We start from the raw sequence: 115343 nt of genomic DNA, 5'->3' as shown, positions 1-115343 counted from the left end.
GATCCTCCGGTGTCGGATCAGGGTGAAGCCCCTTGGGGCGACACTCCGGACCGGATCGTTCGACGGGACGACCCGGCAGGTGGCAGTAGGGACGTCGGAGCGGCTCCGAGAAGTTGACCGGTTCGCCGGGAGGCTACTCGGGGCCGTTTCCGCGTTTTCCGGGCCGCGGTCAGGGCACGTAGCTACCGGACCAGGCGGCAGCCGACATGGCCACCAATGCCAATCCCGAGGCAACCGGCACGAAGGCACCGAGTCGACGGTGTCCGGCCATAGTGGCCACTCCAAGAACTATGGGGACCCCGTTGAGGCTGTACCGCTCGAGACTATTCAGGTTGTCAGCGGCCAACGCGACCAGCAGACACGCCGCTGCGAAGGCCCCGTACCGCAATGGCCACGCACGTAATAGCACCACCAGGACCACCAGCAGTACGGCCACCGCAACAATGTGGAAGCCGTCACCAAGCGCATCGGGCCCGAACAGTTCTCCGAGGCCCTGCCAGAGTCGACGAACGGGATCCACCGGATCACCCCGTAAGCGGCGCTGGACGGTCAGCGGAATAAACGCCTCGTCAAAATGAATCGACGCCCACAACACGTAGCCCCCGGCTGCGACCGGGCCGGCCACTACGGCAGCCAGACGACTCACCATCGAGTGGCCCATCAGGCGGCCTGACGAGCGGGCCGGTGTCGATGGGCGTACCACCGCGCAGAGCGCCGGCACGATCAGAAGCGCCCCCGTAGGCCGGACTAGGGAGGCCGCCGCGGCGAGGATTGCGGCCTCCCACCAACGCTCTCTACGGAGCAGGAGTAGGCAGCCGATGACCAGTGCAAGGAACGGACCCTCGGCGTAGGCCCACGTCAGGACGAAGGCCGGCGGGAACAGTGCGAGGGCCCACACAGCGCGGCGGGCCAGACCAACGTCGGACGACTCGATCACCACCAGTCGATGGAGTAGCACCATGGCCACCAGCGTCCCCGCATTTGCCACCACGAGAAGGGCGATCGCCGGCCCACCCGGAATCACGACATCAACCAGGCGGCTGAGGAAGACGTACCCCGGGAAGAACCGAACCCCCTCCAACGGCATCCCGTCGTAGCCGTGGAGCATCAATGACTGGTACCAGTCGCCATCCCAGGCCAGTAGGCCACGGCCAAGTGCGTGGGGTTCCTCTCCCTCAGCCAGCAGCCGGGCCACCAGCCACCCGACGCCGACTAGTGCCCGGGCAGCCACCCAGGCTGGTAGAACGACCAGGAGCGCCTCGGGGACCGCCCGGCGGGTCACGATCCCCCCGGGAACCTCGAGAGGTTGGCCGAGTCGTCAAACTCGTCAGCGTCGGCGTAGACCGCCTTACTCGGCATGCCAAGCCGGTCAGCCAGGGCGGCACGGAGTCGCGGACACTGCCCGTCGAAGGTCTCGTAGCCGTCCATCCAGGCCAACCAGACGTTGTCGAGACCGGCGGCCCGTGCCACCACAGCGTCAGCTACCGCCTCTACGTCCACAGCACTGTTGCGTTTGGCGTAGTCCACCCAGTCGACTCGCCGACCATCATCCAACGCCGGATGGGACAACGTCGTGAACCGGTCAGCGAGCAGACGATGACCAGCCGGCGCCAGTTGGTCGGGGCAAAAGACGACCAGGTCGCCATCCGAACCCTGGGCCCGCACCACGTCGGCGATCTCCCCGATCTGGGTCCGGTCGCGCGACAATTCACGGGCCACCGATGCGCCCGACAACAGGACAAGGACAGCAAGGGCCGCCACGGAGGCCCGGGGCGTCAACCGATACAGGCCTACTGCGCACGCCAGCACCATCGGCACCAGAGCGAAGACCCCATAGCGGCCCTGAAAGGCGGTGTCGGTGATCAGGCTCACCGCGGCCCCCAGCGCCATCGTGGTCACGCCCAGCACCACTGCCACCTGCAACCAGACCAGCTCTGTCCATCCGAGGACCGGCCGATCCGAGCCGGCACGACACCCCAGGCCAACGGCCACCAGAACGGCAAGCACCACGACGACCAGCAGCGCCTCGGAGCCTCGGCCGCCGCCGTAGGCCTCCAGAGTGAGGGCGGCCACCACGGTTGGACGGGGCGCCGGCGACCACGGGGTCCCGGTATGGGCCAGCTGGTCCAAGAAGACGGGCAACCACGGAAGGAAGGCCAGACATCCAGCGACCACGGCGCCAACCAGATGGCCAGCCTGACGAATCGCACGACGGCCGTTAAGCGTCCCGGCCACCAGTCCTGCCGTGCCTAGCACGGCAATGGCGAACAATGACCAGTAGTGGGTCAACAGGAGGGCGGCCACCACGCCGGCCAGCACGGCAGAACGGTAAACCGACGGGCGCTCCCAGACCCGGACCACAGCGAGATGGAGTGCCAGTAGAAGGGCAAGCAGCAGGGCATACATCCGAGCCTCGGTGGCGTACCGCACGGCGAACGGGCTGGACGCCAGTACCGACACCACCAGCACGCAACCCCGCCGATCAAGGTGCCGGCGGGCCACCAACCAGGCCAAAGGAAGTGAAACAACCCCAAGCATCCCCGAGAACGCCCGGAGCGCGCCGTCGGATTCTCCGAACGGGACCGACCACAGGGCCAAGAGCACGTAGTACAGGGGCGGGTGACCATCGTGGCGCAACGCGTCGACCAGAGCCGACCAGCCGCCAGTCACGTCCTCCGTCACCACACCGGCCAGCGAGGCGGAGATCGCCTCGTCCAGCCACATGGGCGAGAGGGCCACAAATCGCAGGACAACTCCGATAGCCACCGCGATGACCGCCACGATCAACAGGCTGGGCGTCACCGCCGAGCGATCACGATTCCCAGTGCCCACGTGGCCGAGCGTACCGTCGGGCCTCTGGGCCGCCCGGTACGCTCGCTCCGGTCCCGGTCGATGTCCGCTCTGGACCTCGACAAGGCCCACTATCCGCTGATGACCGCCACCCCGGACCCCTCCCCCGTGACTACCGACGGCTCGTCGTCGATCGACTCCGACCTGCGACCGGTCATCATCGGTGGCGGGCCAGCCGGCCTAACCGCCGCCTACCAGTTCGGCAAGGCCGGAGTCCAAGCCACTGTGCTGGAGGCCGACGACGTGGTGGGCGGCATCAGTCGGACCGCTGTGCGTGACGGCTGGCGCTTCGATATCGGCGGCCACCGCTTCTTCACCAAGGTCCGGGTCGTCTCCGACCTATGGCATGAGATCCTCGAGCCACACGACTTCCTACTCAGGCCCCGCATGAGTCGAATCTTTTACCAGGGCCAGTTCTATGACTACCCGCTCCGAGCCATGAATGCCCTCCGCAACCTGGGGCTCATCGAGGCGGTTCGCTGTCTGCTGTCCTATCTGTGGGTCCGGATAAGGCCCCCGAAGGATCAGACCAACTTCGAAGGATGGGTGGCCAGCCGGTTCGGGTGGCGGCTGTACCGGACCTTCTTCAAGACCTACACCGAGAAGGTGTGGGGACTACCGGGGACCGAACTTCAGGCCGACTGGGCGGCCCAACGGATCAAGAATCTGTCGCTCCTGAGGGCCGTCGTGAACTCACTGATGCCCCGACGCAAACAGACTGACGTGACCAGCCTCATCGAGGAGTTCGAATACCCCCGTTACGGACCCGGAATGATGTGGGAGCGTTGCGCCGAACTAGTCGAGGAACAGGGATCTGACGTACACCTCTCCCATCCGGTTCGTCGGATTGGTCATGCCGACGGACGGGCCTTCGAAGTCGAGGCACAGGGCCCCCACGGCCCGGTCGTCCTGGAGGCCACCGACGTGATCTCGTCGATGCCGCTCCCTCACCTCGTCCGGGCCATGGACCCACCGGTGCCCGACGACGTGAGGGCGGCCGCCGCCGGGCTGGGATTCCGGGATTTCCTCACCGTGGCCCTCGTGGTCCCCCGGGAGGACGGATTTCCCGACAACTGGATCTACGTACACGCCCCGGACGTGGAGGTCGGTCGTATCCAGAACTTCGGGCAGTGGTCACCGCACCTCGTCAAGGACGGCCGTACTTGCCTGGGACTCGAGTACTTCGTGACCGAGGGCGACCACCTCTGGACGGCCGACGATGCCAACTTGGTCGAGTTGGGCAAGGCCGAGATGGCAAGCCTCGGGCTACTAGAACCTTCACGAGTGGAAGCCGGCTACGTGGTTCGGATGCCCAAGGCATATCCGATGTACGACGCCCACTACCAGGACAATGTCGACCGGATCCGAGACTGGCTGGCTAAACACGCCGCCAATGTGTACCCGGTGGGTCGCAACGGCATGCACAGGTACAACAATCAGGACCACTCGATGTTCACCGCCATGCTCACCGTCGAGAACGTGCTGGCCGCCGATCACGAAAACTGGCACGACGTCTGGCAGGTAAACGTGGAGGAGGACTACCACGAGGAGATCCGGTGAACTGCCGTAACAGAATCCGGTGGATCATCGTACTAACCGGTCTCGGCCTGATGATCCGTCTGGCCTACGTCCTGTTCGTCGAGCGAGGTGATCCCCTCAGCGGCGACGGCACCTACTACCACGAGGCGGCGAACCTGCTCGCCGACGGTCTCGGCTTCACTGAGCCGTACCGCTACCTCCACGGTGGCGCCCAAGAGGCATTGTTCGTCGCCGATCCCACGTCCTTGGAGACCACCGCCAACACCGTTATTCCTGTCGGCCATATCGAACCCACCGCCGGTCACCCACCGCTCTGGGTGCTGATACTTGGCGCCTTTTCGTTCCTCGGTTTCACCTCGGTCACCGCCCACCAACTGGTCGGCGTCCTGACTGGCACGGTCGGAGTAGCCGCCGTCGCATGGGCCGGCCACCAGTACGGTCGATCGCTGGGCCTACGCCACGTGGGGACGATCGCCGCCGGAGTGACCGCTGTGTACGCAGGCTTCTGGCTCAACGACGGCCTCGTCATGTCGGAGTCGCTAGTCGTTCCGGTAACCGCCGTCCTCCTGGGGGTAGCGGTCCGAACCGCTCGATCTCCGGCGACCCGCAACGTCCTCCTGCTCGGTCTGGCCGGCGGGTTGGCAGCTCTCACCCGGGCCGAACTGGTGCTGGCACTCCCGGTCCTGGCCCTCCCGATCCTCCTCTGGCGCGATGGGTCGGGCTCCGTCGCGTCAAACGCCGTTCGCCTGCGGCGCTACTTGGGGGTCGGGCTGGTCGCCGCGACGGTCATGGCGCCATGGGTAGCTAGAAACCTAGCCGTATTTGAGGAACCGGTATGGCTGAGCAACGGCACCGGGATCCTGGTGGCCCAGACCAACTGCGATGCCACCTACTACGGAGACAAACAGGGTGCCTGGGATTTCGATTGCGCGCTTCCCCAACCACTGGGCGCCGACGGACGGGCGACCGACGAGTCGGTACGAGACATCGAATACCGACAGCGGGGTCTCGACTACCTGGGCGACCACCGGGCCCGGTTCGTCACCCACGTGGTCCCCAAGCGGGTAGGCCGCTACTGGGGTGTCTACGCCCCGATCGACCAACTCCGGGCAGACATGCTCGTTGAGGGTCGATCCTTCCGACTCTCCGTGCTGGGTCTCTTGGAGTTCGCCCTGATTGTCGTCCTGGCTCTGGCAGGCGGTCGGGAAGTACGGCGCCGACGCGGTCCGCTGATCCTCCTTGTCACCCTGCCTGTCGTAGGCACGCTCGTAGCTGCACTCACTATGGGCGCCACCCGCTACCGGGTACCCGCCGAGGTGGCCTTGGTCATCCTGGCGTCGGTGGCCATCGCCGCGGCGAAGCACTCCAACTCGGACACTCCTCCGTGCCCTGACCCTGCAACACTCCAGACATGACCGGCACACCGGGCCATGGTGCTTCCTCGTCGACTCGCACGTTTCCTGAGGTGACCGTCACTCTCGACGTCGAGGATCTCCGGCCCGACCACTCGCTTCCTGAACGAGTGGTCCATATGACCAACCAGGTCCTTGACCTCTTCGACGAGTACGAGGTCCGGGCGTCGGTGTACGTGGTCGGCGAGCTAGCCGAACGACGCCCCGAACTGGTCCGTCGGGCAGCCGATGAGGGTCACGAGATCGGCCTTCACTCATGGTCACACGTACCGATTACCACCCAGACACCCCAGACGTTCTCCGAGGAGTGTCGACGTGGCCGCGCTCTTCTCCAGGACCTGTCGGGTCAGGAGGTGTCCGGCTACCGGGCGCCGATGATGTCGCTGGTACCCGCTGCGGCATGGGCCGTCCCCCTCATTGCGGAAGCCGGCTTCACCTACTCATCCAGCGTGCTCCCCGGACCTAGCCCCCTCTTTGGCTGGCCAGGCCTGCCCCGGCGAACTTTCCGATGGCTGAACGGGCCCATCGAGTTCCCATGCCCGCTAGTCCGCATGCCAGGCATTGACCTCCCTTACCTGGGCGGCACCTACCTCCGACTCCTGCCGTCCTTCTTCCGTCGCCTCGGCCTGCGACGCGCCGGTTCCGACGAGGCACTCTGGGCGTACTGCCACCCGTGGGAGTTCGATCCGGATGAGGCCTTCCATCCACACCAGCACATCGGGATGCTGGCTAGCCGGGTCGCCTGGCTGCGTCGGTCCAGGATGGAATACCAGATGCGGCGCCTCCTCGGCGATCCGCTCGCTGGACCGCTCGGCGAGATCGCTGCCAAGCTCTCCTCGGAGACCACCGACCTCCCGGTGATTGACCCCTCGACGCCGTCGACCGCCGGCAAAGCCGCCCGCTGGGCCGACGGACGATTGCGGGACCGGTGAAGGCAATGTCGTTCCAGGTCACGTGGCCTCCTAGTTTTCGGGGGCGTCTGGCCCTGATCGTGATGGCCGGACTCGCCATCCGACTGGCCCACCTGATCCTCATCGCCGCGGACAACCCGCTCAGCGGCGATGCCTCCAGCTACCACCTTGCCGCCAACCTATGGGCCGACGGCCTGGGCTTTCCAGAACCCTTCCGCCACCTCTTCGGCGGCATGGATGTGGTGCCGATCTCCAATGGCGCAACCTCTGTGGTGGAAACCCCGATCGGCCACCTAGAACGAACGGCCGGCCACCCACCGGTGTGGGCCATGCTGTTGGGGGTCTTTTCCTTTCTTGGAGCAACGTCGATCATCGAGCAGCAGGTGGTGTCGGCTCTTCTGGGGGCGCCGGCCATCATTCTTATGGGCCTGCTCGGCCGGGAGGTCCGCTCCGAAAGACTTGGGTTAATCGCCGCCGCGATAACTGCCACCTACGCCTTCGTGTGGGTCAACGACGGACTACTAATGGCCGAGACACCGGCAATCGCGTTCGCGGCGGCCACCATGCTGGTCGGCGTCCGCTTCTGGCGCTCGCCGACACGTCGAGCCGCAGCACTCCTGGGTCTGATTGGTGGTCTCGCCGCGCTCACCCGAGCCGAGTTGGTGCTCTTCCTGCCTCTGGTGACGGCCGTGGTCCTAGGCCGGGCCGCCCTTCCCTGGCGGGAACGCCTCATCCGGTACGGCATCTGCGGCCTCACCGCGATTCTCCTGTGCCTCCCGTGGTTCGTCCGCAACACGATGGCTTTCGAGACGCCGGTCCTGTTCTCCAACGGGATGGGGACCGTCCTGGTCCAATCCAACTGCGACGCCACCTACTTCGGATCGGACCTCGGTTACTGGAATCTGGATTGCGGTCTACCTATCCCCTACGGAACGGACGGCCGCCTACTTGGTGAGGTCGAGCGCGACGAGGTAGTGCGCGAACGGGCCACCTCCTACATCTCTGCCAACCGGGGGCGCCTGCTCTCAGTAGTTGTACCGGCACGGGTTGGTCGAATGTGGGGTGTCTATGACCCCATCGGGCAGATACGGCGTGACGTGCTGGCGGACCGTCGGTCGTTCGCCGTCTCGGCCCTCGGCCTGGTGCAGTTCGCCCTCCTAGTTCCCGCCGCGGTGGCCGGCGTTATCATCGTCCGACGTCGACGGGGGCCGCTCCTGGTGCTGGCCGCGTGGATTCCCATAGCGACGCTCACTGCGGCCAGCGCCTTTGGCAACACGCGGTACCGGACGGCCGCGGAGACCTCAATCGTGATCTTGGCCGCCGTGGCCGCCGAGGCCTTCCTCGATTGGCGGACCCGACGCCAGCCCGCAGATCAGCCGGAGGTTCAACCCGAGGATGTCACCATGGCTGCACAAGCCCCCGGCGGATCGTCGTACCGGGCGTCCGTCGTCCACTCCCCCGCCCACCATTCGCCCGAGGGCTCGGGTACGTCGAATCGATCCACCAGCAGGTCGGCCACCGCCTGACCCAGTAAGGCCGCTCCCCCCGGACATAGGTGTCCGTCGTCACGGCCATCGCGGACCTTCCGTACCTGGACGTTCCGTCCCGTTACTCCGGCCCGAAATCGTGTGAAGGCGCCCGCTTCATCACCCAGAAGAGACCCGGTGGGGAGATGATCAACGTCGGAACGCCGGTCAGCGAGGTCACCGAAGAGGCCGTTGGCCGTCTGCCGAGCCTCCTCGATGCCCTCACCCGGAGGGGTCGGCGGCATGGCCAACCACACCACGTGTGCCCCGTCGGCCGTCAGGTAATCGGCGACCTCGTCCAGACGTATCGCATAGGCAGTCGGGTCAGCCACGATCTCGCCGAGGTCCCAACCGCCGAGCATCACCACCACCACAGCGGGGTCGTCGGACAACACATCAGCCAGATAATCGTCGATCCCTGGACGTAGAAGGCCGACCCCACCAATGGACCGTGTGTCGACTACCACCGACCCGGTGGCCTCCAGGGCTGCGCGCAACCCCGGATCGGCGTCGTAGGTCACGCTGTCTCCAATGGACACCACCCGTAGCGACCGGTCACTGATCAGCGCCAGTAGGACGACCAGGGCCGCTCCGATCACCAGCAGGGGAAGGAGCACCCTGCGGCGCGTCCCAGCCCAGTGCGTGGAACCAATCGGGGAGCCAGACATGTGGCGAGGGTACGACCCAGGGAGCGTCGGACTCCGGACCGGCCCGGAGGAGCGGATCAGCGACCGGTAGTATCACCAGCCCATGACCCGCTCCCGGCCAACCCGACGGCAGTGGCTGGCGGTCGCCGCCCTGCTGGTTGGCCTCTGGGTTCTCCTCGCCCCATTTAGCCGACCGTTGCCGGGAGGAGAGCCATTCTCGTTCGAGGCCACCCCGGAGATCGGGTGCCGTACTCCGGTGGCCGGAATGCTCGGAGACGACCAGCCGATTGCCGAGGTGTACACCTCGCCCCTTCCAATCATGGGCGATCCCGTCGTGGAAAGCGCAGTGGACTGCACTGGTCGAGCCCGATTCCGCGTCGCCGTCGGCGGTCTGTTACTAATCGCGTCGGTGGTCATGGCAGCCAGAAGTGGTCGGCCCGTAGACCGGGACGTCCAATGACCGGCCCGGCCAACGGTGGGCACGCCGATGACGGACAAGATCTGACCCCCACGGCGGATCTCCTTAATCTGGTCTTCGGCTTCGAACCTCCTATCGGATCCGATCTCCTCGACTGGTACTACCGGGGAAATCCGGAAGGCAAGGCCTCGGTGGGCACGGCGCATGACGACGGGCGTCTCGTCGGCAACTACACCCTGGTGCCGGTTCGGTTCCACGCCGCTGATGGTTCGGGCCCGGGCCGCGACCTACGACTGGGGTTAGGCGTGGACCTGGTCACCCATCCCCAAGCTCGGGGGTCCGGCGCCTTTCGCCGCGCCGTGGAGGACAGCTACCGGGTAGGCACCGCCGACGGTTTGGACGGCATTCTCGGAGTCGCCAACGCCAAGTCCCTGCCTCGAATGGTCGGGACCTTCGGCTGGCGGCACCTGCCTGACTTGGGAGCCCGGTTCCTGGCCCCCGTTCCCGATGGCGTCCCGGTCACCAGCCATCCGGTTGACGCAGACCTCCTGGGCGGCCCACTTCTCGACAAGGTCCTTCCTCTCCCGAGCACGCCCCCGTCCGCCGGACACGGCGCCCGATGGACGGCCGAACTCCTGCGATGGCGTCTGGCCCGACCAGGAGCGCGCTACGTCCTCCACGTCCGCGAGGACGTAGCCCTCGTCAGTACGAGCAGACGCCATGGCCCGTTCCAGGTAGCCGTCCTACTGAAAGTTCTGGCGCGGCGCTCCGGCGTCGACACCATGTCGGCCCAGGGCATCGCCGCCGTACTGGCCCGGCACCACCGCACGCCACTGGTCCTGCACTGGGGGGCCAACCCTCTGCTACGAGGTAGAGGCTTCCCGTTGCCTCGTCGCCTCATGCCCAGTCCGCTAGGCATCGTGCTCCACGCCTTCGATGACAACGGTGTCCCCCGACTGGTCGAAGAGGACCTGGCCCTAACAGCCTTCGAATTCCTCGACTTCGACGCATACTGATCATCGTGCGAACCGCCGTCATCATCCCGGCCTTCAATGAGGTTGACGCCCTGCCCGCGGTTCTCGCCGACCTTGCCGCCCATGTCCCAGACCACTACGTGATTGTGGTCGACGACGGATCCAACGACGGCACGCACCTCGCAGCGGTAGACGGCGGCGCCACCTGCCTCCGTCTTCCCTTCAACCTGGGCATCGGCGGTGCCCTCCGACTGGGTTTCCGACATGCCGTACGCGAGGGCTACGACCGGGCCTATCAGTTCGATGCTGACGGCCAGCACGACGCCACCCAGATCACGGCGCTGCTCACCGCCCTCGACGACGCTGACATGGTCATCGGTAGCCGCTTCGCCGATGACGGGGGCTATCAGGTGGGCCGGAGTCGGGGGGTGGCCATGGCGCTCCTGCGGCGACTCGTGGGCGCCATCAGCGGTCAACGGTTCACCGACACCTCGTCGGGTTTTCGCGCCTTCAGCCGACCAGTGCTGGAGTTCTTCGCCACCGAGTACCCCATGGAGTACATGGAGTCGGTGGAGGCCCTGGTCCTGGCCGTACGCCACGGATTCACCGTGCGCGAGGTGCCGATTACCATGCGAGACCGCTCGGCGGGGACAGCGTCAAACCGCAACCTCCGCTTGGCTTACCACTTCGTCCGCCTACTCATCGTCCTGGTGGCCGGCGGGCCCGGCAGCCGGCCACGACGGACCCATGGGTCCCGGAAGGTGGAAACGACATCGTGACCGGTCCAACGCACGCTCTCCTGGCCGCCCTCACCGTGGTGGCCGTCTTGGTCATCATCCGGCTCGTGCGGCGAGGCGCTCTGAAGGCCAAGTACTCAGTCCTCTGGCTGACGGTTGGCCTTGTACTGGCCGTGGCCGCCTCGGTACCCACCCTTCTGGATCGACTCGCCGACCGCCTGGGCATCTGGTATCAGCCCACGCTCTTCCTGCTGCTGGCCATCGGCTTCCTGCTGCTGGTTGCCATGCATTTTTCCTACGAACTCTCCCGTCTGGAGAAGCGGGTACGTGCACTGGCCGAGGAACTGGCGCTATTGCGAGGGCCAGTGGAGGGCTCTGCCTCCACTAAACCTGCGTCGATCAGCGACGTCGTCAAGAGATCTAGCGACAACGATCCAGGAGAGACCCGGCGTTCCGACGGTGCCCCAGACGAGGAGCAGAGCTAGGAACGGGGTGCCACCCAGCCGTCCCCCACCAGACGGTCCTCCAACTGGCGGGCCAGTAGGTCGGCCCCCACCTCGTGGAAGTGCACACCATGCTCTTTTCGCAGCGGCACCTCGGCACCGGTTTCATCCCGCAGGACCTCCCGATAACTCCCGTCGTTGTCACCCAGGACGGCCATGCTCTCGAGCATGGTGGCCCCCGCCCCCCAGGCATCGGTGGTCTCGATCCAGATGGCGTTCAGGTCATCAGTCAGGTACCTGGCGTCGCGCATCCGTGGGGTGGTCCACCAGTACACGTGGGCTCCACCCGCCCGCCAATGGGCGATCGCCTCGTCGGCCCTGAGCGCGAGGATCTCCCGCCATTGCCGACTCCCCGGAACGAGATCCAAACCCTCAATCGCGTGCCCCTCGAACTCATTGGCGCCAATCATGACCACCACGACGTCGGGCGACACGTCGGCCACTAGCCGGTCGTAGTCGACCAGTACGTCGTCGTCCCAGTCCCAGTGGGGCACGGTGAACCCGAAGCCCAGGGCACCCTTCCCTACTACCCGCACATCGGACCGCTGGCCCAGCACGCGCTCCAGGCCGTACTGCAGGTCGAGCATTAGCGAGTCACCCACAGCGAGGATCCTTAGTGGCTGTTCAGCGTCGCCTACTCGTGGGGGGCGTGCGATCGGAGGGGCATCAGAAGCCAGCCGGTCTTGAGAGGTCGGCGGAGCCTCGTTTGTCAGCAGGGCTTCAGAACTGGAAGGAGCCTGAGAGTTGGACGTGGCTTCAGGGGTCGACGAGGTAACGGGAGTCGGCCGAACTGCCGGATCGGCGACGGCCGGGGCCGCACGGTCAAGGAGGTCCTCGACGTACCGCAAAGGGGCATCAAGTGAGAGGCGCCGGGACAGTTTCCCCATCGGGTCGGCCCAAGCACGCGTCGTGGCCCGCTCCCAACCGGCATCACGGGTGTCGGCCCACGTGTCTACGGTGTCGGGTGCCAGGAGGCTGGCGCCAACCAGTACCAGCGTCAGGATCCCAAGTAGCCGAGCGGCCCGTCGGCGTGGGCTCGGGTCCTGCTCCCTCATGGGCCGGGGATAATAGTGGGAGGCTGTTTCACTACCGCGGATGTTGCGATTATGTTACGGGAATGCCGCGATCGTTGATTGTGGTTCGTTTACACTTTTCTTCAGCGGTTCCGGTCCGGTCAACCGGAGACAGGGATCGCCAAACAAACAAAGGGGTTACCAACATCATGATGGCAACAATTCTTACGCTCATCGTTCTGGCAATGATCTTCCAGGGCGTGCTGGCCGTTCTCAACAGCATCCTCGACACCGTTGGTGTCAACTCGATTCTTGGGTCGGTTCCCGTCGTGGGATCCAACCTCAACCTGATCTGGGCGTATCTCTTCGTCGTGATCAGTGATATCGGGGGCTGGGGCTATGGGGCCTCTACCGAGATCCTGGGCATGGGCGACTTCGGTTCCGACGTCGGCTCTGCTCTTGCGATCACGGCCTTCATCCCTGTCAAGGACGCTGCTCTTTCGGCGCTCAGCAAGGGCGTAGCTCGCTAATCAAGTTCGAGCAGGAAAGCCCCGTCTCCTCCGGGAGACGGGGCTTTCCTCGTTTTAGGGGCCGGCACGTCCACCGTGAACGTCCACCTGGGACCGGTGCACGAACGTGTGTTCGGGTCTCGGTACAATGGGGCCGTGCCCAACGTCCTCCTCCCCGGCCCCTCGGGCCTTCAGGGGAGCCTCTTCGGTGGCGGTCCACTCCGACTTTCACTGCTCGAGTCCACCGTCCGACACACCGACCTGGATGACGACTGCAGGATTGACTATGTGGCCGGATGGATAGCCGGAGCTGACGAGTTGTTCCTCGACCTCCTCGCAGGCCTTCCCTGGCAGAGTCACCGTCGGTGGATGGTCGACCACGAGGTTGTAGAACCTCGACTCTCGACCAGCATCAGCGAACCGTCGGCTCCCCTGCGCGCGATGGCCGATTCCCTCACGGACCACTACTACCGGGGCTACGTGGCCGCCTGGGCCAACCTCTACCGGAATGGCCACGACAGTGTGGCCTGGCACGGTGACCGGCATCGTCCGGGCAGCCTCCACGATGACGTGGCCCTCATCTCGACAGGTGCCCCCCGTACGTTCCGAGTTCGCCCGCGCGGTGGCGGGCCCTCGCTGGCATGGACTCTCACAGCTGGCGACCTGCTCGTGATGCGTGGGCCGGTCCAGCAGCGGTTCGAGCACTGCGTACCCAAGGCGTCCTCTGCTGGCCCGCGGATCAGCGTCGCCTTCCGTTGTCCCAGTGGTCGCGAGTTTGACCAGGTTGTTAATTCCGGTCCGTCCGGGCCCCGCCGTCTGGACCACCGGCTGTGAGCCAGCAGGGGCCGACTCCTGTTACCTGACCAGCGGCCGGTACCTTCAATCGAGCGATCAGCGCCACACGGCTGAAGCCACGAGAGGATGCGACATGGGACGGTTTGACGGACGGGTGGCCCTCATAACCGGAGCGGCTTCGGGAATAGGGCGGGCCACCGCTCTGCGCATGGCCGGCGACGGGGCGAAGATCGTGGGCTTCGACCGGGACGTTGCGGGTCTCGACGCCGTGGCCGCCGAAGTGGTCGCCTCCGGAGGCGCCATGACCACGGTTGCCGGCGACGTCTCCAGGCGGACCGACTGCGGCGCAGCGGTGGACGCGGCAGTGGCAACCCACGGGCGCCTCGACGTCCTAGCCAATATCGCCGGCGTGGTGTGGGCTGAGCGCGTGGCCGATATCACCGAGGAGGGCTGGAACCGCATGATGGAAATCAACGTGTCAGGCAGTTTTTGGTGTGCTCAGGCTGCGCTCCCCCATCTGATCGAAAGCCGCGGCAACATCGTGAATATCGCTTCGAACGCCGGCCTAATGGGACAGGCCTACACGGTGGCCTACAGCACCACGAAGGGCGCGGTGGTCAACATGACCCGGGCACTAGCCATGGAGTACGTCAAGGAGCCTGTCCGGATCAACGCCGTAGCACCGGGCGGCGTCAACAGTCCCATGAGCCAGAACTTCAAGATGCCCGACGACCTCGACTTTTCCCTGATGCAGCCCTACATGGGCTTCCGAAAGATGGCGGACCCAAGCGAACTGGCCAACGTGATCGCCTTCGTGGCGTCCGACGAGGCCAGTCGCATGCACGGGGCCATCGTCTCAGTGGACGGTGGCCTGACCGCGGGCTGACCCGACTACCGTCGGATCCATGGATCGGCCCTACGTCCTCGGTGTGGACCTCGACGGTGTGTGCGGGGACTACACAGAGGCATTCCGTACCGTGGTAGCCGAAGAGTTGGGATGTTCGCTAGACGATCTTCCGCTGGAACGTTCTTGGGATTTCTCCGAGTGGGGCCTGGACGAAGAAGAATTCGAGCGCCTCCACCACCATGCGGTAACCGAGCGTCGGATCCTCTCGTGGATGCCGGTTCTTGAGGGGGCGGCCGACGTCCTCTGGCGACTCTCTGATGCCGGTGTGTGGATCCGGATCATCACCCATCGTCTCTATGTCAACTGGAGCCACGCCACTGCCATTGCCGACACTGTCGAGTGGCTGGACCGGGTACGTATCCCGTACCGCGACATCTGCTTCATGGGCGACAAGCCCGAAGTGGGTGCCGACCTCTACATCGACGACGGGCCCCATAACGTCGAAGCGCTTCGTGAGGTCGGCAATAGGGTCATCATTTTCGATGCGCCCTACAACCAGCATCTCGGTGGCACCCGGGCCCAGACGTGGACCGAATGCGAGCAGCTGGTGCTGCGCGACGCCGCCGACCGGGGCTACGAGTTCCAGGTATCGCTTCCCGGCCTCGACCAGGGCGCAGACCGACTCGACGATCCGGGCCCAGCCGACCCGGTAGCCGAAGCCGTCGATTAGCCCCGTCGGAAGTCGGGCGCCCGCTTCTCGGCGAAGGCCCTCGGGCCCTCCTTCGCGTCCCGAGAAGAGAATACGGCCCGACTAAGGGGCTCCTCAAAGGAATAGGCCTCGTCCTCGGTCATGCCCGGTGTCTCCCGAAGGGTACGGAGGATGGCTTCCACGGCCAGAGGGCCGTTAGACGCCACTGCTGCGGCGACCTCACGGGCCCGGTCCAACGCTGTTCCGTCGGGGACCACATGACCGATCAGGCCCAATGACTTCGCCTCGGTCGCCGACACGTGCTTCCCGGTGAGCAAGATGTCGGCCGCCTCGGTGAACGGAATCTGACGGGCCAGGCGGACCGCCGATCCACCACCCGGATACAGCGACCAGCGGGCCTCGGATACCCCGAACGTGGCGCTCTCCCCGGCCACCCGAATCTCCGTACCCTGGAGGATCTCGGTTCCCCCGGCGATGGCGTTCCCCTCCACGGCAGCGATCACCGGCACCCGGGGGTGACGGGTTTTGAGCAGGCCGTCATAGATCCAACCGGATCCGTCGCGCTCCATACGACCCGCCACGTCGTAGTCGTCGCTAGCGTCCACATCGCCTGCCATGGCCCGGAGGTCCATCCCGGCACAGAAGTGGTCACCGCTACCGGTGAGGATGCACACCCGGATGCTCTCGTCGGCGTCGATCTCGTCCCAGGCGTCGGCCAGACGGGCGAACATGGCCAACGTCATGGCGTTTCGCCGGGATGGGCGATTCATGGTGAGCACCATGACGGGGCCGTCACGGTCAATCAGTAGATCAGGCACTCGGTTCTCCTCGTTAGCCGGCGGCCAGGGACGGCAGGACTTCGTCGGCCATCAACTGCAGTGACTCCCAACCAATGGCCGGGTCGATGCCTCCACAGAGCGGATGGGAAACGGCCGCTCCGGTTTGGCGGATCAAGTCCACGCACTCCTCCGGGGTGAGGATGGCGTGCTGGCCGCCAGCCCGGAGGGTTGCCAGGTCGGTGGCGTCGACCTGCCAACTGGTGCGCTGGTCGGGCTTCTGCCACGAGGCATAGGCCCGGGCGTCGTATAGAAGATTCTCGCCGATGCGATTCCAAAGGCCATCGGGATCCCGGGTGACCAAGACGAGTCCCGGGCCGGACGGCATCATGCAGAAGGGGGTCTCGTGGCCCACCCGTGCAGATTCCGCCAGATAGGCGACCTCAAGTTCCGGGTCGTGCACGGCGGGTACGAACGGCAGGTGATGCTGGGCTGCCCGATATGCCGATACCTCTACCGAGCCGCCGACCGCCAACAACGAGTGGGGATCGCTGGCCGGACGCGGCGTCACCCACGCCGTGCGACCGTTCACCACGAACGGCTCTCCCTTCCATGCCTCAAGCATCGTGGCCAAACTCTCGTCGGTGGCCCGGCCTCGACGGGTCCGGTCCCGACTAAACATGGCGAACTCCTCGTCCCGATAGCCGACACCGGCCACCACGCTGATCCTGCCGGGGGCCATGAGGTCGATGGCCGCTATGTCCTCAGCCACCCGGAGTGGCTCGTGCAGGGGAAGCAATAGGGCCGAGACCGAGCAGAAGAGGTTGCGGGTGGCACCCAGGACACCGGCGGCCACGACTAAGGGGGCGCTCATGAAACCGTCCTCGGATCCGTGATGCTCTGACAGGACGACCCCGGCGAACCCGTGCTCGTCGGCAAATCGACACATCTCGAGCATCTCGGCGTACTGGCGTGCATGTGTCAGGTCGTCTACAAACGGCGGGATTCGCAGATCAAATCGGAGAAGGATCATCGATCGGCCTCATCGACGGGCGAGCAGGCGCGACCTTGGGCCAGCGCAGCAAAAGCGTCACGGGCAACCTCTAGGTCCTCCCGGTTGGTGATGCCGATCCAGTCCTCGTCGGTGTCGAGCACCTGTATCGACAGCCGACCCACGGCTCGCTGCTCATCTAACGCCTCGGGTAACAGGAACTCGGATGTCTCGGAGTAGCGGTGTTCGTCATGAAAGGCCATCCACTGTTCCCTCAGTGCCTCGATGGCAGCCAAAGGAAGGGCCCAGATGTTCATCGAGACCGGGGTCTCTGGTGACAGCTCACCAGGCGGGTCGGCGGCACGAATGACCTCTCCTTGAGCTTCGTTGCTATCGCGGCCGATGCCGTGGGTCTCGACAAGGCCCGCTAGACGGCCATCGGAATCCCGACGGCACACGCCCCGCGAGACCGTCCCGGTGGCCGGCAGGGTTTGCCCGAGACGAAATCCGAGCATGGCAGCGACAGGCATCTGTCCTACCGGTTCGGCAACCGCGGCCACTATTCGGGCAATGCCGGTGGGGCCATAGTGGTCGTCGGCGTTGAGCACCACCACCGGACCATCGAGTACAGCGTGGGCGCTGACCACGGCGTGGCCGGTCCCCCACGGCTTGGCCCTCGCTGGTCCGAAGGCGTCCTGATGCACCATCACCAGGTCGAGATCATCGCCATGCTGGGCCATCAGGTGCCTACGGATGTCCCTGTCGAGGTCGGTCCGTCCGATCACCACCACCCGCGTTACACCAGCCAATGCCGCCTCACGAATGGAATGGTCGAGAATGGCCGATCCCTGCGGGCCCACGGGGGCCAACTGCTTGGTGCCCCCGAAACGCGATCCCAGGCCGCCAGCTAGGAGCAGCAGGCTGATCACGGGTTCAGTAGTCATCACGGCGGGCCATCATCGTCCGAGCCGGGTCAGTCGGCGGCAGCGTTGGGGTCCCGTTCGCCTCGCAGAAAGGCTGCCCGGGCCTCATCTCCCCGACCCAGCAGGTTCAATTCGAAGGTGAAACCCTGCTCGAAGCGATAGCTGGTTCGGACATCCACCGGATCGATTCCGTTCATCGATGCCTTAGCAGCACGGATGACCGACCCGTCCTTAGAGGCAATGGTGGCCGCCACCTCGACAGCCGATGCGGCAAGATCATCAGCTGGTACAACCCGTAGGACCGAGCCATAGCCGTGTAGTTCCTCGGCGCTTGCCGGCTCGCAGCTGTAGAGCATCCAGCGGGCCCGGTGTGCTGGCACGAGACGCATTAGGTGGGTGGCGGCGCCCAGCGCCCCGTTATCCACCTCGGGAAGGCCGAAGCCCACCCCCTCTGCCGCAACGATCACGTCTGCGTTGCCCACCAGACCGATCCCGGTTCCCAGACAGAACCCGTTGACGGCCGCCACCACCGGTATGGCGCATTCGTAGACCGCCCGGAAGGCCTCCGCACACGATCGGTTGGCCTCCACCAACCCGAGATGCCCGCCATCGGTATCCATTGCCTGAATCTCCTTGATATCCACGCCGGCGCAGAAGCCCCGCCCCTCGGCGGTCAGGACCACCGCTCGAACGTCGTTGCGTTTGCCGTAACCGTCCAGCAGGGCGGCCAGGCCATAGGTGTCGGCGATGCCCAGCGCATTGACCGGCGGGTTGTCCATGGTGATGGTGGCCACACCATCAGTGACCGTCTCGTGCAGTGCCATCGTCTCTCCTCTGTCGTCCCCTCAGCCCATCACTTCACGGTGTGATCAGCGCCGGACCAGGACCGAAGATCCGTGGCCGAACAGTCCCTGATTCGCGCTCACTCCTACTCGGGCGCCGTCAACCTGCCGGCCACCAGCCTGTCCTCGGAGCTGCCAGGTGAGCTCACAGACCTGGGCAATGGCCTGCGCTGGCACCGCCTCTCCGAAAGCTCCGAGCCCACCGCTGGGATTGACAGGGATTCGACCACCAATGGATGTCTCACCAGTCCTCAGGAGCGCCTCGGCCTCGCCCTCAGCACACAGGCCCAACTGCTCGTACCAGTCAAGTTCCAGAGCCGACGAGAGGTCGTACACCTCTGCCACATCGACGTCGGCGGGGCCCATCCCGGCCTCGGCGTACACCTGCGCTCCGATGGAATCCTTGAAGCCCAGCGCCGGTGGCTCCACGGCGGCCGCAGAATCCGTGGCCAGGTACGGAAGATCGATGACGGTGTCGGGGTAGGTGGGCGTGACCGTCGAAAGGCCGGCCACCCGTACCGGGTCGGTGACGCCCTTGGATCGGGCGTAATCCATAGAGCAGACCACCAAGGCCGCTCCCCCGTCGCTTGTCGCACAGATCTCCAGCAGTCGTAGCGGATCAGACACCACCGGGGAGTTGGCGACATCGTCCACGTCGTACTCCTTGGGGTACCGGGCGTTCGGATTATGGACGGCGTGGCGGCTGTTCTTGGCCTTCACCATGGCGAAATCTTCCGGCGTAGCACCGTAGAGGGCCATACGGCGCCGGGCGTGGAGGGCGAAGTACACCGGGTTGGTTGCCCCGACCATGTGGAACCGCAACCAGTCCGTGTCGTCGGGCCGGTCGCCACTCGTCGGCGCCAGGAAACCTTTGGGGGTGGTGTCGGCCCCCACCACGACCGCCACGTCACACGCTCCGGAGAGGATCTGGCCACGGGCCACCGACAGAGCGGTGACCCCCGAGGCGCACGCCGCGTAACTGCTCGCCACCTGCGCGCCGTTGAAGCCCAGCGCCCGGGCGAACGTCGAACCGGACACGTAGCCCGGATACCCACAGCGGACCGTGATGGCTCCCGACACGAAGCCCACGTCGTTCCAGTCGACGTCGGCATCAGCCAGGGCCGCCCGTGCGGCATGGACCCCGTACTCGGTGAAATTGCGGCCCCACTTCCCCCACGGGTGCATTCCGACACCCAGGACGGCGACCTCCTCCATGGCTCCCTCCGGCATGGTCAAGCCCCCTTGTCAGCAGTCTCTTCGGCGATAACGGGTCGCCACTGCCACGTCAGGTGGTCGGTCTCATCATCCGCGTAAAGGACGCCCAACTCCAACTCGACCTCCATTCCCACCTCGAGATCGTCGACCGTCCAGCCCGGTGTCACCTGCCCCAAGACGACCATGCGTTCCATCTCAAGCTCGACGGCAGCCACCACTACCGGCACATAGGGCTCAGTGACGATGAACGGCGGAGGTGGCGGATAGGCGCTGTTGGTGAACGACCAGATCCGGCCCCTCCGGCTCAACAGAACCTCCTCGACCGATCCAGCTGGGCTACGAGGATCACTGCCTCCGAGGTGAAGCGGGAAGCAGTAACCGCCTGTCTCCAGGCGACCCCCGATCAACTGTGGTTCGTCGCCCATGGTGAAGAAGCCTTCGACGGCCGGCACGCGCTCCCGACCGGTGGTCGTCGTCATGTCACATTCCCTCTAAGCATCGGCGCCCTGTTGCATCTCAACGATCCTACGACGGCACCCACGGTGACAAGAACCTCGCCTGCACCTCCTCCGACGTGTCCGAGTAGGCCCAAACCCCAGGGACTCCAGTTCCAGCTCGTCGCTGGCCCCTCCCCAATGCCGATTGCATCGGGAGCCACCGGTACCGTCACCGCGATGAGCAACACCAACCGGCCGGCCTCAGACGACATCTCGGCCGATGACGCCGCATTTGTCGCTCGTGTCGAGGCCTTCCACGCAGAACACTGTGTTCGGATCGACGAACCAGCGGTTTCTGACGCCGGTCCGGATGATCCCGACGGCCTCATCGCTGCCCGGTCCTACCAGGGGGCGCTGACCGACGCCGGGTTGGCCGGGTTGGACATCCCCGCCGAGTACGGCGGGGCCGGCCTAACCGCCCACCACCAAGAGCTCTTTACCCGGGCCGCTGCTGCTTGGCACCGACCAGACTCTCCGCTCAGCATCTCGCACGGCATGTGCCTGCCCATGCTCGCCCAGTTCGGCACCCACGAACAAAAGTCATCCCACCTGCCCGGCGTGATCCGGGGCACCAACATCTGGTGCCAGATGTTCTCCGAGCCCGGCGCCGGTTCCGATGTGGCCGGATTGTCCACACGTGCAGTCCTCGACGGGGACGAGTGGATCCTCGACGGCCAGAAGGTTTGGACCTCGGGTGCCCACTACTGCGACTACGGCCTCGTGGTGGCCCGCACCGATCCCACCCTGCCCAAGCACCAAGGCCTGTCGATGTTTATCGTCGACCTTCGCACTTCCGGCGTCGAGATCCGGCCATTGGTCCAGATCTCCGGGGCGAAAGGCTTCAATGAGGTCTTCTTCAGTGACGTCCGGGTTCCGGCGGCCAACATCCTCGGTGACGTGAACCAGGGTTGGAATCTTGCGGTCTCCATGCTCATGTTCGAGCGGGTCTCCATAGGGGCCGGTGGTGGAGCCCTTAATGCTAAACGCAACCCAGAACTCATCCAGTTGGCGCGGGACCTTGGTCGGTCAGACGAACCGGTGATCCGCCAGGCCCTGGCCGCCCTCCACATCAGCGAGGAGATCAAGGGTTACATCGGGCGGCGCATCCGATCGGCGGTGGCCGCTGGGCGGGTTCCCGGTCCCGAGGGATCCATCGCCAAGCTGACCGGCGCACTAGTGGCACGCCAGGCCCGAGACACTGCAATGGCTATCGTCGGCACGGCTGGTCAGGCGTTCGGTCGACGTAGCGACGGTGACGAACTGGACGAACGAGCTATCGCTGGCCGGAAGTGGTCCGGCTTCTGCGTAAGCGCAGCGGGAATAAGCCTGGCCGGCGGCACCGACGAGGTGCAGCGCAACATCATCGGTGAACGGGTTCTGGGCCTGCCGAGGGAACCCGACCCCTTCAAGGGTGCCCCCTGGCAGGACATTCCCAGGAACTAATACCCGACGACGGCGAAACCCATGTTCATCGACCTCACCGGGGACCAAAAGGCCCTGCAACTGGAACTGCGTTCCTACTTCGACGAACTTATGACGCCCGAAATGAAGGACAGTGTCTCGAGCGCCGAGTTCGCCGAGAATCACGCGTACAAGGCCCTGATCAGACAGGTCGGAGTCGACGGCTGGCTGGGAGTGGGCTGGCCCGTCGAGTATGGGGGCAGGGGCTTCACTCCCATCGAGCAGTACATCTTCTACGACGAGTCACAGGCCGCCGGGTGTCCCATCCCGTTCCTGAGTACCAACACGGTCGGCCCGACGATTCGGCGGTTCGGCACCGACGCCCAGAAGGACTTCTTCCTCCAACGAATCCTGGCTGGGGTGATGCACTTCTCGATCGGCTATTCGGAGCCCGATGCCGGCACCGACCTAGCTGCTCTTCGTACCCGTGCAGTACGCGATGGCGACAACTGGGTGATCAACGGGCAGAAGCAGTTCACTAGCCTCGCCTATAACGCCGACTACGTGTGGCTGGCCGCCCGGACCGACCCTGATGCGCCGGCCCACAAGGGCATCACCATGTTCCTCGTGGACACCGACGATCCGGGCTTCACGATCCAACCCTTCGAGACGTTCGGCAACACCCACACCACCTCGACGTTTTACGATGACGTCCTGGTACCGGACTCAATGCGGGTAGGCGAGGTAAACGGCGGTTGGGGCCTGATAACCAACCAACTCAACCACGAGAGGGTGTCCTTGTTTCCGGGGGCACGATTGGTCCGGATCACCGCTGATGCCGTGGCCTGGGCTCGAGACACCATTGGCCCCGATGGTCTCCGGATCATCGACCACGAATGGGTGCGAGTGAAATTGGCCGAGTGTCGTGCGCTGGCCCGACACCTTGACCTGCTCAACTGGTACGTGGCATCGGAGAACACCAGTGGACGCATGAGTCCCGCTGACTCCTCCGCCATAAAGGTCCACGGCTCTGAGTCGATGCACCGCGTGTACACCCTCATCACCGAGGTGATCGGCGCCACCGGCCACCTGACGGAGGGATCGCCCGGAACCACGATCCTAAACGCCGTCGAGGCCTCCTACCGAAGTGTCTGGGTGCTCACCTTCGGTGGCGGTACCAACGAGGTGCAGCGCGACATCATCGGAATGGCCGGCCTGGGCCTTCCACGCCAGCAGCGTCGCCAATCAGAGGGAAGGTAGGGCCCGTGGACTTCACCCCCTCGGACGCCCAGCAGGCAATGGTGGGCCTTGCCGATCGAATCATGGGCGACCATCTGGACATCGGTCGACACCTTGCCGTCGAGACTGCCGGCGGATGGTTCGATCAGAACCTCTGGGAGGACCTCGCCTCCGCCGGACTCCTCGGCATAGCCCTCGGCGCCGATGTCGGCGGTAGCGGCCTAGACGTCGTGGCCCTAGCCCTTCTGTTGGGGGTCCAGGGATCCCATGTGGCACCCCTACCACTGCTCCCGTCGTCGGTCGCCGCCGTCATTGTGGACCGACATGGGTCCCATGAACAGCGCCATCGCCTGCTCCCAGACGTAGCCACCGGCGGCTGCATCCTCACCGTCGCTGTCCAGGAGTTCCTTGACGACCGCCTCTCACAGCCCTCCGTGACCTTCGAGGACGGCCTTCTGCACGGCACCAAGGTGGTGGTCGAGCACCTTGACGCCGCATCGCTCATTCTTGTCACCGTGCGAAGCCCGGATGGGCCCCGGTGCGTCCTGGTCGACCCGATGGCCGCTGGCATCGCCCGTGTGGAGGGAACCTCCACCCGGCGGCAACCCGTCTGGGAGGTCACTTTTGAGGCGACGCCGGCCGAACCCTTAGGCGACCACACGACGGTGAGCGATCTCCTAGATCACCTTCGGCTCGGCATCTCAGCAACCCAGCTGGGCGTGACCGAACGAGCGCTTTCCTTGACGGCCGAGTACACCTCAACCAGAGAGCAGTTCGGTCGCCCCATCGCCACCTTTCAGGCTGTGGGTCAACGGCTGGCTGACCAGTTCGTGAATGTTGGCGGCATACGACTTGCCACGCTCTCCGCGGCGTGGCGCCTCGCCAACGGCGAAGACGCCACGGAAGACTTGCTGGTATCCAAGTGGTGGGCCTCGGAACGGGCCACCGATGTGGCCAATGCCACCCAGCACTGCCATGGAGGCATAGGGGTGGCCGTCGACTATCCCCTCCACCGCTACACCCTCTGGAACAAGCACCTCACCGCCTCACTGGGCGCCGGAACACAGAGCCTCAGAGCTCTCGGCGACCACCTCGCCCGCTGACAACCTGGAAAATCTCGATGCCGCACCACGACCTCCTCATCATCGGTGCCGGATCCGGGAACTCGATCATCGGTCCGGAGCATGACGACTGGGACGTAGCCGTCGCAGAACCTTCGACGTTCGGCGGAACCTGCATGAACCGCGGCTGCATCCCATCCAAGATGCTGGTCTACGCGGCCGACGTCTGCCTGGCTGCCCGCCACGGCGACCAACTCGGCCTGCGGACCACGGCAGGCCAGGCCGATTGGCCGGCCATCCGGGATCGCATCTTCGGCCGGATCGACCCCATTGCCGATGCCGGACTCGCCTACCGCCAGTCGCTGGACAACGTGACCGTCTACCGCCATGCCGCCAGGTTCACGGGTGACCGTACGGTGATCCTCAACGGAACCGAGGTCACAGCCGATCGGATTGTGTTGGCCATGGGTGCACGTACCGTCGTGCCGCCTATCAGCGGTCTGACGGACGTGCCTTTCTGTACGTCGGACGATGTCATGCGGATCGATTCGCTTCCCGAGCACCTAGTCATTCTCGGAGGCGGGTTTATCGCGGTGGAGATGGCCCACGTGTTTGAAGGGTTGGGTAGCCGTGTCACCATTGTCCACCGTGGCGACTTGCTCCTCCGAGGTGCCGACACAGATGTACGACGTCGCCTCACCGAGGTCTACGGCAACCGGATGGGCTTACTCCTCAAGACGACCGTGGCCCATGTCAGACACGAGGCCGAGAGAACGAATACTGGAGGAGAGTCGGGCACCTTCCACCTTGAGTTGTCCGACGGAACGAAGCTAGAGGCCGACCAGCTGCTGGTGGCCACCGGTCGGACCCCTAACGGTGACCTGGCCGATGTGGCCGTCGGTGGCATCGCTGTCGACGAACGGGGATACGTGACGACCGACGAACAGCTCCGAACGTCGGCCGATTGCGTCTGGGCCCTGGGGGACGTCACCAATCCGGTGCAACTCAAGCACACGGCCAACGCCGAGGCCCGACTGGTAGCCCACAACCTCGTCCATCCTGACGACCCGTGGTCCATTGACCGTCGTTTCGTACCCCATGCGGTGTTCGGCCACCCCCAGGTGGGTTCCATCGGTCCCACCGAACAGGATCTGGTCGATTCTGGCCGCCCTTACCTGGTGGCCACACGGGATTACGCGTCAACCGCCTACGGGTGGGCCATGGAGGACACGACCGGCTTCGCCAAGGTCATGGCCGACCCGGAAACCCGGCTCCTGCTGGGCGCACACATCGTCGGCCCGCAGGCACCGACCCTGGTCCAGCAACTCATCCAGGGCATGGTGGCAGGTCAGACCGTCGACCAGATGGCCCACGATCAACTCTGGATCCATCCCGCCATGCCCGAACTCGTCGAACAGGCCCTCCTCGCGCTCTGATGCAAGCTGGACCCAGGCGGATACTCCCGCTGGCCAACGACCAACGAACTGAACCCACCTGAGAGGAACGATCAATCATGGAGGACCTGCAGGGAAAGGTCGCCGTCATCACCGGCGGCGCATCAGGCATGGGTCTGGCCTTCGCCCACCGCTTCGCAGCGGCCGGCATGAAGGTGGTCCTCGGCGACATCGAGGTTCCTGCACTGGACGCCGCGGTGACCGGACTCCGAGATGCGGGCGCCGAGGTCCTGGGTGTTCGCTGCGACGTGTCCGACGCCGCCTCGGTCCACGGGCTGGCTACAGCCACCGAGGAGGCATTCGGGGCCGCTCACGTAATCTGCCTGAACGCCGGGGTTGCTGGCTCAGGAGGTCTGCACGAGCAGACCCTGGCTGACTGGGAATGGATCCTCGGCGTCAACCTGATGGGGGTCGTCCACGGACTGGACGCCTTCCTCTCCGGACTCATCGAGCGCGACGAGGGCCATGTTGTGGTCACCGCCTCGGTTGCCGGGCACACGGCATATCCCGGGCTGGGCATCTACTCGGCCACCAAGCACGCAGCCGCAGTCATCGCTGAGACGCTCTACAACGAGCTGGCTTCCAGCGGATCGAAGGTCGGTGCTACGGCGCTGTGTCCGGGTTTCGTGGATACCGGTATCTTCAACTCCGCTCGGAACCGGCCAGAGCACCTCATCGACACGCTGCCCGACCTCGAGGCCGACGAGGATCGCGCCACTCGAGAAGCCTTCCTCGAAATGATTGCCTCTCAGGCCCTCAAGCCGGACGCGGTAGCTGACCTGGTGCACGACGCCATTCTGGACGGGACATTCTGGGTGTTCACCGACGGCCGGCACGTGGAGAACATCACCAACCGTCACGCCGAGATCGCCGGGCGTCGGAACCCCACCGAGGGTCGCGCCATCACCGAGGACGCCCTTGACTGAGGAGCTGGATCGGAGATGAAGCTCAGAGTGCGGGCCCTGAGCCGGGCCACCAGGTACGGATCAATCAGCGAGAGCCGCGACAGCAAACTCCTTGGCCCAGCGGTAGTCGGACTTCCCGTTGGGGCTGCGTTCCAGACGGTGTACGAACACGATCCGCTTGGGCACCTTAAAGCCAGCCAGACCCGTCCGTAACTCGGTCTTTAGCGAATCCTCGTCGGCCGCTCCGGGGGTCGTCAGTTCGACCACCGCGGTCACGGCCTGTCCCCAGCGCTCATCTTCCACACCCACCACGTTGCAGTCGGTCACCGCATCTAGCTCCTTGAGGGCCTCTTCAACCTCCTCGGGGAAGACCTTCTCGCCGCCGGTATTGATGCATGCCGATCCTCTGCCCAGGAGGGTGATCGAACCGTCGACCTCCACGGTGGCCCAGTCCCCGGGGATCGACCAGCGCCGGCCATCCACCATCGGGAATGCCGACTCGGTCTTCTCCGGATCCTTGAAGTACCCGACGGGCAGTGGCCAGCCCAGCGCAATCTGGCCTCGCTCCCCTGAGCCCTGCTCAACTTCCCGTCCGTCCTCTGTAAACACCCGGGTGTGCTCTCCCAAGGAGAAGCGTGCCGTGGTCTCGCGTTGACCGGCGGCCCGGGTCCTCCCCGAGGTGACCTGGCTGGCCATGCCGGTGCCCTCACTCGAGCCGAGGGTGTCGACAATGGTGCACGGGTGGTGGTCCAGGAGTGCGTTCTTGATTGGGGCGCTGAACATGACTCCGGACGACAGCAACAACCGTAGCGACGAGAGGTCGGGGATTCGGCCTTCGACAGTCGCCCGGTCGAGCGACTCGATCATGGGGCGCCCAAAGGCATCACCCACCATGGTGATCATGGTGATCCCGTCGGTCTCGACGGTACGCCACAACTCGTCAGCATCGAAGTTCCGGTTGGACAATGTGGACAACATCCCGCCATGGCTGAGGGTGGCCAGACCGGGAATGCCCGAGGTTCCGTGCATTAATGGAGCAGCACAGAGTTGACGGATCTCACGGCTCGCATCAGCCACCCGTCGGGCGATGCCCGCAGCCTCGGCCGCCGTGGTCGGGACGGACTCCCTGAACGGTCGGAAGGTGGCCTCCATGGTTCCGAGCAGGTTGGCGTGGTCCCACATCACCGCCTTGGGCATGCCGGTGGTGCCGCCGGTATAGAGGAACCACAGGTCACTGCCCGATCGATCAATCCGGGGCATGGGATCGGCGGCCAGCGCTTCGTCATATGAGATGGCCCAGTCGGCCACGTCGTCCGGTTCGCCGCCTACCTGGATCATGGCCTTCAGCCACGGGCAGCGTGCTCGAACGGCATCCACCCTGTCGATCAGGGTGTGGTCGAAGAAAATTGCTTCGGCATCTGCATTGTCGAGGATGTAGGCCAGTTCGTCGCCCGTGTAGCGGTAGTTGACATTGGCTGGCGCCCCCCGGACCTTAAACGTGGCGTACTGCGCCTCCGGGTATTCGCACCCGTTGTAGAGAAACAGGGCCACCTTGCTGTCAGGACCTAGACCGTAAGACGTCAGGGTGCCGGCCAGACGGGCGGCCCGATCATCGAACTCTGTCCACGAACTCCGTACGCCGGCCGCTGAATGGGCCGGCTGATCACCGACCTCGTCGGCAATTGCCTCCCAAGCGGTGGCCAGGTTGAGTCTTCCGTCGAGGTCTCCCACGGCCGGCGATGGTAGCCAGCCGGCGCGGACCACCCGGGAGCGGGCTGGCAACCGGTCCGAATGGACACGAAGCGCCATGGGGTCCGCCCCTATGCTCGATTCCCGTGGGAAACACCTTCGGAACTCTGTTCCGCATCAGCACGTGGGGCGAGAGCCATGGCGCCGGGATCGGTGTGGTGGTCGACGGCTGTCCGCCCCGCCTCCCCTTGACCGCGGACGACCTGCAGCACGACCTTGACCGTCGCCGGCCCGGCCAAAGCCGCCTCACCACTCAGCGGGCAGAGGCCGATCGCGTGGAAATCCTGTCAGGCATATTTGAAGGCCGAACCACCGGAGGCCCCATTGCCGTGCTGGTCCGCAACGACGATGCCCGCTCCGGGGCCTACGACCACCTCAAGGACCTGTACCGCCCCTCGCACGCCGACTTCACCTACGACGCGAAGTACGGCAACCGTGACTGGCGCGGCGGCGGACGTTCCAGCGCCCGCGAGACCATTGGCCGTGTGGCAGCCGGAGCCATTGCCCGGCGCCTGCTGGCCGAGGTGGCCGGCATTGAGGTGCTCGGCTGGGTGTCTCGGGTCCACGACGTGGTGGCCGACGTGGATGCCGGCTCAGTGACCCTCCATGCCGTGGAGGCCGAGCCCACCCGCTGTCCGGACCCGCTCGCCTCGACCGCCATGACCGAAGCCATCGATGCAGCCCGCCACGACGGCGACTCGCTAGGCGGCATAGTGACCTGTGTGGCCAGAGGCGTGCCGGCCGGCCTCGGCACACCCGTGTTCGACCGTCTCGAGGCCGACCTGGCTAAAGGCATGCTGTCGCTCCCGGCATCCAAGGGATTCGACGTGGGCGCCGGCTTCGACGCTGTGTCCATGACGGGCCGAGAGCACAATGACGCCTTCGTGCCCGGTCCCGACGGGCCGGTTACCGCCACCAACCGGTCCGGTGGCGTCCAGGGCGGTATCAGTACCGGCGACGACGTGGTGTTCCGGGTGGCCTTCAAACCCACGGCCACCATTGCCTCGGCGCAGGACACCGTTACTGTTGACAACGAGGCGGTCTCCCTGGAGGCCAAGGGTCGTCACGACCCGTGCGTGCTACCGCGTGCTGTTCCCATGGTCGAAGCCATGGCACTCCTCGTACTGGCCGACCACTGGCTACGCCAGCAGGCCGTCAACGTCCTCCCCTCCTGAGGTGGAACGCGACGCGTTGCTGACCGTTGCCACTCGACCCGATCCGGCCGACGAGCGAGTCGTTATCTACACTTGATGTAAACCCTGATCGCTTAGCGGAGGCGCCCGACGTGAGTAAGCCTGATCTGCGAAACAACCCGGCATTCAAATCCGAAAAGCCCATTCCCTACGACATCCCGACGTTCGATGACGTCGAGGCCGAGCGCCAACACCGCAAAGAGCGCCTGGCTGCCGCCTTCCGAATCTTCGGCAAATACGGGTTCAGCGAAGGAGTGGCCGGCCATGTCACCGTGCGCGACCCCGAACACACCGACTGTTTCTGGGTTAACCCGTTTGGAACACCGTTTAGCCACATCCGAGTCTCGGACCTCCTCCTGGTGAGTCACACCGGCGAGATCATGCACGGCGAATTCGCCGTCAACCAGGCAGCGTTCGCCATCCATTCCGGCCTCCACATGGCCCGCCCCGATGTGATCGCAGCGGCCCACTCCCATTCGCTGTACGGCAAGGCTTGGGCCTCGCTTGGTCGACCGCTAGACGCCATCACTCAAGACGCCTGCATCTTCTACGGCGACCACGTTGTGTTCGACGACTACACCGGAGTCGTCAACGACCCCGAGGAAGGCAAACGCATCGCCTACGCCCTCGGAGACCGGAGTGCAGCCATCCTGAGGAATCACGGGCTCTTGACAGTTGGTCAGTCCGTGGAGGCGGCGACCTGGCTCTTCGTCACCATGGAACGCTCCTGTCAGGCCCAGTTGCTGGCCGAGGCAGCCGGTACGCCGGTCATCATGGATGACGAGACCGCAGCGATGACCCACCGGCAGGTGGCAGGCAACTTCGCCAGCTGGTTCAGTGCCCAGCCGTTGTTCGCCCAGATCCTGCGTGAACAGCCCGACCTCCTGGACTGACGCCGCACCGGATCCAAGGCAGATATGCACCTCAGGGCCGGCCCTCAGGACCAGTCGCTCACAATGGGTTGGGCAATGAGATAGGTGTCCACGCCGGTCATAGCTAGTGGACGACCAATGCAGCACCCTCGTTCACCGGCGGGAACACCAAGGCGATTGTGTAGTCCCACGTCGGAAAGAGGTCTCCGCGTCTGGGGCGCTATCGATCAAGGGCCGGTGGGCCCCCGTAGTCGGCCGGCCGATCCGGGCGATCAGGCGGCGTGGGTAACCAGGAGGCGTTCGAGGTCTCGGCGATAGAGGATTCGGATGTGAATCCCAGGGTGACGTTCTCGGAGTAGACGGACCTTGCGGTTCTTGCGGGTCACCAGCGACTGGCGGAGAGTAGTGACCTCTAGGTAGAGGTCGTGATCGGGCAGGTAGAAGTCGGGGGTGAATGCCGTGCGGGGGTTGCCGTCGGGGGCGGTCTCCAATACGAAGGTGCGGGGCTCGTAGTCCCAAGCAATCTCGTAGAAGTCCAGCAGATCGGCCACCCGCTGCTCAGACTCGTGGGCGAAAATGGGATCCATTGGAAGCGCTTCGACCCGAAGTCTTCGAACTTCGCCCATGCCGCCTCCCCCTCCCGGCCGTTGTTCCTAGTGACCGACCGCCCGATCGATCGGGGCTGCTTCGGCGGCCCGACGGCCCTCCGGGTACAGCTCCACGATCCGGGCATCGACCTGTTCCTTGACTCCGGAGAGAGGGAGGATGTTGAGAACTCCCTGACCGTGACGCAGCAAGTCGACGATCTCCTCCTCGCCGGTACGGACCATGACCGATGAACCACTGATCACCAGGTTCACCCGGGTCACGTCCTCGTCGAGTTGTGTCGTCAAATAGGCGAAGACCTCACGGACTAGCTCCAGGCGGATGCCGGCGTCCAAAAGAGACTTAACGGACCGAAGTTCCAGCAGGTCGCGGTAGGAGTAGAGGCGTCGACTGCCGCTACCGGTCGCCCGGGCCATTGACGGCCGAACCAAATCGGTTCGCGCCCAGTAGTCCAGTTGGCGGTAGGTGATGCCAGCGATCTCGGCAGCGCGCTTGCCCGGGTAGCCCTCGGGCTCGACGGACTCCTGTCCGCTTCCTGGCAGCGAAGAATCTGAATTGGCGGCCATGGGACGTCTCCCTCGAATCGGGCTCAGCGTTCCACGGTTGGAACTACAGCCCTGTGACTCGACACAGCGTAGGCAGGGCGCCTCCTCGAATCAAGGATTTCGCACGGAGCGTGGCAATTCTCGCGCTCAGCGCGCGATCAGGACCCGGAGCAAGCCGAGCAACGACGTCTGGTCAGGACTCGAAGTCTTCGGGGTCGACCGAGTCCAGGAAGGCCCGGAATTCCTCGACCTGCACCTCGGCAGCCGTCTCTCCGGATGACTCCGTTGTGTCATCGGTCGGCGGCGGTACGAAGCCCGCCTCATCGACCACCTCTTCGGCGGCGAACACCGGGGCTCCCGTTCGCACGGCCAGGGCAATGGCATCGGACGGTCGGGCTGAGATCACCTCGATGCCCACCGGCCCCCGAAGGGTGACCTCAGCAAAGAACGTTCGCTCACGTATTTCGGTCACCACCACCTGCTCGACGGACACCGAGAATGTCTCCAGCAGGGAGGCCATTAGGTCGTGAGTCATGGGACGTGGCGGATCCTGGCCGGTCATAGCCAGACCGATGGATTTTGCCTCGGGTAGCCCGATGAAGATGGGCAGCATCCTCTCGCCCTCAGTCTCCCGAAGCAGGACCACCGGAGTGTCCGATGGCAGGACCTCCTGGACGCCCAACACCTCCATGGCGATCATTGGTCGCTCTCATCGGCCGGAACTGTCAGGGCGACGGGCGAGTGAAACAGCACCCCGAAACCCTAGTTGTGCGTGTCGGCCCGTCCCGTGTTCCTCACGGCATCCACCATCTCCGGGCCACCCCGATCCAGCTCGGTCAGGTCGACTTCAACCACCGCCGGGAGGTTGCGGAACTCTCCCCGGTGGTCCAGTCCGAATCCGACCAGGAACGTCGCCCCCGTGTCGAATCCGACATGGTTCAGATCCGCAGGTAGAACCCGCCGATCAGCACGATCGAAAAGGGTGCAGACCCTCACCTCGGACGCTCCATGGGAGGCCAAATGCCGCCGCAGATAGTCGAGACGGAATCCCGTGTCGACCACACCCTCTACGAGCAGGACCTTGCGTCCGGTCACGTCGATCGACAGGTCCCTCGTAAGGCGAACACGACCACTGTCTGGCAGGAACGTGCTCAGGGCCAAGAAGTCGATCTCGACGGGCACCGTGAATTGCCGCACGAGGTCAGCCATGAACGGGAGGCAGCCCTTGAGAACTCCCACTACCACCGTGTCGACATCTACCCAATCCACCAACTCCTCGGCCATGGAGTCAATCCGTCGCTCGATCTCCTCGGCGGTGCGATGGAGCTTCGGTCCGTTCATCGGCCCACCGTGCCGAGTTCCCGCCGGACCAGCAACTCGTGTAGCGCCGAGCCGGCATCGGTCAACTCGTCGACCAACTGTCGAGCCTCAAGCAACGACCGACCGTGGGAAGAGTCCCCCGGTCCCCCACCGCCGGCGACTGGACCTACCAGCTGTTCCAGGAGGCCGGCCTCACGCTGGGCGGCCACCAGGTACATCCGGAGATGACGCACGTCAAAGCCATGACCCACGAAGCATGCTGCAACCCGGCCGACCAACACCGCCTCGTCGTCGTACACCGTGCTGGACCCGGCTTCGCGACCCCGGACCAGACCCAGACGTTCGAGCTCAGCGACCGTGTCCTCGTCAAGGCCCACCATGACAGCCAGCTCGGCCAGGGAAACGCTCACCGATCCAGATAGTCCGCCACCTTCGGCAGAACGCCCCCGGCGACCGACCCGCTCCCGGAAGGCCGGTACATCAACGCCACCGTCACCCGGGGTTCCGGCCGGAGGGCTCTCATCGAGCATGCTGGCGATCACTTTCAACGGCAGATGCCGGTCACGCTGAAGCCGGAGGGCTCGAATGACACGGGCCACGTCCTCCTCCTCGTAACGCCGATAGCCGCTAGCCGATCGGGCCGGGCGAACCAGACCTTCAGCCTCCAAGAACCGCAACTTGGAAACGGTCACGTCGGGGAACTCGGCCTCCAGAACGGTGACCACGTCACCGATGTTCATTGGTTCCATCCTCCGAGTAGGTCGTGATGGACCGGATGCGCCATCCGACCTCGCCGCGGGCTCAATCCGCTGTTCCGTGGAAGAAGACCAACTTGAATCGGCCGATCTGGAGTTCGTCGCCGTCGCTCAACTCCGCCGTGTCGATCCGTCCGCCGTTCAACCAGGTGCCGTTCAGGGAGCCGACATCCCGGACCAGATAGCGGTCGGCAATCCGTTCCACCTCGACGTGACGGCGTGACACCGTGACGTCGTCGAGCAGGATGTCGGCTTGGCCGTGGCGACCCACAGAGGTCAGTGGAGCTTCTAGGCCGTAGCGCGAACCGGCCTTGGGGCCTGACTCGACGACGAATAGCCCGCACTCAGAGGGGAACTGATCCCGGTCGGACCGGTGCGGAACATCAGCGACCGGATCGAAGGCGTCTGTCGGTTCGTCATTCGTGCCCTCGGGATACCCAACCATGATCAGTCCTCGATCAACGCCTGATAGGCCGCTGAATCCATGAGGTCGCCTTCCGATTCGGCCAGGATCTCACAGATCCATCCCTCGCCGTAAGGGTCCTCGTTGACCTTCTCGGGAGCTGTCTCCAACTCCTCGTTGACCGCGACCACCTCGCCGGTCACCGGCGCGAAAAGCTCCGAGACCGACTTAGTTGACTCCACCTCACCGAACACACTGCCGGATTCAATCCGGGTCCCGACCTCGGGTGTCTCGACGAACACCACGTCTCCCAGCGCATCCTGGGCGTAGTCAGTGATCCCAATCCGCACACGGCTGTCCCCCATCACCCGGACCCACTCATGGTCGACCGAATAGCGGAGATCGGAGGGAACGTTCATGTAATGAACTTACCGCTACCGGCCCGCTCCTCAGGAACGGGCCTACTCAAGAACGAGTCCGGCGCTCCCTGAGTGCGGAGCGGGCCACCGGAACGTAGCCCCAGGCAGCGATCCAGGAAATGAGCAGGCCCGGAATGCCGAAGATCCAGGCCCCGGCCTCGAAGGCCACCGCCGCGGGGATCGTGGACTGGCCGGCCAGAAAGCATGGCACGGCCCACAAGAGGGCGAATGTGCCTGTCTTGCCCCACCACGTCACGTCGATGCGCCGAACCCCGATCGCCAACAGGATCAGGGCCACCAGCCCGATCAGGATTTCCCGAACCAAGATGGTCACCGCAAACCACATTGGAATAGACCCATCGTCAGCGATGGCCACCAGAGCGACAACCAGCAGGATCCGGTCAGCCGTCGGATCCAGCAACTTGCCGACATCGGATATCTGATTGAAACGACGGGCGATCCAGCCGTCCACCCAGTCGGTGGCACCCAACACCCCGAGTAGCAAAGCGGCGGCCATGCGGTTCTCCTGGGAGACCAGTAGCCACAAGAACCACGGGATGCACCCGAGGCGGACCACGGTGATTAGGTTGGGAATCGTCCAAACTCCCGCCCAGCCGGTGAGTGACGTCGGCGTGGTCGCTGAGGTCTTCGGTCCCATCGGGCGCAGCCTACGATCCGCAACCACCCCCAGAAGCGCCGGCCTTCAGGCAGGGCGTTCCAGCCACAACACGACCGGAGTTCCCGTGCCCACGATCTTCACCCGCATCATCGAAGGCGAACTTCCCGGACGGATCATCTGGCGGGACGACATCTGTGTGGCCATGGTCGACATCCGGCCTCTCAACACGGGACACGTGCTAGTCGTTCCTCTCGCCGAAGTCGACCGGTGGACCGACCTCCCGGCCGAGACCGCCGCCCACTGCACCGTGGTGGCCCATGCCGTCGGTCAGGCGCAGATGGCCGTCTTTGCCCCCGCCCGAATCGGACTAATGATCGCTGGGTTCGAGGTTCCGCACACACATTTGCACGTCGTGCCGATCAACCACATGGGGCACCTCGACTTCACGGAAGCTGACCCTGAGGTGGACGCCAGCCATCTCGATGCGGTCGCCGAACAACTCCGGTGTGCCCTTCGCTCCGACGGGCACACCGCCGTCGTGTAACGGGTCAGAAAACCATCACCGGCACTATCAGGCGCCCGGCCGGCGCACCCAGAGCCGGACGCCGTCACGGTCGAACCGCTTGCGGTAATCCATGGCTATCAGGCGTGACTCGAACATTCGGATCTCGGTGGCCAGCCAGCCCAGAGACTCCACATCGACCACCACGGCGTCGATACGTCCAGACCAGTCCAGATCGGGCAGCATGCCGTGAGTGGGCAACAGGATGTGAGCCGCCTGACGATCAGCCACGAGCGGGTACACCTCTGACGGCACCATCACCCGTGCGTCGTCTCCGATCAGCACCGAAGTCGAGACCCGAGCCTCGTCGGTCGGGCTTCGTCGACCCCAGTCCCACGGATCCTCATAGGGCGACGAGGCGGCATCACGGACGAAAAACACCATGGCGGTCAGCACCAGAACCATGAGAACCCGACGATCCACATGTATTCGACTGACCCCCTCAGTCCCGATGCGCATGAGGGCGTACGTGGCGGCGATAAATACGAAGGCCAACGCTGCCACGTCCTGCTGCGGATTCCCGTAGCCGGCGTCTGGTACGTCAGCCACCAGGTAAAAGACGACCAACGGAATGATCGGCACCAGATACCTGGGGCGTACCAGCGGCAGGAATAGCGCCGGAGCGAGCAGCAACAACACTTTGTCGAAGCCCTCCCGGGCGAATAAGTCGCCCAGCAGTCCCGCCGGATCGGCCAGTATCCCGAAGAAGATGCCGACCACGCCGTCGCCGTAGTGGGCGAAGGCACCAAGGTGCGGGTAGTGGCCCTCACCCATCAGGGGTTGCACCACGAACGACATGACAAGGAACCAGGTCAGGCCGAAAGTGGCCAACGACCAGCCACGGGTGCGGTTGTCCTCCCCGACCAGAATAAGTCCGAGTGCGGCGACGGCCAGCCCCAGATCAGCCCGGGTGGACACCACCACCAGCGCCAACCCCGCCAGCCACCACCAGCGTTCCGAGCGAGCCATCAGGTAGGCCGCCATGAGCGCCGGGATGGCCAACGCCTCGGGATGGAAGCCGGCCAGGTTCAGGTCATGCACTGACGGGTGAAGGGCATAGGCCGCCATCAGGGCAGAAGCGGGAGCGATCCGGAGATTGGCCGGGCCTCGGGCGATCCGCCAGATGGGCACCACGGCGAGGGCCAAGGCCATCGATTGGAGGACGAGCAGCGTGCCAGCAGCCGGCAGGACACGAAGGATCCAGGCAATGGGCCAGAAGATCCACGCCGCCTGGTCGGCGAACAGGTTGTGGCCAAGATTTGTCACCACTGGTTCGAATCCGCGGTCCATGAGGTGGGACGCCTGGAGGTAGTGACCGAGGTCCGGTCCGATGCCGAGATCTCGGTATCGGGCCAGCGCTAGAAGCGACAGGACGATGGCCAGGACGAACGCAGTGATCCAAGGAATGACTCGGTCCCCAGCCTTGGAGTCAAGTCGGGCCTGCCAACGGAGCATCCGGATGTCGAGGCGTCGCCGGAGCGACACCACGGTGATCACCACCGTTTCGCCAGTGCGTTCGAGCGACTGAGCGGTTCGCTCCAGGGACGGCTTTGTTCTCACCAGAGCGCCCCCTGTCCAGCGGGTGGCGGTGGCGCGTCAATCCGCGTCCGGTCCAAGAGATCCAGCAGGTCGGCGCCCTTGTTCCGGGCGTTGTTCACCCTGTGGTCGACTGGATGGCGAGACAGCGTGCCGTCAGCAGCCGGGGCCAGCAGGCGCTCGAGTTCGTGACGATTCGGGTCGTCGGCATCCAGCCACGCACCCCATTCGGCTGACTCGAGTACGGCCGGCATTCGGTGGTGCACTGGCGAGAGGTCACCATTGGCCTGCACCGTGATGACGGCGCAGGTTCGAAGCCCATCGTCTGACGGTCCGTTCACGGATGGATCGGTTCCTGGACGCCGGTCATCCGATCCGGTACCGACCCACCGCTCCCACAGGCCGGCGAAGACCAACGGGCGTCCGTCCGACCGCTGGATGTACCACGGCTGTTTAGAGGTTCGGGCATTGTCAGGCCGTTGGTCGGCAGGCGACGGCGTACCGGGACCCCACTCGTAGAAACCATCCACGGCTACCAGACAGCGTCGGCAGCGGAAGGCATCTCGAAAGGAAGGCTTATCGGCCACCGTCTCGGCCCGTGCGTTGAACATCCGGTCTCCGATAGCCGGATCCTTTGCCCAGCCGGGCACCAGTCCCCAGCGTGCCGTGCCGAGGAGTCGGCCGCCGCCCTCATCAGAAGTCCAAACCACGGGAAGACGGCGAGACGGTGCGACGTTGTGGTCGGGGCCGTCCAGCACATCGACAATGGCGTCAGCCCCGAGGTATTCGCTCAGTTCCTCCGGGCCCGACGCGGTCACCACACGGCCGCACATATCGACACAGTACCGGGCAGGGTGCCTCGACTCCGGTCCCCGCTCAGGTGCCGCTCCGGTCTCCGCTTAGGTCATCGCTCAGGTGAGGGTGCAATCACCGCTGGCCCCACCAATCTCAACGGGCACCACGTCGCCGGGTGCTCCACCAAAGGCCGGTACGGAGATTTCTCCCGTCCCCGAAGCGTCCGCAACGGTGATCGCTCCCCGGACGGACAGGACCTCCCACTTCGAGGAGATGCCCGGAGCGGCCTCGACCCCGAACCGGATGGTCTCGGCCCAACCCAGCCCGCCCTCGTCGAGTTCCACGCCTCCCTGGGGGATATCGACACCCAACATCAGTGCGGCCCGCCCGACGCACGTCACCCGGGCCGCCCGTCCTCCGAGCCCATCCGGACACGCTCCCTCCTCGGACTCGTATACCACGACATCAAGCGGTCGCAGGGAATCGGTCGCCACAGTCACCCGAACACAGGCACCGATCCACCAGTCCTCAGGGCCCACGAGGGCGACCTGACCTCCCCGGTGTTCAAAAACAGTAGCCATCAGCAATCCGGGGCGGACCGGAAGGTCGACGTCCGGGACGTCGAGCCGGATCCGGTTCTCCGGAGGTCCGTCGCCTCGAAGGACGGCCACCACCCGGTCGGCCGACGCGATCAGTGTCGGTTCGGCCACCGGGGGGCCTCCCTCGAGGCGCAGCACCGGCTCTCCATCTATGTCGGTGATCGTGGATCCAGAGAAGCGCAGCGACCGGTCCGAGCGATCCTCAGGCTCATTTTCCAACAGGGATCGTGCCCCGAATCCGACCAGGGCCAGCACGCCCAGGAGGAGGATGCCACCCATGGCCCGCTTCCGCATGCCGATCTGAAACTCACGAACGAGGCTGGCCTCGTCACGCCGCTCGGCACGCGACCGGGGCCCGAAAGCCTCAGTGCGGTCACCTCCGCTGAGCAGCGTGGCCCACCGAGTGACCGCCTCGTCGGGAAACCGCAAGGCCAGGTCGGCGAAGGCAGTCTCCTCCTCCGGTCCGAAAAGCAGTAGAAGGTCGTTCTCCTGCAGGAACTCGACCGGGTCATCACAGTGGACCAACTGGCGGTCGCCGGCCAGTCGGACGAGAAAGGCTCGGATCTGCTCGTCGGCCTCGGCATCGGTCCACCGACCGCCCGAAGGAGAAGGCATGCCGGCTGTCGGTGATACCGAATCCGAACGTTCCCGGAAAAAGGCGGACCGGCGTCCGCGGTGTTCACCGGAAGGATCCGTCCGGGCCTCTGCTTCGGTCCGTTCAGGCATGGAGCCCTCTTCAGCGGTGGAAGCGGATTCGGCCTCGGTGGCAGGATCCGGTAGCTCGATCGGGTCCTCGATGTCCGGCACGGCGTCGACGCTACGCGACCAACAGCCCGCCCCCCGGGCACCGATCAAGGCATCCTGGGTGGACACCCCGGCAATACCCCCAGCGATGGCCATGCAAAGGTCCGACGGTGTTGGGTTTCACCCGAATACTGTCCAGCGGTGCCCTCCGGGCACCCACCCTGCCTATGCGCCACCGTCTCCCCACCACCCTCGCGCTCGCCGCCGCCCTCGTGGCGACCCTCCCCGCCTGCACGACCAATGACCCCACGACCGAGCCGGCGACGACCTCGCCGACTGCTGTCATCACGGTCACTCCATCAACCACGTCCGCTTCCGCCTCGACGACGAGCGCTCCAGGGTCCGAGACCGCCCCGCCCACCAGCACGACATTGATTGCACCCGTCGAGTCGACGACTTCGGTAGCCATGTCCCCGACCGTTACGGAGCGGGTTGAAGACAGGGATCCCGAGAGCGGCGACAATGAGTTGTCTCCAGAGACACTCTCGCCAGATCTCCTACCCGACGGGGTGGTTACCGATGGCGAATACGTCGACCCCCGCGGACCGATCTTTCTCGCCTTTCAGGAGTCTCTCGACCGGACCAGTCGGTTCTCCGGACTGGACTCCTTCTGTCGGATGGGCTCCGCTGATCCGATAGACGCTCCTACTGCTGTGGAGGCGGGAATCACTGCCGAATCGATCGTCATCGCCCAGATCGACACCCGCCTCAACGAGTTAGTCAAGGTGGGCTTCGGCGTGCCGGTGGGCGATCCCGGCGCCATGGTGGCTGCGTTCCTGGATGTCGTGAACGAGGCATGCGGCGGAATCCACGGTCGATCACTCGAGCTTCGAACCATTGGCGTGTCGGCGCTGGGGGGTGGCGATCTCGACATCGACACCCTGCGTGAGGCTGCCTGTCTGGAAGCTGTCGAGATTCACGAAGCAGTCGTGGTCCTGGCCGCCACCCCCATACCTGGAACCGCCGCAAGCTGTCTCACTCGCCGCCACCGGGTCTCCCATCTCGCCGTACGCGGCATCTCCGACCTGGACTTGCTCCAAGGGCAGGGTCTGCTCCACTCCATCGAGGTCGGTGACCGAACTGGTCTGAGCCTCGCCCTGGGGGCTGCCATAGACCGCGGACTCCTAGTTGGTGCGACCATTGGGGTGGTCGTACCAGATTCACCTCAACGGTCTGACGACCTCATGGCCGCGGTCGATCATGCACTGGCCGAGGTCGACATGACTTCCAACCGGTATCAGATCGGATGCGAAGGGGCCACCACATGCCAGGTGGGCCTAGACACTGCAGTCGCCGCCATGATTGCTGACGGCGTGGACGTGGTCATCCCGCTAGTCGACATGACGTCACTGCCGTGGCTGATCCTGGAGATGCTGGAACAGCAAATGCCCCGCCCACAGTTTGTCCTGTCGGGTCTGGACGGACAGGGCCTGGATGCGGTGGCATCACGGATCGCCGAGTTCGGCGGACCGACCGCTGGCGCCTACTACGACGGCGCCCTGGTGGTCGACGGGTCGGCGACCGGTGCACAGCGACTTGATGATGCTGAACGGCGACCGTTCGATCGTCTCTGCGTCGAGGCTTGGGCAGAGGTCGAGGGCGTAGCGGTGCCCACCGTCGAAAGCGCCGCGGATGACGTCCACCGGACGGTGGTGGAGGCGTGCAGCCTCGTGCGTTGGGTGGCTCGGGCTGTCGAAGCAGCCGGGCCCGATCCGTCCCGGCTAGCTCTGCAGGTCGCGCTGGCCGGCGTGGGACCGATCGACGTGCCTGATATGCGTCCCACCACGGTCGACGGTCGACGTTGGCGGACCGTACAGGTCCGTCGATACGAGTACCCGTGCGCTCACGGCGTCGGCTTCGGGGCGTCGGCGGGCTGCTTGGTGCCCGACGGTCCACCGGTGGTACTGGATCGAGCCGGCGTGCCGGTGCCGCCGGATGGGCCATTCAGCAGGCCCCCCGATCAAGTGGTCGTATTCGTAGCCAACGGCTCCAGTGTGGGCGGGTTGGCAGGCAAGGTTACCCGACTCCTTGGGCTGGACAGTTACCAGACGACCGCACCCGGCAACGCCTACCGGGCCTCGTTGTCGACGATCTACTACCGGGAAGGATTCCTTGGCGACGCTAGGGCGGTCGGCACGACACTGTCCCTACCCGCCGATGAGGTCCCGATGCCCGAGCTGATCGACTTCGTAGCGCCGTCGACCGTCGACCGGGTGCTAGCCGCCGACATCGTGGTGGTCATCGGTTCCACCGACGCCCGCCGCCTGGAGAAAGCCGACTGAGGGGACGGCCGCTCGGGCCGCCCCCCAGCCCGCCCGCGTTCTACATTTGCATTGCGATCAAGTCTTCCAACGACGTGTAGGGGCCTGTGAGCAGGCCCTCCACGAGACCAGCATTGGTCAGAGCCACCTGACACCTTGTCGCACTTTCAGCGTCCGGCGCAGTCTGGATGCTGATGATCTTTCCTAGAGCCCCCGACCAACCCGTCGAGACGGCCTCTACTCCGCAATCCTCGTAGATCGCGAACAGCTCGGCCATAGCAGCGTTGCCCTCATCGGTGCCGACTGGTGCGTCTCTGAACCTTTGACCGATGTCGCTGACGTTCAGGTAGGTATAGGACATGCTTTCTTTCCTCCATTTGTTGTGAAGGGCGATCCTTCCATGGAAGCTGCAACTCCGCTCTGAAGCCCGACGCGCACTCCCGGTCTTGGTGGTTCCCCGGGGATCCATCGACCAACCCCAGTTCGCTGGCGTCCTGCCAGTGGCTTAGTGAAGTTGTCCTACGAGACGGGTCAACACGACGGCAAAGCCCACTATTCCCAGAAGTCTTCGAAAAGCATTGACGCCATCGACCGCTTCCAGATAACTCCAGATGCTGAGGCTCACGACGAACACAGAGGTAGCAATCCGATCGACCCCTGATCCTTTTTCAGCTACCCGAACCACTAGTGCAGAAAGGACCACGACGATCAGAGGAAGATTTGGTGCCTGGCCGACCGTGTAGCCAAGGATCTTGAAGTCGCGACTCTGACTCACCGCCTTCCTCGCAAGTGCAAATAGGCGATTACGGCAACCGAGCCAGGCGACATGGCGAAAGTCTGCCGCGATTTTCTGGTGGCTGAGGTCACCGAAGAGCAGGTCGTTTTCTTGTTCGTCGCCGATTTTGCCGATGGGTTTGGTCAGTTGTTCTGGCAGGACATCAACCAGTCCTCTTCAGCCCCACGCCGTACGGGGCGGGGTGGCGTCAACAATTGCCACATGCATGTGTTTGCAATCGGGCGTACTCGAAGGCACCATCCAGATGGCTCCGAGTAACGGGGCTTTCCGCCCAACAGAAAGGAAATGAAAGATGATGTTTGTAGGAAGGACCGTCTGGGAAGTCCATCAAGGCCGTGAGGGCGATTTCATCGGCTTCTGTAGGCGGGGGTCTGAAATCCACCGACGCCTCGGTGCGACCAATGTCGCACTTATCGCCCACAACACAGGACCTGGACACCTAATGACCTACGTGCTCCAGTTCGAGAACGGTGTTGGATACGGCGCATTCGTGGATGCATTGTCTGCCGACTCGGAGTGGCTCACCCTGGGACAAGAGTTCGTTGCCGACCCGCCCGCCCGAATCGTCAGTCAGGACACTGGTGCCAACCTGCTTTCGTAGGCGCCTAGTTGGCCATTAGCGCCAACCTCTAGATCGATACCAGCGAGCCCCCAGGTGTAGATACGTGCAGGTAGGCCGCAGCCTCTGGCTCGACTCGCGTCCGTGGCGGGTAGAGTTCCTGGTGAGAGGCGTGACTGCGCCCCAGCGAACGGTGTTTCAGCCCCCGATTTGGGAGTTATCCAACCGCTCAGGGGGTAGGCGGAGCGCCTCTCTCCACCGTTTTGAGGTGGGTTAACTTCGGAGTCCCTAGGGAGAACGGGGCGAAAGCCCCACGTCCCCCGCAACGAAGGGGTTCGGATGGATACTCCGATGGCCTTGGAGGTGTGCTGAGGGCATGCCAGGGACGCTCTTATTCGAGAGGGTCGACGGTGTCTGATCCAGTTTCCCCAGCCACAGAGCCGGTTTCTGTCGCGCCAACTTGACCTGGTTGGCAGTAGGGGGAGAACCCATCTGGGTCGAAGGTGAGGACATCTTTAGCTGAGCGGTCAGAAGAAAACGTGTCCAACAGATACGGAGCTCCCGACGTTCGATACCAGTTCTCAACAGAAACACCGAACACGTCTTCAAAAGCGTTGAACCAACTAGGACATGACGGAGTGCTCGGATAGGTCCCAGTGGTGAGAAGCCACTCATTAATTTTCGCGTCACCGAAGTCATAGAAGAGGATCTCGTTTACTGGAAGACCGAGGGAGTAGCCGAGGGGTCCACCGCTGCCTATGCATCGTGGTTCAGTCGACGTCCGAGGTAGCCACAAATAATCGAGCCAGCCCTGAGCAGTCACCGAGGCCGCATCGGGTATGGACTTCCCAATTCCTGCCAGTCGTACTTCTCGCCAGACACTTGATGGCACAGGGTTGTCCTCAAGCCCGTCAGCGAACGCCTTCATGTAGAGCTCGGCGTGTCCCTCAGTCAGCCAGCAGGGGAGGTATGTCCATGGGCAGGAAGGGTCTCCCATTAGAAGGCATCGATCAGTCTTGGACCCAGTCGCTAGGTACTGGAACCAGTGAGTGGTCTCGTGATGCGCTACTAGTTGAGCAAGCGCGGCAACTGCGTTCTGTCCAAAGTCGGTCTGGCTTCCCGTGGCGCTGACGATATGGGGTACACCATTCGTATCGACCTCGACCATCCCGTGAGCAGCAGATTCATGGACCTCAGAGAACCACCCTGGGTTGAAGCGCTCGCCTTCGAGCAGTGACATTTCAGTTTCCCACCAAGTCCTATCGGTTTCATCGACGATCACGAGCAGGATTGTCTCGGCAAAGTCGAATCCGCCTGACCAGAAGTCGGCGGCCTCCGCATAAGCGGCGGTGACGACCTCTAGGTGTTCGTCGGAGAATCCTGGAGCGGCCCTGAGGTTGATGGTTTGACCGCGGCGTGGTCTCTCCGCAGCTATGCGACGAATCTCTACGTATACCTCTTCCCAGATCTCAAGAGCCTCGGTAGGTGCTGTGGTGGTTGGCGCGACAGTCGTAGGTGCCAGATAGGAGAACGGAATCTTTGTCGAGATCCCCGCATCCCCGCAGGGATCGTGCCCTTCGGGATGGGTTTCCTTCAGCATGTCTCCGAAGTCATCTGTCGTCACATGGCAGAGCAAATACAGACCTGCTTCTTCCAGAAACTTCATGACGTCATGGTGGATGTCCTTCCTTTCAGGATTTTTCGCAAGGTCAAAGATGCCCTGTCGCCCGTAGTAGTTGTCTTTGGGAGTTAGTCCTGAGGTGAACGTTGTTTCTTTGATCTCTCTCCGTCCGAGTTCGCCGACGAGGAGATCCCATTCGGTTTGGGTGACTGCTGCGATGTCGTACATGAGGGCATTGCGGATTGGGAACATGATCGCCATGACGCGCTGGAAGGCTTTCTCGTCTTCGCTTAGTCCGTCCTGTGAGGACCGCTGGAGGTCGTCTCCGTCGAAGGCGGGCGTTCCTCTCGCCTGGAGTGCTTCGCCTTGGGCATTCACCGCCACTGCTTCGTTTACAGCAAAGAGGAAGTTCCCGTCACGATCGACGACGTCTTCGGTTCCCGGATCAAGTCCAGTCTGATGCGGAACCCCTGTGAAGATGCAGTAACCCAAGGAATCGATATTGCAGGCGTATCTGTCTGTCGGCCTGCCCTTTCCGGCGCCTTCTACGCTGGCTTGGCCACCGGTTCCCCCAGTGGTGGTGGGAGGCGTAGCCGCCTGAGGTGCCGTCGTGGTGGTGGTTGGCGGTGATGCCGTCGTCGTTGCCGCAGGGGAAATCGTTGACGCCACGATGCTGGCAGTTACCTCAGTTGTAGTCGTTGCAGGCCCCGTCGTTGTTGTCGGTGCCGCAGTGGTTGTCGGCACAGCAGTTGTGGTCGGCGCCTGAGTTGCTGAAGGGGCAACCGTCGTTGCTGGCGTGCCGGTGTCTGAACTTCCGCCACACCCTGAGACGACCAACAGAAACGTCAGAGCAACCGCGTACTTCTTCACGGTCTCAGCCTGCCACCCCTCCTATGGGGGCGGTGGGTATCTCTGACGCCCTCGGTGTAGATACACCAAACAATGCCCTGGTTCAGCAGGCCGGTTCGAACCTCATGCACTCCCCGCGATGATCCCCCAACGGATCCGCGCCCAATAGCGTTCATGGAAGAAATAGAGCACCAACTTGGTAATGACCTCGAATCCACCGATCGATATGGCTGTCGCCAAATTGCCGGTGAAGACGAACCCGAGCACCATCGTGTCGGCGCTCGCCAACACCCGCCATGTCGCCGTCTTGGTAGCCGAGCGCCGTCGCCCCTCCCGGTAGTGGCCCTCTTCGTCCACGGTGCGGTCCCATTGCAACCGCGACCAGAGTCGCTCATGCAGGTAGTAGAGCGTCATCTTGGTTGCCACTTCGGTCAAAGCAATTAAGGCGGCGGTTCTTATCTTGTCAACTCCGCTTGCCTCCTCAAGGCCCAAGAAAGGGCCCAGAAAACTCAGGATGACGAAGGACAAGATCAGGGTGTCGAGTGTTCCCACCACCCGCCAAGAGATCGCCTTGGCGATCGAACGAACCGGTTGGATTTCCGGAGGGTTCGGGGGATCTAAGCGCGGGTCCTCAGGACCAAAGATCGGACTTTCAGGATGTTCTCTCATCGTAGGTTGAGTCTGTCACCCCCCTCCCCTGAGGGGGCGGGGGGTCGCCCTGCCAGTCGGGTGACAAACTCAGCGGATGGTGGCCTGCCCGACGCTTGAGACCGAAAGGCTTGTTCTGCGCCCGTTCAGAGATGACGACGTGGACGACTACTTCGCCGTGCTGGACAGTCCGGAGGTGCGACGCTGCCTGCACCTCCCGGAGAGCCTGGACCGGAGCGACGCTTGGCAGCAGATCGCTGGGTTCCTGGGCCAGTGGGTGCTCCGGGGAACCGGACAGTGGGCGCTAGAGGAGCGGTTCACGGGAGTCTTTCTGGGCCGAGCAGGCCTCCACCGTCCCGAGCGTCCGGACTGGCCGGGCGTGGAGGTCGGCTGGACGCTCCACCCCGATCACTGGGGGAAGGGCTACGCCACGGAGGCCGGTGCCGCGGCCATCCGGTACGCATTCGAGGAACTGGACTTGGACCGGATCTTCTCGTGCATCCTCCCCGACAACGGGCCATCCCAGGCCGTAGCCCGACGGCTGGGCATGGAGTTGCTGGAGGAGCGCACTATGGCGTTCTTTCCGTCGGCCCCCCACGGCATCTGGGCCTTGGACAGAGATACCGCCGGCTTCAGCCGTTGAGCAGCGTCTGAACCGGTTCTGGAAAGAACAGAAACTCTCAAAACAGGCTGAAAACCTGTGGGTGCTACTGCATGCGCACTGTCTGGCTTTAGGGACGTACCTCGTAGTAGAGGTTGGTGGGATCATCGAGATCGTGCATGGAGAACCGGGTGAAGCCGGCGTCGGTGACCATCGACTCGAGGACCGCCGGGTTCATGCCGAGCGTCCCAAGGCCTAGGCCATCTTCACTTGACATGGCCGACGACATACACGACGCCACCGACGTCGAATACATCATGGCCAGCATCGGGTTGCGTAGGTTCTTGGACCACTCGGGCGACGATTTGATCTCCTTGACCAGCCATGTCCCGTCGTCGGAAATGGCCGCCCGGATAGCTCCCATTGCCAGGTCGGGCCTCGGCATGTCGTGCAGGCAGTCAAGAGTCATCATCAGGTCGACGTCGGCGGTCGGAGGCACGTCCTCCCCGCCAGCTAGGTGGATAGTCACGTTGTCGACGTCGTCGAATCGGTGCCGGGCTACCGACACCGCCCGTTCGGACACGTCGTATCCCTCAAACGTGCAGTCGGGCCATGCGGCAGCCATCAACTCGAGGGCCAGCCCGGTGCCACAGCCCACGTCCACGACCTTGGCGCCGGCCGCCAACCGGTCGGCCACCCCGTCCAGAGCCGGAATCACCTTCGGCACCAACAGCGCTCTGGCCATGGGCGCCAGCATCGCTTCAACGTGCTGCTCGGATCCCTCACCTTGGCCGTCGTACGTCAGGCCCAGACCGGTCTGGAATGCCTCGGCCAGCCCGTCCGCGACCTTCGGGTTCCGAAGGTGGCTAAACACACCGCCGGCATAGGTCGGCGTGCCCTTACGGGCCAGCACCATGGCGGCTTCAGCCTGTAGCTCGAACGTCTCCCCCTCGTCACTGACCATCAGCTGGGCCGCCGCCTGCGAACGAAGCCATTCGCGTAGCCACCGTTCGTGCAGCCCAGTGGCTGCCGCCAGGTCGCCCGCCGTCACCGGGCCCGCACCGTCAAGCGCCTCGTAGAGCCCGAGCCGCACCCCCAGATGGATCATCAGCGACACCGACTCCCCCTGCTTATAGCCCCAGGTGGTCATGGTGTACTGCTTGAGAAGGTCGCCGTCGACACCCATGTCGCACTCCTAATCGTGGTCGCTCGTGGTGCCGTCAGCCTTCCACGGGCAGCATCTACCGACAGCACCGGCCCGGCGCCCGTCAGTCGTCAGACTGGATCCAGATGCCGCCGTCGTGCGCTACGCACGGCAGCACCTCGAGGTCGCCCTTTCGGTCTCGGCGGCCGTTCACGTTCTGCTTCCAACCCTCGCCGTCCACGCCGAAACGCCAGAAGTGGGTCAAGCAGACCAGCTCCTCGCCGTCGACTGCCCCCTCATGGGCCAGGTGAGACCACTGGTGCGGGCATCGGGCCTCCGACACGCACGGCACCCCAGAAACGGTCACCCAGACCACTAGGTCGTCGGTCCGACCATTGCGCTCGATGGTCGATTCGGCGATGGTCCCCGGTGACGGCACGGCATCGGCCACCCGAACCCATCCCGGTTCCGGCGGGCCCCCATCCATCGCTCAGGTATCCACCGGTCAGACGTCCAGGTAGCGGGTGACGGCCACTGCGGAACCGACCATGCCTACAGCACCGCCGATGACCAGCAGCCAGATACTGGTGTCCCAGACGAACCCATCGGGCACAGCGAAGCCCCGGAACAACGGCACGGCATCGGACTTCTGGAAGTAGGCCAGCACCTGGTCGTCGACCACGAACAGGGCAGGAACAGCCAGCGCGGCACCAATCAACCCATGGATGGTGCCCTCCAACATGAACGGGATTCGGATGAACCAGTTGGTCGCACCAACCAACTTCATCACCTCGATCTCCTGACGACGGGCACCAATGGCGGTGAATACCGTGTTCAAGATCAGTAGTGCGGAGACGCCGACCAGCACCACAGCAGCAACCAGGAGCGCCTGGCTGACCCTGTTGGAGAAGTCCTCGATTTGACGGATGGCATCGGTTGCCGTGGCCACTTCCTTCACGCCGGGTTGTTCGCCGAACTGGCGGGCCATCTCGGCCACGTTTCCGGCCTCCGGGTTAGCTGGCACGATGCGGTAGGAGGGCGGCATGACCTCGGCTGTCACGCTCTCCACCAACTCGGGCTTGTCGGCGAATAGTTCCTGGAACTCGAGGTATGCCGCTTCCTTGTCGACATACGTATAGCCCGAGATGGCCGGGCTACCGTCCAACACATTCCGGATGGCGCCGTCCTGGTCGTCCGAAGCGTCGGCTCGCATGAAGACAATGAACTCCACGCCTTCCTGGAATTGGGCCGTGGCCCGGTCAGCCCCCTCCCGGATAAGCAGGGAGGCGCCGACTAACGACAACGAGATTGCCACCGTCAGGATGGCTGCCATGGTCAAGCTGAGGTTCCGCCACAGGCTAACGAAGGTCTCGCGGGCGTAGTACCAGAGCCGCGACAGCACGTCAGTCCACCCGTCCCGTCGCCACCGTCTCAGGTACCAGCGTGCTCACTCGTACACGCCCTGAGACTCGTCACGCCGGATCACTCCACGGTCCAACTCGATGACCCGTCGACGCATCGTGTCGACGATGCCCCGGTCATGGGTGGCCATAACCACCGTGGTGCCGCTTCGGTTGATGCGATCCAGCAGGCGCATGATCCCCACAGAGGTGGCGGGGTCTAGGTTTCCGGTCGGCTCGTCGGCCAACAGGATCAACGGCCGATTAACGAAGGCGCGGGCAATGGATACCCGCTGTTGTTCGCCGCCGGACAGTTCGTCAGGTAGCCGTTCGGACTTGCGGCTGAGGCCCACCAACTCGAGGATGGCCGGCACCTGGGTGCGGATGACCTGGCGGGGACGCCCAATCACTTCGAGGCCGAAGGCCACGTTCTCGTACACCGTCTTCTTCGGCAGAAGTTTGTAGTCCTGGAAGATGTACCCGATCTGGCGTCGCAGGTACGGCACCCGCCACGTGCTCATCTCGCCGAGGTCTTTGCCGGCGACCATTATCCGCCCCTCGTCGACCACCTCTTCACGGTTTAGTAACCGGATGAAGGTCGACTTGCCCGAACCCGACGGCCCGACCAGGAAGACGAACTCGCCACGCTGGATCTCGGCAGTGGCGTTCTTCAGGGCCACCACGTCGCCCTTGTAGACCTTCGAGACGCCCTCGAGCCGGATCATCGACCTTCCTCCGGTCGAGTCGCGACAGGTCGGATCGGTCGGATCGGCACGGCGCGCACGGTACCAGAGGCACCCTCGCCCATCGGGTCAGCGGGCCGGTCGACGGGTTCCTTCTGGGCCGGCCAGTCAGTTGCTGGCGTTGGTCCGTGACCAGCGGAGGTACGACTCCATGAAGCCGTCCAGGTCACCGTCCAACACACCGGCCACGTCCCCCACCTCATGGTCGGTCCGTAGATCTTTGACCATCTGGTACGGCTGCAATACGTAGGACCGGATCTGACTACCGAAGTCGACGATCAGTTTCTCGCCGCCGATCTGTGCCAGTTCGGCGTCGCGCTTTTGACGCTCCAGGTCGAGCAGGCGCGCGGCCAGCATCTGCATAGCCTTGTCTTTGTTCTGGTGCTGACTCCGTTCGTTCTGGCAGGACGTCACGACCCCCGTCGGTAGGTGTGTGATCCGAACTGCCGAATCGGTCACGTTGACGTGCTGGCCGCCGGCACCCGACGAACGGTAGGTATCGATGCGAAGATCGGTCTCATCGATGTCGATCTCATCGACAATCTCGTCGAAGAACGGAACGACCTGCAGCGAGGCAAACGCAGTCTGCCGCTTGGCCTCCTTGTTAAACGGCGAGATCCGAACTAGCCGATGGACCCCACGTTCGGCCTGCAGGAGCCCGAAGGCGTAGCGACCACGCACTACAAACTCCGCCGAGCTGATGCCGGCCTCGGTGCCTTCCGAGATGGACTCGACCTGGAGGGCGAAGCCCCGCCGGTCGGCCCACCGTGTGTACATGCGCAGCAGGGTCTCAGCCCAGTCCTGTGCATCGGTCCCGCCCGCTCCGGACTGCACCTGACAGACCGCGTCGCCCTCGTCGTATTGGCCACTGAACAGCGACCGCAGTTCGAGTTCGTCGAAGCGACTGCCCAGAGATGCCACCGCCGCGGTGATCTCTCCCTCCAGGCTGTCGTCAGCCTCCTCGACGGCCATCTCGACCAAGGTCTCAGCTTCCTCGATATCGCCGGTCAGGCCGGCGTGGAGGTCGAGATCCTCGATGACTGAGGCCAGGTCCTTCTGGACGCGTCGACCACGGTCCTGGTCGTTCCACAGCTCTGGGTCCGCCATCTCGGCCTCCAGACCGGCCCGACGTTTCGCCTGCTCGGCGATCCGGAGGTAGCCGGCGGCCTCGTCTAGACGGGTCCTCAGGGAGGCCAAGTCGGGAGCAAAGTTCTGCACGTCAGGCTCCGTGACACTGCTTGTACTTCCGCCCCGTCCCGCATGGGCACGGGGCGTTACGGGGCGTGTTCTCCCACTCGCTGTTGACCTTGGTGGCCTGAGGAACTGGCGTGGACTCCTCAACCCGGGCCGGGGCACCCGCGGCGGCAGCGACAGCCGCTGCACCGGTCACCGGCCCCTCAGGGCCGCTGGTCATCACTTCCTCGGGCTCACCGGACTCGGAGGCCGCAGTCACCTGAATCCGCATCACATACCGCAGGAAATCCCGGGCGATCAGCCCATCGAGTTGACTAAACAACTCGAAACCCTCACGCTTCCACTCGGTGGCCGGATCGCGTTGGCCGATGGCCCGCAGATGAATGCCCTCACGTAGGTGATCCATCTCGTAGAGGTGCTCACGCCACCGCTGATCGATGATGCGGAGCATCACCTGGCGCTCCACTTCGCGCATGGTGTCGGCACCTAGCTCGGTCTCACGTCTCTCGAACACGGCAAGGCCGTCGGCGCTCAGGAGGTCGTAGAGCTCGTCGGTTGACTGTGCCGCGCCTATGGCGTCGGCACCGTCGCCCAGTGGCCAGTACGAGTCCAGTTCAACCCGCAGGCCGTCGACGTCCCATTCCTCAGGCAGATCCGATCCACAGAAAGCCTCAATGGCACCGTCGACCACCGCGCCCAACGCGTCGAGGACCTCGTCACGTAGATCACCCTCACTAGACGGTTCTCCCGAGGAATCGTTCTCCGATAGGTCTTCGGCCGGGTTCTCCAGTGCCGACTCCTCCAGCGCCGAATCGTTCGTTGGTCGACTCACCAACAGCTGGTCACGACGGCGGTAGATGACGTTGCGTTGTTCGTTCATCACTTCGTCGTACTTCAGGACGTTCTTGCGGACCTCTGCGTTCTTCTGCTCGACGGTCGTCTGGGCCCGCTCGATGGCCTTGGTGACCATCTTGGATTCAATGGCCTCGTCCTCTGGCAACGCCCGGTCCATGACACCCCTCATGGTGTCCGAGGCAAAGAGACGCATCAGGTCGTCCTCTAGCGAGAGGTAGAAACGGCTCTCGCCGGGGTCGCCCTGTCGACCGCTACGACCCCGTAGCTGGTTGTCGATTCGCCGCGATTCGTGCCGTTCGGTTCCCAGCACGTAGAGGCCACCGTTGCTCCTTACCTGCTCACCGAGGGCCTTGCACTCCGGCTCATGGTGGGCCAGCAGTTCGGCGTACTTCTTTTGGCCTTTGCGGCTCGTGGGTTCCAGCCCGGCCGCCTTCATTTCCCGCTCAGCCAGGTTCTCCGGGTTGCCACCTAGAACGATGTCCACGCCTCGACCGGCCATGTTGGTGGCTACCGTCACGGCCCCCGGGCGACCGGCCTGGGCAACCACGTCGGCCTCGCGGAAATGCTGCTTGGCGTTTAGCACCTCGTGGTCCACGCCTCGCTTCTCGAGTTCGCGGGATAGGCGCTCGGAGTTCTCGACGCTCACCGTTCCGACCAGCACAGGTTGGCCGCCGTCACGGCGCTCCACGATGTCGTCGACCACAGCGCTGAACTTGCCGGCTTCGGACTTGAAGATCAGGTCGCTCTGGTCCAGACGGGCCAACGGGCGGTTGGTGGGAATGGGGACCACCTGGAGGCCGTAGATGCCTGCCAGTTCGGCCGCTTCGGTCTCAGCCGTTCCGGTCATGCCGGCCAACTTGTCGTAGAGGCGAAAGTAGTTCTGGAGGGTGATCGTCGCGAGTGTCTGGTTCTCCTCCTTGATCGACACCCCCTCCTTGGCTTCCACGGCCTGGTGGATGCCGTCCGACCAGCGCCGGCCCTCGAGTACTCGGCCGGTGAACTCGTCGACGATCCGGACCTCGCCATCCACGACGATGTAGTCCTTGTCGCGTTTGTAGAGCTCCTTGGCTTTCAGCGCAGAATGGAACTGGTGGACAAGGTTGGACGACACCTGGTCGTAGAGGTTGTCGACACCGAGGGCGGCCTCGACGGCGTGCACTCCAGCCTCGGTGGGAGCGATGATCCCCTTCTCCTCGTCGACCTCGTAGTGGCTCTCGGCGTTCAGCCCCTGAACCACGGCGGCGAACCGTTGGTAGAGCGCCGCCGCCTCGGCTAGACGGCCGCTGATGATGAGTGGCGTACGGGCCTCGTCGATGAGGATCGAGTCGACCTCATCGACGATGCAGAAGGCATGTCCGCGCTGGGCCTTCTCGGCGCCGGCCATGGCCATATTGTCCCGCAGGTAATCGAAACCCAGTTCGTTGTTTGTGCCGTAGGTGATGTCGGCCGCGTAAGCGGCACGCTTTTCGGCTCGATCCCGGACGTCGGGGACCACCAATCCAACCGATAGGCCTAACCAACGGTGGATCTGACCCATCCATTCGGCGTCGCGGCTGGCCAGGTAGTCGTTCACGGTGCATAGGTGCACGCCCCGGCCGGAGATCCCGTTGAGATAGGCGGGCAGAGTGCTGACCAGCGTCTTGCCTTCGCCGGTGCGCATCTCGGCCACCCAGCCAAGGTGTAGGGCCATGCCGCCCATCATCTGGACGTCGTAGTGCCGCTGGCCGATGACCCGCCACGAGGCCTCGCGCACCACGGCGAACGCCTCCACTAGAAGGTCGTCCAGGCTCTCTCCGTTGTCGTACCTTTGGCGGAACTCAGAGGTACGGGCACGGAGCGCATCGTCGGAGAGAGCGGATGTTGCATCACTGAGCGCATTGATGTCCGGGACGAGGGCCTCGAGGGCCTTGACCTTGCGACCTTCACCGCTGCGCAGTACGCGCGAAAACACACTCATGGTCAGATGAGGCTACCGGTCGACGGCCTGCCCTCAGGGGCCCGTGGCGGGCTACCCAGGACCTGTCGACGGCCGATCAGAGAAGAGCGGCGGGCCGTAGAAGGCCCATTTCGGCAAGGCGGGGAGCCGCATCATCGACCCCGGTGCCGAGGATGGCAGCCAACGCCTGGAGGTCGTCTTGGCGGATGGTCAGGACCCTCCCGTTGAAGTCCTGACGCTTGACCTGGATGATTCCGAGATACCTCCGAATGAGCTCCACCTCGGGGCCCGATGCGTCGACCATGGCGATCAGGTCGATGACCACCTTCTGGCCAGGCACCCATGCCGGTGGTTCGTCTCCTGTCGCTTCAACCCGAACCTCGCCCAGTACCGCCGGAAGCAACTGGTCTACTGGGACGTCGTAGAACTCGGCTAGGCGGCGGAGACGAGGTACCGAGACGGCCCGTTCACCACGTTCGTAGGCACCCAGCACCGAAGCCTTGAACTCCGACTCGGAACGGGCCTCAACGTCCTGTAGAGAGAGCCGCTTCTGACGCCGGATGACCCGGATGCGTTCGCCGAGAAGGATGCTGTAATCATCGTCGGACGCCGACGGGGTCGCCCCGGCGGCGGTCGGACGGGAGAAAGAGTCGGCCACGGGTCGTGACGGTACTGACCGCGCTCCGTGGTTGCAATTCTGATCAGAATCGACCGCCAATAGGACTCACACCGCAGATCAGGCATGTGGCCAGAGCCGTCCGTCGCGGATGGCCGTGAGCAGCGTGCCAGCCACGATGGCTGCTGTCTCGGCGCGCAGCACCGTCTGGCCGAGGCTCACCGTCCGGTGGTTCACCAGCTCATCGGTGGTCCACCCTCCCTCTGGCCCGACCAGCAGCGCCCGAACCGAACCATCGATCGGGTCGCCACCGTGCTCGGCCACCGCCAGACCTTCAGGCACCATGACATCGCCGGGTGCCGACACCTCGTCAATCTGAGGCAACCACACGCGACGCGACTGCATGGCTGCCTCCCGGGCTACCCGCCTGAACCGCTCTACCTGGACAGTCGCCTTGGTGTCGTCCCACCGCACCACCGACCGCTCGGCAGTCAGTGGGAGGATCCGGTCAACCCCCAACTCAGTCAGCTTCTGAACCACCAACTCGGGTCGTCCGCCCTTGATGAGAGCGAAGCCCACGGCCACCGTCGGCTCAGGCTCCGCCACGACGACGACCTCGGCGGTTGGCTCGGGCTCAACGGCAGAGCGGAACACGGCCCGGCCCCAACGACCCGCACCATCCCCGACCGTGATCGGGTCCCCGTCGCGTAGCCGCAATACGCGGGCCAGGTGGTGGCGGTCACCAGGGTCCAACAACGGGGCCGACGCATCAGTCACGAACACATGCGGACCCCCATGACCGTCAGGGAGAACCGCTTTACCCGGGATGTCGTTCACCGGTCCCGCCGGGCCTACCGGAACGCCGAGCGGATCTTGGAAATGAGGCCCCCATCGGCGTCGGCTACCACCTCGCCCCGCTCGTCAGCCAGAGCCCTCAGGAGAGCCTCGGCCTCTTCGCTGAGTTCGGTCGGCGTGTCGACGTGCACCTCGACCACCAGGTCACCACGACCACGTCCCTGCAGGTGGGGAACTCCCCGACCCCTGAACCGGAACACTTCACCGGTCGGCGTCCCGCGCGGAATGGCCAGCTCCTCGACGCCGTCCAGGGTCTCATAGTCCAGGATCACCCCTAGGCCCGCCTGTGTCATCGGCAGATGCAACCGGTGAAGAAGATCGACGCCGTGGCGTTCGAAAATCGGATGGGGTCGCACCTGTATCCGAACGTAGAGATCGCCGGCCGGTCCACCCCGTGGCCCCACGGCACCGCGTCCCGTCAGGCGAAGGGTCGTCCCGTGGTCGACGCCGGCTCGAACCTGGACGGTGAAGGAGCGCTCTTCGACGCTCCGACCCTCGCCGCCGCAACTCCCGCACGGGTTCGCGATGACCTGTCCACGACCCGAACACGTCGGACAGGCCGTACTGGTGACCATCTGGCCCAGCATCGACTGACGAACCCGTTGGACCTGACCGGCACCACCGCATCCACTACACGTCTCAGGACTGGAGCCGGGCGCGGCACCGGTGGCTTCACAGTCCTCGCAGACCACGGCCGTCCGCACCGAGACCTCGGCGTCGGAACCGAACACCGCCTCCTCGAAGTCGACCTCGAGAACTGTCTCCAGATCCTCGCCGGAAACCGGGCCGGCATGACGTCGTCCTCCTCCACCGAAGCCACCGCCGCCGAACGGGGATCCGGATCCACCGAAGCCCGAGTTTCCGAAGAAGGACTCGAAGATGTCGCCGAAACCGGCGAACGGATCGCCGGGGCCTGCGGACCCGGTATGTCCGAAGCGGTCGAACCGGTCACGACGTTCGGGGTCGGACAGCACCTCGTAGGCAGCGGCCACTGCCTTGAATTCCGCTTCAGCCGCACCGGCATTGCCGCCGTGGTTGGCGTCGGGGTGGTGTTCACGGGCCAGTCGTCTATACGACTTCTTGATCTCGTCGGACGTGGCGTCTCGGGGGACACCTAAAACGTCGTACGGATCGCGGTCGGTCATCTCCGGTGTCCCCCGCTCAGCCTTCTGTGAGACGGTCGCCGAGGCGCCGTCCGACGACGGCCACGGTGGCGAGGGCCTGCGAGTAGTCCATGCGGGTCGGGCCGAGCACGCCGATCGACCCGGCGGCCTCACCGTCGATCTCATAGGGCGCCACGACCAGCGAACAGTCGGCCAGAGGTTCGATCCCCGTCTCGGTGCCGATCGCCACGCTCATACCGCGGTCAATCACGTCACGGATCATCGTCACCACGATGAACTGGCGTTCCAATACGTCCAGTACTTGACGTACCCGCTCGACTTCGCCGAACGCCGCGGCCACCCGGGACGTCCCGCCCACAAAGGCCCGATCTGCCGACTCGGTGCGTGCTTCGAGGATTCGGCTGACCACGGTGAGCACCGCGTCGACTTTGTCGTCGCCGGTCACCGGCGTATCGGGGACCGCCGACAGGCTGTGGCCGATGAGGGCCGCTGACAGGTGAGCCGCCGCTATGGCCAGCGTGGCTTCCGACGGATCCTCTGACGGACCGATCAACTCGAGCGTGTGCTTTTCTACGGTTCCGTTGGCCATGACCAGCACCAGCAGCGCGAGGTCACGGGTGAGGCCCACCACCTGAACTGACCGGACCTCCTGATGGTCGCGATCGGGTGCCAGCACGACTGCGGCACTTCCAGTGAGGTCCGAGAGGAGACTGCTCGTGTCGGAGAGCATCTGTTCCATCTCGCGGTGCGATCGGCGGAAGAACGCCTGGACCTGCTCGCGGTCCGCGGCATCCAACGGTCCGGGCCCCTCCATACGGTCCACAAAGAAGCGATAGGCCTTCTCAGTCGGCACCCGGCCCGCCGAGGTGTGGGGCTGAACCAGGTAGCCCTGCTCCTCAAGGTTGGCTAGTTCGTTACGAACGGTGGCTGCTGAGACCCCGACGTCGCCGGATCCCGCAATACGCGCTGATCCCACGGGCTGCGCGGTGTCGATGTACTCCTCGACCACCGCGCTCAGAATTGCCGCCTTCCGGTCCTCCAACACGGCACCGATGCTACCGGCGGGGCCCCCGGCGGCCCGTGGGGTCCACGCCCTCATTTCTGTCAGACGAGCCGGCCAGGACCCTTAGTTGTCCAGACTGGGCCCACTCGTGTCATTCGTCGAGCTTGAGGGCGGAGATGAAGGCTTCCTGGGGGACGTCTACGCGTCCGATGGACTTCATCTTCTTCTTGCCCTCCTTCTGCTTCTCCAACAGTTTTCGTTTCCGTGTGATGTCACCGCCATAGAGCTTGGCCGTGACGTCCTTGCGGAAGGCCCGGACGGTCTGCCGGGCGATGATCCGACCTCCGATGGCCGCCTGGATCGGGACCTCGAACTGCTGACGGGGAATGAGCTCCTTTAGCTTGGCCGTCATCTTCCGGCCGTACACGTCGGCATTGTCGCGGTGAACTACCGCCGAGAAGGCATCGACCGGTTCGCCATGCAGCAAGATGTCGACCTTCACCAGGTCGGACTGGCGATAGCCCTCTGGCTCGTAGTCGAGGCTGGCGTACCCCTGGGTGCGACTCTTCATGTGGTCGAAGAAGTCAATGACCACTTCAGCGAGAGGCAGGTGGTACTTGATCTCGACCCGTTCGGGCGAAAGGTACGTGATGCCCTCCAGCTCGCCACGACGTTCTTGACAGAGTTCCATCAGAGCGCCCGTGAAGGCCGTCGGCGTGATGACGTGAGCCAACAGGAACGGTTCTTCGATGTTGGCGATTTCGCCGGCCGGCGGAAGGTCGCACGGGTTGTCGATCTCGACCACATCTCCGTTGGTGCATACCACCCGGTATTCAACGGACGGAGCCGTCGTGATGAGACTCAGGTCGAACTCCCGTTCCAGACGCTCGCGCACGATCTCCATGTGGAGTAGTCCCAGGAAACCGCACCGGAAGCCAAATCCAAGGGCCCCGGAGGTCTCGGGCTCGTAGGTGAAGCTTGAATCGTTGAGTCGCAGCTTCTCGAGGGCCTCCCGTAGGTCGTTGAACTCATCGCCGTCGATCGGGTACAGGCCGCTGAACACCATGGGTTGAGGCTCGCGGTACCCCTCGAGGGCCTCGGTCGAACCGTTCCGGCTGGTGGTGACCGTCTCGCCAGAGCGAGCCTCGCCGACGTCCTTGATACCGGCCAGCAGGTAGCCCACCTCACCGGGGCCAAGTTCAGCCACCGGCGTCAAGTCGGGTCGCCGAACGCCGATCTCATCGGCAACGTGGACCGCGTTGGCCTGCATGAACCGCAGCGAAGTCTCGGCCGGGAGGCGGCCGTTCACCACCCGGATGGAGGACACCACGCCCCGGTACTGGTCAAAATGGCTGTCGAAGACCAGGGCCTGGAGTGGGGCGTCCGGGTCGCCCACAGGTGGGGGGGTGCGTTCGACCACTGCATCGAGTAGTTCGGCGACGCCCTCCCCGGTCTTGGCGCTGATGTGCAGGATCTCCTCTGCCGGGATCCCCAGCACCTGTTCGATCTCCTCCGCATACCGGTCCGGCTCGGCGGCCGGGAGGTCGATCTTGTTGAGGGCGGCCACGATCTCGAGGTCGTTCTCCAGTGCCAGGTAGCAATTAGCAAGCGTCTGGGCTTCGATCCCCTGGGCGGCGTCGACCACCAGAATCACGCCCTCGCAAGCCGCCAACGACCGACTCACCTCGTAGCCGAAATCAACGTGCCCCGGGGTGTCGATCAGGTTGATGACTACATCGCCCCAGTCGAGGCGGACGCTCTGCAACTTGATGGTGATGCCCCGTTCCCGCTCGAGTTCCATCGAGTCGAGGTACTGGGCCCGCATCTCCCGGGGATCCACGGCACCGCACAGCTCCAGCATGCGATCGGCAAGTGTGGACTTGCCGTGATCGATGTGGGCGATGATCGACGTGTTGCGCAGCCGCGAGAGGTTCATTCCGTCGAAGACGGTACCGGCGACCAGGCCTCCCTCTCGGTGCAATCCGTCCACGGGTAGGCGTCACACGACTGAACGGACCGATCTACCGGCGTCACCGCTAGAATCGCCTCTCGCGTCGGTCCGTGGGTTATGTCCCCGGCTCGGCCCCGTCAACCGACGGACCCCCGATCGAGCACACCGAAGGACCACGCCCGTGGCGAACATCAAGAGCCAGATCAAGCGCAACCGCCAGAGCGAGAAGGCGCGCCAGCGCAACCGCGCCGTGCGTACCGAGCTGAAGACCCGGATTCTCAAGGCCCACGAGGCCGCCAAGTCTGGCGAGAACGCCGCTGAGGCTGCGGCCGAGGCCATGAAGAAGATCGACAAGGCCGTCGCCCATGGTGTACTTCACGCCAACACTGCGTCACGCCGTAAGTCCCGACTGCAAAAGCGTCTCAACTCGCTCTCCAACTGAACCTCGCCAGCGCCCACCTGGCCGCCAGAACTCCGGTACCAGCGGTTCAGGGCCGGGACAGGCTCGCTAATCGGGCCACCAGCACCTCGACTACCAGTTCCTGCGGCCACGCCGATCGTCCCCGCAGGTCCAGATCGGCTGCTGCCAACAGGCGTACGGCTCGAGAAATCCGCTCGCCACCCATTCGGCGGCTAGCAGCGAGCGCCTTCTTGGCGGGAAATCCCTTGACCCCAAGAACATCGGCCGCACCCGCCTGATCTCTAATGCCTGACCCATCAAGCCGGAGTAGTCGCCCGTAGTGACCCTGCAGAGCCGCGGTGACGGCCAACGGGTGTCGACCACCAGCAGCCAGCATCCGGGTCAGGCAGTCCAATGCCTTGGCAACATCGCCGTTGTCGATGGCGTCGGTCAGATCCCACGGCGCGACGTCGCCACCCGATCCAAGGAAGGGTTCCACGTCGGCCGCCGTGACCTCGGCTCCCGGACCGAACACCGCGGCAAGAGTCTCCAGTAGCGGCACCACTCCAGCACGATCTTCACCGAGGCGGCGGGCCACGAGAGCCCTTGCTGGTCGATCCAGGTCGACGGGTCCCGCGGCGATCCGGTCGTCGAGCCACTGGTCGGCTTCACGCCCCCGCCCCACCGTTGTCTTGCGGACCTCGCCACCGGCCGCCTTGATGGCTTCGGCCAACGACTTAGGGATCGGGTTGAGGCGCTGCTGGGCTGGGGCGTGGCCCTTCTCCCAGACGACGATGAGTGCCGTGCTATCCAACGGGTCGGCCAGGTAACCCACGAGTGGCATCACCGACTCCTTGTCACTGAACCGTCCAAGGTGACGTCCGACCACCACCCGTCGCCCGGTCAGGAACGGTGGGGTTTGGGCGGCGTCCACCAGACGGGCCACCTCAAAGCCATCCTCGGTGCGGTAGTCCTCCTCGGTAAGTTCCTCGAGGGCCAACGAACGGTCCTCGCCGTCGAGTGCCGCGGTGACCGCGGTCCGGACGGCCTCGGTCACCAGGGCGTCGTCGTCGCCGGTTATCAACACGATGGCCGGCATGCTCATACAGGGGCCATGACATTGGCCATCACGTCAGCCACCCGCCGGGCGCCCCGGACGTCATGCGCCCGAAGGATCCGACAGCCGCCGCTGATGCCCAGCGCGTGGGCCGCCCACGATGCCTCGACCCGATCCTCCAGGCCGTTGCTCGTCACCTCGCCGAGGAATCCCTTGTTGGATGCCGACAACAGGATGGGCTGACCCAAGGTGGTCAGGTCCCCGGAACGCCGGAGGAGTTCGATCGACATGTCGGGCGTCTTGCCGAGGTCGAGGCCTGCGTCGATGATGATCCGCCCGGCGGGGATCCCGGCCTCGGTCGCCCAGCGGACGCGCTCGGCCAGAAATTCGCGGACGTCGGCCACCACGTCGTCGTACCTCGGCGTCGGGTCGGGAATCCTCGGACCGATACGTACGTGGGTGGCGACCACCGTCGCACCATGGCGGGCGCACGCTGGAAGAAACGTCGGATCAGCGAATCCACTGATGTCGTTGCCCACGCACGCGCCGGCCTCCATGGCCGCATCGGCCACGGAACCCCGGAATGTGTCCACGGCAATGGGTAGGTCGAACCGGGCATGCAGGGCCTCTACGGCTGGCACCACGCGTTCCATCTCCTCGTCCCGGGTCACCTCGGGCCCCGGACCGGCCTTGGAGCCGCCGACGTCGAACAGGTCAGCGCCGTTGGCCTCATGGGCCTCGGCCAACCGGAGGAAGTCGTCGAACTCCCAGAACCGTCCGCGATCCCAGAACGAGTCCGGGGTGCGGTTCAGGATTCCCATGACGAGCGACCGGTGGGTGCAGTCGTAGCGGTGGTCGGGGCCCAACTCGACGATCACCCAGTCGACGGTACACCGGGCCGGGGTCGGCGTCCGGTTGGAAAGCAGGTCGACGACCCGGCCTCGGATCGGATTGGCAGGTTCGGGCATGCCACACCCACGAACGGTTGCGTTAACCGAGGGAACGCCGTGAGTGGCGACGACCGTGTCGCCTGAAAAGGCTCTACTAGAAGAGGGCCGATGTCAGTCGACGCCGCCACACCGGGGTGCGTTCGTCGTCCGGTCCGAGGACCTCGAGCAGGTCGACGAACCGCTGCCGGGCATCTTCGTCGGCCTTGACGGCCGTCAGGAGCTCAGCCAACGTCGCTTCGACGTCGTCGACCGCCTCGGTGCGGGCCATCGCAGCGATCCGACGAGTGTCGGCCGACTCGGGGATTCGTTCCAACAACTTGAGGGCAGCGTCCTGGTCGCCCTCGCCGGCCCGCTCAACTAGTAGGAGGGCCAGAGCGGTCACCGCGGCGACATTGTCACTCTCGATACCCAGAGCGGCAATGAGCGACCCCTCGTCGCCAATGGCGATCAGCCGGTCGATCTCAGACACCTCTTCACCTGGCAACAGGCCCTCAACGAATGTCCGGACCGCGTCTTCGCCCTGGGCGCCGACGAAACTCGCAGCTACCTGGCCGTCGACCATTCCGAACACCGCCGGGATGGACTGCACCTGGAACGCCTGGGCCACGCCGGGGTTGGCGTCGATGTCCACCTTGGCCAGAACAACCTTGCCTCCCTGTTCGGCAATGACCTTCTCGAGGATCGGGCCTAGGGACTTGCATGGGCCACACCATTCAGCCCACAGGTCGATGACGACCGGAACCTGTGCAGACCGATCAATGACCTCTGTCTGAAATGTCGCGTCAGTGACGTCCATGCCCCTGAGGGTAGGGGCAGGCACGGTGGGCCCCTCGTCCCACACCCCGACTACCGTTCCTCCCGATGACAACGCCTGCCGGAATCGACCATGACAACCTGGTGCGCTGGTTCGACGGGGAGGTCGGCGGGCTGGATGGCGGCTCGCTCACTTTCGAGCTCATCACCGGTGGCCGGTCCAACCTGACGTTCAAAGTCTCCGACGGTGTCGCGGCCGACGACGGAGGTCGCCACTGGGTATTGCGTCGTCCCCCGATGGGCCACGTGCTGGCCACCGCCCATGACATGGCCCGCGAACACCGGATTATCAGCTCGCTGGCCGAGAGCGGCGTACCCGTGCCCGGGATCGTCGGGTTGTGCACCGACAGTGAGGTGAACGGCGCCCCGTTCTACGTCATGGACTTCGTTCCCGGTGTGATCGTCCGCAACGTGGAGGAAGCCGAGAAGGTGCCCCTCGAAGTACGAACGCGGATGGGCGAGTCGCTGGTTGAGGTACTGGCCCGCCTCCACGACGTCGACTTGGACGCTGTCGGACTGGCCGACCTTGGACGGCACGAGGGCTATATCGACCGGCAACTGAAGCGCTGGCGAACCCAGTTCGAGGATGCGACCACCCGGGAAGTCCCCGGGGTATTGGAGACCCACGAGATCCTGGCGTCGCGGGTGCCGGCTCAGCAGGGCGCTGGCATCGTCCACGGCGACTACCGCCTCGACAACTGCATGATGTCCACCGACGGCGAGGTGGTCGCCGTGCTGGACTGGGAGTTGTGCACGCTCGGCGACGTGCTGGCCGACGTGGCGGGCATGATCGCGTATACCGACGACCGCACGACTGGCGGCACTCCTCCCCCGACCTCAATCGAGGGCTTTCCTGATGTCGACGGGATCCGCGAGGCCTACGCCAGACACTCCAGTCGCGACCTGACACATCTCGACTTCTACGTCGCTTTCGCCTACTGGCGTATTGCCTGCATCGTCGAGGGGGTTTACACCCGGTACGCAGCGGGCGTCATGGGTGACCAGGACGATCCCCGGCTGATCGCAGTGTTCGGTCAACGGGTCCTCGACGTCGCACAGGTCGCCCACGAGGCTGCATCCCGTCTCCCCCGGGTGCCCTGACGGTGGCCGACGAGGCGGTTTCGCCGCTGATCGAGGTCCTAGAGGCGCCGCTTTTGTCGGAGCCGGTGCTGGTGGTGGCAATGGACGGGTGGATCGACGCCTCCGGTGCGGCCCGTGTGGCCCGACAACACCTGCTGGACGGTGAGCCGGGTCGGCGGATCGCCCGCTTCGACACCGACCGGTTGCTGGACCACCGGGCACGGCGCCCCACCCTGCACCTCGTCGACGGGGTGAGTCGACGTCTGGAATGGCCAGCGCTCGAGGTTTTCCTGCTGGAGACCACGGCCGACCATGACGTACTGGTTCTGTACGGCCCTGAGCCTGATCACGAGTGGCGGGCCTTCTCGACCGCTGTGGTCGACCTGTGCCAGCAGCTCGGGGTGCGGCTGGTGGTGGGTCTCGGTGCCTACCCTGCGGCAGTCCCCCATACCCGACCCACCCGGCTGTCGTGCACTGCCGGAAGCCCCGAGTTGGCGGAACGCCTTGACTTCCTGACGGCCACCATTGAGGTTCCGGCCGGTGCACAGGCGGTCATCGAGATGGAGGCCGGGCGTGTGGGGATACCCGCTGTGGGGATCTGGGCTCAGGTTCCCCACTATCTCTCTGGCAGCACCTATCCGCCGGCTGCCCAGGCCTTGTTGGCTGGGGTGGCTGAACTGACCGGCATGGAGCTCGACGACGGGCCGTTGACCGAGTCGGCGTTGGCCGCCCGGACCCGCCTTGATGACCTGGTTGCCCGGAACCCCGAGCACGTCACCATGCTCGAGACTCTGGAGGCCGCCTACGACGACCTCCACGACATCCGGGGGCAGCTTCCCGACGGCGAGCAACTGGCCGCCGAGTTGGAGCGGTTCCTCCGCAACCACGACGACTGAGCGGTCGGGTCCGGCCAATTCTCAGCTAGTAGACCGCTCCAATCCGACCAGGAGCTCAGATGACGATGTTGACCAGCTTCGGGGGTCGGGCGATGACTTTCCGGGGCTCGGCGCCGGCCAGCGCGACGGCCACCTTTTCGCAGGCCAGGGCGGCGGCCACTGCGGTGTCCTCGTCGATGTCGGACGGTACGTCGACACGTTCTCGGACCTTGCCGTTGACCTGCACGATCATCGTGACGGTGTCGTCTACCAGTTTTTCCGGGTCAGCCTCGGGCCACGCCTCGACGTGCACGTGGCCACCGTTTCGCTGATCCCAGAGTTCGGCACAGAGATGTGGTGCAGCGGGTGCCATCACCAACAGCAGGGTGTCGATCGCTGCAGCCAATGTGTCGGTGTGGATCTCCTCGTCGGTCTGGACGTAGCGGTAGAGCGTGTTGGTGAACTCCATGAACCCGGCGACAGCCGTGTTGTACGACCACCGGTCGTACTCGTTGGTGATCCGGGCCACCAGACGGTGCGTGGCCCGATCGATCTCGGCATCGGCCTCGGTTGGATCGCCGTCACGAGCACCATTGGTCAGGTCAGAATCCGGCACGGCGAGACGCCACACGCGTTGCAGGAACTTGGCGCACCCGTCGATGCCGAAGTCCTCCCAGTCGACGTCTTCTTGTGGGGGCTTGACCTGCAGGTGTGCCAACCGCAGCGCATCTGCGCCCTGGTCGTCGAGGATGGCCTCGGGGGAAACGAGGTTGCCCTTGGACTTGGACATCTTGGAGCCGCCGAGGCGGATCATCCCCTGGGTGAAGAGCCGCTTGAACGGTTCTCGGAGCCCCTTGGGTGCCACCCCCAGGTCGGACAGAGCCTTGGTGAAGAAGCGGGCGTACATCAAGTGGAGAATGGCGTGCTCGACGCCGCCGATGTACTGGTCCACGGGCAACCACCGCTCGGCGGCCTCCACTGAGAACGGCGCCTCGTCGTTGGTCGGGTCGGTGAAGCGCAAGAAGTACCAGGAGGAATCCACGAACGTGTCCATCGTGTCGGTCTCTCGACGGGCCGGACCGTCACAAGACGGACAGGTGGCCGACAGGAATCCCTCGTGATACGTCAGCGGCGACTGACCAGTTGGCACGAACTCCACGTCGTCCGGAGCTTCGACCGGAAGTTGGTCCACGGGCAGGGGCTGCTCGCCACAGGTGTCGCAGTAGACGATCGGAATAGGGCAGCCCCAGAAACGCTGGCGGGACAGCAACCAGTCGCGGAGTCGGTAGTTGACCTTCCCGGAGCCGTAACCATGGTCCTCCAGCCAGGAGATGGCCGTGGCTTTGGCCTCGGCGACGCCCATACCGTCCAAGAACTCCGAGTTGATGGCAGGGCCCTCACCCACGTAGGCCTCGCCGTCGAAGTCGTCAGGGGGGCGAACGGTGCGCACGATCTCGCAACCGTGGGCGGTGGCGAAGTCCCAATCGCGCTGGTCCTGACCGGGGACGGCCATGATCGCCCCGGTGCCGTAGGTCATCAACACGTAGTCAGCGAGGAAGACCGGGATGGCCTGGCCCGTGAACGGGTTGACCACCCGGCCACCGGTCGCCACGCCCCGCTTGTCGAGTGCACCCTCGGTGGACTGGCGTTCGATGTCGCTACGACCGGCCACCGATGCCCGGAAAGCGTCGACGGCGGCCCGTCTGTCATCGGTGGTGAGCTCGTCGACCCGCGGATGTTCTGGGGAGATCACGGCGAACGTCATGCCGAACGAGGTATCGGGGCGGGTGGTGTAGACCGCGAGGGGTTCCACATCGGTGCGGGCTACCCCATCGCCGTCAGCAACGGGTAGGCCAAACTCGGCGCCCTCAGACCGACCGATCCAGTGGCGCTGCATGACTTTGACCTTCTCTGGCCAGTCCACAGTGTCGAGATCGTCGAGGAGCTCCTGGGCGTAGGTGGTGATCCGGTAGAACCACTGCTCCATGTCCCTACGTTCGACTAGGTCACCGGAGCGTTCGCAGGTCCCGTCGCCGAGGACCTGTTCGTTGGCCAGCACGGTCTGGCAACCGGGGCACCAGTTGACTGGCGCGGTATCTCGGTACACGAGGCCGGCCTCGTGGAACTTCAGGAAGATCCACTGCGTCCATCGGATGTAGGACGGGTCGTGACTGCGGACCATGCGCCGCCAGTCGTAGACGGCACCGATCCGTCGCAACGAGGCCGACAGTGCTTCGCCGTTGCGTTCGGTGTGCTCGCGGGGATGGGTCCCGGTCTTAATGGCCGCGTTCTCAGCTGGCAGGCCGAAAGAGTCAAAACCGATCGGCGACAACACACCGTCACCCCGCATGGTGCGGTACCGCACCAGTAGGTCACCCATCGTGTAGTTCCGGACGTGGCCCATGTGCGCCGGTCCGCTGGGGTACGGGTACATGGAGAGCACGTAGAACGGAGGGCGGGGGTCGTCGTTGTCGACCTCGTAGGTCCCCTCGTCGATCCAGTGCTGCCGCCAGCGCGTCTCAATACTCTGAGGGTTGTAGCGCTCGGACATCATCGTGAGGCTACCGAGGTGTCCGGTGGCCGCAGGTCTCCGGAATCGCCGACCAGGCGGGTCGCCTCCCCGAAGGCCGCTGGTAGATTGTCGGCTCCTCGGGGCTATAGCTCAGTTGGGAGAGCGCTTCCATGGCATGGAAGAGGTCGAGGGTTCAATTCCCTCTAGCTCCACGTGACGCCGCAGGTCAACGACCTGCGGTGCTCTCGTTTTCAGTACAAACGCTCTCTGGGAGCAACGCTGGGAGCAACGCACGAGCCCCTACCCCATCGTTAACTCGACCCTTTCCAAGGAAGAGGGGGTAGGAGACATTCGCCTGTCGCCACTGGCCCGGCAGGTAGCCCTAGCCGGTGAGACCCTTCTGGCAGGGCTGCTGATCGGCCCATAGCGTGGTCCTCGTGAAGGTCAACGGCTACACGATCGAACCGGGGGCGGACCTCATCGAGGCGAACCTCTCCGGGGCGAACCTCTCCGGGGCGAACCTCGAAGGGGCAGACCTCAGAACTGCGAACCTCACCAAGGCGGACCTGACCGGGGCGTTCCTCTGCGAGGCGGATCTCTACGGGGCGGACCTCACCGGGGTGGACCTCACCGGGGCGAACCTCGCCAGGGCGGACCTCACCGGGGCGGACCTCACCGGGGCGAGCCTCGCCGGCGCGAATCTCACCGCGGTGGACCTCATTGGGGCGGACCTCGGCGGCGCGGATCTCACCGGCACGGATCTAATCGGCGCGGATCTCACTAGGGCGAACCTCAGGCGGGCGGACCTCACCGGCGCGGATCTCACCAGCGCGGATCTCATCGGCGCGGATCTCACCGGGGCGAACCTCACCTCGGCAGAACTCCGAAGAGTGAGCTTTGCTGGAGTGACGCTTATTGGGGCGGACCTCGCCGGGGCGAACCTTCGTAGGGCGGACTTGGCTGGCATGGACCTCAGCGGGGCGGACCTCACTAGGGCAGACCTCAGCGGGGCGAACCTCACCTCAGCGAAGCTCCGAGGCGTGAGCTTTGTTGGAGTGACGCTTGTTGGGGTGGACCTCACCGGGGCGAACCTCAGCGGGACGGACCTCAGCGGGGCGGACCTCACTAGGGCAGACCTCAGCGGGGCGGACCTCGTTGAGGCGATGCTCGTCAGAACGAATCTGTACTGCTCGAATCTATTCAGAACGAGCCTGCATGGTGCTTATCTCGATGGGGCGAACCTCACTGGGGCAAACCTCGCCGAGTCATTTGCAGATTCACAGACGATATGGCCGGCTTGGTTCGACCCGCTAACCGCCGGAGTGATCATCGAGGACTAGGCCGTTCTGGCAGGGCTGCTGGTCGGCCCGTAGCGTGGCTGTCGCGTCGCTGAGGACAGATCTCCGCTGGCAGAGGGTTCGCGGCCAGCGAAGGCCCTCACGGTGTTGAGGTGCAGCTCGACGAGTTCGTCCATCGTGATCCCCCACGTGTAGCCCCCGGCCAGGACGAACGCCGCCGGCACGCCGTGACGTGCGCACCAGGCAGCCACCAGACGCTCCCGCTGGGCCAGCCCTTCGGCTGACACGGTTGGGTGCGGGTCCATGCCGGCGTTGTAGATGACGAGACCCGTGTCGTCTGGAATCAGCGCGAGGAAGCTGTGGACGTGCTCCAGATACTCGACGTCGGTTGGTCCGTGGAGAACGGTGAGTTCATCGTCACCGTCCGGGCTGTAGGAATCAAACGAGCTGGTGCTGAGATCGAGGTGCAGGATGCGTCCGTCGCCACCGATCAGCTCATTGGTGCCGCCGCCACAATGGGCATCGAGGTCGAGGATCACGACCGTGCCCGAGATGAGTTCGGTGGCACGCGTGGCGGCCATCGCGAGGCCGTTGACCGTGCAATAGCCCACGCCGCCCGCACACCTGGCGTGGTGAAGGCCCGACGACAGGCTGCCGCTGGACCCGCCGGTGGCCAGAGCCTCGTCCACTGCTGCCAACACGCCGGCCGTGGAGTTGACGGCCATAACCCAAATGCCCTCATCCCAGTTGAACCCCTGGCTCTCGGCCAGTTCGTGAGGCTCTCCGGTCCGGAGCGCCTCGACATAAGCCGAAGCGTGGGTCTCTTCGATCAGTTTCTCGGCCAGATCGACGAAGTCGATCGGGTCGACAACTTCGCAGCCAGGCACGCTGCCCTCATCCATCGCCGTGGCAATCGAGCCGCTCTTTCTCGTCGTGTCGAAGGCGTGGGCCGCAGCCGTGTACGCCTCGTTGTAGAACACCTTCATCTTGACTCTCCTATCTCGTCGCTATCTCTGGTGTCGTCGTTCTGGTCGATGGCGTCGTCGGGAGTTGCACCCAGTCCGATGGAGACCCCCTGCGTGATGCACCCGAGGATCTCCCTGATCAGCTTCTGACCCCTATCGGCGTCGATCTCGGCGTAATCCGCCCCGAAGACCTCGCAGATCGCCTCGGCGAACTGGTCGACCACGATCATCCCGATCCTGGCGTCGGGGGGGGGCGGTTGCTCCGCCCGCAGGTCCTCGAAACCCCAGGCAGTACCAGCGCGCCCGGCGGACCACTGGTCGACGAGGCGCATGACCCGCCTGTGGGCGTACTCGATGAGGATCTGCTGTTGTGGCAGGTCCCGGAACTCGGCGTCCCAGTCGATGTCGTCGGGATCCGGAAACCCCGGGTCGATCTGCTCGTAACCCATCAGGCGGCCACCTCGACGATCTGCTCGTCACCGGCTCGCCGGATCCGGCTGATGATCCAACGGACGTCGACGTCGTTGTCCCTGTGCCAGGCACGGACCCTCGACTCGGCATCGATGCGGAAGGCCTCTGCCCAGCCGTCGCGGTCGGCGAACCAACGGACCGCACTGTCCGCGTACAGGATCTTCGCTATCGGGCGGGCGTCGCGGATGGCGTGGAGCCCGTCCTCGATCCCGTAGCCGAGCTGTAGCAACGCTGCATAGGCCATCGACGGTGCCCTGTTGACGCCCATGTGGCAATGCACCACGACCTGAGCATCAGGATCCTCCAACGCCCTCGTGATGGCGGTGACGCCTTCGTCGAACCAGGAGAAGTCCTGGTTGCCGCCTGAATCGTGGGTACCAAGCCAGGTGTAGGTGATGTGGGGCGCGTGCTTGGCGACGTCATCGGCGTCGCAGGCCTCGCCGCGAAGGTCGACGATGTGGGTGATGCCGGCTACCACCCACTCGTCGAGCACCCGGTGGAATCCGTCAGGATCCGACTGCAGGTGCGGGAGGTCGCCACAGACGAACAGGCGGTCGGTCACCTCGCAAAGGCGCCGCCACCAATTGGCGGGTTGGATCTCAGTGGCCGGATTGTCGTTCATTGCTGCTCTCTCTCGTACTCGTACAACAGTTAATTCACCTACAACAATAATTAAGGGCTGTGACAGTGGCCCCTAGATGCCTGCAATCATGGGAATCTGGCACTGCCGAGACATTTCCGAGGGCGGTGCACGCCCCCTGGCCGCCCAGGGCCGCTCCCTCTAACTGCACGTGACACCGGAGGTCAGCGACCTCCGGTGTTTCTATTTTTGGGAGTCGACGTCGAAACTCAGTGCGGATATGCACCCCGGGTAGGTGGGCTGGTCTATGAGGACCTGATTCACAACCGTTTGCCGGAGGTGGTCGAGGAGGCCGTCAGCATCCAGCGCGACGGACTCGTCCCGTAGTTCTTCGGCTAGGAGGAGTCTGAGTTCTCCGAGGGTGCCGTCCACGCCGAGAAGGTTCCGCAGTCGAATCCACTCCAGATGCCGGTGTTCACCACCCCACTCCAGTTCACGGGTCACGATGTCCAGCGAATTGGCTGCCACACGGGCCAGGAACCCGGTCCGCCCGTCAATGGCCGGAACCACGTCGGACCGCAGGAACTCACGGACGCTGCCGACCAGCTCGTCAACCCGCGGCAGGTCGGGCCCGTGGTCACCACCTTCCCGGGCCACTTCGGTGACCGGGCCAGGGATGAGGAGGTTCACGCAGTCCACCTGGCATTCAGACGAGCGCCTTCCGATCGCCGCCCGCTCCACGCTGCGGTCCGGGCCGGTCCGGTACTGGTCTGCCATGCCCAGGCAGCCGATCGACCACCAGAAGGATCCGAAGACCTCCCAGAACCTGACGTGCTCCGGGTCGACGACACGACCCGACTCCTCCTCGTATCCGGCGAACAAATCCTCATAGGAACCAAAGCCGCCGACAGGTTGCTCCGGATAACCGAAGCGCCAACTGGAGGTGCAGAGCCATCCCAGGTCACGCATCGGGTCACCAATGTGGGCGATCTCCCAGTCCAAGACGGCACCCATGCCGGTCGGGTTGACCACAAGGTTGCCGTTGCGAAAGTCTCCGTGAACAAGGGCCAACTCCCCGTCGGGGGGTAGGTGGTCTAGGAGCCACCGGGCGGTGAAGTCGATCATCGGCTGGGCACTGCCGAACTCCTGGTAGCGCTTCCACGTCAACCTGACCGCGTCTTCCGGGCCAACCTCGCCCAGGACGTCGCGTAGCCCTGTGGAGTCCAGGTCAATGGAATGGATCCGCGCCAGTGCTCCTCCGCACTCACGGGCCAGCCCAGCCCTGGCCGCAACCAGATCCTCGGAGCGATTGATCCTGGCTCCGAGGCTCTCGCCGGCAATCCACTCCATCACGAACCCGTCTCCCAGGCCGTCCTCCGGGCGGAGGACCAGACAGACATCAGGGCCGGGCACCCCCGCCTGGCGGGCCAACACCATGAGGCGCGCCTCGACTACGAGGCCGGGCCCTCCGATCCCACGCCCTTCGGTCGGGCCAACGCTCCTGCGCAACGCCAGGCTGCGTTCACCGTCTGTCATCTCGACTCGGAGGCGGTAGGTCTCTTGGCTGGCACCCCCTGACAATCGCTCCACCGAGTAGAGGGCCACGAAGCCGTCCAGCCGCTGCAGGACCTCGCCCAAACAGTCCTGGAGTACCCCGACGTCGGTCATCGTGTCTCGCTCAGTCCCCGGCGACGCCCTTGGGGGCCTGCTGCTTCATGAAGCCGAACATGTAGCCGGCAATGCGGCGCATCTGGATCTCCTCGGCACCCTCTGTGATCCGGTAGCGCCGGTGGTGCCGGTAGATGTGTTCGAACGGCCGGTGGCGTGAGTAGCCAAGCCCGCCGTGGACCTGCATAGCCCGGTCCGCCGCCTCGCAGCACAACCGGTTGGCCCGGTAGTTGCACATCGAAACCCTGTCCGAGACCGAGAACGCCCCGTAGGCGTCCATCTGCCACGCGGTCTTCTGCACCAGCGCCCTGAGCATCTCGCACTCCGTCTGAAGTTCCACCAGGGGAAACTGGATCCCCTGGTTGATCGAGAGCGGCTTGCCGAACGGCCTGCGCTCTCCTGCGTAATGCACCGACTCGTTGATGCAGTACTGGGCGGCGCCGAGGCTGGAGGCCGCCTGTCGGATCCGGTTCTCGTTGAAGAAATGTTGGGCGATCTGCAACCCCCGCCCTTCCTCGCCGAGGATGGCTCCGTGAGGTACGTGTACGCCAGTCAACGAGACGCGGCCATGGTCGGTTGGCATGTTGAAGGTCCAGAGGTACTCCTCGATCTTCAGGCCATCTGCGTCCATGGGGGTCAAGAAGGCTGTGATGCCGTGGCCGTCGCCGGGTTCACCCGAGGTTCTGGCCAGTACCAGGTCGCTGTGCGCCCGATGGATGCCGGAGTTCCACGTCTTTTCCCCGTTGAGTACCCACCCGTCACCGTCGCGCACGGCATTGGTCTCCATGTGGGTTGCGTCCGATCCGTGGTCCGGTTCGGTGATGCCGAAGGCGAATCCTCGGGTCCCGGCCAGCAGGTGGGGCACCCATTCGGCCTTTTGTTCCTCGCTCCCGTATTCCAGCATCAGGAGGAGGCCCACGTTGTTGCCGACGATCGAGTGTTCGTTCTGGAGGTCGTTGTGCAGGCCAAGTCCCCTGGTGGCGAGGTGTTCCCTGATGACGGCCATGCCCAGGTTCGTACCGTCACGGCCACCCATCTCAGCCGAGAGCGGGTAGCGGTAGTGGCCTGCCTCGTCGGCCCTACGCCGGGCCTCGGACAGGAGGGCCTCCCACTCGCGGTTGGGGAGACCGTCACGGTCCCAGTCGGTACGCGCATCCTCACGGCGGTGATCGAAGAACCGAATGTTGTCGTCCTGTTCTTCGAGCGGCTTGATCTCGCGATCTATGAACTCGTCCAACTCGACCAGGTAGCCGGCGAGGTCATCGGGAATGTCATGGTTCATGGGCCCTCCTCGGGGGTGTGCCCACTCTGACCGATCAGAGATGGTCCCGCCACGCCGCGGCCTGAGTCCTCAGACCCCCGCCCGACCGCGGAAACGTCGGAGACGCAGTGAGTTGGTGACCACGAACACCGATGAGAACGCCATAGTGCCCGCTGCGATCATCGGGTCGAGCACGCCGACGGCTGCTAGTGGCACGGCCGCCACGTTGTAGGCGAAGGCCCAGAAGAGGTTCCCCCGGATGGTGTTCAGGGTGCGCCTCGATAGTCGGATGGCGTCGACGACCGCTCGGAGGTCGCCGGCCACGATCGTGAAGTCGGCCGCCTCCATGGCCACGTCGGTTCCCGTTCCCATGGCGATCCCGAGGTCGGCCCGGGCCAGCGCCGGGGCATCGTTGATGCCGTCGCCCACCATGGCCACCACATGGCCTTCTTCGCGGAGTCGGCGGATCTCAATGTCCTTGCCGTCGGGCAGTACACCGGCAACCACCCGGTCGATCCCCACCGCGGCGGCCACCGAGCGGGCGGTTCGTTCGTCGTCACCGGTCAGCAGTGTCACATCGAGGCCCAGGCGCCGGAATCCGGCGACCGCCTCGGCACTCGTTGGTCGTACCTCGTCGGCGACCACGAGCACAGCCCGGGCCTGGTCTTCCCACCCCACGACGACCGCCGTGTGGCCGGCGTCGGCCGCCTCGTCAACGGCCAGAGCCAGTTGGTCGGACAACCGGTTGAACAGGGCGGGCCGACCGACCGCCGCCTCGATGCCGTTGACCACGCCCCGAACGCCCATGCCGGGGAGGTTGGTGAAGTCACTAACCGGTAGTTGTCGATCAGCGGCGTCGACAATGGCTGTCGCGACCGGGTGTTCGGAAAGCTCTTCAAGCGAGGCGGCGATCCGTAGTGCCGAGCCGGTGTCCACGCCAGCGGCCGGGACCACTTTTTGCATCGTCATGTGGCCGGCGGTGACGGTGCCTGTCTTGTCGAGCACCACGTGGTCGACCCTTCGGGCCGACTCGAGTACCTCTCCGCCGCGGATGAGGACTCCAAGTTGGGCGCCCCGACCGGTGCCCACCATCACCGCCGTCGGTGTGGCCAGACCCAGCGCACATGGGCAGGCGATGATCAGCACGGCTACTGCGGCGGTGAAGGCATCGGCCGTGGGTTGACCGGTGACCAGCCAGGCCAGAAGGGTCGCGACCGAGACGCCGAGGACCACCGGCACGAAGATCGCCGAGATCCGGTCGACCAGGCGTTGCACCGGGGCGGTGTCGGCCTGGGCCTCGTCGACGAGTCGCATGATGCGGGCCAGGGTGGTGTCGGCGCCCACGCGGATGGCCTCGATGACCAGAGCCCCGTTGGCGTTGACGGTCGCGCCCGTCACCGTGTCACCCACTCCCACCGCTACCGGGAGGGGTTCACCGGTCAACATCGACTCGTTGACGTTCGAAGAACCCTCGAGGATCCGGCCATCGACCGGGACCTTCTCGCCGGGACGCACCAGTAGTCGCATGCCGACCTCAACATCGACAATAGGGATCGTGGGCCCATTGGCCAGCGTGGCGTCACGGACCGACAGTCCGGCCAGGGATCGGATGGCTTCGCCAGATCGTTGGCGAGCCCGCTGTTCCAACCAACGACCCATCAGAACAAGGGTCACGATCACCGCGGCGGTCTCGAAGTAGACGTGACCCCGGCCGGCCACGAGTGCCACCACCGACCACGCCCAGGCCGCTGCGGTACCCATCGACACCAGGGTGTCCATCGATGTCGCCCGATGTACGAGATTCCGGATCGCTACCCGGTGGAATGGCCACCCGCAGCCCCATACGACGGGCGTGGACAGGATCCCGACAACCCACTCCCACCCGCCAAACCGCAGGCCGTGGACCATGGAGATCAACGCCACCGGCACGGTGAGCAACCCGGCGACCACCAGTCGCACCGACGATCCGTCCAACTGTCGACCGTCGCCCCCGCCACCGTCCGACCCGACCTCCGATGGCCCATCGACCGGTCGCCCCTCACCCATCGACCCTTCGGCCGCCTGGAGGACAATCCGGTAACCCAGCGACTCAACGGCAGCCTCCAATGTCGCCGGATCGACGACCGCCGGATCGAAGCAGACCTTGGCCCGCTCGGTGGCCAGGTTCACGGTCGCCGTCTCCACGCCATCGACGTCAGACAGGCCCCGGCTGACTCGGGCGGCGCAAGCACCGCACGTCATGCCGCCGATTGGAAGTTCCACGGTCTTGTTCACGGTGTTTGCAATATACCCCCTACCCCTATCCCCTGCCTTCTATGCTGTGCTCCATGGCACACGGCTACGCACCCACCAAGGACGACGTCCTCGTCCGTCTCCGCCGCATCGAGGGTCAGGTCCGTGGCCTACAACGCCTGGTCGACGAGGAGACCTACTGCATCGACGTCCTGACCCAGATTTCTTCGGTCACCAAGGCCCTGCAGGGTGTCGGCGTGGGACTGCTCGACGACCACATCAGCCACTGCGTCCGCGAGGCCGTCCAGCAGGGCGACGAGGCGGGCGACGAGAAGATCGAGGAAGTGGTGACGGCCATCCGCCGTCTCCTTCGCACATGACCGCCCTCGATCGAGATACAGCCCACCCCGGGTACTGGCCGTCGGCTTGGCCGGTGGAGTGCGGCGGCAACCGTCGCCAGAAGTCCGCTACCGGTCGACTCGATGCGGCGACGCGCACCGCCTCAGTCACCACGGTCCGTAACGGGCGATGGAACGTCATGGCCATCGAACGCGATCCAGGCCAGTGGTACGTCGGCGGGACAATGGCCGCCTTCACAGGGCCTCCTCCGTTTGGTTGGGTGCAACGCATAGACCCCGACACGCTCGCACCACTAGCCACCTCACCCGAGCTGCCGTGCGGCGAGCACGTGTGGTGCGGGGCGATCCTGGCCCACGCCGACGGCTCGATCCTCTCAGTCAACGGCTCGTTCCTCCACCGCCTCGACCCCGACGACCTGTCGGTACTGGCCGAGCGCCAGCTTCCTGTCGACCGCAGCCACAACGGCCTACTGGCCTTGGCCGACGGCACGCTCATCACCAAGGACCTCCGCCTCGAGGGCCAGGGCGGCACCACGATCACCCGGCTGGCCCCTGGGACACTCGAACTGGTGGGCGAGCCGCTCGTCCTGCCCGAAGGATCCATGGGCCGAATCGCCGGTGATCTGGGCGACGGCGGCGCCGAGCACGTGTACGTCCCGGGCACCGAGCACCTCTGGCGCCTCGTAGTCGACGACGACCGCCTACTTGTCGACGACTGGCGCCCCCGCTACCGGACAACCTGGACTGCCGGTGTCCCAGGTGGTCAGCACGGCCTGGCCTGGGACGCCTGCCTGTCCGACGGTGCCTGCTGGGTGATGGACTGCGGTGACATCGACTCGGTGCGGGCCATCCACACAACCGAACCCAACGGACGGTGGGATCAGCCGCCCGACCTGTCGTGGCGACGTCCGGCCCCGTGGCCCGGCCCGCAGCGCCTGCTGCGCATCGATCTCGACGACCCAACCGACGTTCGCGAGGTGGCCCCCTTCGGCACCCCCGGCGGCGGAATCATCGCTCCGCCCGTCCACGTGCCCAACCCGTTGGCCGACGGAACAGGAATAGCCGTGGCGTGGGACTCGGTCAACGGCGGGCTGGCAGGCATCGACGATGCCACCATGGAGCCGCTCTGGCATCTCGAGGTCCGTCCCAGTATGCAGCCCGTGGTCTTTCCCGAGTCAGGAGAGATGGTCATCAACGACTTCACCGATGAAGGAAGCGACGACCTGATCGTGGTCGACGTAGCTACCGGCAACATCCTGGACCGGGTCTCCACCGGATCGAGGATCGCCAATGGCATGTTCCTGTCGGCAGGCGGCCAGCAGGACGTCTGGTACTGCACCACCCTCACCCTCACCCACGTCACCTGGTCCTGACTGGCCGGCTCGACGGCTGGTCACCCCGAAAGCCGTGGCTAAACTGCCTGCACGGTCGGGAGACCGAAGTCCGGTGTGAATCCGGCGCTGTCCCGCAGCGGTAATGAACCACTCTCCAGCCAGGAACTGTGGTTACGAGTCCGAACCAGCTCCCGTTCGTACGAACCAGAAACCCTCGAGGCCAGGGAACCGGTTCGGACGGCAGCAACATGCCGATCGAGCGGAGACTCCTCGACGACAGGAGTACCTCCAATGATCCGCCGAACCCTCCGCCTGCCGGTAGCCGCACTTGTGGCCATGCTGATGGCATCCGCCTGCGGTGGCGTCGGCTCCTCGATCGCCATGTCCGGGTCGCCCGGCGTCGATCATGACTCAGCGGAGCACGACGGGCCCAAACGCATCGTGTCAATTTCGACGGTGGCTACCGAAATGTTGTTCGCCATCGGTGCCGGCCACCGTGTCGTGGCCGTCGACTCCATGTCCAACTTCCCCAGCGACGCACCGGTCACCGATCTCAGCGGCTTCGAGCCGAACGTCGAGGCCATTCTCGGCTTTGCGCCCGACCTAGTGGTCCTCTCCTACGACCCGGGCGACGTCGTAGCCGGCCTCGACGCCGTCGGCGTAGCGACCCTTCTCCTGGGGGCAGCCCAGACCATTGCCGACACCTATTCCCAGATCGAGGCACTTGCAGCAGCAACCGGCGATGAGGATGCCGCAGCCACCCTGGTCGCCGAGATGAAAGCTGAGATGGCGGCACTCACCGATTCCGTCCAGTCCCTCGAGCAACCGCTGAGCTACTACCACGAGCTGGACAACACCCTCTACACCGTCACTTCGACGACCTTCATTGGCGAGGTGTACGCCCTCGCCGGACTGGTAAACGTCGCCGATCCGGCTGATCCTGACGGCTCCGCTTGGGGCTACCCGCAAGTCTCTGCCGAATACCTCCTCAACGCCGATCCGGACATCATCTTCCTGGCCGACACGAAGTGCTGCGCACAGGATGTCGCAGCGGTCGCCGCCCGCCCCGGCTGGGCCAACCTCACCGCCGTGTCCCGTGGGCGGGTCGTGGAACTCGACGACGACGTGGCGTCTCGATGGGGGCCCCGGATCGTGGAGTTCCTGCGCTCCATCGTCGAGGCCGTCAACGCCATCGACTGATTGCTACGTGACCAAGTCGATGAGCGCTAGCCAGATACCCAAACGTTCGGACTCCCGCCTGGGAGCCGCATGGCTCCTTGCCGGGGTAGGTGCCGTCCTGGTGGCCGGCGTGGTGGGGGTAGCCACCGGGCCGGTCTCCATTCCCCTCGGGAAGGTGGTCAGGGAACTCCTCGACCGCCTGCCACTCATTGCAGTGGACTCGTCGTTGTCGGCGACCGAACAGGCCATCGTCTGGGATATCCGGGCCCCTCGGGTGGTGCTCGGGCTTCTCGTCGGCGCCCTTTTGGCCGGTTCGGGCGCCGCCTATCAGGGAGTGTTCCGAAATCCGCTGGCCGACCCCTACCTGCTCGGGATCGCCGCTGGTGCCGGTCTGGGAGCCACCATCGCGATCGTCACCGAACTCCGGGACGTGTTCGGCTTCATCGACCCGGTGCCGTTCGCCGCGTTCGCCGGCGCCCTGGTGGCTGTGACAGCAGCCGGGACGCTCAGTGTGCGGCGGGGTCGGATCGGTTCGCCGGCCACCCTCATCCTCGCCGGGGTGGCGGTGGCCAACTTCTTCACCGCGATCCAAACCTTCGTCCAGCAGCAGAACTCCGCGACTCTCCAGCAGGTGTTCGCCTGGATACTCGGACGACTCTCGACGGCCGGGTGGGGGGAGGTACGCCTACTTCTCCCCTACGCGGTGCTTTGTTCAATGGGGATGCTGCTGTCGGTCGGAGCCCTGGACATCCTGGCCGTTGGCGACGAGGAGGCTTCCACCCTCGGGCTCAACCCGAGAGCCACACGACGTGTCGTCCTAGTCGTGGCGTCGCTGGCCGCCGCAGCGGCTGTCGCCGTCAGCGGTCTCATCGGATTCGTCGGCCTCGTCGTTCCCCATGTTGTTCGCATGGTGGCCGGGGCCAGCCACCGACGCGTGCTACCTCTCTCCCTGCTGTTTGGTGGGGCTTTCCTGGCGCTGGCTGACGTGGCCGCCCGAACTGTCCAGGCGCCGGCCGAGTTGCCCATAGGGGTGATTACGGCCTTCATCGGTGCGCCGTTCTTTCTCCTCATCCTCCGAAGGCAGTTGACGTCGTGACCTCGCCAACCGGCCCTGGGGCACCACTCGACATCCGCTGGTCCGACGTCTCGGTCGACCTCGGTGGACGCCAGGTCGTGGACAATCTGGACCTCCTGGTCGAAGGCGGGTCGTGGACGACGATCATCGGGCCGAACGGCGCCGGGAAGACCACCCTCCTCCGGGCACTCGCTGGAACGGTCCCCCACCGAGGCACCATCACCATCGGTCCCGACGACGGCGTCGGCCTTGGAAGGCGGGAGCGGGCGCGACGACTAGCCGTCGTGCCGCAACACCCGGTCATTCCCCCGGGGCTCGACGTATTCGACTACGCCCTGCTGGGACGCTCTCCCCATCAGGGCGTGCGTTTCGCCACATCGGAAGATGATCGACGGCGAACCTCAGCGGTACTGGAACGCCTGGGCCTGAACGACTTCGCTCACCGGTTTGTGGATTCGCTCTCCGGTGGCGAACGTCAGCGGGTGGTAGTGGCCCGGGCACTCGTACAGGACGCTCCGGTGCTGGTTCTAGATGAGCCCACGTCATTTCTAGACCTCGGACACCAGATGGGTGTCCTCGAGTTGATCGCCGAACTCCGCGTCGAGCGGTCCCTCACCGTGGTGTGCGCCCTCCACGACCTCACGGTGGTGGGGCAGTTCGCTGATCGCATCGCCGTGCTCGACGACGGCCACCTCGCCGAGCACGGCACCCCAGGAGAGGTGCTGACGCCCTCGGTGATATCGCGCTACTGGGGAGTCGACGTACGGACCGAGATCCACGACGACGCCTCAGTCAGCGTCTCCGTCCGCCGGCGCGGGCGATAGCCGGGGCGCCGTGCTTCAGGTACGACGAACTAGGTCAGGACGGATCCCAGCCGACCTTTGGGCAGTCGTTCCAGAGGCGCTCGAGGTCATAGAAGGACCGTGACTCCTCGTCCAACACATGGACAACAAAGCCGCCGAAGTCCATGAGGACCCAGCGGTAGTCATCTCGGCCCTCGACCCCAACAGGCTTCGGTCCGTCAAGCATGGTCAGTTGTTCCTCGACCTCATCGGCGATGGCCCGGACCTGGCGGGAGTTGCCGCCGCTGGTAACCACGAAGTAGTCGGTCACCGAGATGACGTCGCCCACCTCGATGATGATTGTCTCACCACCCAATTTGTCATCCGCGGCACGTGCCGCAGCGCGGGCCCAGTCAATCCACTCGTTGACCGAGGGGATCGGGAACGCTTCAGGAGTGGTGGTGCTCTGACCGCTCATAGCGGCTGAACGCTAACCCCGGAGAAGGAAATCGGCGCCGATGACTACCGTTAGGTCAGTCACCGGACTGAGGTACTGGTCGAACAGCACGCCGCCACCTATCGCAGCGGCCAACGCCTCGGCGGCCGCCTCCAGTGCCGGGTCACGGTAGATGACCCGGGTCTGGATCGCCCCGTCATTGCGGTAGTTGCCCACCACGGCCAGTTCGACGCCGGCTCGCAGCACCGCCTCGCGGGCCGGACCATCGACCGACGGATCGCCAGTGCCGTTCAGTAGTCGGACCGACGGACGGAGTCCGGGCACCCTTGGAATCGGGAAGGGGAACATCTCGACTACCACATCGGTCAGCTGGCTCCCATCGACCACGACCGCAGCGCCGTCATCCACCCACGGTGCGGACACGATGCGTACCCGGCCACGGGCCACGGTGGCCAACAGGTCGATCACGTCGAGGTCGAGTTTCGGCAGGCGGTCACGGGGGTCTCCTCCGTGCAGGGCATCCATCCAGCCCCGCCACCAGTCCTGCTGGCGAGTCGCCCGCTCGGCCACGTCCCTTTGCGTTGACGAGTCATCCCCGGCACCGGGAAAACCGAAAAGGTCCACCACATCGGTGGCCGCCACCGAAACCGTCCCGGCCGGAAATCGGACCACCGATGTCCCATCGGCCGCCGTGGCCACCAGGTCCTCCGCCAGGGTCACCGCCACGGGAGCTACGGCTCCGGCCAGACTCTCCCACCGGGCCGGGGTCAACAGGGTCGCTCCGGTCACCTGAACGTCGAGGATCGACGCCATGGCTATCCGGACCGCCTCCAGTCCGCCGTCACGGTGCTGATCCAGCAGCCGACAGGCCGCCTCGCATTCGGACGCGGTCCCGTCGCCGGGTAGCCGGGTCTCCACCGGGAGCAGTAGTACCGAACCCCCGCCACCCGACCGGTCGGCGGCGGCCACCACGGCGACCTGTACCAAGTCGCCCGACCCGTCCTCGGTAGCCACCAGCATCGACCAGGTCTGTTCCACGAATGCCTCGAACCCGGCGGCCGACGGATCGGTAACGGCCTCACGGGTCTCACCCCGTCGGCTGTCCAGAACGGTGGTCAATCCGCCCATCAGGAGGACCGCCCCCCAGATGGCTAAAGCGGCAGCCAACGCGGGAAAGCCCCACCTCCAACCGTTAGGGAGCGGCGGGTTCGGGTTTCGTAGACCATCGCTGCTCACTAATGCGCCCCGTACAAGCCGTGTTCAGAAATCAACTCGAGGACCGCCTCAGGGACCGCCCCAACCGCGCTCGCGCCGTCTTGAAGCAGGGCCCGAACGTCCGTCCCGGCCAGATCCGGGAACGTGCCCGCGAGCACCACGTGATCCCAGCCAGCGGGCGGACGGTGCCCGATGTGTCCGGGTCGATCCATCACAACAATCGTCGCACGCCGACGCACCTCATCAGGTCGCGCCCACCGGTCAAGCCCCGGGGCGATGTCACTTCCCACGAGTACGAACAACTGGTCCTTGGAGCCTGTCTCGGCGTAGGCGTCCACAGTGTCGGCCGTGTAGGACGGGCCGCCCCGCCGGATCTCCAAGTCGTCCACCTCCACCCCTTCGAGCCCCTCTGCCGCAGCGCGGACCATGGCCAGGCGGATCCCCGCCGGGGTCACGTCCTGACCGCAGGCCGTCTTCTGCCACGGGTCGTTGGCGACGACCAAAACCACTACGTCGAGCCCCAGATCGACCATCGCGGTCTGAGCAGCCTCTAGGTGACCTAAATGGGGAGGGTCGAACGTCCCGCCAAAGAGTCCGATCCGGCGCGGTCCAGGCGGAAGTTGGGCGCCGTTCACGGCCCGATGCTACCGGTAGGCCAGCGGCTCGCCGCTGTGACGACAGCTCCGTACATCGCCCCTGACCTGCGAAGACGCAGGATTTTCGGACCCCGGGGCGGATTATGCAATCTTCGTATGACGGAGGTCACCATGACAGGGCTATACAGCACCCGCCCGATGTGGTTGAATATCTACAGACGAGATCACCGGAAACATCCACCAATCGCCCCGGAAACCCGTCTCCCCCCTGAAATCATCCCCTCCTTGGCGCGCGTCATGCGACTGTCCGAGGCCAAGACAAGCGAGTGAGAAGCATATGAGTGACTCCGTTGGTCAGTACCTGAACGAGATCGGCATGGTCCCGCTCCTGAACGCCCAGGAAGAGCGGGAGCTGTCCCAGATCATCGAGGCCGGTGCTGCAGCCCGTGCCCGCAAGGAGGCCGGTGAGACCGGTCGCGAGATCGAGCGCCCCATCCGGGCCGCCGCCCGCGCTAAGGATCGGTTTATCCGATCCAACCTCCGCCTCGTGGTGAGTGTGGCCCGCCGCTACCCCTTGCCTCCCGGCATGGAGTTGCTCGACCTCATCCAGGAGGGCAACCTCGGCCTGGAGCACGCCGTCGACAAGTTCGACTGGCGAAAGGGCTTCAAGTTCTCCACCTACGCCACCTTCTGGATCCGTCAGGCCATCGGCCGGGCGCTGGACCAGAAGGCCAGCCTGGTGCGTCTTCCCGGCGACCGCTCGGCCAGCCTGCGGGCCGCCCTGCGGGCCGTATCGGGTAATGGCGATGAGCTCGACGAGGAGCACGCACGCCTGCACCGTCTGACCACCCCCACCTCGCTGGACCGCACCATTGGTGACGATGACAGCAACGAGCTGGTTGACCTGCTCCCTGACTCCACCCCGGGTCCCGAGCTCCAGGTGATGGCTATGGCCGAGAACGACATGGCCACCAGCCTCCTGGACGTTCTAGACAACCGGGCCCGCTACGCCGTCGAGCAGCGCTTCGGCCTCACCGATGGCCGTAAGCGGAGCTACCGCGAGGTCGGTGAAGATCTGGGCGTTACCGCCGAAGCCGCCCGCCGTCTGGTGAAGCGTGCCGTGACCACGGTGCGCGACCGGGCCAGCGAGTACAGCGACGTCGCCTGAACCCCGGCGGTCGGACCGACCCGATCGCTGAACGGTTCCTCAGACGGTCGTCGATAGGCGAACCCACGCAAACCTCTGCGGTGCCGCGAACCGTCACCCCTAGGCTGATCCACCGTGAGCACCTCCCAGTCCACCTGGACCTCCCGCACGTGGCGGGACCGTACCGCCCTCCAGCAGCCCCAGTGGCCAGACGGCGACGCCCATGAAGCGGTCCTCGAACAGCTCTCGTCACTTCCGCCACTGGTGTTCGCCGGCGAGACCCGGGAACTGACCAGCCGACTGGCTGACGTGGCTGCCGGGCGGGCCTTCCTGCTCCAAGCCGGCGACTGCGCCGAGTCCTTCGACACCTCCGCCGACTCCATCCGGGACCGGCTTCGGGTCATCCTCCAGATGGCCGTCGTGCTCACGTATTACACCGGCGTTCCGGTGGTGAAGGTCGGTCGGATCGCCGGCCAGTTCGCCAAGCCCCGATCGAGTGACACCGAGACCATCGACGGCATAGAACTGCCGTCGTTTCGTGGGCACATCGTCAACGATGTCGGGTTCACCGCCGAGGAACGCGCAGCTGATCCCGAGCGCCTACTCACCGCCTACCACCGAGCGGCCGCCACCCTGAACCTCCTGCGGGCCTTCACCAAGGGGGGGTTCGCCGACCTGTCACGGGTCCACCAGTGGAACCGTGAGTTCGTGGCCGCAAGCCCGGCCGGGCAGCGCTACGCCGCCATCGCCGAGGAGATCGAACGGGCCGTGCAGTTCATGTCAGCTTGCGGGATCAACAGCGAGACCCTGACCGACCTCCGACAGGTCGACTTCTACACCAGTCACGAGGCCCTCCTACTCGACTACGAGGAGGCCCTCACCCGCCGGGACTCACTCACCGGCGATTGGGTGGACTGTTCTGCCCACATGCTCTGGATCGGCGAACGGACCCGTCAACTGGACGGCGCCCACGTCGAGTTCCTGCGCGGCGTGGCTAATCCGCTGGGCTGCAAGGTTGGCCCCACAGCGACCACAGAGGACGTCATCGCCCTTTGCGAGGCTCTGAACCCCGAACGGATTCCCGGCCGCTTGACGTTGGTCACCCGCATGGGTGCAACCAAAGTCGTCGACGGCCTGCCACCATTGCTTACTGCCGTCAAGGAGTCGGGCCACCCCGTCGTGTGGGTGTGCGACCCGATGCACGGCAACACTTTCACTGCTGACGACGGACGCAAGACCCGTCACTTTGAAGATGTTCTGGCCGAGGTGTCGGGTTTCTTCGCCGCCCACCGCTTCGCCGGAACCCATCCAGGTGGCGTGCACCTCGAACTCACCGGGGACGACGTCACCGAGTGTTTGGGTGGCGGCGCCGAGGTGGTCACCGCCGACCTCGCGAACCGCTACGAAACGATGTGCGATCCCCGCCTCAACGGGAGCCAGAGCGTCGACTTGGCGTTCCGGGTCGCCGAACTGCTCCGTAACGGCACCCACTGATCTGACGCATTGACCCCCATCGGGAGGCCCCATCAGGTGGTCTCGGGTCAGACGAGGTTCTCGACAAATGCCTCGAGTTGGCGGAGATTGCGAACCTCGTGAACCCCTTCGCACCACGTGCCGTACTCCCCCACGATCGAGTCTCCGGTGTCCCAGTAGGCGCGTGGCTCGGGGTTCAACCAGAAGACCTTGCGGGCCCGGTGCTTTAGGTCCTTGATGATCCACGACTGTGAGGCGTGATAGTTGTTCCGGGCATCACCGAGGATCAGTACCGTGGTCTTGGGGCCGACCTCCTTCCCATACTTCTCCCAGAACACCCCGAAGGCGTGGCCGTAGTCCGAATGACCGTCGACCCACACGACGTCGGCTTCGGTGTTGACCCGGTGCACGGCCTGGCCGATGTCCTCCACCCCCTCAAAAAAGCGGGTCACCTCGTCTAAGCCATCGATGAACACAAACGATCGAACCTTGGAAAACTGGCCGCTGAGGGCGTAGACGAGATGCAGGGTGAAGCGGGCGAAGGCGGCCACCGAACCTGAAATGTCGGCCACCACCATGATCTCCGGCTTGGCCGGGCGGGGGAACTTGAACTTCGGCTCAGCCGGAACCCCGCCGTAGCTCAGCGAGTGTCGCATGGTGTTGCGGAAGTCCAGTGGGCCCTTGCGACCGTGACGCCGCTTGCGGGCCAGGCGTACGGCCAACTTTCGGGTCAACGGATAGATGGCTTTGCGGAGGTTCGCCATCTCCTCGCGTGAGGCGTGCATGAAGTCGACGTCCTCAGGCAACGGCTTGCGGAGTGTCTTGGCCATGGCCTCCACACCCCGATCGGCAACCAGTCGTCGACGGATCTCCGCTTCGATCTCCTGCTTGAGGCGGTCCATGCGGTCGTTGAACTCGTCGCGTTCGAGCCGCTCTTCCAGTGGCGTCAGGTCCTCAGGTGCATCCTCTCGGGTCGCCTCCATGAGACGATCCAGCATCCCGGCGAGATCCAGGTTCCGCAGTGTTCGGTACAGGTAGTAGGTCCCGCCCACCGGCCTCCCGGGTTCCATCCCGGCAAAGCGCATCACCGACTGGCGGGCCAACGCCCGAAGCATCGCATCGTCGCCCTGCATGAGCGCCTTGAACAGCATTTCGGCCAACTGCTCGGGGGTCAGCGCCGACATGCCGCCGCCACCACCGCCACCGGCCTGACCCTCGCCAGGCATCTGCAGCTGGTCGTCGTCACTTTCGCCGGAATCAGCCGACGGGTCGCCGTCGACGATCTCGTACTCCGGTCCCCGTAGCGAGAAGTAGACCTCGAACACCACCTCGAAGGCACGCCAGTGGCTGTGGTTCTTGACCAGCGTGGCCCCTAACGCGTACTTGAATGCCTCCCGATCTTCGAGCGGGATGTGGGTGACGGCCTCCATGGCGTCGAGATTTTCCGTCAGGCTCACCGGAAGACCAGCGTTGCGGAGTTCCTCGATAAAGCCGCTCAGCAGGTCCAACAACGGCCGATCACCGGCTGCGATGGGGGCGCCGTCAATTGACGTGCTGGCAATGGTCATGGAAGGGAGGTCCCTCGATCAGCCCACCGGGCCGGCCAGCTCGTCGGGGTTGTCGGCGAACTCCTTGACTGCCTTCTCGATGTCGGTGCGGTACTTCAGTAACACGTTGGCTGTCTCGGTGGCCACCGCGGCGTCGATCTGCTCGACGCCGAGCAGCACCAGAGTGCGGGCCCAGTCGAGGGTTTCCGACACCGACGGGTCCTTCTTGAGGTCCAGTTGGCGAATCGACCGGACGATCCGGGCCACCTGGTCTGCCAGGTTCGCATCGATCCCGGGAACCTTGGCGGTGACGATCTGACGCTCACGGTCGAGGTCCGGGTAGTCGATGTATAGGTAGAGGCAACGCCGCTTCAGTGCCTCGGAGAGCTCACGGGTACCGTTCGACGTCAGGAATACCATCGGGATCTGGGTCGACTGCACCGTTCCCAGTTCAGGGATCGACACCTGGTACTCCGAGAGGATCTCCAACAGCAGCGCCTCGGTCTCCACCTCGACACGGTCCACCTCGTCGATCAGGAGCACCACACGGTCCTCAGCTCGAATGGCTTCCAGCAACGGCCGAGTCAAAAGAAACTCCTCGGAGAACAGGTCATCTTCCACGTCGTTCCAGGCGGCGTCGGTGCCTTCGGCCTGGATCCGGAGGAGCTGTTTCTTGTAGTTCCACTCGTACAGGGCCTTGGACTCGTCGAGCCCCTCGTAGCACTGCAGACGGATCAGACGGGAGTCGGTGATCTCGGCCACGCTCTTGGCCAGCTGGGTCTTACCGGTACCGGCCGGCCCCTCCACAAGGATGGGCTTGCCCAGTCGTTCAGCGAGGTAGACAATGCCGGCAATGCCGGCGTCGGCCAGGTAGTCGGCGTCGGCCAGAGCACTTCGCACCCCATCCAGATCGGCGAATTCCACGTTGGGTTCGGTCATTCCCGGAGGCTACCCAGCGGTCACTTTCGGTCCGTCATCCGGACGGCAGACCGGCTTCACCGAGGCTCAACGACGGATCTGGCCGCTACCCCTGACGACGTACTTCTCAGTGGTGAGCTGCTCGAGCCCCATGGGACCTCGGGCGTGGAGTTTCTGGGTGCTGATCCCGATCTCGGCTCCAAAGCCGAACTCCTCACCATCCACGAAACGAGTCGACGCGTTGACCAACACCGCCGCCGCATCGACCTCACCGGTGAACCGAATCGCAGCCGCCTCGTCATCGGTCACGATGGCCTCGCTGTGGCCCGAACCGGTCTCGTTCACATGGGCAATGGCCTCGTCGAGGTCGTCAACCACCCGGATCGAGAGCTTCAGGTTGCCGTATTCGGTTGACCAGTCAGCCTCCACGGCCTCACCAATGGACGGCACCACAGCCCGGGCCCGTTCGTCGCCCACCAACTCGACCCCGGCCAGCGCCTCGGCGGCCAGCGGAAGGAACCGGTCGACCACGCCGGCATGAACCACAAGGCTCTCCGCTGCGTTACAAACGGATGGTCGCTGGACCTTGGCATTCACGATGATGTCGGTGGCCATGGCGAGGTCAGCTGCCTCGTCCACGTAGACATGGCAGTTCCCATCTCCGTCGATCACGTAGGGGACCGTCGCGTTGTCCAGGATCGATCGGATCAGCGACGGGCCACCCCGAGGAATGAGGCAGTCCACGAACCCGCGCTGCTGCATGAACTCGACAGCGGCCTCCCGGCTGGCGTCTTCGACGAGGACCAACGCATCGGCAGGCAGGCCCACATCGACCAGCGCCGACCGAATACTCACGGCAATGGCCCTATTGGAGGTCAACGCCCCGGACGAGCCCCGGAGAAAGGCGACGTTGCCGGACTTCAGACACAAGCCGAAGGCATCACTTGTCACGTTGGGGCGGTTCTCGTAGATGATGGCCACCACGCCCAGCGGCACCCGCACCCTGCTCACATGCAACCCGTTGGGTCGGGTCCATTCAGACGTCACCTGGCCAACCGGGTCTTCCAGGTCGGCCACCTGACGCAGCCCGGAGGCCATGCCAGCCACCCGGACCTCGTCGAGTCGGAGTCGGTCGACCATGCCGGCAGGCATCCCTTCGGCCTCGCCGCGAGCTACGTCCTCGGCATTGGCGTCCAACAGGTCCGCTACATCGGCCTGAAGTCGGTCGGCGGCGGCCAGCAGGGCGGCGTTCTTGACCTCCGTGGTGGCAACGGCCAATGACGGAGCGGCCGCCTTGGCACGGCGGGCTAGGTCGGCAACACCCGATCCGGACCCGACCGGTCCGTCGGCCCCATAGGTGACGACAGATTCGGGTTGCATTCAGTGGAGGCTAGCCATCACCTACCGTGCAGTGGATGGCCGTGGACCGAATTGGGCACCCGAAGGATGAGGGATCATCGTCCGCGGTGGCCGCCGGGATACTGCTGTCCAAATTGGCCGGGCTGGCCCGCGAGTCGCTGCTCCGCTCCGTACTGGCCCTCGGTCCGGCAGCAGATGCCTTCGCTGCGGCCCTGCGGATACCGAACCTGCTCCAGAACCTGTTGGGAGAGGGGTCCCTGTCCGCATCTTTCATTCCCGTCTACAGCCGCCTCCTGGGCGAGGGCCGGCGCGACGAGGCCGGCAAGGTGGCGGCTGCGGTGGCCGGACTCCTGACTGCGTTGGCCGGCGGGCTAGTCGTCGTTGCCATCGTGGTTGCCCGACCGCTGGCGACCCTCCTGGCTCCCGGATTCAAGGGAGCCCGCCTCGACCTCACCGTCGACCTACTCCGCATCACCACCGGCGGCCTCGGTCTTCTGGTGCTCTCGGCGTGGTGCCTTGGAATCCTGAACAGCCACGGCCGGTTCTTCCTGCCGTACGTGGCCCCCGTGCTCTGGAACGTGGCCCAGATCGCCGTGCTGGTCGCCGCCCTCACCGGCGACTGGTCACCGACCCGGACCGCCACCGGGTTGGCGTGGGGCCTGGTAGTCGGCGGGGTCCTCCAGTTCGGTGTACAGGCCATCGCCGTCCGCCGGCTCGCACCCGAACTGCGGCCCTGGATCGGACGGACCATCGGACGTGGCGATCCGTCGGTAGCCGACGTGCGACGGCGATTCGGACCGGCCGTACTGGGTCGGGGCGTCCTCCAACTCTCCGGCTATCTAGACCTCATACTGGCATCGCTGCTGGCCACAGGAGCGGTAGCCGGCCTGCTGTCGGCCCAGATGCTCTACGGCCTCCCGGTGGCACTGTTCGCCACCAGTGTGGCTGCCGCGTCGCTTCCCGGGATGTCTCGCTCATCTGCCTCCGAGCTGGCCGCCACCTCGCTACGAGCCCGCCAGCGCACAGCCTTCTACGTGGCATTCTCGACGGTGGCCTTCTTGGTACTCGGAGAGTCCATCGTCGGCGCGTTGTTCGGCTGGGGGGCGTTTGACGGTGACGACGCCCGGGCCGTGTCTCTGGTGCTGGGCGCCTACGCCCTTGGCCTGCCGGCCGTGGCGTCCTCACGGATCCACCAGAACTCCCTGTACGCGGTTGGCGACACCGTTGGCCCGGCCCGTATCGCCGCGGTGCGCGTCGGCCTAGCGGCCGTCATCGGCCTCACCGTCATGTTTCCCATGGATCGGATCACCGTGCATGCCGGCGAACTGATGACTGTCGCCGGGGACGGCTGGTTCGGCCCCCTCAGCCAAGGCATCCGCTCGGGGTCGCTCGACCCGCATCTGGGTGCGGTCGGCCTGGCCCTCGGCTCAGCGGTAGCCGCCTGGACCGAGTTGACTCTGCTGGCCCGTCGAACCCGTCGAGTACTCGGCGCGCCTACTGGTCCGTCGTCGGTGATGGGTCCGCTGGCCTGGCCGGTAGCCACCGCCGTGGTCGTCGCCATGACTGCCCGCTGGGCCACAGGTGGCCTGCCCGACGTGGCGGCGGCACCACTGAGCGTGATGGTTGCCGGCCTGGCCTACGTGACCGTCGCCTCGGTCACAGGGGTCGCCGAGGCCCGCAGCCTCATCACCGACATCCGGGGCGCCCAACGTCGACTCGGCAATCGCTAACCGTCGGCCTCTACGTCAGGGCAAAACAACCAGGTCGTCGGCGTGAATGGCTTCGTGAGCCATACCGTCAGGCAGGTCGCCGGTCCGTCGGCCCGCATGGGCACGCAGAATGGATGAGTCGTGGCGCACGATGCCTTTGGCGAACACCGACCCTGACGGATCGCATACCTCGACGGCCGAACCGGCCTCGTAGGTGCCGTCCACGTCCACCACACCGGCCGGGAGCAACGACACCCGCCGCTCCTCGAGCGCCCGTCGGGCACCGGCGTCAACGGTGATCCGACCCGATGAACCGACGGCGAAGGCAATCCACAGCCGCCGGGCACCGAGACTTGCCGCCCGGGGACGCACCACCGTCCCGACGCCTGAAGTGCCGTCACAGGCATCAAGCATCACTCCCTCGCGGGCCGCGTCGGCAATAACAGTCCGGACGCCCGACCAGCTAGCGATCTTGGCGGCCGCCAGTTTCGACGCCATGCCACCACTTCCCCGCACTGACCCGCTCGTTCCAGCAAGGCCCTCCAACTCGTGGTCGATCTCCACAATCTCCTCGATGAGCGATGCACCCGCATCCAGGTGGGGGTCAGCGGTCAGCAGGCCTGGCGTGTCGGTCAGCAACACAAGTGTCGACGCATCGACAAGGTGGGCCACTAGCGCGGCGATCCGGTCGTTATCTCCGAACCGGATCTCGTCATCGGCAATGGCGTCGTTCTCGTTCACTACGGGCACGACACCCAGTTCCAGAAGTCGGGTGAGTGTGCCCCGCGCATGCAGGTACTGGGCTCGCACGAAGAAGTCGAGAGGCGCCAACAGCACCTGTCCGGCAATCAGGCCGTGTCGGCCCAACTCCTCGCGGTAGGTGCGGATCAGACCGCCCTGACCGACCGCCGAGACAGCCTGGAGGGTCACAGCGTCGCGGGGCCGGCGTTCGCCACCGAGCCCCAGTTCGGGCAGTCCCGCAGCGATCGCTCCCGAGGTCACCACGACCACGTGCCTCCCTGAATCACGCAACGCTGCCACTCCGTCGCACAGACGACCCACCGAGGAGCGGTCGATCACGCCCTCGTCGTCGGTGATCGACGAAGTTCCGATCTTGACCACCACGGTGTCGGTTCGTTTCTTCACGGGGTCAGTCCTGCTCGTAGGTGAACTCGAGGCGTCCGATGCGTACCGGTTCCCCATCGCGTACCCCGGCCCTCGACAACGCACGGTTCACACCCATGCGCTTGAGCCGCTCCTCGAGATAGTCCAGCGCATCAGGGTTCGTCAGGTCGTTCAAGTTTGCCACCCGTGCCACGGCGCGGTCTAGAACCTCCCAGGTGCCGTCCTCGCCGCGCTCCACTGCCACGTCCTCGGTGGGTGGCCGGTGCACGACCATGGAGGGTCGCTCTACCGGCGCTTCCCGAGCCTCGACCACCAGATCGGCCATGGCGTGGACGAGGCTCTCAAGGCCTTCACCGGTCATAGCCGAAACGGACGAACTGGCATCGGCGGGCAACGCTTCAATGGCCGAGGGTTCAGCCACGTCGATCCGTGAACCCACCACCAGACGAGGTCGGTTCAACAGATCAGGCCGGTAGGCCTCCAACTCTCCCAGCAGGACGTCAAGCTGACGCTGCGGCGTGTCCATGGCGGTGGGCGCCAGGTCCAGCAGCACCAGGAGGACCCGAGCCCGCTCGATGTGCCGGAGGAACTGGTGGCCCAGTCCCCTCCCCTCGCTGGCTCCCTCGATTAGGCCGGGGATGTCGGCTACCACGAACTCGGGGCGGTCGGCGGGACGAACCACGCCGAGGTTGGGCTCCAGCGTGGTGAAGGGATAGTCGGCAATGCGGGGCTTGGCTGCCGAGATTCTCGAGATCAGCGTGCTCTTGCCCACGTTGGGGAACCCCACGAGTGCCACGTCGGCCATGAGACGCAACTCAAGGCTTAGCCATCGTTCCTCGCCCTCTTCGCCCTGCTCGGCGAACGCCGGTGCCCGCCGTCGATTGCTGAGGAACTTGGCGTTGCCCCGTCCGCCGCAACCTGCCTCGGCACCCAACCAACGGTCACCGTGTTGGACCAGATCGGCGAGCACCTCCCCTGAGTAGAGGTCGTGGATTGTCGTGCCTTCGGGAACCTTGATCACGAGGTCTCCGGCGGCCTTCCCGTGGCGCTTTCCACCCGACCCGTGGGTCCCGTTGCCGGCCCGTCGATGGGGATGGTCCCGAAAGGAGAGAAGGGACGCCACGTTGTGATCGGCCTCCAGCCACACGCTGCCGCCGTCACCGCCGTCGCCGCCGTCGGGACCGCCCTTGGGGACATGGGCCTCACGACGAAACGAGACTGCTCCAGCTCCGCCGTCGCCGCCGTGGACGTTCAGCCCGCACTCGTCGACGAACTGGGACCCTCCACTCCGGGAGGTATGGCTCTCTGACATGGGCCGGAGCCTACTGAGGACCCGCTGACGCCACGGGCCCGAGATTTGGCTCCGTAGGGTGGTCCGATGACCAATCAGGACGCCTCGGAACGGGCCCGAGCCTGGGCCTCGACCATGGACGGGCACGCCACACCCGGCGCCACCGATGTGCGGACCGCCCACCACGATAGCCACGCGGCCATCGGCCCGGTAGCCGACTTCGCCCGCCCCGACCGCGATGCCGGTTACGAGGTACCTCCCACTGACGGTGCTACCCGAGCCGACGGCGGAGGGGACCGTGCCATCGAGGAGGCACCGGACGACTTCCGTACCTGTTTCGAGAGAGACCGCGACCGGATCCTCCATGCGACGGCGTTCCGACGTCTAGCCGGGAAGACCCAGGTGTTCGTGTTTCCCGAGGACCACCAACGGTCACGCCTCACCCACGCCCTCGAGGTTGCACAGGTGTCGAGGGCCATCGCTACCCGCCTCGGCCTCAACGTGGCCCTGGCCGAAGCCATAGCCCTCGGCCATGACTGTGGCCACGGGCCGGGAGGCCACGCGAGCGAGGATGCGCTCTCGCCCTACGTCGACGGTGGCTACGACCACGCCCAGTGGGGCGCCGATGTCACCCTGGCTCCACTGAACCTGTGTACCCAGACCCTTGACGGGATTCGGAACCATTCCTGGTCCCGCCCGGCACCGGCCACCCCGGAAGGTGAGGTGGTTAGTTGGGCCGACCGGATCGCCTACGTCTGCCACGATTTCGAGGATGCTGTTCACACCGGCATCGTCTCGGCCACCGACTTGCCGGACGGCGTCGTCCAACGGTGTGGGATCTCGCGCAGAGACCAGTTGGCGACCTTCATCGACGGCGTCGTCACCGCCTCGGCGATCTCGGGGCGTATCGGCATGGACCCCGATACTGCCGACGCTCTAGCTGCCTTTCGAAGCTTCGACTATGAGCGGATCTACCTGCGGCCCGCGTCCGTCGAACAGGCCGGGCGGGTGGTGAGTCTTCTTCAGGCCCTGGTGGACCATCTAGTCGCTCACCCCGAAGACCTTCCCGTCGACGCCATCGACAGTGGGACCGGCGACGACACCGGTCGTCCGGCGATCGTGCACACCGCGGTGCGTTACGTGGGAGGCATGACCGATCGGTTCGCCTGCCGGTCCGGCGTGCGCCTTCTCGGGTGGCCCGATGACCAGTTGCCGGTTGGGGTGGGCCTGGACTGATCTCCATCCGAAAACGAAGATGACGCACCGTCGAAACGGTGCGTCATCTTCCGACCGCCCGAAGGCGGCCCATATGCGAATTGATCAGTCGACGATGATGTCGACCAGTTTGCGACCACCACGTCGGCCAAACTTGACGCGACCGTCAGCAGTAGCGAACAGCGTGTCGTCGCCTCCGCGGCCCACGTTTTCACCGGCGTGGAACTTGGTGCCCCGCTGCCGCATGATGATGCTTCCTGCAGTGACCTCGCTGCCGTCGTAGACCTTCACGCCCAGTCGCTGTGCATTTGAGTCACGGCCGTTGCGGGTTGAGCCGCCGCCCTTGGTCTTTGACATGTCGTCAGCCCCTCGTAATCCCAGTGATCTCGATTTCGGCCAGATGCTGGCGGTGACCCCACCGGCGACGCTGGTTGCTCTTGTTCTTGTAGGTGAAGCCCCGGATCTTCGGACCCTTGGCATCACCGATGATGCGTGCCGACACGCTCGCACCGGAGAGAGCTGCGGGGGTGGCCAGCACGTCATCACCATCGACCACCATCACCGGCGTCAACTCGACTTCGCTGTCCACCGCTCCCAGTCGCTCGACGAGGACTCGCTGGCCCTCTTCGACCCGGTACTGCTTTCCGCCCGTGGCGATAACTGCGTACATAGTGGACACAGGTTACCGGTGGCCGACGGGGCCCCCACCGGCCACCGAGTGGCGGCGGTGTGACCGTTGCCGCCCAATTCGCATCGTCGTCCGGGCGTTCATCGTCGGCCCGCCCGACCGGAGCCGGCCAGCAACTCGTCGTTGAGGTGCACGCCACGCCCACCACAGTCGGCGCATGCGTTGGCGAACGACTCCAGCAACCCTTCGCCGATGCGCTTTCGGGTCATCTCGACCAGGCCGAGGTCGGAGATGTCGAACACCTGGGTCCGGGTCTTGTCCCGCGCCAAGGCGTCGCGCAGGGTGGTGGCCACGGCCTCCCGGTTGGATCGGACCTCCATGTCAACGAAGTCGATCACGATGATGCCGCCGATGTCTCGGAGTCGTAGCTGGCGGGCCAGTTCCTCAGCCGCTTCGAGGTTGTTTCGAAACACCGTCTCCTCGAGGCTGGAGCGTCCCACGTTCTTGCCAGTGTTCACGTCGACGACGGTCAGGGCCTCGGTGTGCTCGATGATGAGCGACCCACCCGATGGCAGCCAGACCTTGCGGTCCAGCGCCTTTCGCAACTGCTCGTGCACATGGTGGCGTTCGAACAGGGGTAACGACTCGGTCTCGGGATCGTGGTACGAGATGCGATCCACCAATGCCGGGTTCACACTCTCCACGTAGGTCCGTACCCGCTCGAACATGTCGGGATCGTCGATGATCACACCACGGAAGTCCTTGTTGAACTCCTCGCGGATGAATCGGAACGCCATCTCGGGCTCGCGGTACAACAGGCTTGGCGCCTGTGAGCGTTCGGCGAGCTTCTCGATCTCCTCCCACTGGTTGAGGAGCCGACGCACGTCGCGCTCGATCTCCTCTTTAGTGATGTTCTCGGCCGCTGTCCGAACGATAATTCCGTGCTGCTTGGGCTTCACCCGATCCAAGATGTTGCGAAGGCGCTTGCGCTCGGACTCCGGTAGGCGCTTGGAGATACCGTAGGTGGTGCTGTTGGGCACCAACACCACGAACCGCCCGGGAAGGGAGACCTCCTGGGTTAGGCGGGCTCCCTTGTGGGCGATCGGGTTCTTGGTGACCTGAGCCAGGATCGTCTGACGCGCCCTCAGCACCTGTTCGATACGGGGGCGACCCTTGCTGTCGAACTCCTTGTCGTCGTACTGGAGGTCACCCCGGTAGATCACCGCGTTCTTCGGGGTTCCAATGTCGACAAAGGCCGCCTCCATACCGGGCAGCACGTTCTGGACCTTGGCGAGGTACACGTTGCCGTGGATCTCGGTCACATCGTCGGCAGGACGCGACAGGTAGTGCTCGATGAGTTGGCGGCCCTCCAACACGGCGATCTGGGTGATCCCACCACTCACGCTCACACACATGGTGTAGCGGCCAATGGGCTTGCCTCGGCGCTCTCGACCACGACGGCTCCGGAGGGTTTCCTCGTCGAGCTCTACCGGCGCATCATCGGTGACCGCTTCTACCGGGCGGTTGCCGCCACGCTGGCGGCCACGGCCGCCACCGCCCTGCTGCTCGCCTCTCTGCTGGTTCTGGCGTTCTCCGCCCTGGCCGCGGCCACGGCCACCACGACGGCGACGTCGACCACGTCCCGAGCCAGAACCCGCATCACCGTCACCGCCCTGGTTTCGCTCCTTGTTGCCACTGGCGCCATCGCCAGACGGGCGGGCATCGGGCGCCGGACGGCTGTCACCGATCTGGGGCCTGCGTCCACCGTCGGGACCGTCAGGTGCGGGGCGGCTGTCGCCGATCTTCGGTCTTGTTTCCCCGCCACCAGAATCGTGACGGGACGTGGCCGCGGAGCGGCTTTCGTCGCCCCGCTCACCAGGATCAGTTGATCCGGTGTCTCTGGGCCCGTTGGTCCGGGCCCCTTCTTCGTTCTCGCTCATTGCTGTATTCCCTTCTCATCACGCCGGCAATCGTGCCGGCGGGGCAGGGATGACCGGGGCCGTCAACGGCTCTTCGCGGTCGGGTCCCTGCGACGTCCATTGGTTCATCCTGCACACAGTCCGGGCCACCAACGGCGGATCCACCGCAGTCAGCAACTCTGACGGCCTGAGTGCGCGGGGCTGGGTCCCGAGGTCGGCCGACAGCCGAACCCCGTTCTCCGTGATCCCGGTGACGTCGAGAGCGTGAACATGGGGTCGCAGGTCCTCAATGACCGGCTTCCCCTTGCGTTCGCGTTCGACGACGATCTCGGCGCGGGACAGCACGTCGGCCACCCACGCTTCAGCATCCGCCCGGTCGATGTCATCGACATCCATCGACCACGTGCAGGCCACGACGACCTGTTGCAGCGATTCGCCCTTCTCGATGGGCGCCACGGCCACCACGTCGATCCCGATAGGCAGTGCGGCGCTCAACGTCTCGACCAACTCAGCTCCCAGGGCCACGCCCCGGCCGTCTGCCCAGGCCTCACCGTCGCAGAAACGGTCCTCGACCACTTCCACGTCCAGGAACTCCGCTTCGGACTCGTGGCCTGTCGACAGGGCCAGCCCGAACGACAACTTCTGCCTCGGAGAGAAACCCTGGCTGTAGGCCACGGCAATCCCGGCACGGCGAAAGGCCCGTTCCCAGATCCGGGCGACGTCCCGGTGGCTGGTGAAACGAACCTTCCCCTTCTTGTGGAACCGAATCCGGATGCGCATCACGCACTCCCCACCGGAGCCGGCGCACCCCTATTGGGCTGGCTGGTATCGGGTCGAGCGGTGAGCAGAACCGGCACCTCCCCGCCGCCGACCAGATCCTGCCCGGTTCCCTGGCTTCCACCAGCTGGCGGTACCGCGGAGGCCACCACGTGCTCGATCCCGTAGCCGGTGCAGGCCCCGCAGTCGTAGCACGGCGTCCACCGGCAGTCCTCGAGACCCACGGCCTCCAAGGCATCACGCCAGTCCTGCCACAAGAAGTCCCGGTGGAGGCCCGCCGAAAGGTGGTCCCAGGCAAAGGCCTCGTCCTCGGTTCGGTGGCGGTACACCATCTCTTCGAGGGTCAGGCCCTGCCGTTCGAGGGCATCGGTCCAGAGTTCAAGATTGAAGTGCTCGCTCCACTCCTGGAACACCCCGCCGGATCGCCAGACGTCCTCCACCACGGGGCCAAGACGGCGGTCACCGCGGCTCAGCAGGCCCTCGATGGCCGTGGCCCGCGGATCGTGCCACTTGAGTTGCACTCCCCGGTAGCCCTTGGTGTCGCGCTTAAGTTCATCGCGAAGCACGCCCACCTTCCGACGCAATTCAGTCTCCGTGTTCTGCCCGAACCACTGGAAAGGTGTGAACGGCTTGGGAACGAACCCGCCCACCGACACCGTGACCGACGGGTTCCGGATGTGCTGGCGCCCGACCTCTACGCATCGACGAGCCATGTGGAGGATGCCCAGCGTGTCCTCGTCGGTCTCTGTCGGGAGACCGGTTAGGAAGTAGAGCTTCACCCGGCGCCAGCCCTGCGAGTAGGCCGCCTCGACCGCCGCGTAGAGGTCCTCTTCGCGGATGAGCTTGTTGATGACCTGTCGCATGCGCCAGGAACCCGCCTCAGGGGCAAAGGTCAATCCGGTTCGTCGCGCCTTCTGGATCTCGGCGGCGATACCCACCGTGAAAGCATCAACCCGCAGGCTAGGCAGCGACACCGAGACCTGCCCGCAGGCGTCATCGGCGACCGTTTCAGCCACAACCTGTTCGATGCCGCTGAAGTCAGCAGTAGAAAGCGAGGTGAGGGCCACCTCGTCATACCCCGTTCGCTTCAGGCCCTCCGAGACCATGGTCCGAACCTGGCCGGCAGGCCGCTCGCGGACCGGCCGGGTGATCATGCCGGCCTGGCAGAAGCGGCAACCCCGGGTACAGCCCCGGAACACCTCCACGTTGAGACGGTCATGGACCACCTCGGTCACCGGCACCAGTTGCTTCTTCGGGTACGGCCAATCGGCCAGATCAGCCACCGTTCGCTTCTCGACCACCTCGACGACCTCTGTCGACTCAGGCCTCGGCCGAACGCCTTGAAGGCGCCCATCGGCGAAAGTCGCTTCGTAAAGCGACGGGACGTACACGCCTGCCACCATGCCTAGACGTCTGTGCAGGCCGCCTCGGAGGCCACCACCGGCGGCCTTCCAGGCGGCCACCACCTCGGTGATTTCACCAACCACCTCTTCGCCGTCGCCCAGCACCGCCGCATCTACATAGTCGGCCAGCGGCTCGGGGTTATAGGCGCAGTGGCCGCCCACCAGCACCAACGGGTCGTCGTCGGTGCGATCGGCGGTCCGGACCGGGATGCCAGCCAGATCCACGCACTCCAACACGTTGGTGAACACCAGCTCAGCCGACAAGTTGAAGGCCAGGATGTCGAAGTCGCGTGCCGGTCGGTGCGTATCGACCGAGAACAACGGCAGGCCCTCACGACGTAGCACCTCGGCCAGGTCGGTCCACGGGGCATAGCTACGCTCGGCCACCGCATCGGACCGTTCGTTGAGGATTTCGTACAGGATCTGAAGACCCTGGTTGGGAAGGCCGACTTCGTAGGTGTCCGGGTAGAGCAGGAGCCAAGCCACTGCGTCGGGATGGTGATCGGGGACGGTCATACCGTCCTCGCAGCCGATGTAGCGGGCCGGCTTCTGGACCTCGCCGAGGACACGCTCGAGTTCAGACCAGAGCGAACTCATGATTCACTATCGTACCGATCAGGCGGGCTGGCCCCGCCTTGTGGACTCGGTCCTCCGGCTCAGGACCTGGTGGCGTCGCATGTGCACGCTCTGAACGAGGCCGAGGGCCAGACAGTTTGTCAGCATCGAGGATCCGCCGTAGCTGACCAGAGGGAATGGGATTCCGGTGATGGGCATGATCCCGGTGGACATCCCTACGCTCTGGAACACCTGGAAAGCCAGCATCGAAAACACGCCGGCCGACAACAACAGGCCGAACCGGTCGTCAGCCATCTGCCCTATACGGAGGACCCGGAGGAGCAGTAGTCCGATCAGGCCGAGGAGGAGGGCACCGCCCACGAAACCTGTCTCTTCGGCCACCACGGTGAAAATGAAGTCCGTCTGCTGCTCGGGCACCAGCGCAGAGTTGTTCTGCGTCCCCTTGAAGAGGCCTCGCCCGGTCAATCCCCCGTTGCCAATGGCCACCTCGGCCTGTTCGAGGTTGTAGCTGGCTGCCGTATCGGTCTCATCGTCAACGAACACCAGTAGGCGACGGATCTGGTAGTCCTCCAGCACCTCGGACTGGAGGACGGCGACCACCCCGCTCACTAGCAAGAGGCCCAGAATCAACAGGTGCCGGCCCTTAACTCCGGCCACGAAGACCATGCCCGCCGCGATCGCGCCATAGACCAGAACCGTCCCCAGGTCGGGCTGGAGCACTATCAAACCCACCGGCCCGGCCACCAGAAGCACGGCCACCAGCACCCGGAGACCTGACGGGGTCTCGGTGCGACCCAGCCAGGCGGCAAGCACCACGATGAGTGCCACCTTGCCTAGTTCTGAAGGCTGCAACTGGGTGCTACCGATCTGGAACCACGAACGGGATCCCTTCACCTCGTTGCCCACCGCAAGCACGGCGACCAGCACGCCCAGCGTCACTCCGTAGATCGACCACAACATTCGTTGGAGCCGCCGGTGGCCGAACCAGGCTGCCAGGACCATGGAGCCTGCCCCCAGGCCGACCAGCCGGGCCTGCCGACCCAGGAAGAACGTCTCGGCCGGGCGAAGGTCCGTGGCTGGTCCGCGAGTCGCGGAATAGACCATGACTACACCGATGGCGGCGGTGGCCAACGCGAGCACAGGGAGCACCAGGTCTACGTGACGAAGAACCCGCGGGGTCTCGTAGTCAGGGCGGAGTAGGTCGACCATCAGCCCGAACCTCCACCGGAGCCACCGGTAGTCCCGTCATTATCGAAGACGTCGAGCACGTCCTCGATCAAATCCTCGCAGTCGACCCGGATACCCCGGACCACCACCCTTCCCGACGCATCCAGTACCGGTCCCCCGGCCTCCCCAGACGAGGGGTCGGCCTCCTCCAAGCGGTCAAGCGTGTCGCCAGTTCGCCAACGATGCCAGGCCACACACAACGGGAGGGCCGCTGACCGGGCGTACCGTTCGGCGGCTAGTGGTGCCTGGGGCACTGTGTCCTCCAAAACCTGCTTTAGGACACGGGCCACCAGCGGGGCGGCCACGCTGGATCCGAACCCGGATTCCTCAAGGACGGCCACAATGGTGTGGGTCGGTGCATCGGCCGGCCCAAAGGCGGCAAATACCGACGTGTCGGCCTTGCCTCGCACCTCAGCCGTACCCGTCTTGGCCGCGATCGGGAACTCGTCCAGCGGGAAGTACACGCCGTCGGTGGCCTCCGAGTTGAACGCCCAGTAGGCCGTTCCCTCCTCGTCAGCGGTCACCCCGCTCAAGCCCTCGAGAACGCGGGCACGAAAACCCGGTTTGATGTCCACAGTGGACAACGCCCGGGGTCCGAAGGTCCGCACCGTGGAACCGTCACGACCCACCACTCGGTCGACCACGTTCGGGGCGAAGCGAACCCCTCCGTTGGCGAACGTAGCGAAGGCGTTGGCGAGCTGCAATGGCGTGGCCAAGACCTCTCCCTGGCCAATGGCCGTGATCACGTTGTCGCCGGTCGACCAACCCCACTCGGGGAAGGCCACCGGATTTTCCTCGTGGCGGAGTCGGCGGTTGGTAGGCGTGGGGAGGTAGCCGTCCTGCTCGAACGGGAGCGTGATGCCCGACTCGAGGCCCAGGCCGTACTCGGTCGCCGCGTCCTGAATGGCGGTGTCCGGGTGTCCGGGGTTGGTGTAGATCGATTCACCGATCCGGTAGTAGTAGACGTCGCTGGACACCGTCAGGCTGCGAGTCAGATCCACGCGGTCGTACTGCTTCTCTCCGGCGTTGCGATACCGACAACCGGGCGGTGGATCGGTCGGATCCACATCGCCACAGGCTCGGAGCACGTAGGCGCCGGGGTCGTCCCACGGGTCGTCGGCTCTTGGCACGGCACCCACCCCGAAAACCTCTTCGTGCCAGGCCGCGTGGGCCGTGAACAGCTTGAAGGTGGATCCAGGCGCGTACTCCCCCTGGATGGCCCGGTTGAACATCGGAAGGTCGTTCGCCGGGTCGTTCAGAGCTGTCCACTGTTCGAACGAGAAGCCACCGATCGAGTCGTTGGGGTCATAGGACGGGTAGGAGGCCATGGCCACCACTGATCCGACCATCGGGTCCAGTAGGACCACGGCACCCCCAGGGGCATCGAAGGCAGGTAGGAGGCGGTTCGGATCGTCGGGATCCTGATCGGGTTCACGGCTCCGGGCGAGGTCGATTGATCGCTCTAACTCACGCTCCACGAGATTCTGGATGTCGACGTCAAGCGAGAGGACGATGTCGTCCCCGGGAATCGGCGAAACAAAGAGGTCATCGCGCTCACGCACGATCTCGCCGAGGCGATCCACCTCGACGACTTTGCGGCCGGCCACTCCCCGGAGGTCGTTTTCGAACATCAGCTCCACGCCGGCCTTCCCAATCTGGTCGCGCAGGCGGTACCCCTTTCCCTCTGGCGGCTGACGCTCTCGAAGCTCTAGATCATTGATCGGACCAACCCACCCCAAGACGTGGCTAGCCAGGTCGCCGTAGAGATAGGAACGAACCGTGCTTTCGGTCACGCTGACGCCGGGGAACCGATCGGGCCTCTCACCGAAGAACACCAGGAGTTCACCGTCTACGTCGTGGGCAATGGGCACATCGTCGTATCGGCCGTAGGACGGGTCGTGTAGCGCCCGCTCCACGTCGGAGACCTTCATGAGCTGACCGGACCGGTTGATTTCAACGGCCACCTCGGTCAGCATCGCTCGGGTCTGGTCCTCGTCGAACCCGGCCTCGCCGAGCTCGTGACGGTTCATGGTCAGCACGGTGGTCGTCCGATTTCCCACCATCACCCGACCATCCACGTCGAGAATCCGGCCACGGGGAGCGGGTACCGGAATGACCCTGGTGATATTGCTTCGCGCAGCGGCTACGGCCTCTTCGCTCACCATGACCTGTAGGTACCAGAGCCGGGCCGCAAGGACCGCCAACATCGAGAGGCCGATGATGGCCAGAACTCGCATCCGGTAGCGACTGACCTCGTTCACCTTCCTAACGACCCGTCCGCGGCAGGTCCCTCAGTCAGGGAGATGTCAACTGGAAGGCCGCCGGTAATAGCCCATCGCACGACTCTGCTCGTCGGACCGGCAATCACCAGGGTGGACAGCGCGGCAATGACCGCCGTAGTCATCAGGTCGAACCCACTGACCGGGTGTAGACCAAACAACGCTCCGACACCCGCTGCTGCGGTCACACCCACCATGACCGCGCCAACCAGGCCCGCCATGGTCAACGCCCGGGCCCCCTCGACCAGACGGACCGAGAGGTGGCCGGCCATGGCGGCCATTGGCGCATAGACCAGCGCATGCACCCCGAGTGGCGTGGAACCCACGGAGTCGTGAAGCAGGCCGGCCAGAAAGGCCACGGTGGCGCCCCGCTCCGGGCCTCCGTGGAAGCCGGCCAGCACCGACACCAGTAGGAGGCATTCGACGGATACCCCGTCAAGTCGGATCTCATCGAACAACGTCGCCTGGAGCACGGCTGCGGTCAGGAGCAGAGCTAACACACGGAACCGGCCGGTCATCTCGAGCGCTCCCCCGGGTCCAGCAGTACCGACGGATCAAAGGTCCGCTCCTTGGTCACCAGGAGCACGTTCAGGAAGCTCAGATTCTCGAGAGAGGCCGACGGCTCGACGACGATCTCTCGCTGGAAATCGCTGCCAACGCCCGGATCCAAGACCCGACCGACAGGGATGTCAGCCGGGAACCGGCTGCGCCCGCCGGAGGTCACCACCACCTCACCGGCCCCAACGATTGCGTCGGCCCGTACCCCTGCGTCGATCACCAGGAAGCCCGTCCGTCCTCCTCCATGGGCCAGCCCCTCGTCCTGGGAGCCCACCAGCCGCACACCCACCCGGAACTCCGGATGGGTGATCAACCGAACCGTCGAGCGGGCTCGGTCCACCGATTCCAGGCGTCCCACCAGACCGGCGCCGGTCACCACAGGCATGCCCTCGGCAAGGCCGTCATCAGTCCCCTTGTCGACCTCGATGGTGTGGGTGGCGAAGTTCCCAGGCGGCGTCCCCAGGATCCGGACTACCACCGTGTCGAGGTCGGCAAAGCCGATGTCGACCTCGCCCAGAAGCCGTTCCAGTAGCTCCTCATCCGCTTCTGCCGAAAGGCGCCGGCCCCGCATGCGGGCCAGCTCGGCGGCCAGACGTTCGTTCTCGGCCCTTAGGTCGTCGTAGTTCAAGAGTCCGTTCCAGGCAGAGCGTGCGGGTGACGCCACCCGGTCGCTGACTGTCCGGAGTGGTTCGATTACGTCGCGCACGCCCCGTTGGAATGCACCCAACGGTTCCACCCCCCGGTACTGCAGGGTGAGCAGCGTGAGGGCCGCAGCGATCAGAATCAGCAGGGTGGAACGGGGAACGCCCGTGGGCCGAGGGGCCGCCACGGTCGCCTACTCGGCGTCGTCGCCGAAGATCATGTCCCCGAAGCGCGAGAACTCCTCGAGTACCGCTGTGGCTCCCATGGCCACAGCCCGCAGCGGATCGGGAGCCATCCAGACCGGCATGCCGGTCTCGGCGCGGATCCGGTCGGCCAGTCCGATCAGCAGGGCCCCGCCACCAGCCAAGGTGATGCCTCGGTCCATGATGTCAGCGGCTAGTTCGGGTGGCGTCCGATCTAGGGTGACCTTCACCGTATCGATGATGGCCGACACGGGTTCCTCGAGCGCTTCGCGGATCTCACGGGTGGTGAAGACTGCCGCTTCGGGCAGCCCGGAACGGAGGCCTCGTCCGCTGACCTCGGCTCGGATCTCCTGAGTCAGGGGGTGGGCTGACCCGAGGCGGATCTTGATGTTCTCCGCGGTTCGGTCTCCGACATCGACGCCCTTTTCCTTCTTGAGGAACTGCTTGACAGCGTCGTCCATCTCATCGCCACCTACCCGGGTGGACTGGGCAGCCACCACACCACCTAGGGAGATCACGGCCACCTCGGTGGTACCGCCACCTATGTCGACGATCATCGAACCGGTGGGCTCGGCAACCGGTAGGCCAACTCCGATGGCGGCCGCCATGGGTTCCTCGATGATGTAGGCGGGGGGGCGGGCTCCCGCATACTCGGCTGCCTCCTGGACAGCTCTTCGCTCCACGCCGGTAACCCCTGACGGGACACAGATCACCATTCGCGGCTTGGCCCACTTGCGACTGTGGACCTGCTGTATGAAGTAGCGGAGCATCTTCTCGCAGACCTCGAAGTCGGCGATGACGCCGTCCTTGAGGGGGCGCACGGCGCGGATGTGATCGGGCGTCCGGCCGATCATTCGCTTGGCTTCGTCGCCGACGGCCAGAAGGGTTCCGTCCAGCGCGTTGACGGCCACTACCGATGGCTCGTCGAGCACGATGCCCTCTCCCCGCACCGAGACCAGCGTGTTGGCCGTGCCGAGGTCAACTGCGATGTCTCGGGAGCCGAGAACCGGCCGTCTGGCCGATCGATCTTGGGTAGCGGCCATTGCCCGGTGGGCTCCGTATGTCGTCGGGTCGGTCAAACCGGGCACGGGTAGACCGCGTACGGTTCAGATCCGGAGCGAGAGGCTCCGGCATTACCGGGAACGTAACGCGTCCGTCAACTAAATGCCACTCTCCGCGTACACGCGACCACTGACCGCGGGCATTCGTTCCCTCTGGAAGAAGGTAGCGCTATGAGCGGCCTAGAGGCCGGGGAAGAATATGCCGATCTCGCGCTCAGCCGATTCGTTGGCATCCGACCCGTGAACCAGATTCTCGGTCATCACGAGGCCAAAATCGCCTCTGATGGTGCCCGGCGCCGCATCGCGGGGATTGGTCGCCCCCATCATCGAGCGGACCACGGCGAAAGTGTCCTCGGGCCCTTCAACGACCAGCACCATGGCCGGCGATCGGGACATGAAGGCCACCAGGTCGTTGTAGAAGCCCTTTCCCACATGTTCTTCGTAGTGGCGAGCCAACGTGTCGGCGTCCAGTAGGCGGAGTTCGGCTGCCGCAACGGTCAGACCCCGTCGTTCGAAGCGGCCGATGATCTCCCCGACCAGGCCGCGTTCCACGGCGTCGGGCTTGCAGATGACGAGGGTTCGGTTCATGGCGAGGAGGCTACGGGCCATCCATGCCGGCGAGAGCCTCGCGAGCCGAGGACAACACATAGAACGAACCGGTCACTACCACCACGTCGGCCTCGTCAGCGACCGAGACGGCGAGTCGCACGGCATCGACGGCATCGGGGACCACTTCGACGTCCATCCGACGCTCACGGGCCAGCGTCGCCAGATCAGCGGCCCGCACCGCTCGTGGAGACGGAGCGGTGCACACCACCACCAGGTCGGGAGCCAGGGCCACCAGTTCGTCGAACATCTCGTGCGGATCTCTTGGTCCGAGGCAACCCACGACCATGATCCGTCGAGCCGCCGGGAAAACCTCGGGGACTGCGACGGCCAACGCCCGAATGGCCTCCGGATTGTGGGCACCATCGAGCACCACCAATGGTTCGGCGCAGGCCACTTCGAGTCGGCCTGGGACCCGAACCGAAGCGAGACCCTCGGCCACCACGTCATCGGCGAGCGACGCATCGAGGAAGGCCTCAGCGGCCGTGAGGGCCACCACGACGTTGTCCGCCTGATGATCCCCGTGCAGCGGAAGGAACACCTCGCTCTGTTCGCCACCCGGGGTCCAGAAGTCGATTAGCTGTCCCCCGACGGCCCGTTCGGTAGAGCGGACACCGAAGTCCACCCCCCGTGCCAACACCGGTTCGGGAGCCTCGGCGATGAAGACTTCACGCAGTTCGATCGACGTCTCCCCAAGGACGAGGGGCCGTCCAGCCCGGATAATCCCGGCCTTCTCCGATGCCACGTCCCGACGCCAATCGCCCGACCCGTCGGTGTGGTCCCGTCCAATGTTGGTCACCACCGAGACGTCAGAATCGATCACGTTGGTGGCGTCGTAGCGGCCCAGCAGACCAACCTCGACCACCGCCACTGCCACTGCCTCATTGCTGAACCACAGCAGGGCCGCAGCGGTGAGCAACTCGAAGTACGACGGCCGTTCCGGCGCTGCCTCGGCGTACCGCTCTAGGTCGGCCACCAGTTCGGCGAACGCCTCCTCGGTGATCCACTCGCCATCCATGGTGAGGCGTTCACGGACCGTGTCGACATGCGGGCTGGAATAACCACCCACTCGGAGACCGGCAGCGACCAGCAACGACGACACCATGGCCGAGACCGAACCCTTGCCGTTGGTGCCCGTCACATGCACCGTCCTGACGTCCAATTGTGGCCGTCCCATCACGTCGGTCAGGCCCCGCATGGCATCCAGGCTCAGGCCGTGGATACGTCCGGCGGCCGCCTCGAGGTTGACGTGGCGATCGAGGAAACGCAACGCACTTGGTAGGTCATGGACGTTGTCGTCCGTCATAAATCTGGTCCGGGGCGGGTCAGGATGCGGCGCGGTCGGGCCGGACGTCCTCGCGCTGCAGCACCGTTGGCGCTGAGTCACCCTTCACCGAGGCGAGGTCAACTACCACACGGCCGGCTTCCTCGTCGCCCGGCAACTCGTACATCACGTCGAGGAGGACCTCCTCGATGATGGCCCGCAGACCACGAGCGCCGGTGCCCCGCTCCAGTGCCTGCTCGGCAATGGCCACCAGGGCGTCCTCGGCCACCTCAAGCTCGATGTCCTCGAACTCGAACAGGCGCTGGTACTGCTTGATCAACGCATTCCGGGGCTCCACGAGAATCTTGACCAACGCCTCGATCTCCAACTGGGCCACCGTGCCCACCACCGGGAGACGTCCTATGAACTCCGGGATGAGGCCGAACTTGATGAGATCCTCTGGTCGGACATCCGAGAAGAGCGCACCCACGTCCTTGTCTGACGGCGAACGGACGTCGGCACCGAAGCCCACCCCCGCACCACCCTGACGGGATTCGATCAACTTCTCGAGTCCGGCGAACGCCCCACCACAGATGAACAGGATGTTCGTGGTATCGATCTGCAGGAACTCCTGGTGGGGATGCTTGCGTCCGCCCTGTGGTGGAACGGCCGCCGAGGTGCCCTCGAGGATCTTCAACAATGCCTGTTGGACGCCTTCGCCGGAGACATCACGGGTGATCGACGGGTTCTCGCTCTTACGAGCGACCTTGTCGATCTCATCGATGTAGATAATCCCGGTCTCAGCCTTCTTGATGTCGTAGTCGGCGGCCTGAATCAGCTTCAAGAGGATGTTCTCTACGTCCTCGCCGACGTAGCCGGCCTCAGTCAGCGCCGTGGCGTCGGCAATGGCGAAGGGGACGTTGAGCATGCGGGCCAGGGTCTGGGCCATCAACGTCTTGCCACTACCGGTTGGACCGATCAGCAGGATGTTGGACTTCGCTAGTTCCACGGTCTCGCCGGTAACCGGCGAGGCAGCAGCCGTCCGCACCCGTTTGTAGTGGTTGTACACGGCAACCGAGAGGATCTTCTTGGCCCGTTCCTGGCCCACGATGTAATCGTCCAGGAACGAGTAGATCTCTCGGGGACGGGGGACCTCGCCAGTCGGGGTCTCAGTGGGCTCGGAGAGCTCCTCTTCGATGATCTCGTTGCAGAGATCAATGCACTCGTCGCAGATGTAGACGCCGGGGCCGGCGATCAGCTTCTTGACCTGTTTCTGCGTCTTCCCGCAGAACGAACACTTGAGGAGCTCGCCCTCACCGAACTTCGCCATGACCCCCCGATCGAATCCTCATACCGATGTCCCGAACCGTCCGACCTACTGGACCGCGACGATGGGGCCGCTGTTGTCAGGCAGGTTCCGCTGGTCGATGACCTCGTCGATGATGCCGTAGGCCACGGCCTCCTCGGCGGTCATGACGAAGTCGCGGTCAGTGTCGGCGTGGATCTTCTCCGCGTTCTGACCAGTGTGCTGGGCCAAGATCTGCTCTAACTGGTTCTTCAGCCGCTGGATCTCCCGGGAGGCCAGTTCGATGTCGGACACCTGACCCTGGGCCCCGGCGTACGGCTGGTGGATGAGCACTCGCGAGTGCGGCAACGCCAGACGTTTGCCCGGCGTTCCTGCGGCCAGCAGTACGGCGGCCGCCGAAGCGGCCTGACCGAAGCAGATAGTGGTGATGTCCGGCTTGATGTACTGCATCGTGTCGTAGATGGCGAACAGCGCGTTGATGTCGCCGCCCGGTGAATTGATGTAGAGGCTGATGTCCCGGTCGGAGTTTTCCGACTCCAGATGCAACAACTGGGCGCAGATCAGGTTGGCGATCGTGTCGTCGATCGGCGTGCCGATGAAGACAATGTTCTCCTTGAGTAGGCGCGAATAGAGGTCGAATGCCCGCTCGCCCCGGTTGGTCTGCTCGACCACCGTGGGAACCAGATAGTTCTGCACCCGCATCGCCGCGAGGCCGCCTACACCAGGCACGCCGTCGCTGGAGATCTGGATCGCTTCGGTCATTTCGCTCATTCTTCCTCGTCCCCGTCCGGGGTCGGATCACTAGTTTCCCCCACCTCGTCATCGGCGGCGGGGATGGCCATCTCGGGTTCGTCAACGGGCTCGGGCGGCTCCAGGAGCGCTCGATCCACCTCGTTGCCCTCTTCGTCCACGATTGAGGCGCGCTCGAACACCCATTCCAGCGCCGCCTGCTTTCGGATGTCGGCCTTGACTTCGAGCATTCGACCCGAGGACGTCAGGGCCTTTCGGATGCCGTCGACATCGCCTCCGGTCTGCTCAGCGAGAAGTTGAAGGTACTCGTCGAGGGCCTCCCCTTCGCCGCTGAGACTCTCGGCATCGGCCACCGCCCGTAGGCCGAGGTCGACACGGGCGGCAATCTCGGCACCTTCCCGCAGTTCGTCGCGCATGGTCGCCAGGTCGCGCCCCATGGCTTCCATGTAAGTAGCGAAGTCGATGCCCTGGGAGCTCATCCTCATGGCCATGTCGTTGATCCGACCGTCGATCTCGCTCTCCACGAGGGTGGGCGGGATCTCCATATCGATGAGGTCGGCGAGCGCCTGGGCAGTCCGGTCGCGGGCCGTCATTCCGGCCTGGCCGCGACGCATCGTGGTGATCCGGTCCCGAAGGTCGGCCGTCAACTCTTCGATGGTCTCAAACTCGGAGGCCTCGGCGGCAAAGGCATCGTCGGCGTCGGGTAGCACTCGGGTCTGAACGGCCTTGACTTCAATGCGGAACGACAGCGTGGCGTCGTCCTCCTCGGGATGGTCGGCGTCGAACTCGAGGGCGTCGCCCGCCGATGCGCCCCGCAGGTTCTCGTCAATCTCAGGTACCACCGCACCGGCGCCCACCTCGTAGAGGTAATCCGAGGTAGTCAGACCCTCGACGACCTCGTCGTCGACCGACCCTTCGATATCGATGGTGACCTGATCTCCATCATCGGCCGGTCGGTCGGTGTCGGCCAGGGTGGCGTGCTGTCGCCGGATGGCGTCGAGTTGCTCGGTGACGTCGTCATCGGATGCCTCTATGGCCTGGATCTCGACGCGCAACGAACCATGACCGGCCACCGCAGCCCGGGGGCGCACCGGCACGACGGCGTCGAAGGTCAGCGGGCCGTCCTCGGCACCGCCGGTGATCTCAATTTCGGGCTGATCAATGGCATCGACTTCGTTCTCAGCGAGCGCTCGTCCGTAGTAGTCGGGAAGCGCCTGCTGGAGAGCTTCCTGACGGCCGGCGGCCACCCCGATACGAGCCTCCAGAAGTTTCCGGGGCGCCTTCCCGGGCCGGAAACCCGGAAGGCGGATCTCCTTGGCGATGCGTTTGAAGGCGGCGTCAACGGCTACGTCGAACTCGGTCTCGTCGACGGCGACGGTCAGTTTGACGCGGTCCCCGTCCAGGGTTTCGAGGGTGGTGTCCACAGTCTCGGGAGTGTACCGGCGGCCCCCTGACGGCCACCCGGCGAAATGGCCCCCTGATAGGGCTCGAAACCGTCAGGCAAGACTGTCTAGGACCACGGCAATGTCATCGACCGTAGTCAGCGGGTTGACGATGCAGATCCGCAGTGCCGGCTCGCCATCCACCTGTGTCGGGACCACGAAGGCGGTTCCCTCCTCCATGAGCTGAGCGGACCAGGCGTCATAGTCCATCTGTTCCCAGCCGGTCCTCCTGAATGCCAGCACCGAGAGGACCGGATCCAGTATCAGGTCCAGGTGGGGAGCAGCAGCCACCAACTCGGCTCCCGCACGGGTTACCTCCAGCGTCCGTTCGACGGCTTCGGAGTACGCCTTGGTGCCATGGACCGCCAGCGAGAACCAGAACGGGAGGCCCCGGGCCCGCCGGGTCAGAAAATGTCCGTAGTCGGTGGGATTCCACTCCGAGTCCGAGTTGATTGGATCTAGATAGCTGGCGTGCTGGGTGTGGGCCAGTCGGGCCACCTCAGGTTGACGGTAGACCAGTGCACAGCAGTCGAAGGGGGCGAAGAGCCACTTGTGGGGGTCGACCACCACGGAGTCGCATCGGCCGATTCCAGCGAAATGGGGGCGAGCCGAATCGGCGGCCAGCGCCGCACCCCCGTAGGCCGCGTCCACATGGAACCAGGCTTCGTGCTCCGCAGCGGCCTCGGCCACCTCGTCGAGCGCGTCGACCACGCCCAGGTTGGTGGTACCGGCCGTGGCAACCACGGCAAACACCTCGGTGTCCTCCGGCCTTGCCGCTATGGCAGCGCGCACCGCATCTCCCCGGAGGCGACGGTCGTCGTCGGTGGCCGCCAGTAGGACGTCAACGTCCATGACCCTCGCGGCTGAGTCGATCGAGGAGTGGGCACCGTCGGAGGCCACAACCGACCACCTGGCCGGGCGACCCGACCCGGTCGCCTCTCGGCGACGCATCGCCTGGTCACGGCCCGCTATGAGTGCCGACAGGTTTCCCATGGTCCCCCCGGAGGCGAAGCAGCCTCCGGCGTCCTCCGGAAGACCCACCAGGTCGGCGACCCATCGGAGGGCCTGGTTCTCGGCGTACACGGTGCCTGCCGCCTCCAACCAAGAGGCGGCGCACATCGCAGATGCCCCGACAACCAGGTCGAACAGGACCGAGGCATTCGTGGGAGCGCCCGGGACGAAGGACAGGAACCGAGGATGATCGCTCGACAGGCAGGCCGGTGCCAGGTGGTCGGCAAAGGCTGTGAGTACCGTCTCCCCTCCGAGGCCCTCCTCGGTGATGGTCTGCCCGACCGCCTCCCAGAGTTCCTGATGGGATCGAGGACCGTCCAGGGGCGGGTCCGTCCTCACCCGATCGAGGGAATAGTGGAAGATGGCCGAGGCCAAGTCTTCGGTCGACTCGTCGAACTTGTGCATTTCCACCCCGGACGACCATGGCCTCCCGTCTCCGGTCGGCTTGGTCATCGGATGGTGAACGGGTTGGCCATCGGTTCGGTGGACGTGTTGATCCAGACCGTCTTGGTGGTCGTGAACTCGTGGATGGCATCCATGCCGGCCTCGCGTCCTGAACCACTGTTGCCGAACCCGCCGAACGGGGCGATAGGAGAGACGGCCCGGTAGGTGTTGACCCAGATGATGCCGGACCGGATGGCCTTCGATACCCGGTGCACCCGTGACACATCAGGGGTGAAGATGCCTGCTCCTAGACCAAACTCTGTGTCGTTGGCCATGGCTACCGCTTCGTCCTCGGTGTCGAACCGGAGAACCGACATGACAGGACCGAATAGCTCGACTCGGGTGCTACGGATGTTCTGGTCGGGGCAGCTCAAGACCGTGGGGCGGTAATACCAACCGGCGTCCAGCCCTTCGGGGCGGCAGCCGCCTGTGTGCAGCGTCGCCCCCTGGGCGGTCGACTCGGCCACTACGTCTTCGATCCGGTCCCTTTGGGCCACGGTGGCCAGCGGTCCCATCTGTGTCTCGTCAGCGTGCGGGTCACCGATGCGGATCTGCTCGGCGCGTCGGACGACCTCGGCCACGAATTCGTCGTGGATCCCCGACTGCACAAACACCCGGGAGCCGGCCACACAACTCTGTCCGGATGCTCCGAAGTTGCCGGCCACCGCTCCGTTGACAGCGCTCTCGAAGTCGGCGTCGTCGAACACGAGGATCGGAGACTTTCCACCGAGCTCCAAGGTCACCGGCGCCAGGTTGTGGACGGTGTTGGCCACCACGTGGCGGGCCGTCTCGACTCCACCGGTGAACGCCACCTTGTCGACCATCGGATGGCTGGTCAGCGCACGCCCGCACGGCTCACCGAAGCCGGTGATGAGGTTCACTACGCCGGGCGGGAAGCCCACCTCGTCGATCACCCGGGCGAACGCCAGCAGCGGTGCCGGAGCGATCTCCGAAGCCTTGATGACGACCGTGTTCCCTGCAGCCAGCGCTGGTCCGACCTTGGTGGCCGTCAGGAACATCTCGGCGTTCCACGGTACGACGGCGGCCACCACGCCCACCGGTTCCCTCATCGTGAACACGTGGAGGTCGGGCTTGTCGATGGGAAGGGTGTCGCCCTGGATCTTGTCGGCCAGACCGGCGAAGTACCGGTAGTAGTCGGCTACGTATGCCGACTGGGCCCTCGTCTCGGCGGCCAGCTTTCCGCTGTCGGTGGTCTCAATGCCGCCCAGATAATGAGCCGCTTCGGCCATCAGGTCAGCCAGGCGGTACAGCAGGCGTCCCCGCTGGGTGGCCGTCATGGCCGGCCAGTCGCCCTCGGTCAGGGCACGCTTTGCGGCGCGCACGGCACGGTCCACGTCGTATTCAGTGGCGCCTGGAGCCGTGGCCCACACCTCTCCGGTGGCCGGGTTCACCGAGTCGAAGCGGTTGCCGTCCGAGGCCTCACAGAACTCGCCATCGATGTAGAGCTGGTACTCGTTCATTGGTGTATCCCCCCGGAGGGTGGTCAGGGTTGGTTAGGGCGGTCGAGGAACTCGAGGAGAGCGGCCGACCAACTTTCGGGTGCTTCGATCGGCGGGAGGTGACCGAGGCCGGAAAGTACCCGCGATTGGCCGTCGATGACGGCCAATGCGATGGCCCGACTCATGGCCGGGGTGGACCCCGTGTCCCGTTCGCCGGTCAGAGCCAGCGTCGGTGCGGTGATACGAGCTGCTCCCGCTGGCATCGCAGGATCACCCTCCACGAACAGCCCGTAGGCCTTCAGGTAACCGTCGAGGTCGGTGGTCCGGATCCGCTCGTCGACCGCGGCCGCCCGCTCAGGATGCTCAACCTGCCAGTCGATGGTGAACCACCGTGCAATGGCCAAATCGGCCACCGGACCCATGCCCTCAGCCGCCGTGAGAGCAAGCCTGGCTCGCGGGCCCTCGATCTGGTCAGCGGTCCTGTTGAACACGGCGTTCATGGCAACCAATCGACCGATGGCCTGGGGGTGACGGGCCCCGACGGCTAGGGCCACCATGGCACCTAGGGACAATCCGGCGAGATCGGGTGTCCTCCCGGCCGTGTCCTCGATGGTGGTGGCTGCCAGGACGCCGAGGCACTGACTGACGAAGTCGTCAATCGAACGTGGTCCGGGCGGATCGTCCGAATGCCCGTGTCCGAAGAGGTCGTAGCGGATGACCAGTCGGTCAACGGCTAGTACATCGACCACGAGATCCCACAGGTGGAGGTCCAGCCCCACGCCGTGCACGAGAACAAGTGGCGGGTAGACGGCCCCGGCAGTGCCCGTCGGCCCGTCCGACCGGAGGTTGGTGCCGTCGAAGCCATGATTCACAACTGGCTGACCTGGCGGGTTTTCACCGCCCCGGCGTAACCAACGCCGACGCTGGGACAGGACATAGAAGTGGAGAACACACAGACCACAGCAGCCATCTACCTACGGAAGTCATCAGTCGACGAGCGTAGTGGCGACAAGAGAAGCATCTTCGGGCAGGAACACGAGTGCCTCGTCGCAACGGAGCGGGAGGGGCCCACCATTGTCAAGGCTTCGAGGTTCGAGAGCGGTAGGGCATCAGCGGTCTTGGTGGCGAGAACCTCGACAGGTGCCGGGTAGTGGTCGAACCGGAAGGATCTTCCGCTGGTCGTAGTCCGACCGGTCACCCCTCGGTCAACCCCATCT

General features: G+C 65.0%; 109 protein-coding genes and 1 tRNA gene. 38 read left to right on the top strand and 72 right to left on the bottom strand.

Annotated elements, in window-relative coordinates; translation table 11 throughout:
* Positions 1-169: 169 nt before the first annotated feature.
* Positions 170-1282, bottom strand: coding sequence for a hypothetical protein (locus QF777_06565; GenBank protein ID MDP6911214.1), 1113 nt, complete (start codon positions 1280-1282; stop codon positions 170-172).
* Positions 1279-2832 (bottom strand): glycosyltransferase family 39 protein, encoded by a 1554-nt coding sequence (locus tag QF777_06560; protein ID MDP6911213.1) that lies wholly within the window; start codon positions 2830-2832, stop codon positions 1279-1281. Before QF777_06560 ends, QF777_06565 begins: the two co-directional genes overlap by 4 nt.
* Positions 2833-2892: 60 nt before the next feature.
* On the opposite strand from QF777_06560, the gene QF777_06555 reads away from it, so the two are divergent.
* The 8 genes from QF777_06555 (at position 2893) to QF777_06520 (ending at position 11499) form a co-directional block, all read left to right on the top strand.
* On the top strand, positions 2893-4410 hold the full coding sequence (locus tag QF777_06555; GenBank protein ID MDP6911212.1) for an NAD(P)/FAD-dependent oxidoreductase: 1518 nt from the start codon (positions 2893-2895) through the stop codon (positions 4408-4410).
* Complete coding sequence (locus QF777_06550; protein MDP6911211.1) at positions 4407-5804, top strand: hypothetical protein; 1398 nt, start codon at positions 4407-4409, stop codon at positions 5802-5804. Before QF777_06555 ends, QF777_06550 begins: the two co-directional genes overlap by 4 nt.
* Positions 5801-6733 carry a polysaccharide deacetylase family protein gene (locus QF777_06545; GenBank protein MDP6911210.1) on the top strand — a complete coding sequence of 311 codons (933 nt, stop codon included), beginning with the start codon at positions 5801-5803 and terminating at the stop codon, positions 6731-6733. The genes QF777_06550 and QF777_06545 overlap by 4 nt, the downstream gene beginning before the upstream one ends.
* A gap of 5 nt (positions 6734-6738) precedes the next feature.
* Positions 6739-8238 carry a glycosyltransferase family 39 protein gene (locus QF777_06540; protein MDP6911209.1) on the top strand — a complete coding sequence of 500 codons (1500 nt, stop codon included), beginning with the start codon at positions 6739-6741 and terminating at the stop codon, positions 8236-8238.
* 750 nt (positions 8239-8988) lie between these two features.
* Entirely contained in the window at positions 8989-9345 is a 357-nt protein-coding gene (locus tag QF777_06535) for a hypothetical protein (protein MDP6911208.1), read from the top strand.
* On the top strand, positions 9342-10319 hold the full coding sequence (locus QF777_06530; GenBank protein MDP6911207.1) for a GNAT family N-acetyltransferase: 978 nt from the start codon (positions 9342-9344) through the stop codon (positions 10317-10319). Before QF777_06535 ends, QF777_06530 begins: the two co-directional genes overlap by 4 nt.
* Before the next feature lie 5 nt (positions 10320-10324).
* Entirely contained in the window at positions 10325-11056 is a 732-nt protein-coding gene (locus tag QF777_06525; GenBank protein MDP6911206.1) for a glycosyltransferase family 2 protein, read from the top strand.
* A complete protein-coding gene (locus QF777_06520) occupies positions 11053-11499 on the top strand; it encodes a DUF2304 domain-containing protein (GenBank protein MDP6911205.1) in 447 nt (148 codons plus the stop codon). The genes QF777_06525 and QF777_06520 overlap by 4 nt, the downstream gene beginning before the upstream one ends.
* Here QF777_06520 and QF777_06515 read toward each other — a convergent pair.
* Positions 11496-12572: a hypothetical protein gene (locus QF777_06515; protein MDP6911204.1), complete on the bottom strand. Its 1077-nt coding sequence runs from the start codon at positions 12570-12572 to the stop codon at positions 11496-11498. The genes QF777_06520 and QF777_06515 overlap by 4 nt on opposite strands.
* Positions 12573-12742: 170 nt before the next feature.
* Between QF777_06515 and QF777_06510 the strand changes: the two genes are divergently transcribed.
* From QF777_06510 to QF777_06495, 4 genes are all read left to right on the top strand, one after another.
* Positions 12743-13060: a hypothetical protein gene (locus tag QF777_06510; GenBank protein ID MDP6911203.1), complete on the top strand. Its 318-nt coding sequence runs from the start codon at positions 12743-12745 to the stop codon at positions 13058-13060.
* 135 nt (positions 13061-13195) lie between these two features.
* A complete protein-coding gene (locus tag QF777_06505; protein MDP6911202.1) occupies positions 13196-13873 on the top strand; it encodes an alpha-ketoglutarate-dependent dioxygenase AlkB in 678 nt (225 codons plus the stop codon).
* A gap of 94 nt (positions 13874-13967) precedes the next feature.
* Positions 13968-14720 (top strand): SDR family oxidoreductase, encoded by a 753-nt coding sequence (locus QF777_06500; GenBank protein ID MDP6911201.1) that lies wholly within the window; start codon positions 13968-13970, stop codon positions 14718-14720.
* Positions 14721-14739: 19 nt separating this feature from the next.
* The gene (locus QF777_06495; GenBank protein MDP6911200.1) at positions 14740-15411 is read left to right on the top strand and encodes a hypothetical protein; all 672 of its coding nucleotides are present in this window, start codon (positions 14740-14742) and stop codon (positions 15409-15411) included.
* Here QF777_06495 and QF777_06490 read toward each other — a convergent pair.
* Genes QF777_06490 through QF777_06465 form a run of 6 tightly spaced genes read right to left on the bottom strand, consistent with a single transcriptional unit; the run spans position 15408 to position 20616 of the window.
* Positions 15408-16208 carry a crotonase/enoyl-CoA hydratase family protein gene (locus QF777_06490; GenBank protein MDP6911199.1) on the bottom strand — a complete coding sequence of 267 codons (801 nt, stop codon included), beginning with the start codon at positions 16206-16208 and terminating at the stop codon, positions 15408-15410. The two genes, QF777_06495 and QF777_06490, sit on opposite strands and share 4 nt — an antisense overlap.
* A gap of 13 nt (positions 16209-16221) precedes the next feature.
* Positions 16222-17199 carry an LLM class flavin-dependent oxidoreductase gene (locus tag QF777_06485; protein MDP6911198.1) on the bottom strand — a complete coding sequence of 326 codons (978 nt, stop codon included), beginning with the start codon at positions 17197-17199 and terminating at the stop codon, positions 16222-16224.
* Positions 17196-18101: an NTP transferase domain-containing protein gene (locus tag QF777_06480; protein MDP6911197.1), complete on the bottom strand. Its 906-nt coding sequence runs from the start codon at positions 18099-18101 to the stop codon at positions 17196-17198. Before QF777_06480 ends, QF777_06485 begins: the two co-directional genes overlap by 4 nt.
* A 29-nt stretch (positions 18102-18130) precedes the next feature.
* Entirely contained in the window at positions 18131-18904 is a 774-nt protein-coding gene (locus tag QF777_06475) for an enoyl-CoA hydratase family protein (protein MDP6911196.1), read from the bottom strand.
* Positions 18905-18949: 45 nt separating this feature from the next.
* A complete protein-coding gene (locus tag QF777_06470; protein ID MDP6911195.1) occupies positions 18950-20152 on the bottom strand; it encodes a lipid-transfer protein in 1203 nt (400 codons plus the stop codon).
* Positions 20153-20154: 2 nt separating this feature from the next.
* Positions 20155-20616: an OB-fold domain-containing protein gene (locus tag QF777_06465; protein ID MDP6911194.1), complete on the bottom strand. Its 462-nt coding sequence runs from the start codon at positions 20614-20616 to the stop codon at positions 20155-20157.
* A 195-nt stretch (positions 20617-20811) separates the two neighbouring features.
* On the opposite strand from QF777_06465, the gene QF777_06460 reads away from it, so the two are divergent.
* The 5 genes from QF777_06460 (at position 20812) to QF777_06440 (ending at position 26715) form a co-directional block, all read left to right on the top strand.
* Positions 20812-22077: an acyl-CoA dehydrogenase family protein gene (locus QF777_06460; protein MDP6911193.1), complete on the top strand. Its 1266-nt coding sequence runs from the start codon at positions 20812-20814 to the stop codon at positions 22075-22077.
* A 21-nt stretch (positions 22078-22098) separates the two neighbouring features.
* Positions 22099-23295, top strand: coding sequence for an acyl-CoA dehydrogenase family protein (locus tag QF777_06455; protein MDP6911192.1), 1197 nt, complete (start codon positions 22099-22101; stop codon positions 23293-23295).
* 5 nt (positions 23296-23300) lie between these two features.
* Entirely contained in the window at positions 23301-24377 is a 1077-nt protein-coding gene (locus QF777_06450) for an acyl-CoA dehydrogenase family protein (protein ID MDP6911191.1), read from the top strand.
* 17 nt (positions 24378-24394) lie between these two features.
* Entirely contained in the window at positions 24395-25771 is a 1377-nt protein-coding gene (locus QF777_06445) for a mycothione reductase (protein MDP6911190.1), read from the top strand.
* Positions 25772-25848: 77 nt separating this feature from the next.
* Positions 25849-26715, top strand: a complete 867-nt coding sequence (locus QF777_06440; GenBank protein MDP6911189.1) for an SDR family NAD(P)-dependent oxidoreductase — start codon at positions 25849-25851, stop codon at positions 26713-26715.
* 60 nt (positions 26716-26775) lie between these two features.
* Here the strand turns inward: QF777_06440 and QF777_06435 are convergent, their stop codons facing one another.
* Positions 26776-28425, bottom strand: coding sequence for an AMP-binding protein (locus QF777_06435; GenBank protein MDP6911188.1), 1650 nt, complete (start codon positions 28423-28425; stop codon positions 26776-26778).
* A 104-nt stretch (positions 28426-28529) separates the two neighbouring features.
* Between QF777_06435 and aroC the strand changes: the two genes are divergently transcribed.
* Both aroC and QF777_06425 read left to right on the top strand, forming a co-directional pair.
* The gene (gene aroC, locus QF777_06430) at positions 28530-29618 is read left to right on the top strand and encodes a chorismate synthase (protein MDP6911187.1); all 1089 of its coding nucleotides are present in this window, start codon (positions 28530-28532) and stop codon (positions 29616-29618) included.
* A 110-nt stretch (positions 29619-29728) separates the two neighbouring features.
* Positions 29729-30529, top strand: coding sequence for a class II aldolase/adducin family protein (locus tag QF777_06425; GenBank protein ID MDP6911186.1), 801 nt, complete (start codon positions 29729-29731; stop codon positions 30527-30529).
* A 251-nt stretch (positions 30530-30780) separates the two neighbouring features.
* On the opposite strand, the gene QF777_06420 is transcribed toward QF777_06425, so the two are convergent.
* From QF777_06420 to QF777_06385, 8 genes are all read right to left on the bottom strand, one after another.
* The gene (locus QF777_06420) at positions 30781-31134 is read right to left on the bottom strand and encodes a hypothetical protein (protein MDP6911185.1); all 354 of its coding nucleotides are present in this window, start codon (positions 31132-31134) and stop codon (positions 30781-30783) included.
* 27 nt (positions 31135-31161) lie between these two features.
* Entirely contained in the window at positions 31162-31680 is a 519-nt protein-coding gene (locus QF777_06415) for a MerR family transcriptional regulator (GenBank protein ID MDP6911184.1), read from the bottom strand.
* A gap of 172 nt (positions 31681-31852) precedes the next feature.
* On the bottom strand, positions 31853-32359 hold the full coding sequence (locus tag QF777_06410; protein MDP6911183.1) for a bifunctional nuclease family protein: 507 nt from the start codon (positions 32357-32359) through the stop codon (positions 31853-31855).
* 62 nt (positions 32360-32421) lie between these two features.
* Complete coding sequence (locus QF777_06405) at positions 32422-33000, bottom strand: phosphoribosyltransferase family protein (protein ID MDP6911182.1); 579 nt, start codon at positions 32998-33000, stop codon at positions 32422-32424.
* On the bottom strand, positions 32997-33719 hold the full coding sequence (locus QF777_06400) for a MerR family transcriptional regulator (protein MDP6911181.1): 723 nt from the start codon (positions 33717-33719) through the stop codon (positions 32997-32999). Before QF777_06400 ends, QF777_06405 begins: the two co-directional genes overlap by 4 nt.
* Before the next feature lie 61 nt (positions 33720-33780).
* A complete protein-coding gene (locus QF777_06395; protein ID MDP6911180.1) occupies positions 33781-34179 on the bottom strand; it encodes an FHA domain-containing protein in 399 nt (132 codons plus the stop codon).
* Between the two features lie 2 nt (positions 34180-34181).
* On the bottom strand, positions 34182-34556 hold the full coding sequence (gcvH, locus tag QF777_06390) for a glycine cleavage system protein GcvH (GenBank protein ID MDP6911179.1): 375 nt from the start codon (positions 34554-34556) through the stop codon (positions 34182-34184).
* Positions 34557-34602: 46 nt separating this feature from the next.
* A complete protein-coding gene (locus QF777_06385) occupies positions 34603-35214 on the bottom strand; it encodes a CDP-alcohol phosphatidyltransferase family protein (GenBank protein ID MDP6911178.1) in 612 nt (203 codons plus the stop codon).
* A gap of 85 nt (positions 35215-35299) precedes the next feature.
* On the opposite strand from QF777_06385, the gene QF777_06380 reads away from it, so the two are divergent.
* Positions 35300-35719 (top strand): HIT family protein, encoded by a 420-nt coding sequence (locus tag QF777_06380; protein ID MDP6911177.1) that lies wholly within the window; start codon positions 35300-35302, stop codon positions 35717-35719.
* Between the two features lie 27 nt (positions 35720-35746).
* Here QF777_06380 and QF777_06375 read toward each other — a convergent pair whose 3' ends face one another.
* The 3 genes from QF777_06375 to QF777_06365 form a co-directional block, all read right to left on the bottom strand.
* Positions 35747-37297 carry a DUF2079 domain-containing protein gene (locus QF777_06375; GenBank protein ID MDP6911176.1) on the bottom strand — a complete coding sequence of 517 codons (1551 nt, stop codon included), beginning with the start codon at positions 37295-37297 and terminating at the stop codon, positions 35747-35749.
* Positions 37294-38106, bottom strand: a complete 813-nt coding sequence (locus tag QF777_06370; protein MDP6911175.1) for an SOS response-associated peptidase — start codon at positions 38104-38106, stop codon at positions 37294-37296. The genes QF777_06375 and QF777_06370 overlap by 4 nt, the downstream gene beginning before the upstream one ends.
* Positions 38107-38184: 78 nt before the next feature.
* Positions 38185-39567, bottom strand: coding sequence for a hypothetical protein (locus tag QF777_06365; GenBank protein ID MDP6911174.1), 1383 nt, complete (start codon positions 39565-39567; stop codon positions 38185-38187).
* Between the two features lie 311 nt (positions 39568-39878).
* Between QF777_06365 and QF777_06360 the strand changes: the two genes are divergently transcribed.
* Positions 39879-41753 carry a LytR C-terminal domain-containing protein gene (locus QF777_06360; GenBank protein ID MDP6911173.1) on the top strand — a complete coding sequence of 625 codons (1875 nt, stop codon included), beginning with the start codon at positions 39879-39881 and terminating at the stop codon, positions 41751-41753.
* 40 nt (positions 41754-41793) lie between these two features.
* On the opposite strand, the gene QF777_06355 is transcribed toward QF777_06360, so the two are convergent.
* Together QF777_06355 and QF777_06350 are read right to left on the bottom strand one after the other, a co-directional pair.
* Positions 41794-42093, bottom strand: coding sequence for a hypothetical protein (locus QF777_06355; GenBank protein MDP6911172.1), 300 nt, complete (start codon positions 42091-42093; stop codon positions 41794-41796).
* 144 nt (positions 42094-42237) lie between these two features.
* A complete protein-coding gene (locus tag QF777_06350; GenBank protein MDP6911171.1) occupies positions 42238-42507 on the bottom strand; it encodes a hypothetical protein in 270 nt (89 codons plus the stop codon).
* 51 nt (positions 42508-42558) lie between these two features.
* On the opposite strand from QF777_06350, the gene QF777_06345 reads away from it, so the two are divergent.
* A complete protein-coding gene (locus tag QF777_06345) occupies positions 42559-42786 on the top strand; it encodes a hypothetical protein (GenBank protein MDP6911170.1) in 228 nt (75 codons plus the stop codon).
* A gap of 692 nt (positions 42787-43478) precedes the next feature.
* On the opposite strand, the gene QF777_06340 is transcribed toward QF777_06345, so the two are convergent.
* On the bottom strand, positions 43479-45200 hold the full coding sequence (locus tag QF777_06340; GenBank protein ID MDP6911169.1) for a hypothetical protein: 1722 nt from the start codon (positions 45198-45200) through the stop codon (positions 43479-43481).
* Between the two features lie 118 nt (positions 45201-45318).
* On the opposite strand from QF777_06340, the gene QF777_06335 reads away from it, so the two are divergent.
* Positions 45319-45474 carry a hypothetical protein gene (locus tag QF777_06335; GenBank protein MDP6911168.1) on the top strand — a complete coding sequence of 52 codons (156 nt, stop codon included), beginning with the start codon at positions 45319-45321 and terminating at the stop codon, positions 45472-45474.
* Between the two features lie 206 nt (positions 45475-45680).
* Here the strand turns inward: QF777_06335 and QF777_06330 are convergent, their stop codons facing one another.
* Positions 45681-46226 carry a DUF2061 domain-containing protein gene (locus tag QF777_06330; protein MDP6911167.1) on the bottom strand — a complete coding sequence of 182 codons (546 nt, stop codon included), beginning with the start codon at positions 46224-46226 and terminating at the stop codon, positions 45681-45683.
* Between the two features lie 76 nt (positions 46227-46302).
* Here QF777_06330 and QF777_06325 point away from each other — a divergent pair, with 76 nt between their 5' ends.
* Positions 46303-46848: a GNAT family N-acetyltransferase gene (locus QF777_06325; protein MDP6911166.1), complete on the top strand. Its 546-nt coding sequence runs from the start codon at positions 46303-46305 to the stop codon at positions 46846-46848.
* Between the two features lie 88 nt (positions 46849-46936).
* Here QF777_06325 and QF777_06320 read toward each other — a convergent pair whose 3' ends face one another.
* The 11 genes from QF777_06320 to lepA all read right to left on the bottom strand — a co-directional run bounded on the left by QF777_06320 (position 46937) and on the right by lepA (position 59612).
* A complete protein-coding gene (locus tag QF777_06320) occupies positions 46937-47992 on the bottom strand; it encodes a methyltransferase domain-containing protein (protein ID MDP6911165.1) in 1056 nt (351 codons plus the stop codon).
* 82 nt (positions 47993-48074) lie between these two features.
* Positions 48075-48437, bottom strand: coding sequence for a Rieske 2Fe-2S domain-containing protein (locus QF777_06315; GenBank protein MDP6911164.1), 363 nt, complete (start codon positions 48435-48437; stop codon positions 48075-48077).
* A gap of 18 nt (positions 48438-48455) precedes the next feature.
* Positions 48456-49283, bottom strand: a complete 828-nt coding sequence (locus QF777_06310; GenBank protein ID MDP6911163.1) for a permease-like cell division protein FtsX — start codon at positions 49281-49283, stop codon at positions 48456-48458.
* Positions 49284-49397: 114 nt separating this feature from the next.
* Positions 49398-50075 (bottom strand): cell division ATP-binding protein FtsE, encoded by a 678-nt coding sequence (gene ftsE / locus QF777_06305; GenBank protein MDP6911162.1) that lies wholly within the window; start codon positions 50073-50075, stop codon positions 49398-49400.
* 126 nt (positions 50076-50201) lie between these two features.
* The gene (gene prfB, locus QF777_06300) at positions 50202-51311 is read right to left on the bottom strand and encodes a peptide chain release factor 2 (protein MDP6911161.1); all 1110 of its coding nucleotides are present in this window, start codon (positions 51309-51311) and stop codon (positions 50202-50204) included.
* A gap of 1 nt (position 51312) precedes the next feature.
* Positions 51313-54099 carry a preprotein translocase subunit SecA gene (gene secA, locus QF777_06295; protein ID MDP6911160.1) on the bottom strand — a complete coding sequence of 929 codons (2787 nt, stop codon included), beginning with the start codon at positions 54097-54099 and terminating at the stop codon, positions 51313-51315.
* A gap of 76 nt (positions 54100-54175) precedes the next feature.
* The gene (locus QF777_06290) at positions 54176-54736 is read right to left on the bottom strand and encodes a transcriptional regulator (protein ID MDP6911159.1); all 561 of its coding nucleotides are present in this window, start codon (positions 54734-54736) and stop codon (positions 54176-54178) included.
* Between the two features lie 78 nt (positions 54737-54814).
* Positions 54815-55471 (bottom strand): RsmE family RNA methyltransferase, encoded by a 657-nt coding sequence (locus QF777_06285; protein ID MDP6911158.1) that lies wholly within the window; start codon positions 55469-55471, stop codon positions 54815-54817.
* 74 nt (positions 55472-55545) lie between these two features.
* Positions 55546-56694: a J domain-containing protein gene (locus tag QF777_06280; GenBank protein ID MDP6911157.1), complete on the bottom strand. Its 1149-nt coding sequence runs from the start codon at positions 56692-56694 to the stop codon at positions 55546-55548.
* Positions 56695-56710: 16 nt separating this feature from the next.
* Entirely contained in the window at positions 56711-57718 is a 1008-nt protein-coding gene (gene hrcA / locus QF777_06275; protein MDP6911156.1) for a heat-inducible transcriptional repressor HrcA, read from the bottom strand.
* Between the two features lie 109 nt (positions 57719-57827).
* A complete protein-coding gene (lepA, locus tag QF777_06270; protein MDP6911155.1) occupies positions 57828-59612 on the bottom strand; it encodes a translation elongation factor 4 in 1785 nt (594 codons plus the stop codon).
* A gap of 196 nt (positions 59613-59808) precedes the next feature.
* On the opposite strand from lepA, the gene rpsT reads away from it, so the two are divergent.
* Positions 59809-60069, top strand: a complete 261-nt coding sequence (rpsT, locus tag QF777_06265) for a 30S ribosomal protein S20 (GenBank protein MDP6911154.1) — start codon at positions 59809-59811, stop codon at positions 60067-60069.
* A gap of 46 nt (positions 60070-60115) precedes the next feature.
* Here rpsT and holA read toward each other — a convergent pair whose 3' ends face one another.
* The 3 genes from holA to QF777_06250 all read right to left on the bottom strand — a co-directional run bounded on the left by holA (position 60116) and on the right by QF777_06250 (position 62830).
* Positions 60116-61132, bottom strand: coding sequence for a DNA polymerase III subunit delta (gene holA, locus QF777_06260; GenBank protein MDP6911153.1), 1017 nt, complete (start codon positions 61130-61132; stop codon positions 60116-60118).
* On the bottom strand, positions 61129-62052 hold the full coding sequence (gene folP / locus QF777_06255) for a dihydropteroate synthase (protein MDP6911152.1): 924 nt from the start codon (positions 62050-62052) through the stop codon (positions 61129-61131). The genes holA and folP overlap by 4 nt, the downstream gene beginning before the upstream one ends.
* 76 nt (positions 62053-62128) lie before the next feature.
* The gene (locus tag QF777_06250) at positions 62129-62830 is read right to left on the bottom strand and encodes a tetratricopeptide repeat protein (protein MDP6911151.1); all 702 of its coding nucleotides are present in this window, start codon (positions 62828-62830) and stop codon (positions 62129-62131) included.
* 65 nt (positions 62831-62895) lie between these two features.
* On the opposite strand from QF777_06250, the gene QF777_06245 reads away from it, so the two are divergent.
* Positions 62896-63948, top strand: a complete 1053-nt coding sequence (locus QF777_06245; protein MDP6911150.1) for a phosphotransferase family protein — start codon at positions 62896-62898, stop codon at positions 63946-63948.
* A 2-nt stretch (positions 63949-63950) separates the two neighbouring features.
* Entirely contained in the window at positions 63951-64823 is an 873-nt protein-coding gene (locus QF777_06240; GenBank protein MDP6911149.1) for a PAC2 family protein, read from the top strand.
* Positions 64824-64878: 55 nt separating this feature from the next.
* On the opposite strand, the gene leuS is transcribed toward QF777_06240, so the two are convergent.
* Positions 64879-67353 carry a leucine--tRNA ligase gene (gene leuS, locus QF777_06235; GenBank protein ID MDP6911148.1) on the bottom strand — a complete coding sequence of 825 codons (2475 nt, stop codon included), beginning with the start codon at positions 67351-67353 and terminating at the stop codon, positions 64879-64881.
* Positions 67354-67453: 100 nt separating this feature from the next.
* Here leuS and QF777_06230 point away from each other — a divergent pair.
* Together QF777_06230 and QF777_06225 are read left to right on the top strand one after the other, a co-directional pair.
* Positions 67454-67526: transfer RNA gene (locus QF777_06230), tRNA-Ala, on the top strand.
* 225 nt (positions 67527-67751) lie between these two features.
* Positions 67752-68654 carry a pentapeptide repeat-containing protein gene (locus QF777_06225; protein ID MDP6911147.1) on the top strand — a complete coding sequence of 301 codons (903 nt, stop codon included), beginning with the start codon at positions 67752-67754 and terminating at the stop codon, positions 68652-68654.
* Here the strand turns inward: QF777_06225 and QF777_06220 are convergent.
* The 6 genes from QF777_06220 to QF777_06195 form a co-directional block, all read right to left on the bottom strand.
* On the bottom strand, positions 68651-69598 hold the full coding sequence (locus QF777_06220; GenBank protein ID MDP6911146.1) for a hypothetical protein: 948 nt from the start codon (positions 69596-69598) through the stop codon (positions 68651-68653). The genes QF777_06225 and QF777_06220 overlap by 4 nt on opposite strands.
* Positions 69595-70026 carry a hypothetical protein gene (locus tag QF777_06215; protein MDP6911145.1) on the bottom strand — a complete coding sequence of 144 codons (432 nt, stop codon included), beginning with the start codon at positions 70024-70026 and terminating at the stop codon, positions 69595-69597. The genes QF777_06220 and QF777_06215 overlap by 4 nt, the downstream gene beginning before the upstream one ends.
* Positions 70026-70670 carry a dual specificity protein phosphatase gene (locus QF777_06210; protein ID MDP6911144.1) on the bottom strand — a complete coding sequence of 215 codons (645 nt, stop codon included), beginning with the start codon at positions 70668-70670 and terminating at the stop codon, positions 70026-70028. The genes QF777_06215 and QF777_06210 overlap by 1 nt, the downstream gene beginning before the upstream one ends.
* A 201-nt stretch (positions 70671-70871) precedes the next feature.
* On the bottom strand, positions 70872-72296 hold the full coding sequence (locus tag QF777_06205) for a phosphotransferase family protein (GenBank protein ID MDP6911143.1): 1425 nt from the start codon (positions 72294-72296) through the stop codon (positions 70872-70874).
* A gap of 10 nt (positions 72297-72306) precedes the next feature.
* Positions 72307-73578 carry an acyl-CoA dehydrogenase family protein gene (locus QF777_06200; GenBank protein MDP6911142.1) on the bottom strand — a complete coding sequence of 424 codons (1272 nt, stop codon included), beginning with the start codon at positions 73576-73578 and terminating at the stop codon, positions 72307-72309.
* Positions 73579-73647: 69 nt separating this feature from the next.
* Positions 73648-75831: a heavy metal translocating P-type ATPase gene (locus tag QF777_06195; GenBank protein MDP6911141.1), complete on the bottom strand. Its 2184-nt coding sequence runs from the start codon at positions 75829-75831 to the stop codon at positions 73648-73650.
* 53 nt (positions 75832-75884) lie between these two features.
* Here QF777_06195 and QF777_06190 point away from each other — a divergent pair, with 53 nt between their 5' ends.
* From QF777_06190 to QF777_06170, 5 genes are all read left to right on the top strand, one after another.
* Entirely contained in the window at positions 75885-76169 is a 285-nt protein-coding gene (locus QF777_06190) for a metal-sensitive transcriptional regulator (GenBank protein ID MDP6911140.1), read from the top strand.
* Positions 76166-77521: a hypothetical protein gene (locus tag QF777_06185; GenBank protein ID MDP6911139.1), complete on the top strand. Its 1356-nt coding sequence runs from the start codon at positions 76166-76168 to the stop codon at positions 77519-77521. The genes QF777_06190 and QF777_06185 overlap by 4 nt, the downstream gene beginning before the upstream one ends.
* Positions 77522-77773: 252 nt before the next feature.
* Complete coding sequence (locus QF777_06180; protein MDP6911138.1) at positions 77774-78682, top strand: ABC transporter substrate-binding protein; 909 nt, start codon at positions 77774-77776, stop codon at positions 78680-78682.
* A 7-nt stretch (positions 78683-78689) separates the two neighbouring features.
* Positions 78690-79757: an iron ABC transporter permease gene (locus QF777_06175; GenBank protein ID MDP6911137.1), complete on the top strand. Its 1068-nt coding sequence runs from the start codon at positions 78690-78692 to the stop codon at positions 79755-79757.
* Entirely contained in the window at positions 79754-80560 is an 807-nt protein-coding gene (locus QF777_06170; protein ID MDP6911136.1) for an ABC transporter ATP-binding protein, read from the top strand. Before QF777_06175 ends, QF777_06170 begins: the two co-directional genes overlap by 4 nt.
* A gap of 34 nt (positions 80561-80594) precedes the next feature.
* Here QF777_06170 and rsfS read toward each other — a convergent pair whose 3' ends face one another.
* Genes rsfS through nadD form a run of 3 tightly spaced genes read right to left on the bottom strand, consistent with a single transcriptional unit; the run spans position 80595 to position 82825 of the window.
* Complete coding sequence (rsfS, locus tag QF777_06165; GenBank protein MDP6911135.1) at positions 80595-80996, bottom strand: ribosome silencing factor; 402 nt, start codon at positions 80994-80996, stop codon at positions 80595-80597.
* A 12-nt stretch (positions 80997-81008) separates the two neighbouring features.
* A complete protein-coding gene (locus tag QF777_06160; GenBank protein MDP6911134.1) occupies positions 81009-82211 on the bottom strand; it encodes a LytR C-terminal domain-containing protein in 1203 nt (400 codons plus the stop codon).
* Positions 82211-82825, bottom strand: coding sequence for a nicotinate (nicotinamide) nucleotide adenylyltransferase (gene nadD, locus QF777_06155; GenBank protein MDP6911133.1), 615 nt, complete (start codon positions 82823-82825; stop codon positions 82211-82213). Before nadD ends, QF777_06160 begins: the two co-directional genes overlap by 1 nt.
* A 298-nt stretch (positions 82826-83123) precedes the next feature.
* On the opposite strand from nadD, the gene QF777_06150 reads away from it, so the two are divergent.
* Positions 83124-83954 (top strand): sigma-70 family RNA polymerase sigma factor, encoded by an 831-nt coding sequence (locus QF777_06150; GenBank protein MDP6911132.1) that lies wholly within the window; start codon positions 83124-83126, stop codon positions 83952-83954.
* A gap of 114 nt (positions 83955-84068) precedes the next feature.
* Positions 84069-85427: a 3-deoxy-7-phosphoheptulonate synthase class II gene (locus QF777_06145; GenBank protein MDP6911131.1), complete on the top strand. Its 1359-nt coding sequence runs from the start codon at positions 84069-84071 to the stop codon at positions 85425-85427.
* Between the two features lie 47 nt (positions 85428-85474).
* Here the strand turns inward: QF777_06145 and QF777_06140 are convergent, their stop codons facing one another.
* From QF777_06140 to QF777_06130, 3 genes are all read right to left on the bottom strand, one after another.
* A complete protein-coding gene (locus QF777_06140; GenBank protein MDP6911130.1) occupies positions 85475-86974 on the bottom strand; it encodes a VWA domain-containing protein in 1500 nt (499 codons plus the stop codon).
* 18 nt (positions 86975-86992) lie between these two features.
* Complete coding sequence (locus QF777_06135; GenBank protein MDP6911129.1) at positions 86993-87892, bottom strand: MoxR family ATPase; 900 nt, start codon at positions 87890-87892, stop codon at positions 86993-86995.
* 66 nt (positions 87893-87958) lie between these two features.
* Positions 87959-89251, bottom strand: coding sequence for a glutamate-5-semialdehyde dehydrogenase (locus tag QF777_06130; GenBank protein ID MDP6911128.1), 1293 nt, complete (start codon positions 89249-89251; stop codon positions 87959-87961).
* Between the two features lie 35 nt (positions 89252-89286).
* On the opposite strand from QF777_06130, the gene murJ reads away from it, so the two are divergent.
* The gene (gene murJ / locus QF777_06125) at positions 89287-90960 is read left to right on the top strand and encodes a murein biosynthesis integral membrane protein MurJ (GenBank protein MDP6911127.1); all 1674 of its coding nucleotides are present in this window, start codon (positions 89287-89289) and stop codon (positions 90958-90960) included.
* A 15-nt stretch (positions 90961-90975) separates the two neighbouring features.
* On the opposite strand, the gene proB is transcribed toward murJ, so the two are convergent.
* Together proB and obgE are read right to left on the bottom strand one after the other, a co-directional pair.
* On the bottom strand, positions 90976-92085 hold the full coding sequence (gene proB, locus QF777_06120; protein ID MDP6911126.1) for a glutamate 5-kinase: 1110 nt from the start codon (positions 92083-92085) through the stop codon (positions 90976-90978).
* A 4-nt stretch (positions 92086-92089) separates the two neighbouring features.
* A complete protein-coding gene (gene obgE / locus QF777_06115) occupies positions 92090-93376 on the bottom strand; it encodes a GTPase ObgE (protein ID MDP6911125.1) in 1287 nt (428 codons plus the stop codon).
* 66 nt (positions 93377-93442) lie between these two features.
* Here obgE and QF777_06110 point away from each other — a divergent pair, with 66 nt between their 5' ends.
* Positions 93443-94591: an HD domain-containing protein gene (locus tag QF777_06110; protein MDP6911124.1), complete on the top strand. Its 1149-nt coding sequence runs from the start codon at positions 93443-93445 to the stop codon at positions 94589-94591.
* A gap of 84 nt (positions 94592-94675) precedes the next feature.
* Here the strand turns inward: QF777_06110 and rpmA are convergent, their stop codons facing one another.
* The 18 genes from rpmA to QF777_06020 form a co-directional block, all read right to left on the bottom strand.
* Positions 94676-94927 carry a 50S ribosomal protein L27 gene (rpmA, locus tag QF777_06105; protein ID MDP6911123.1) on the bottom strand — a complete coding sequence of 84 codons (252 nt, stop codon included), beginning with the start codon at positions 94925-94927 and terminating at the stop codon, positions 94676-94678.
* 4 nt (positions 94928-94931) lie between these two features.
* On the bottom strand, positions 94932-95240 hold the full coding sequence (gene rplU / locus QF777_06100; GenBank protein ID MDP6911122.1) for a 50S ribosomal protein L21: 309 nt from the start codon (positions 95238-95240) through the stop codon (positions 94932-94934).
* Positions 95241-95338: 98 nt separating this feature from the next.
* Entirely contained in the window at positions 95339-97138 is a 1800-nt protein-coding gene (locus tag QF777_06095; GenBank protein MDP6911121.1) for an Rne/Rng family ribonuclease, read from the bottom strand.
* Between the two features lie 18 nt (positions 97139-97156).
* A complete protein-coding gene (locus QF777_06090) occupies positions 97157-97897 on the bottom strand; it encodes a TIGR03936 family radical SAM-associated protein (protein MDP6911120.1) in 741 nt (246 codons plus the stop codon).
* Entirely contained in the window at positions 97897-99894 is a 1998-nt protein-coding gene (locus QF777_06085) for a TIGR03960 family B12-binding radical SAM protein (GenBank protein MDP6911119.1), read from the bottom strand. The genes QF777_06090 and QF777_06085 overlap by 1 nt, the downstream gene beginning before the upstream one ends.
* 18 nt (positions 99895-99912) lie before the next feature.
* Positions 99913-101082 (bottom strand): rod shape-determining protein RodA, encoded by a 1170-nt coding sequence (gene rodA / locus QF777_06080; GenBank protein ID MDP6911118.1) that lies wholly within the window; start codon positions 101080-101082, stop codon positions 99913-99915.
* Entirely contained in the window at positions 101082-103361 is a 2280-nt protein-coding gene (locus QF777_06075) for a penicillin-binding transpeptidase domain-containing protein (protein MDP6911117.1), read from the bottom strand. Before QF777_06075 ends, rodA begins: the two co-directional genes overlap by 1 nt.
* Complete coding sequence (gene mreD, locus QF777_06070) at positions 103358-103897, bottom strand: rod shape-determining protein MreD (protein ID MDP6911116.1); 540 nt, start codon at positions 103895-103897, stop codon at positions 103358-103360. Before mreD ends, QF777_06075 begins: the two co-directional genes overlap by 4 nt.
* On the bottom strand, positions 103894-104766 hold the full coding sequence (mreC, locus tag QF777_06065; protein ID MDP6911115.1) for a rod shape-determining protein MreC: 873 nt from the start codon (positions 104764-104766) through the stop codon (positions 103894-103896). The genes mreD and mreC overlap by 4 nt, the downstream gene beginning before the upstream one ends.
* Before the next feature lie 6 nt (positions 104767-104772).
* Positions 104773-105825, bottom strand: coding sequence for a rod shape-determining protein (locus QF777_06060; protein ID MDP6911114.1), 1053 nt, complete (start codon positions 105823-105825; stop codon positions 104773-104775).
* A gap of 198 nt (positions 105826-106023) precedes the next feature.
* The gene (ndk, locus tag QF777_06055) at positions 106024-106431 is read right to left on the bottom strand and encodes a nucleoside-diphosphate kinase (GenBank protein MDP6911113.1); all 408 of its coding nucleotides are present in this window, start codon (positions 106429-106431) and stop codon (positions 106024-106026) included.
* Positions 106432-106441: 10 nt separating this feature from the next.
* A complete protein-coding gene (locus QF777_06050; protein MDP6911112.1) occupies positions 106442-107755 on the bottom strand; it encodes a cyanophycin synthetase in 1314 nt (437 codons plus the stop codon).
* Positions 107756-107774: 19 nt separating this feature from the next.
* Positions 107775-109043, bottom strand: a complete 1269-nt coding sequence (clpX, locus tag QF777_06045; GenBank protein ID MDP6911111.1) for an ATP-dependent Clp protease ATP-binding subunit ClpX — start codon at positions 109041-109043, stop codon at positions 107775-107777.
* A gap of 45 nt (positions 109044-109088) precedes the next feature.
* Complete coding sequence (locus QF777_06040; GenBank protein ID MDP6911110.1) at positions 109089-109721, bottom strand: ATP-dependent Clp protease proteolytic subunit; 633 nt, start codon at positions 109719-109721, stop codon at positions 109089-109091.
* Positions 109722-109786: 65 nt separating this feature from the next.
* Positions 109787-111193 carry a trigger factor gene (tig, locus tag QF777_06035; protein ID MDP6911109.1) on the bottom strand — a complete coding sequence of 469 codons (1407 nt, stop codon included), beginning with the start codon at positions 111191-111193 and terminating at the stop codon, positions 109787-109789.
* 72 nt (positions 111194-111265) lie between these two features.
* Positions 111266-112627 (bottom strand): aminotransferase class V-fold PLP-dependent enzyme, encoded by a 1362-nt coding sequence (locus QF777_06030; protein MDP6911108.1) that lies wholly within the window; start codon positions 112625-112627, stop codon positions 111266-111268.
* 44 nt (positions 112628-112671) lie between these two features.
* Positions 112672-114147 carry an aldehyde dehydrogenase gene (locus QF777_06025; GenBank protein MDP6911107.1) on the bottom strand — a complete coding sequence of 492 codons (1476 nt, stop codon included), beginning with the start codon at positions 114145-114147 and terminating at the stop codon, positions 112672-112674.
* A 23-nt stretch (positions 114148-114170) separates the two neighbouring features.
* On the bottom strand, positions 114171-114998 hold the full coding sequence (locus QF777_06020; GenBank protein MDP6911106.1) for an alpha/beta fold hydrolase: 828 nt from the start codon (positions 114996-114998) through the stop codon (positions 114171-114173).
* Positions 114999-115343: the final 345 nt, after the last annotated feature.

Source organism: Acidimicrobiales bacterium (assembly GCA_030747595.1).
Classification (GTDB): Bacteria; Actinomycetota; Acidimicrobiia; order Acidimicrobiales; family MedAcidi-G1; genus UBA9410.
This window is presented reverse-complemented; position numbering and strand designations above follow the sequence as displayed.

Excerpts from the sequence above, each read along its gene's own strand:
- QF777_06545 (MDP6911210.1), top strand. The coding sequence starts at position 5,801 with ATGACCGGCACACCGGGCCATGGTGCTTCCTCGTCGACTCGCACGTTT.
- QF777_06455 (MDP6911192.1), top strand. The coding sequence starts at position 22,099 with ATGTTCATCGACCTCACCGGGGACCAAAAGGCCCTGCAACTGGAACTG.
- QF777_06025 (MDP6911107.1), bottom strand. The coding sequence starts at position 114,147 with ATGAACGAGTACCAGCTCTACATCGATGGCGAGTTCTGTGAGGCCTCG.
- QF777_06385 (MDP6911178.1), bottom strand. The coding sequence starts at position 35,214 with ATGGGACCGAAGACCTCAGCGACCACGCCGACGTCACTCACCGGCTGG.
- QF777_06400 (MDP6911181.1), bottom strand. The coding sequence starts at position 33,719 with ATGAACATCGGTGACGTGGTCACCGTTCTGGAGGCCGAGTTCCCCGAC.
- rpmA (MDP6911123.1), bottom strand. The coding sequence starts at position 94,927 with ATGTCAAAGACCAAGGGCGGCGGCTCAACCCGCAACGGCCGTGACTCA.
- QF777_06250 (MDP6911151.1), bottom strand. The coding sequence starts at position 62,830 with ATGGACGTCACTGACGCGACATTTCAGACAGAGGTCATTGATCGGTCT.
- QF777_06210 (MDP6911144.1), bottom strand. The coding sequence starts at position 70,670 with ATGAACGACAATCCGGCCACTGAGATCCAACCCGCCAATTGGTGGCGG.
- QF777_06040 (MDP6911110.1), bottom strand. The coding sequence starts at position 109,721 with ATGCGGGTGCAGAACTATCTGGTTCCCACGGTGGTCGAGCAGACCAAC.
- ndk (MDP6911113.1), bottom strand. The coding sequence starts at position 106,431 with ATGAACCGAACCCTCGTCATCTGCAAGCCCGACGCCGTGGAACGCGGC.
- QF777_06215 (MDP6911145.1), bottom strand. The coding sequence starts at position 70,026 with ATGGGTTACGAGCAGATCGACCCGGGGTTTCCGGATCCCGACGACATC.
- QF777_06370 (MDP6911175.1), bottom strand. The coding sequence starts at position 38,106 with ATGTGCGGCCGTGTGGTGACCGCGTCGGGCCCGGAGGAACTGAGCGAA.
- QF777_06200 (MDP6911142.1), bottom strand. The coding sequence starts at position 73,578 with ATGAACCATGACATTCCCGATGACCTCGCCGGCTACCTGGTCGAGTTG.
- QF777_06090 (MDP6911120.1), bottom strand. The coding sequence starts at position 97,897 with ATGCGCATCCGGATTCGGTTCCACAAGAAGGGGAAGGTTCGTTTCACC.
- clpX (MDP6911111.1), bottom strand. The coding sequence starts at position 109,043 with ATGGCGAAGTTCGGTGAGGGCGAGCTCCTCAAGTGTTCGTTCTGCGGG.
- QF777_06345 (MDP6911170.1), top strand. The coding sequence starts at position 42,559 with ATGGCGAAAGTCTGCCGCGATTTTCTGGTGGCTGAGGTCACCGAAGAG.
- QF777_06150 (MDP6911132.1), top strand. The coding sequence starts at position 83,124 with ATGAGTGACTCCGTTGGTCAGTACCTGAACGAGATCGGCATGGTCCCG.
- QF777_06415 (MDP6911184.1), bottom strand. The coding sequence starts at position 31,680 with ATGGCCGCCAATTCAGATTCTTCGCTGCCAGGAAGCGGACAGGAGTCC.
- folP (MDP6911152.1), bottom strand. The coding sequence starts at position 62,052 with ATGCCCGAACCTGCCAATCCGATCCGAGGCCGGGTCGTCGACCTGCTT.
- QF777_06180 (MDP6911138.1), top strand. The coding sequence starts at position 77,774 with ATGATCCGCCGAACCCTCCGCCTGCCGGTAGCCGCACTTGTGGCCATG.
- QF777_06515 (MDP6911204.1), bottom strand. The coding sequence starts at position 12,572 with ATGAGGGAGCAGGACCCGAGCCCACGCCGACGGGCCGCTCGGCTACTT.
- QF777_06510 (MDP6911203.1), top strand. The coding sequence starts at position 12,743 with ATGGCAACAATTCTTACGCTCATCGTTCTGGCAATGATCTTCCAGGGC.
- lepA (MDP6911155.1), bottom strand. The coding sequence starts at position 59,612 with ATGAACCTCTCGCGGCTGCGCAACACGTCGATCATCGCCCACATCGAT.
- gcvH (MDP6911179.1), bottom strand. The coding sequence starts at position 34,556 with ATGAACGTTCCCTCCGATCTCCGCTATTCGGTCGACCATGAGTGGGTC.
- QF777_06135 (MDP6911129.1), bottom strand. The coding sequence starts at position 87,892 with ATGACCGAACCCAACGTGGAATTCGCCGATCTGGATGGGGTGCGAAGT.
- QF777_06330 (MDP6911167.1), bottom strand. The coding sequence starts at position 46,226 with ATGAGAGAACATCCTGAAAGTCCGATCTTTGGTCCTGAGGACCCGCGC.
- QF777_06205 (MDP6911143.1), bottom strand. The coding sequence starts at position 72,296 with ATGACCGACGTCGGGGTACTCCAGGACTGTTTGGGCGAGGTCCTGCAG.
- mreD (MDP6911116.1), bottom strand. The coding sequence starts at position 103,897 with ATGACCGGCCGGTTCCGTGTGTTAGCTCTGCTCCTGACCGCAGCCGTG.
- QF777_06480 (MDP6911197.1), bottom strand. The coding sequence starts at position 18,101 with ATGACTACTGAACCCGTGATCAGCCTGCTGCTCCTAGCTGGCGGCCTG.
- QF777_06085 (MDP6911119.1), bottom strand. The coding sequence starts at position 99,894 with ATGAGTTCGCTCTGGTCTGAACTCGAGCGTGTCCTCGGCGAGGTCCAG.
- QF777_06535 (MDP6911208.1), top strand. The coding sequence starts at position 8,989 with ATGACCCGCTCCCGGCCAACCCGACGGCAGTGGCTGGCGGTCGCCGCC.
- QF777_06050 (MDP6911112.1), bottom strand. The coding sequence starts at position 107,755 with ATGACGGACGACAACGTCCATGACCTACCAAGTGCGTTGCGTTTCCTC.
- QF777_06485 (MDP6911198.1), bottom strand. The coding sequence starts at position 17,199 with ATGATCCTTCTCCGATTTGATCTGCGAATCCCGCCGTTTGTAGACGAC.
- QF777_06470 (MDP6911195.1), bottom strand. The coding sequence starts at position 20,152 with ATGCCGGAGGGAGCCATGGAGGAGGTCGCCGTCCTGGGTGTCGGAATG.
- QF777_06440 (MDP6911189.1), top strand. The coding sequence starts at position 25,849 with ATGGAGGACCTGCAGGGAAAGGTCGCCGTCATCACCGGCGGCGCATCA.
- rodA (MDP6911118.1), bottom strand. The coding sequence starts at position 101,082 with ATGGTCGACCTACTCCGCCCTGACTACGAGACCCCGCGGGTTCTTCGT.
- QF777_06500 (MDP6911201.1), top strand. The coding sequence starts at position 13,968 with ATGGGACGGTTTGACGGACGGGTGGCCCTCATAACCGGAGCGGCTTCG.
- QF777_06540 (MDP6911209.1), top strand. The coding sequence starts at position 6,739 with ATGTCGTTCCAGGTCACGTGGCCTCCTAGTTTTCGGGGGCGTCTGGCC.
- obgE (MDP6911125.1), bottom strand. The coding sequence starts at position 93,376 with ATGTCAGAGAGCCATACCTCCCGGAGTGGAGGGTCCCAGTTCGTCGAC.
- rplU (MDP6911122.1), bottom strand. The coding sequence starts at position 95,240 with ATGTACGCAGTTATCGCCACGGGCGGAAAGCAGTACCGGGTCGAAGAG.
- QF777_06555 (MDP6911212.1), top strand. The coding sequence starts at position 2,893 with ATGTCCGCTCTGGACCTCGACAAGGCCCACTATCCGCTGATGACCGCC.
- QF777_06465 (MDP6911194.1), bottom strand. The coding sequence starts at position 20,616 with ATGACGACGACCACCGGTCGGGAGCGCGTGCCGGCCGTCGAAGGCTTC.
- QF777_06130 (MDP6911128.1), bottom strand. The coding sequence starts at position 89,251 with ATGCAACCCGAATCTGTCGTCACCTATGGGGCCGACGGACCGGTCGGG.
- QF777_06475 (MDP6911196.1), bottom strand. The coding sequence starts at position 18,904 with ATGGCACTGCACGAGACGGTCACTGATGGTGTGGCCACCATCACCATG.
- murJ (MDP6911127.1), top strand. The coding sequence starts at position 89,287 with ATGGCCGTGGACCGAATTGGGCACCCGAAGGATGAGGGATCATCGTCC.
- QF777_06365 (MDP6911174.1), bottom strand. The coding sequence starts at position 39,567 with ATGGCCATCGCTGGGGGTATTGCCGGGGTGTCCACCCAGGATGCCTTG.
- holA (MDP6911153.1), bottom strand. The coding sequence starts at position 61,132 with ATGAGCATGCCGGCCATCGTGTTGATAACCGGCGACGACGACGCCCTG.
- QF777_06530 (MDP6911207.1), top strand. The coding sequence starts at position 9,342 with ATGACCGGCCCGGCCAACGGTGGGCACGCCGATGACGGACAAGATCTG.
- QF777_06445 (MDP6911190.1), top strand. The coding sequence starts at position 24,395 with ATGCCGCACCACGACCTCCTCATCATCGGTGCCGGATCCGGGAACTCG.
- ftsE (MDP6911162.1), bottom strand. The coding sequence starts at position 50,075 with ATGATCCGGCTCGAGGGCGTCTCGAAGGTCTACAAGGGCGACGTGGTG.
- QF777_06315 (MDP6911164.1), bottom strand. The coding sequence starts at position 48,437 with ATGGATGGGGGCCCGCCGGAACCGGGATGGGTTCGGGTGGCCGATGCC.
- QF777_06325 (MDP6911166.1), top strand. The coding sequence starts at position 46,303 with ATGGTGGCCTGCCCGACGCTTGAGACCGAAAGGCTTGTTCTGCGCCCG.
- QF777_06410 (MDP6911183.1), bottom strand. The coding sequence starts at position 32,359 with ATGATCGCCATGGAGGTGTTGGGCGTCCAGGAGGTCCTGCCATCGGAC.
- QF777_06030 (MDP6911108.1), bottom strand. The coding sequence starts at position 112,627 with ATGCACAAGTTCGACGAGTCGACCGAAGACTTGGCCTCGGCCATCTTC.
- QF777_06310 (MDP6911163.1), bottom strand. The coding sequence starts at position 49,283 with ATGGCAGCCATCCTGACGGTGGCAATCTCGTTGTCGTTAGTCGGCGCC.
- QF777_06395 (MDP6911180.1), bottom strand. The coding sequence starts at position 34,179 with ATGGTTGGGTATCCCGAGGGCACGAATGACGAACCGACAGACGCCTTC.
- QF777_06060 (MDP6911114.1), bottom strand. The coding sequence starts at position 105,825 with ATGGCCGCTACCCAAGATCGATCGGCCAGACGGCCGGTTCTCGGCTCC.
- QF777_06280 (MDP6911157.1), bottom strand. The coding sequence starts at position 56,694 with ATGACCGACCGCGATCCGTACGACGTTTTAGGTGTCCCCCGAGACGCC.
- QF777_06405 (MDP6911182.1), bottom strand. The coding sequence starts at position 33,000 with ATGAACGGACCGAAGCTCCATCGCACCGCCGAGGAGATCGAGCGACGG.
- rsfS (MDP6911135.1), bottom strand. The coding sequence starts at position 80,996 with ATGAGCGGTCAGAGCACCACCACTCCTGAAGCGTTCCCGATCCCCTCG.
- QF777_06190 (MDP6911140.1), top strand. The coding sequence starts at position 75,885 with ATGGCACACGGCTACGCACCCACCAAGGACGACGTCCTCGTCCGTCTC.
- QF777_06245 (MDP6911150.1), top strand. The coding sequence starts at position 62,896 with ATGACAACGCCTGCCGGAATCGACCATGACAACCTGGTGCGCTGGTTC.
- secA (MDP6911160.1), bottom strand. The coding sequence starts at position 54,099 with ATGAGTGTGTTTTCGCGCGTACTGCGCAGCGGTGAAGGTCGCAAGGTC.
- QF777_06110 (MDP6911124.1), top strand. The coding sequence starts at position 93,443 with ATGACCAATCAGGACGCCTCGGAACGGGCCCGAGCCTGGGCCTCGACC.
- QF777_06320 (MDP6911165.1), bottom strand. The coding sequence starts at position 47,992 with ATGGGTGTCGACGGCGACCTTCTCAAGCAGTACACCATGACCACCTGG.
- QF777_06355 (MDP6911172.1), bottom strand. The coding sequence starts at position 42,093 with ATGTCCTATACCTACCTGAACGTCAGCGACATCGGTCAAAGGTTCAGA.
- QF777_06460 (MDP6911193.1), top strand. The coding sequence starts at position 20,812 with ATGAGCAACACCAACCGGCCGGCCTCAGACGACATCTCGGCCGATGAC.
- QF777_06495 (MDP6911200.1), top strand. The coding sequence starts at position 14,740 with ATGGATCGGCCCTACGTCCTCGGTGTGGACCTCGACGGTGTGTGCGGG.
- QF777_06140 (MDP6911130.1), bottom strand. The coding sequence starts at position 86,974 with ATGACCATTGCCAGCACGTCAATTGACGGCGCCCCCATCGCAGCCGGT.
- QF777_06185 (MDP6911139.1), top strand. The coding sequence starts at position 76,166 with ATGACCGCCCTCGATCGAGATACAGCCCACCCCGGGTACTGGCCGTCG.
- QF777_06220 (MDP6911146.1), bottom strand. The coding sequence starts at position 69,598 with ATGAAGGTGTTCTACAACGAGGCGTACACGGCTGCGGCCCACGCCTTC.
- QF777_06420 (MDP6911185.1), bottom strand. The coding sequence starts at position 31,134 with ATGGGCGAAGTTCGAAGACTTCGGGTCGAAGCGCTTCCAATGGATCCC.
- QF777_06095 (MDP6911121.1), bottom strand. The coding sequence starts at position 97,138 with ATGAGCGAGAACGAAGAAGGGGCCCGGACCAACGGGCCCAGAGACACC.
- leuS (MDP6911148.1), bottom strand. The coding sequence starts at position 67,353 with ATGTCCGAGCGCTACAACCCTCAGAGTATTGAGACGCGCTGGCGGCAG.
- QF777_06360 (MDP6911173.1), top strand. The coding sequence starts at position 39,879 with ATGTCCCCGACCGTTACGGAGCGGGTTGAAGACAGGGATCCCGAGAGC.